General features: G+C 65.0%; 88 protein-coding genes and 2 pseudogenes. 42 read left to right on the forward strand and 48 right to left on the reverse strand.

Annotation, left to right across the window (positions count from 1 at the left end; translation table 11 throughout):
* Window positions 1-321: pseudogene (locus tag XI04_RS13125) on the reverse strand (hypothetical protein); the annotation flags it as partial.
* Window positions 322-358: 37 nt separating this feature from the next.
* Window positions 359-1651: an adenylosuccinate synthase gene (locus XI04_RS13130; protein ID WP_028140242.1), complete on the reverse strand. Its 1293-nt coding sequence runs from the start codon at window positions 1649-1651 to the stop codon at window positions 359-361.
* A 420-nt stretch (window positions 1652-2071) separates the two neighbouring features.
* Between XI04_RS13130 and XI04_RS13135 the strand changes: the two genes are divergently transcribed.
* The 3 genes from XI04_RS13135 (at window position 2072) to XI04_RS13145 (ending at window position 5277) form a co-directional block, all read left to right on the forward strand.
* On the forward strand, window positions 2072-3004 hold the full coding sequence (locus XI04_RS13135; protein WP_271610300.1) for a DMT family transporter: 933 nt from the start codon (window positions 2072-2074) through the stop codon (window positions 3002-3004).
* Between the two features lie 125 nt (window positions 3005-3129).
* Complete coding sequence (locus tag XI04_RS13140; protein WP_038948459.1) at window positions 3130-4065, forward strand: DMT family transporter; 936 nt, start codon at window positions 3130-3132, stop codon at window positions 4063-4065.
* Window positions 4066-4299: 234 nt separating this feature from the next.
* Complete coding sequence (locus XI04_RS13145) at window positions 4300-5277, forward strand: Bug family tripartite tricarboxylate transporter substrate binding protein (protein ID WP_038948458.1); 978 nt, start codon at window positions 4300-4302, stop codon at window positions 5275-5277.
* Window positions 5278-5435: 158 nt separating this feature from the next.
* On the opposite strand, the gene XI04_RS13150 is transcribed toward XI04_RS13145, so the two are convergent.
* Window positions 5436-7121, reverse strand: a complete 1686-nt coding sequence (locus tag XI04_RS13150; protein ID WP_271610301.1) for a methyl-accepting chemotaxis protein — start codon at window positions 7119-7121, stop codon at window positions 5436-5438.
* A gap of 258 nt (window positions 7122-7379) precedes the next feature.
* Here XI04_RS13150 and XI04_RS13155 point away from each other — a divergent pair, with 258 nt between their 5' ends.
* From XI04_RS13155 to XI04_RS13175, 5 genes are all read left to right on the forward strand, one after another.
* Window positions 7380-8423: a C-terminal binding protein gene (locus XI04_RS13155; RefSeq protein WP_271610302.1), complete on the forward strand. Its 1044-nt coding sequence runs from the start codon at window positions 7380-7382 to the stop codon at window positions 8421-8423.
* Window positions 8424-8506: 83 nt separating this feature from the next.
* Window positions 8507-9853 (forward strand): ABC transporter substrate-binding protein, encoded by a 1347-nt coding sequence (locus XI04_RS13160; protein WP_095426640.1) that lies wholly within the window; start codon window positions 8507-8509, stop codon window positions 9851-9853.
* A 140-nt stretch (window positions 9854-9993) separates the two neighbouring features.
* Window positions 9994-10950 carry a carbohydrate ABC transporter permease gene (locus XI04_RS13165; RefSeq protein WP_018317857.1) on the forward strand — a complete coding sequence of 319 codons (957 nt, stop codon included), beginning with the start codon at window positions 9994-9996 and terminating at the stop codon, window positions 10948-10950.
* On the forward strand, window positions 10943-11845 hold the full coding sequence (locus tag XI04_RS13170; protein ID WP_028140250.1) for a carbohydrate ABC transporter permease: 903 nt from the start codon (window positions 10943-10945) through the stop codon (window positions 11843-11845). Before XI04_RS13165 ends, XI04_RS13170 begins: the two co-directional genes overlap by 8 nt.
* Window positions 11846-11930: 85 nt before the next feature.
* Window positions 11931-13286, forward strand: coding sequence for an esterase-like activity of phytase family protein (locus tag XI04_RS13175; RefSeq protein WP_271610303.1), 1356 nt, complete (start codon window positions 11931-11933; stop codon window positions 13284-13286).
* Between the two features lie 213 nt (window positions 13287-13499).
* Here XI04_RS13175 and XI04_RS13180 read toward each other — a convergent pair whose 3' ends face one another.
* The 6 genes from XI04_RS13180 to XI04_RS13205 form a co-directional block, all read right to left on the reverse strand.
* Window positions 13500-14330 carry an energy transducer TonB family protein gene (locus XI04_RS13180; protein WP_097668356.1) on the reverse strand — a complete coding sequence of 277 codons (831 nt, stop codon included), beginning with the start codon at window positions 14328-14330 and terminating at the stop codon, window positions 13500-13502.
* Window positions 14330-14776: a TonB system transport protein ExbD gene (gene exbD, locus XI04_RS13185; protein WP_097668355.1), complete on the reverse strand. Its 447-nt coding sequence runs from the start codon at window positions 14774-14776 to the stop codon at window positions 14330-14332. The genes XI04_RS13180 and exbD overlap by 1 nt, the downstream gene beginning before the upstream one ends.
* 4 nt (window positions 14777-14780) lie before the next feature.
* Window positions 14781-15524: a tonB-system energizer ExbB gene (gene exbB, locus XI04_RS13190; protein ID WP_271596333.1), complete on the reverse strand. Its 744-nt coding sequence runs from the start codon at window positions 15522-15524 to the stop codon at window positions 14781-14783.
* A 53-nt stretch (window positions 15525-15577) separates the two neighbouring features.
* Window positions 15578-16093: a heme utilization cystosolic carrier protein HutX gene (gene hutX / locus XI04_RS13195; RefSeq protein ID WP_271610305.1), complete on the reverse strand. Its 516-nt coding sequence runs from the start codon at window positions 16091-16093 to the stop codon at window positions 15578-15580.
* Between the two features lie 24 nt (window positions 16094-16117).
* Window positions 16118-16450: an antibiotic biosynthesis monooxygenase family protein gene (locus XI04_RS13200; protein WP_095426645.1), complete on the reverse strand. Its 333-nt coding sequence runs from the start codon at window positions 16448-16450 to the stop codon at window positions 16118-16120.
* Between the two features lie 93 nt (window positions 16451-16543).
* Entirely contained in the window at window positions 16544-18892 is a 2349-nt protein-coding gene (locus XI04_RS13205) for a TonB-dependent hemoglobin/transferrin/lactoferrin family receptor (RefSeq protein ID WP_038948448.1), read from the reverse strand.
* A gap of 267 nt (window positions 18893-19159) precedes the next feature.
* Here XI04_RS13205 and XI04_RS13210 point away from each other — a divergent pair, with 267 nt between their 5' ends.
* Genes XI04_RS13210 through XI04_RS13225 form a run of 4 tightly spaced genes read left to right on the forward strand, consistent with a single transcriptional unit; the run spans window position 19160 to window position 22232 of the window.
* On the forward strand, window positions 19160-19366 hold the full coding sequence (locus XI04_RS13210) for a hemin uptake protein HemP (RefSeq protein WP_028140258.1): 207 nt from the start codon (window positions 19160-19162) through the stop codon (window positions 19364-19366).
* Window positions 19367-19372: 6 nt separating this feature from the next.
* A complete protein-coding gene (locus tag XI04_RS13215; protein WP_038948446.1) occupies window positions 19373-20326 on the forward strand; it encodes a heme/hemin ABC transporter substrate-binding protein in 954 nt (317 codons plus the stop codon).
* Window positions 20323-21408, forward strand: a complete 1086-nt coding sequence (locus XI04_RS13220) for a FecCD family ABC transporter permease (RefSeq protein ID WP_038970869.1) — start codon at window positions 20323-20325, stop codon at window positions 21406-21408. Before XI04_RS13215 ends, XI04_RS13220 begins: the two co-directional genes overlap by 4 nt.
* Entirely contained in the window at window positions 21405-22232 is an 828-nt protein-coding gene (locus XI04_RS13225; RefSeq protein WP_050995583.1) for a heme ABC transporter ATP-binding protein, read from the forward strand. Before XI04_RS13220 ends, XI04_RS13225 begins: the two co-directional genes overlap by 4 nt.
* 4 nt (window positions 22233-22236) lie before the next feature.
* Here the strand turns inward: XI04_RS13225 and XI04_RS13230 are convergent, their stop codons facing one another.
* Together XI04_RS13230 and XI04_RS13235 are read right to left on the reverse strand one after the other, a co-directional pair.
* A complete protein-coding gene (locus tag XI04_RS13230; RefSeq protein ID WP_271610306.1) occupies window positions 22237-23913 on the reverse strand; it encodes a mucoidy inhibitor MuiA family protein in 1677 nt (558 codons plus the stop codon).
* 171 nt (window positions 23914-24084) lie between these two features.
* Entirely contained in the window at window positions 24085-24705 is a 621-nt protein-coding gene (locus tag XI04_RS13235) for a response regulator transcription factor (protein ID WP_028140262.1), read from the reverse strand.
* Window positions 24706-24910: 205 nt separating this feature from the next.
* Between XI04_RS13235 and XI04_RS13240 the strand changes: the two genes are divergently transcribed.
* Window positions 24911-25945, forward strand: a complete 1035-nt coding sequence (locus XI04_RS13240; RefSeq protein ID WP_271610307.1) for an AraC family transcriptional regulator — start codon at window positions 24911-24913, stop codon at window positions 25943-25945.
* Window positions 25946-25948: 3 nt separating this feature from the next.
* Here the strand turns inward: XI04_RS13240 and XI04_RS13245 are convergent, their stop codons facing one another.
* Window positions 25949-27160, reverse strand: coding sequence for an NnrS family protein (locus XI04_RS13245; RefSeq protein ID WP_271596326.1), 1212 nt, complete (start codon window positions 27158-27160; stop codon window positions 25949-25951).
* 130 nt (window positions 27161-27290) lie between these two features.
* Here XI04_RS13245 and XI04_RS13250 point away from each other — a divergent pair, with 130 nt between their 5' ends.
* On the forward strand, window positions 27291-28001 hold the full coding sequence (locus XI04_RS13250; protein ID WP_038970872.1) for a Crp/Fnr family transcriptional regulator: 711 nt from the start codon (window positions 27291-27293) through the stop codon (window positions 27999-28001).
* 134 nt (window positions 28002-28135) lie between these two features.
* On the opposite strand, the gene XI04_RS13255 is transcribed toward XI04_RS13250, so the two are convergent.
* Together XI04_RS13255 and hemN are read right to left on the reverse strand one after the other, a co-directional pair.
* On the reverse strand, window positions 28136-28333 hold the full coding sequence (locus XI04_RS13255) for a DUF1858 domain-containing protein (RefSeq protein ID WP_028140266.1): 198 nt from the start codon (window positions 28331-28333) through the stop codon (window positions 28136-28138).
* Between the two features lie 208 nt (window positions 28334-28541).
* The gene (hemN, locus tag XI04_RS13260) at window positions 28542-29894 is read right to left on the reverse strand and encodes an oxygen-independent coproporphyrinogen III oxidase (protein WP_271610308.1); all 1353 of its coding nucleotides are present in this window, start codon (window positions 29892-29894) and stop codon (window positions 28542-28544) included.
* Window positions 29895-30097: 203 nt separating this feature from the next.
* On the opposite strand from hemN, the gene XI04_RS13265 reads away from it, so the two are divergent.
* The 4 genes from XI04_RS13265 to XI04_RS13280 all read left to right on the forward strand — a co-directional run bounded on the left by XI04_RS13265 (window position 30098) and on the right by XI04_RS13280 (window position 33348).
* Complete coding sequence (locus tag XI04_RS13265) at window positions 30098-30298, forward strand: hypothetical protein (RefSeq protein ID WP_028140268.1); 201 nt, start codon at window positions 30098-30100, stop codon at window positions 30296-30298.
* 25 nt (window positions 30299-30323) lie between these two features.
* Window positions 30324-31199: a copper chaperone PCu(A)C gene (locus XI04_RS38690; protein WP_063711737.1), complete on the forward strand. Its 876-nt coding sequence runs from the start codon at window positions 30324-30326 to the stop codon at window positions 31197-31199.
* A gap of 123 nt (window positions 31200-31322) precedes the next feature.
* Window positions 31323-32417: a copper-containing nitrite reductase gene (gene nirK / locus XI04_RS13275; protein ID WP_028140269.1), complete on the forward strand. Its 1095-nt coding sequence runs from the start codon at window positions 31323-31325 to the stop codon at window positions 32415-32417.
* Window positions 32418-32469: 52 nt separating this feature from the next.
* Complete coding sequence (locus XI04_RS13280) at window positions 32470-33348, forward strand: SUMF1/EgtB/PvdO family nonheme iron enzyme (RefSeq protein ID WP_028140270.1); 879 nt, start codon at window positions 32470-32472, stop codon at window positions 33346-33348.
* 143 nt (window positions 33349-33491) lie between these two features.
* Here the strand turns inward: XI04_RS13280 and XI04_RS13285 are convergent, their stop codons facing one another.
* Window positions 33492-34142 (reverse strand): 3-oxoacid CoA-transferase subunit B, encoded by a 651-nt coding sequence (locus XI04_RS13285; RefSeq protein WP_028140271.1) that lies wholly within the window; start codon window positions 34140-34142, stop codon window positions 33492-33494.
* A gap of 18 nt (window positions 34143-34160) precedes the next feature.
* On the reverse strand, window positions 34161-34868 hold the full coding sequence (locus XI04_RS13290) for a CoA transferase subunit A (protein ID WP_028140272.1): 708 nt from the start codon (window positions 34866-34868) through the stop codon (window positions 34161-34163).
* A gap of 272 nt (window positions 34869-35140) precedes the next feature.
* Between XI04_RS13290 and XI04_RS13295 the strand changes: the two genes are divergently transcribed.
* Entirely contained in the window at window positions 35141-37081 is a 1941-nt protein-coding gene (locus XI04_RS13295; protein WP_165637319.1) for an AsmA family protein, read from the forward strand.
* 115 nt (window positions 37082-37196) lie between these two features.
* Here XI04_RS13295 and dctA read toward each other — a convergent pair whose 3' ends face one another.
* Window positions 37197-38582: a C4-dicarboxylate transporter DctA gene (gene dctA / locus XI04_RS13300; RefSeq protein WP_271610309.1), complete on the reverse strand. Its 1386-nt coding sequence runs from the start codon at window positions 38580-38582 to the stop codon at window positions 37197-37199.
* Window positions 38583-38650: 68 nt separating this feature from the next.
* Window positions 38651-39724 (reverse strand): 4-oxalomesaconate tautomerase, encoded by a 1074-nt coding sequence (locus tag XI04_RS13305; protein ID WP_095426651.1) that lies wholly within the window; start codon window positions 39722-39724, stop codon window positions 38651-38653.
* Window positions 39725-39842: 118 nt separating this feature from the next.
* Between XI04_RS13305 and XI04_RS13310 the strand changes: the two genes are divergently transcribed.
* From XI04_RS13310 to XI04_RS13330, 5 genes are all read left to right on the forward strand, one after another.
* A complete protein-coding gene (locus tag XI04_RS13310; RefSeq protein WP_095426652.1) occupies window positions 39843-40823 on the forward strand; it encodes a LysR family transcriptional regulator in 981 nt (326 codons plus the stop codon).
* A 229-nt stretch (window positions 40824-41052) separates the two neighbouring features.
* Complete coding sequence (locus XI04_RS13315; protein WP_028140276.1) at window positions 41053-42438, forward strand: ABC transporter substrate-binding protein; 1386 nt, start codon at window positions 41053-41055, stop codon at window positions 42436-42438.
* Window positions 42439-42531: 93 nt separating this feature from the next.
* On the forward strand, window positions 42532-43404 hold the full coding sequence (locus XI04_RS13320) for a carbohydrate ABC transporter permease (RefSeq protein ID WP_028140277.1): 873 nt from the start codon (window positions 42532-42534) through the stop codon (window positions 43402-43404).
* Complete coding sequence (locus tag XI04_RS13325) at window positions 43401-44252, forward strand: carbohydrate ABC transporter permease (RefSeq protein WP_018317827.1); 852 nt, start codon at window positions 43401-43403, stop codon at window positions 44250-44252. The genes XI04_RS13320 and XI04_RS13325 overlap by 4 nt, the downstream gene beginning before the upstream one ends.
* A 113-nt stretch (window positions 44253-44365) precedes the next feature.
* Window positions 44366-45358, forward strand: a complete 993-nt coding sequence (locus XI04_RS13330) for a hypothetical protein (protein ID WP_271610310.1) — start codon at window positions 44366-44368, stop codon at window positions 45356-45358.
* Here the strand turns inward: XI04_RS13330 and XI04_RS13335 are convergent.
* The 5 genes from XI04_RS13335 to XI04_RS13355 form a co-directional block, all read right to left on the reverse strand.
* Complete coding sequence (locus XI04_RS13335) at window positions 45291-46103, reverse strand: ABC transporter permease (RefSeq protein ID WP_028140278.1); 813 nt, start codon at window positions 46101-46103, stop codon at window positions 45291-45293. The genes XI04_RS13330 and XI04_RS13335 overlap by 68 nt on opposite strands.
* A 4-nt stretch (window positions 46104-46107) precedes the next feature.
* Window positions 46108-47022, reverse strand: coding sequence for an ABC transporter permease (locus tag XI04_RS13340; RefSeq protein WP_028140279.1), 915 nt, complete (start codon window positions 47020-47022; stop codon window positions 46108-46110).
* Window positions 47019-48191, reverse strand: coding sequence for an ABC transporter ATP-binding protein (locus tag XI04_RS13345; RefSeq protein ID WP_212474841.1), 1173 nt, complete (start codon window positions 48189-48191; stop codon window positions 47019-47021). Before XI04_RS13345 ends, XI04_RS13340 begins: the two co-directional genes overlap by 4 nt.
* A gap of 74 nt (window positions 48192-48265) precedes the next feature.
* On the reverse strand, window positions 48266-49726 hold the full coding sequence (locus XI04_RS13350) for a glycerol-3-phosphate dehydrogenase (protein ID WP_271610311.1): 1461 nt from the start codon (window positions 49724-49726) through the stop codon (window positions 48266-48268).
* Window positions 49727-49863: 137 nt separating this feature from the next.
* Window positions 49864-52551, reverse strand: a complete 2688-nt coding sequence (locus tag XI04_RS13355) for a sensor domain-containing protein (protein WP_028140282.1) — start codon at window positions 52549-52551, stop codon at window positions 49864-49866.
* Window positions 52552-52753: 202 nt separating this feature from the next.
* Between XI04_RS13355 and XI04_RS13360 the strand changes: the two genes are divergently transcribed.
* Window positions 52754-53857, forward strand: coding sequence for an NAD(P)/FAD-dependent oxidoreductase (locus tag XI04_RS13360; protein ID WP_271610312.1), 1104 nt, complete (start codon window positions 52754-52756; stop codon window positions 53855-53857).
* Window positions 53858-54032: 175 nt separating this feature from the next.
* On the opposite strand, the gene XI04_RS13365 is transcribed toward XI04_RS13360, so the two are convergent.
* Window positions 54033-54212: a YdcH family protein gene (locus XI04_RS13365; protein ID WP_026201910.1), complete on the reverse strand. Its 180-nt coding sequence runs from the start codon at window positions 54210-54212 to the stop codon at window positions 54033-54035.
* Between the two features lie 329 nt (window positions 54213-54541).
* Between XI04_RS13365 and XI04_RS13370 the strand changes: the two genes are divergently transcribed.
* The 3 genes from XI04_RS13370 to XI04_RS13380 all read left to right on the forward strand — a co-directional run bounded on the left by XI04_RS13370 (window position 54542) and on the right by XI04_RS13380 (window position 55364).
* A complete protein-coding gene (locus XI04_RS13370) occupies window positions 54542-54748 on the forward strand; it encodes a YdcH family protein (RefSeq protein ID WP_008546179.1) in 207 nt (68 codons plus the stop codon).
* A 122-nt stretch (window positions 54749-54870) separates the two neighbouring features.
* A complete protein-coding gene (locus XI04_RS13375) occupies window positions 54871-55089 on the forward strand; it encodes a hypothetical protein (RefSeq protein ID WP_028140284.1) in 219 nt (72 codons plus the stop codon).
* A gap of 23 nt (window positions 55090-55112) precedes the next feature.
* Window positions 55113-55364, forward strand: coding sequence for a hypothetical protein (locus XI04_RS13380; RefSeq protein WP_271610313.1), 252 nt, complete (start codon window positions 55113-55115; stop codon window positions 55362-55364).
* On the opposite strand, the gene XI04_RS13385 is transcribed toward XI04_RS13380, so the two are convergent.
* Window positions 55361-56086 carry a GGDEF domain-containing protein gene (locus XI04_RS13385; protein ID WP_271611004.1) on the reverse strand — a complete coding sequence of 242 codons (726 nt, stop codon included), beginning with the start codon at window positions 56084-56086 and terminating at the stop codon, window positions 55361-55363. The two genes, XI04_RS13380 and XI04_RS13385, sit on opposite strands and share 4 nt — an antisense overlap.
* Window positions 56087-56227: 141 nt before the next feature.
* Here XI04_RS13385 and purE point away from each other — a divergent pair, with 141 nt between their 5' ends.
* Together purE and XI04_RS13395 are read left to right on the forward strand one after the other, a co-directional pair.
* Window positions 56228-56716, forward strand: a complete 489-nt coding sequence (purE, locus tag XI04_RS13390) for a 5-(carboxyamino)imidazole ribonucleotide mutase (protein ID WP_018317812.1) — start codon at window positions 56228-56230, stop codon at window positions 56714-56716.
* Window positions 56713-57819: a 5-(carboxyamino)imidazole ribonucleotide synthase gene (locus tag XI04_RS13395; RefSeq protein ID WP_028140287.1), complete on the forward strand. Its 1107-nt coding sequence runs from the start codon at window positions 56713-56715 to the stop codon at window positions 57817-57819. Before purE ends, XI04_RS13395 begins: the two co-directional genes overlap by 4 nt.
* A 45-nt stretch (window positions 57820-57864) precedes the next feature.
* Here XI04_RS13395 and aqpZ read toward each other — a convergent pair whose 3' ends face one another.
* Window positions 57865-58587 (reverse strand): aquaporin Z, encoded by a 723-nt coding sequence (gene aqpZ / locus XI04_RS13400; protein WP_028140288.1) that lies wholly within the window; start codon window positions 58585-58587, stop codon window positions 57865-57867.
* 261 nt (window positions 58588-58848) lie between these two features.
* Between aqpZ and rpsU the strand changes: the two genes are divergently transcribed.
* Together rpsU and XI04_RS13410 are read left to right on the forward strand one after the other, a co-directional pair.
* A complete protein-coding gene (gene rpsU / locus XI04_RS13405; RefSeq protein ID WP_028140289.1) occupies window positions 58849-59148 on the forward strand; it encodes a 30S ribosomal protein S21 in 300 nt (99 codons plus the stop codon).
* Window positions 59149-59419: 271 nt separating this feature from the next.
* Window positions 59420-60070: a tetratricopeptide repeat protein gene (locus tag XI04_RS13410; protein WP_271610314.1), complete on the forward strand. Its 651-nt coding sequence runs from the start codon at window positions 59420-59422 to the stop codon at window positions 60068-60070.
* A 16-nt stretch (window positions 60071-60086) separates the two neighbouring features.
* Here XI04_RS13410 and XI04_RS13415 read toward each other — a convergent pair whose 3' ends face one another.
* The 13 genes and pseudogenes from XI04_RS13415 to XI04_RS13470 all read right to left on the reverse strand — a co-directional run bounded on the left by XI04_RS13415 (window position 60087) and on the right by XI04_RS13470 (window position 70068).
* On the reverse strand, window positions 60087-61070 hold the full coding sequence (locus tag XI04_RS13415) for a hypothetical protein (protein WP_271610315.1): 984 nt from the start codon (window positions 61068-61070) through the stop codon (window positions 60087-60089).
* A gap of 92 nt (window positions 61071-61162) precedes the next feature.
* Complete coding sequence (locus XI04_RS13420; protein ID WP_028140292.1) at window positions 61163-61447, reverse strand: cupin domain-containing protein; 285 nt, start codon at window positions 61445-61447, stop codon at window positions 61163-61165.
* A gap of 61 nt (window positions 61448-61508) precedes the next feature.
* A pseudogene (locus tag XI04_RS38855) lies at window positions 61509-61675 on the reverse strand (ionic transporter y4hA); the annotation flags it as partial.
* A gap of 24 nt (window positions 61676-61699) precedes the next feature.
* Window positions 61700-63178, reverse strand: coding sequence for a sodium:proton antiporter (locus XI04_RS13425; RefSeq protein ID WP_028140293.1), 1479 nt, complete (start codon window positions 63176-63178; stop codon window positions 61700-61702).
* Complete coding sequence (locus tag XI04_RS13430; protein WP_028140294.1) at window positions 63132-63929, reverse strand: alpha/beta hydrolase; 798 nt, start codon at window positions 63927-63929, stop codon at window positions 63132-63134. The genes XI04_RS13425 and XI04_RS13430 overlap by 47 nt, the downstream gene beginning before the upstream one ends.
* A 28-nt stretch (window positions 63930-63957) precedes the next feature.
* On the reverse strand, window positions 63958-64128 hold the full coding sequence (locus XI04_RS13435) for a hypothetical protein (RefSeq protein WP_162832257.1): 171 nt from the start codon (window positions 64126-64128) through the stop codon (window positions 63958-63960).
* A 19-nt stretch (window positions 64129-64147) separates the two neighbouring features.
* Window positions 64148-65545 carry an NAD(P)(+) transhydrogenase (Re/Si-specific) subunit beta gene (locus tag XI04_RS13440; protein ID WP_028140295.1) on the reverse strand — a complete coding sequence of 466 codons (1398 nt, stop codon included), beginning with the start codon at window positions 65543-65545 and terminating at the stop codon, window positions 64148-64150.
* Window positions 65546-65584: 39 nt separating this feature from the next.
* Window positions 65585-65902 (reverse strand): proton-translocating transhydrogenase family protein, encoded by a 318-nt coding sequence (locus tag XI04_RS13445; RefSeq protein WP_018317801.1) that lies wholly within the window; start codon window positions 65900-65902, stop codon window positions 65585-65587.
* An 11-nt stretch (window positions 65903-65913) separates the two neighbouring features.
* Window positions 65914-67041, reverse strand: a complete 1128-nt coding sequence (locus tag XI04_RS13450; protein ID WP_271623707.1) for a Re/Si-specific NAD(P)(+) transhydrogenase subunit alpha — start codon at window positions 67039-67041, stop codon at window positions 65914-65916.
* Between the two features lie 137 nt (window positions 67042-67178).
* Complete coding sequence (locus tag XI04_RS13455) at window positions 67179-67331, reverse strand: aa3-type cytochrome c oxidase subunit IV (protein ID WP_028140297.1); 153 nt, start codon at window positions 67329-67331, stop codon at window positions 67179-67181.
* A 97-nt stretch (window positions 67332-67428) separates the two neighbouring features.
* On the reverse strand, window positions 67429-67815 hold the full coding sequence (locus XI04_RS13460) for a type II toxin-antitoxin system death-on-curing family toxin (protein ID WP_271610316.1): 387 nt from the start codon (window positions 67813-67815) through the stop codon (window positions 67429-67431).
* Window positions 67812-68078, reverse strand: a complete 267-nt coding sequence (locus tag XI04_RS13465) for an AbrB/MazE/SpoVT family DNA-binding domain-containing protein (protein WP_038948412.1) — start codon at window positions 68076-68078, stop codon at window positions 67812-67814. Before XI04_RS13465 ends, XI04_RS13460 begins: the two co-directional genes overlap by 4 nt.
* Before the next feature lie 58 nt (window positions 68079-68136).
* The gene (locus XI04_RS13470; protein ID WP_271610317.1) at window positions 68137-70068 is read right to left on the reverse strand and encodes a M3 family oligoendopeptidase; all 1932 of its coding nucleotides are present in this window, start codon (window positions 70066-70068) and stop codon (window positions 68137-68139) included.
* A gap of 127 nt (window positions 70069-70195) precedes the next feature.
* Here XI04_RS13470 and XI04_RS13475 point away from each other — a divergent pair, with 127 nt between their 5' ends.
* From XI04_RS13475 to XI04_RS13485, 3 genes are all read left to right on the forward strand, one after another.
* Window positions 70196-71692, forward strand: coding sequence for a sigma-54-dependent transcriptional regulator (locus tag XI04_RS13475; protein WP_152102400.1), 1497 nt, complete (start codon window positions 70196-70198; stop codon window positions 71690-71692).
* A 347-nt stretch (window positions 71693-72039) separates the two neighbouring features.
* The gene (locus XI04_RS13480; protein WP_152102399.1) at window positions 72040-74253 is read left to right on the forward strand and encodes a L,D-transpeptidase family protein; all 2214 of its coding nucleotides are present in this window, start codon (window positions 72040-72042) and stop codon (window positions 74251-74253) included.
* 269 nt (window positions 74254-74522) lie between these two features.
* The gene (locus XI04_RS13485) at window positions 74523-76148 is read left to right on the forward strand and encodes a DUF882 domain-containing protein (protein ID WP_028140303.1); all 1626 of its coding nucleotides are present in this window, start codon (window positions 74523-74525) and stop codon (window positions 76146-76148) included.
* Between the two features lie 57 nt (window positions 76149-76205).
* Here XI04_RS13485 and XI04_RS13490 read toward each other — a convergent pair whose 3' ends face one another.
* From XI04_RS13490 to XI04_RS13500, 3 genes are all read right to left on the reverse strand, one after another.
* Window positions 76206-76631 (reverse strand): DUF1801 domain-containing protein, encoded by a 426-nt coding sequence (locus XI04_RS13490; protein ID WP_028140304.1) that lies wholly within the window; start codon window positions 76629-76631, stop codon window positions 76206-76208.
* A 142-nt stretch (window positions 76632-76773) separates the two neighbouring features.
* Window positions 76774-77046, reverse strand: a complete 273-nt coding sequence (locus tag XI04_RS13495) for a DUF2312 domain-containing protein (RefSeq protein WP_014492426.1) — start codon at window positions 77044-77046, stop codon at window positions 76774-76776.
* 196 nt (window positions 77047-77242) lie between these two features.
* A complete protein-coding gene (locus XI04_RS13500; RefSeq protein WP_018317791.1) occupies window positions 77243-77548 on the reverse strand; it encodes a DUF1244 domain-containing protein in 306 nt (101 codons plus the stop codon).
* A 179-nt stretch (window positions 77549-77727) separates the two neighbouring features.
* Here XI04_RS13500 and XI04_RS13505 point away from each other — a divergent pair, with 179 nt between their 5' ends.
* Window positions 77728-78321 (forward strand): DUF1036 domain-containing protein, encoded by a 594-nt coding sequence (locus XI04_RS13505; protein ID WP_095426669.1) that lies wholly within the window; start codon window positions 77728-77730, stop codon window positions 78319-78321.
* Window positions 78318-79754, forward strand: coding sequence for a pyruvate kinase (pyk, locus tag XI04_RS13510; protein ID WP_018317789.1), 1437 nt, complete (start codon window positions 78318-78320; stop codon window positions 79752-79754). The genes XI04_RS13505 and pyk overlap by 4 nt, the downstream gene beginning before the upstream one ends.
* A 151-nt stretch (window positions 79755-79905) precedes the next feature.
* On the opposite strand, the gene XI04_RS13515 is transcribed toward pyk, so the two are convergent.
* Window positions 79906-80586, reverse strand: a complete 681-nt coding sequence (locus XI04_RS13515) for a TetR/AcrR family transcriptional regulator (RefSeq protein WP_028140307.1) — start codon at window positions 80584-80586, stop codon at window positions 79906-79908.
* 289 nt (window positions 80587-80875) lie between these two features.
* Between XI04_RS13515 and XI04_RS13520 the strand changes: the two genes are divergently transcribed.
* Window positions 80876-82366, forward strand: coding sequence for a hypothetical protein (locus XI04_RS13520; RefSeq protein WP_028140308.1), 1491 nt, complete (start codon window positions 80876-80878; stop codon window positions 82364-82366).
* Window positions 82367-82615: 249 nt separating this feature from the next.
* Here the strand turns inward: XI04_RS13520 and XI04_RS13525 are convergent, their stop codons facing one another.
* Window positions 82616-82780, reverse strand: a complete 165-nt coding sequence (locus tag XI04_RS13525; RefSeq protein ID WP_028140309.1) for a Flp family type IVb pilin — start codon at window positions 82778-82780, stop codon at window positions 82616-82618.
* Window positions 82781-83195: 415 nt separating this feature from the next.
* On the opposite strand from XI04_RS13525, the gene XI04_RS13530 reads away from it, so the two are divergent.
* From XI04_RS13530 to XI04_RS13545, 4 genes are all read left to right on the forward strand, one after another.
* Window positions 83196-84686 (forward strand): hypothetical protein, encoded by a 1491-nt coding sequence (locus XI04_RS13530; protein ID WP_038970894.1) that lies wholly within the window; start codon window positions 83196-83198, stop codon window positions 84684-84686.
* A 102-nt stretch (window positions 84687-84788) separates the two neighbouring features.
* Window positions 84789-86351 carry a hypothetical protein gene (locus tag XI04_RS13535; protein ID WP_271609711.1) on the forward strand — a complete coding sequence of 521 codons (1563 nt, stop codon included), beginning with the start codon at window positions 84789-84791 and terminating at the stop codon, window positions 86349-86351.
* Window positions 86352-86516: 165 nt separating this feature from the next.
* On the forward strand, window positions 86517-87512 hold the full coding sequence (locus tag XI04_RS13540) for a glycosyltransferase family 2 protein (protein ID WP_028140312.1): 996 nt from the start codon (window positions 86517-86519) through the stop codon (window positions 87510-87512).
* An 8-nt stretch (window positions 87513-87520) separates the two neighbouring features.
* Window positions 87521-88204: a class I SAM-dependent methyltransferase gene (locus tag XI04_RS13545; protein ID WP_038948400.1), complete on the forward strand. Its 684-nt coding sequence runs from the start codon at window positions 87521-87523 to the stop codon at window positions 88202-88204.
* Between the two features lies 1 nt (window position 88205).
* Here XI04_RS13545 and XI04_RS13550 read toward each other — a convergent pair whose 3' ends face one another.
* The 4 genes from XI04_RS13550 to ybgF form a co-directional block, all read right to left on the reverse strand.
* Window positions 88206-89651, reverse strand: coding sequence for a hypothetical protein (locus tag XI04_RS13550; protein WP_271609710.1), 1446 nt, complete (start codon window positions 89649-89651; stop codon window positions 88206-88208).
* Between the two features lie 170 nt (window positions 89652-89821).
* The gene (gene ftsH, locus XI04_RS13555) at window positions 89822-91747 is read right to left on the reverse strand and encodes an ATP-dependent zinc metalloprotease FtsH (RefSeq protein WP_028140315.1); all 1926 of its coding nucleotides are present in this window, start codon (window positions 91745-91747) and stop codon (window positions 89822-89824) included.
* Between the two features lie 264 nt (window positions 91748-92011).
* Window positions 92012-93070 (reverse strand): tRNA lysidine(34) synthetase TilS, encoded by a 1059-nt coding sequence (gene tilS, locus XI04_RS13560; protein WP_271609709.1) that lies wholly within the window; start codon window positions 93068-93070, stop codon window positions 92012-92014.
* A 78-nt stretch (window positions 93071-93148) separates the two neighbouring features.
* Window positions 93149-93640, reverse strand: a 492-nt coding sequence (ybgF, locus tag XI04_RS13565) for a tol-pal system protein YbgF (RefSeq protein WP_271623708.1), incomplete at its 5' end; no start/stop codon positions are given.

Genomic DNA, 93640 nt, shown 5'->3' on the forward strand with positions numbered 1-93640 from the left:
GGCCGCAGCCGGGCTGCCTTCGGCGGCTCGGGTGCTGGCGCGGCGGAAGGCATCTCCGCTGCTGCCGCCGCGGGCGCCGCCACTGGGGCGCGAGGCCTCGCGGGCGCGCTGGGCAGCCTCCGATTCGACCTTGCGGACGGCCTCCTCCAGCGACAACCTTTCGCGGGTGATCTCGGATTCGGAGAGCGGCGGCTGCACGCTGCGCAACTGCGCGATCAACGCCGTGCGCGCCCGCTCATAGAGCGCGCGACGGCTTTCGCCGGGAGCGTTCGGGTCCAGGGCGGCAATAGCGCGGGCGATCAGCGGATAGTAATCAGCCATTTCAACTCAACTATACGCGCGTCCCGGTAAGATATCGTTAAGCCTCAAACGGATTTTGCACCAGGATAGTATCTTCGCGTTCGGGGCTGGTGGAAAGCAGCGCAACCGGGCACCCCACCAATTCCTCGATCCGCCGGACATATTTGATGGCCTGGGCCGGCAGGTCGGCCCAGGACCGCGCATTGGCGGTCGGCTCCTTCCAGCCCTCGATGGTCTCGTAGATCGGCTCGACCCGGGCCTGGGCGCCCTCGCCGGCGGGGAAGTGGTCGATCTCCTTGCCGTCGAGCTTGTAGCCGGTGCAGACCTCGATCGTGTCGAAGCCGTCGAGAATGTCGAGCTTGGTCAGCGCCAGGCCGTTGATGCCGCAGGTCCGGACCGCCTGGCGGACCAGCACGGCGTCGAACCAGCCACAGCGGCGCGGACGGCCGGTGTTGGTGCCGAACTCGCGGCCGCGCTCGCCGATCCGGCGGCCGGTCTCGTTGTCCTGCTCGGTCGGGAACGGGCCCTGGCCGACGCGGGTCGTATAAGCCTTGCACAGGCCGAGCACATAGCCGACCGCCCCGGGTCCGAGGCCCGAGCCGGTCGCCGCCTGCGCCGCCACCGTGTTGGACGAGGTGACGTAGGGGTAAGTGCCGTGGTCGACGTCGAGCAGCGCGCCTTGCGCGCCTTCGAACAGCATGCGCTTGCCTTCGCGCCGCTTGATGTCGAGCAGCCGCCACACCGTCTCGGCGTAGGGCAGCAGCTCCGGCGCCAGCGCGCTCAACTCCTTCAAGATCACCTTGCCGTCGAATTCGGGCAGGCCGAGGCCGCGGCGAAGCGCGTTGTGGTGGGCAAGCAGCCGGTCGATCTTGTGCGGGAGCGTGTCGAGGTCGGCGAGGTCCATCAGGCGGATCGCGCGGCGGCCGACCTTGTCCTCATAGGCAGGCCCGATGCCGCGGCGGGTGGTGCCGATCGCGGTCGCCGCGCTGGCGGATTCGCGATGCGCATCGAGCTCGCGGTGCAGCGGCAGGATCAGCGTGACGTTCTCGGCGATACGCAGGTTCTCCGGCGAGACCGCGACGCCCTGCGCCCGCAGCTTGGAGACCTCGTCGAGGAAGGCGGCGGGATCGAACACCACGCCGTTGCCGATCACCGACAGCTTCTGCTCGCGCAGCACGCCGGAGGGCAGCAGCGCGAGCTTGTAGGTCTTGCCGTTGATCACCAGCGTGTGGCCGGCGTTATGACCGCCCTGGAAGCGGACGACGATGTCCGCCTGCTCCGACAACCAGTCGACGATCTTGCCCTTTCCTTCGTCGCCCCACTGGGCGCCGACGACGACAACATTGGCCATTCGCGGGTAATCCTTCGAAGATTTCTCTGTAGGTGGCACGATCCGAACGGAAAATTGGTACCCATTTTTCCGGAATCATGCCTGCGCCCAGCCCAATTCCCGGCCAGAGGCCGTTCGCACCGAGGCAGCCCAACCGGATAAAGGAAGCAGCCTCTCTAGGCAAGCAAGAACGGGGCATTTTCAGGGCTTCGAGGCCACTCCAAGCCTTTGATATCCCCGGAAAATCCAGAAACCTTCGCGGCCAGCGCGCAGGCTTCGACCAAAGCGTGAGAGGCTCAATCCGCCGCTGCATGGTCGCGATGCGTCCGCCCCCCGTTGATGCAGCCCCGATTTCCGTGTCTTTGGACAGCGCCGGGCGATCAGCCGGCCCGGATCCCGCCGGGCTGGAAGCCTCGGCGCACGCGGGGCACGCCAATCCCAATGTCCGCCACCGGCCAGACCACGAGCGCGGAGACATCCGGCCACAGCTGGATCGCCAACCAGCCTTATCTGCTGCTCAGCATCACCGCGCTGTGCTGGGCCGGCAACGCCATCGTCGGCCGGCTCGCCGCCGGCCACATCCCGCCGGTCACGCTGTCGTTCCTGCGCTGGTTCTTTGCCTTCCTGCTGGTGCTGCCGTTCGCCTGGAAACATCTTGCCCAGGACTGGCCCGCGATCCGCGGCAGGCTCGGCCTGATGATCACGCTCTCGGTCACCGGCATCGGCGCCTTCAACACGCTGCAATATTGGGCGTTGGAGCATACCCAGGCACTTAATACGCTGCTGCTGCAGTCGGCCGCGCCCCTGGTCGTGGCGCTGTGGTCGCTGGCCATCCTCGGCATCCGCCTCACCGTGGCGCAGGCGTTCGGCGTGCTGCTGTCGATGTGCGGCGTGCTGACCATTCTGCTGCACGGCGATTTCACCACGCTGTCGAACATCGAGTTCAACGAGGGCGACCTCATCTTCATCGTCGCACTCGTCATCTTCGCGCTGTATTCGGTGCTGACGCTGAAACGGCCGCCGATGCACGGCCTGTCGTTCCTCGCCTTCACCTTCGGGGCTGGCGCGGCCTGCCTCATTCCGCTGGAGATCTGGGAATTGTCCGCGCGCCCGGTCATGAAGCTCGACGGGCCGAACCTCTTGACGCTGTTCTACGTCGCGGTGTTTCCCTCGACGCTGGCCTATCTCTGCTTCAATCGCGGCGTGCGCCTGATCGGCGCCAACCGCGCCGCGCCGTTCTTCCACGTCGTGCCGGTGTTCGGCTCGATCATGGCGATGGCGTTCCTGGGCGAACACCCGCAGGCATTCCACTTCATCGGTTTTGCGCTGGTGCTGTCGGGCGTGTTCGTGGCGTCACGAAAGCAGGCGACGTAGGACCAGCGAGGGTTCAACATATTAGCCGCCAAAGGCGCCTCCTCAGGGTTTGCCTGCATTGTAGCATTGCGGCCGCGTGGCTTGTGCCGCGACGCCAATCCGGCGCAAGCTTGTATCCAACGCCAATGACGATTGCCTCGCCCGCGCCACCTGCCTCCAGTCCGGCCAGCTGGCTCAACAACCAGCCTTATCTGCTGCTCAGCCTGAGCTCGCTGTTCTGGGCCGGCAACATCGTGCTCGCGCGCCATGTCGGCGCGCATGTGCCGCCGCTGACGGTGACCACGATCCGCTGGTTCGGCGTTTTCCTGATCCTGTTGCCGTTCGCCTGGCCGCATCTCAAGCGCGACTGGCCCGCCTTGCGCAACAGCCTGCCGCTGATGCTGTTCCTGTCGCTGGTGGGCTTCGCCTTCAACAACGCGATCTCTTACTGGGCGATGCAATACACGGAGGCGCTGAACGCGCTGCTGATCCAGTCGGCCGGACCGCTGTTCGTGGCGCTGTGGTCGCTGGTGCTGTTCGGCGTACGGCTGACGGGTGCCCAGTTCGCCGGCATCGCGATCTCGCTTCTCGGCGTGTTGATCATCATTTTGCGCGGCGATCTCGCCGCGCTCGCGAGCATCAGCTTCAACAGGGGCGACATCATGTTCGCCTCCTCGCTGGTGGCGTTTGGGATCTACTCGGCCTTCATCCCGCGTCGGCCCAAGATCCACCAGCTCTCCTTCCTGTCCTTCACCACCTGCTGCGGCGCGACGATGCTGCTGCCGACCGCGATCTGGGAGGCGGCAAGCGGCCGCGTGCTGCAATTCGACGGGACGACACTGGCGACGCTGGGCTACATCCTGATCTTTCCCTCGACGCTGGCCTATCTGTTCTTCAACCGCGGCGTCGCGCTGATCGGCCCGAACCGCGCCGCGCCGTTCTTCCATCTGGTGCCGGTGTTCGGCTCGGCGATGGCGATCGTGCTGCTCGGCGAAAAGCTGCAGCCGTTTCACCTGATCGGCTACGCGCTGGTGCTCGCCGGCGTCGTGATTGCCTCACGCCAGGGCTCGGCGGTGAAGTAATTCCGCGCGGCGGACGATGCGTGCTCGTGTCCCGGACAAGACGCAGCGCGCAAGCGGTGCGTCGCAGAGCCGGGATCCAGTTTGTGGCAGCATGGGCCCCCGTTCGGCAGCGCATCACGCCGCGAACGGCGGCGCGCTGCACTGCGCCCGGGGCACACGAGACAACTCGCGTCTTCCGATTTTGGCGAAGAGACGCTAGGTTCCCCGCCAACGAAAAAGAGGGAACGTCTCGATATGATTTCAGGGCTGATTCGAAACCTGCGTGCCGTCGGCGCGGCTGCATTGTGCCTCGTCGCCGCATCCACTGCACAGGCCGATACCTGGCCGAGCCGCAACATCACGCTTGTTTTGCCGTTCGCGGCCGGCAGCGGCACCGACACGACGACACGGCTGATCTCGCAGCATCTGTCGCAGGCGCTCGGCGTCGGCATCGTGATCGAGAACAAGGCGGGCGCCAACGGCATGCTCGCCGCAAGCTATGTCGCGAAGGCCGCCCCCGACGGCTACACGCTGCTGGTGACGACCAACACCACGCATTCGGCCAATCCCTATCTGCTCAAGAGCCTCACTTACGATCCGGTCAAGGATTTCACGCCGATCGCGCGCACCGGCGACCTGCCTTTCATGCTGGTCGTCAATCCGGAAGTGCCGGCCAAGACCGTTGGCGAGCTCGTCGCCTACGGCAAGGCCAATCCGGGCAAGCTGAGCTACGCCTCGGGATCGTCCTCCGCGATCGTGTCGGGTGCGACCTTTGCGCACAATGCCGGGCTCGACCTGCTGCACGTGCCCTACAAGAGCTCGCCGCCGGCGCTCAACGACGTCATGGGCGGCCGCGTCTCGATGATGTTCGTCGACATCCTGACCGGCCTGCCCCACGTCAACGGCAACGCGCTGCGCGCGCTCGCCGTCACCACCAAGGACCGCTCGCCGCTGGTGCCGAACCTGCCGTCGATGCAGGAGGCCGGCGTGCCTGATTTCGACATCTCGTCCTGGCAGGGCTATTTCGGCCCCGCCGGCATGCCGAAGGAGATCGTGACCCGGCTCAACGCCGAGATCCGGAAGATCGTCGAGAAGCCGGAGATCAAGGCACAGCTCGCCACCCTCGGCATGGACGCGTTCTCGGGCACGCCGGAGCAGCTCGGCACGTTCGTGAACGAACAGCTCGTGCTGTGGGAGAAGCTGATCACCAACGCGAAGATCGAGAAGCAGTAAGGACGGTCTCGTGTCGCGGACGCGGCGCTGAGCCCGGGGCACCGCTCTCGTAGGGTGGGCAAAGCGAAGCGTGCCCACCGTTAGGTCGTCGCAAAAAGAAAAGGTGGGCACGGCGCTTCGGCGCCTTTGCCCACCCTACGAATTTCGAGTGTTTGGCCTTACGCCGCGCGCACCTTGGCGAGGAAGCCGTCGACGGCGCTGCGCAGCGCGCCGGACTGGCTGTCCAGTTCGCGGGCGTTGGTGAGCACGTCGGTTGCCGCGGTGCCGGTCGCTTCCGCGGCCGAGGTGACACTGCCGATATTGGCGTTGATCTCGTTCGAACCGGCCGCGACCGACTGGATGTTGCGGGCGATCTCGCGGGTCGCTTCGCCCTGCTGCTCGATCGATGCGGAAATGCCGGCGGTGATCTCGCTCATCTCGGCGATGGTCTGGGTGATGCCGGAGATGGCCGTGACCGCGTCGCTGGTCGAGGTCTGCATCGCCGCGACCTGCGCGGAGATCTCCTCGGTCGCCTTGGCGGTCTGGTTGGCCAGCGCCTTGACCTCGGAGGCGACGACCGCGAATCCGCGGCCGGATTCACCGGCGCGTGCCGCCTCGATGGTGGCGTTGAGCGCGAGCAGATTGGTCTGCGCTGCGATCGAATGGATCAGCTTGACGACTTCGCCGATCTTCTCGGCGCCGGTCGAGAGCACCTGCACGGTGGCATTGGTACGCTCGGCGTCGCTGACGGCGCGGCTGGCGACTTCGGTCGAGCGCGTGACCTGGCGGGAGATTTCCGCAACCGAGCTCGACAGCTCTTCGGCGGCCGCCGCAACCGTGCCGACATTGCCGGAGGCTTTTTGCGAGGCAGCGCCGACCGTCGCCGCGCGCGAGGAGGCGTCGCTGGCGGTCGCGGTCATCGACTGCGCCGTCGTCTGCATGCCGGCCGCGGCCGAGGAGACCGAGCGGACGATGCCGTTGACGCTGCGTTCGAAGTCGTTGGCGATGCCTTCCATCGCGCTACGACGTTCCGCCGCGGCGCGCTCCTTGGCATCGGCTTCGGTCCTTTCGAGGTCGCGGATGCGGACCGCGTTGTCCTTGAAGATCTGGACGGTGGAGGCCATCGCGCCGACCTCGTCGCCGCGGCCGACGCCGGGAATGTCGCCCTCGAGCTTGCCGTCGGCGAGATCCTTCATGCGGGCGCCAAGCAGCGCCAGCGGGCGGCTGATGCCGCGGCCGATCAACCAGGCGACGCTGCCGGCGACAATGAAAATGCCGAGCATGGCAAAGCCGAGCAGCCAATAGACCGGACCCATCTTGGCGTCGATGTCGTCGAGATAAGCGCCGGTGCCGAGATACATGTCGAAGCCGGGCACCGCCACCGCGTAGCCGATCTTGCGGATCGGCGTCGGCTGACCGGGCTTCATGTATTCATAATGCAGCAGGATCGAACCGTTGGCCTTGACGCCGTCCATCAGCTCGACCGACAGCTTGCGGCCGTTGGTCACGACATCCATGCGGTTGGTGCCGATCTGCTTGGGATCCGGCGCGAGCTGCGTGATGCCTTCATACGACGTACCGAACAGATAGCCCGCGCCGTTGTCGTAGGTCATCGAATTGCCGTAGCGGCGAAGCTCGGCCATGGCCGCGTCCTTCGTCAGCTCGCCGGCGTCGACGCGCTTCTTCAGAGCGCCCGCATAGTTGCGTGCCAGCTCGACGATCGCCTTGGCCTGATCGATGCGCGCATTCACCATCTCGCGCTTCATCAGATAGCCGGCGAGGACACCGGAGATGCACAGGCCGAACAAGGTGACGCCGACAAGGATGCCGAGCTTCGGGGCGATCTTCAGATTGCTCAATTTCACGATTAGCTCCGGCAATAATGGGATACGGGCGCGCGACAGATCGATCGAAATCGAAATAACTTTTAGGGAGAGAGCCTTAGCAAGTTACTTACGTGCCTCCGTAGAAGCCCGGACGCAGCCGCAAAAAACGGCAATTTATCTCCGCACCGGCAACCAACGATTGTACGCGACCGCTCCGATTTCGCGTAAAAGACGCAAAGGCCCGCCCGCGGAGACGGGTCACAACAAGAACCGACAAACCAAATCGGGAGCGAGAAAATGCCGAAATACAGGGTGGTGACGCCGAAGGGCGCGAGCTTCTCGGTCGCGGGCAGCGACTATTCCTTTGAGCGCGAGGCGCTCGATCCGATCGACGCCGAGATCATCGAGGCTCCCGCCGACGAGGCCGGGTTCATCGCCGCCGCAAAGACCGCGGACGCCATCTATGCCAAGGGCATCCCGATCACCAAGACCATCATCGACAGCTTGCAGACCTGCAAGGTCATCACGCTTGGCTCGGTCGGCGTCGACAGCGTCGACGTCAAGGCCGCCACCGCGCGCGGCATTCCCGTCACCAACATTCCGGACACCTTCATCGAGGAGGTCGCCGACCACGCCATGATGCTGCTGCTCGCCGGCTTCCGCCGCCTGGTCGAGCAGGACCGCATGGTGCGCAGCGGCCGCTGGGCCGAGGGCCGGCCGGCGCTGCTCAAGGTCCCGAGGCTGATGGGCCAGACGCTCGGCTTCGTCTCGTTCGGCCGCGTGGCGCGTGCAGTTGCGAAACGCGCGGCGCCGTTCGGCCTGCGCATGATGGCCTACGATCCCTTCATCCAGGAAACGCTGATGTACGATCACGGCGTGATCCCGGCGACGCTGAACGAGGTGCTGTCGCAATCCGACTTCGTCTCGATGCATGCCCCGGCAAGGCCCGAGGTGCATCACATGCTGACCGAGAAGCACTTTCAGCAGATGAAGAAGGGCTCGATCTTCATCAACACCGGGCGCGGCGCAACCGTGGACGAGGAGAGCCTGATCAAGGCGCTGCAGGAAGGCTGGATCGCGCACGCCGCGCTCGACGTGCTGGAGAAGGAGCCGCCCTCGCACAACAATCCCCTGCTCGGCATGGAGAACGTGACCCTGACCGCCCACGTCGCTTCGGCCTCGGCACGGTTTGACGAAGCGCGCAAGCGCCGCGTGGGCTACGAATTGTCACTGGTGCTTCAGGGCATGTGGCCGGTAAGCTGCGTCAATCCGTCGGTGCTGCAAGACACCACGCTCCGCCGCTGGCAACCCGTCAGCATGGATCGCGGGCCGAACAGCTAGGCGGCCGGCGCCAAGGCGCCAGAGGCGAAACGGCCCTTCACCGGCGATCAACGCCGGGAAGGGGACATCATAGGGAGGAACTGATGAGGAACGACATCACACGTCGTGATGCCTTGGCGCTGGGCCTGTCCGCTGCAACGCTCGCGGCCACCGGTGCTGCAGCGCAAACAACATCATCGACAATCAAGGCCGCCGACGTGGCGGCGCCCAAGCTTGCGATCGAGAAGGGCGCATCCTTGCGCATGCTGCGCCCGGTGCGCTTCGTCCAGGCCGACGAGGACGTGTTCCGCGCCAATGCAGCAAAGTTCACCAAGGAGACCGGCGTCGAGGTCAAGGTCGATTTCGTCGGCTGGGAGGACATCAACCAGCAGACCGCGGTCACCTCGAACTCCGGCGCGGGCCCCGACATCATCATCGGCTTCTCCGACGCTCCCCACATCTACGTCGACAAGCTGATCGAGCTGACCGACGTCGCCGACTATGTCGGCAAGCGCTATGGCGGCTGGCTGCCGCTTGCGCAGCGCTACGGCAAGAAGAACAAGAGCGACGCCTGGATCGGCCTGCCGTTCGGTGCAACCGCGGGGCCCCTGATCTACCGCAAGTCGATCCTGCAATCGGTCGGCTTCGACAAGGTGCCGGAAGACCATGCCGGAATCCTCGACCTGTGCCAGAAGCTGCACAAGGCCGGCAAACCAGCCGGCTTCGCGCTAGGCAACGCCAAGGGCGACGGCAACGGCTTCGCCAATTGGGCGCTGTGGTCGCACAATGCTTCCCTGCTTGACGAGGAAGGCAATGTCGTCATCAACAGCAAGGAGACCATCGCGGCGCTGAACTGGGTCAAGCAGATCTACCCGACCTTCATCGCCGGCACGCCGTCGTGGAACGACGTCAGCAACAACCGCGCCTATTCCTCGCAGGAGATCTCCCTGACCGCCAACGGCGTCTCGCTGTACTTCTCGCTCAAGAACGACCCGGCGACCAAGGCGATCGCCGAGGACAGCGAGCATCAGCTGCTGCCCAAGGGCCTGGCCAAGGTCTCTCCGATGGCGGGCCTGACACTCAACGCGATGGTGTTCAAGCACAGCCAGTACCCCAACGCCGCAAAGGCCTTCCTGCAATACATGCTGGAAAAGGACCAGTACGAGCCCTGGCTCAATGCCAATTCCGGTTACTGGTCGCAGCCGTTGGCGGCCTATGCCGAGGCCGCGGTGTGGTCGCAGGATCCCAAGGTGAAGCTGTTCAAGGACACGATGAACAGCACTTACTATGACGGCTACAAGGGCCCGATCTCGACGGCGACCGGAGCCGTCAGCGCCGACTACGTGCTGATTCAGATGTGCGCGTCCGTTGCGACCGGTGCGGCCACGCCGGAGGCCGCCGCCGCGGAAGCCGAGCAGCGCTGCAAGCGGTACTTCCGGCGGCAGCGGTAACGCGCGACGATAGAGCCGTCGTCATTGCGAGGAGCACTTGCGACGAAGCAATCCAGACTGCAGCCGCGGCGACAGACTGGATTGCTTCGCTTCGCTCGCAATGACGGTGTGGTGACGTTCAACGATAGGACAACACACTGATGTCCGTGACGACACTTTCCTCTCCCGTACTTGCCCAGCGGCAGCCGAACTGGCTGGTGCGGCTGTTCGACTACAAGCCGTTCCTGATCGTGATGTGCCTGGCGCCCGCGATCGGGCTGCTCTCGGTGTTCCTGACCTATCCGCTCGGCCTCGGCATCTGGCTCGCCTTCACCGACACCACGATCGGCCGGCGCGGCGTCTTCGTGGGCCTGGAGAATTTCCAGTATCTGCTCACCGATCCCTTGTGGTGGAACGCCGTGTTCTACAGCGTGGTCTATACCGGCATCGCGACCTTCGGGAAGTTCGCGCTCGGCTTCTGGCTCGCGTTGCTGCTCAACAACCATTTTCCGTTCAAGAGCATCCTGCGTGCGATCATCCTGCTGCCCTGGATCGTGCCGACCGTGCTCTCGGCGCTGGCGTTCTGGTGGATCTACGATCCGCAGTTCTCGATCATCTCCTATTTACTGGTCGACGTGCTGCACTGGCGGTCGGGCAATGTCGACTTCCTCGGCTCGCCCTGGCCGGCGCGCTTCTCGCTGATCGCCGCCAACATCTGGCGCGGCATTCCCTTCGTCGCGATCTCGCTGCTTGCCGGCCTGCAGACCATTTCGCCCTCGCTCTACGAGGCCGCGATGCTCGACGGCGCCAGCGCCTGGCAGCGCTTTCGCTACATCACCTTCCCGATGATGATGCCGATCCTCGCCATCGTCATGACCTTCTCGATCATCTTCACCTTCACCGACTTCCAGCTGGTCTACGCCATCACCCGCGGCGGGCCCGTCAACTCGACCCATCTGCTGGCGACGCTGGCGTTTCAGCGCGGCATCGCCGGCGGCGAACTCGGCGAAGGTGCGGCGATCGCGGTATCGATGATCCCGTTCCTGATCTTCGCGACGCTGTTCTCTTATTTCGGCCTGGCGCGCCGCAAATGGCAGCAGGGAGAGGCCAATGACTGATACCGTCGCGCAAACCGCCGCTGTGGCCGACGCGAAAGCGGCACCTGACACCATGGCCTGGGATTCCGGGCTGCGGCGGCTGATGATGATCTATCTGCCGCTCGGCTGCTTCGTGCTGATCCTGCTGTTCCCGTTTTACTGGATGGCGATCACCTCGTTCAAGCCGAACGCGGAGCTGATGAACTACAAGGACCACAATCCGTTCTGGATCTCCTCGCCGACGCTTGCCCACATCAAGCATTTGCTGTTCGACACTGCCTATCCGCGCTGGCTCAAGACGACGATGCTGGTGGCGATCGGCTCGACCACGCTGTCCCTGATCGCGAGCACGCTCGCTGCCTATGCGATCGAGCGCCTGCGCTTCCGCGGCAGTCCTTATGTGGGCCTCGGCATTTATCTGGCCTATCTCGTGCCGCCGTCGATCCTGTTCATTCCCCTCGCCACCGTCGTGGTGCAGTTCGGCCTGTTCGACTCACCGCTGGCGCTGATCCTGGTCTATCCGACCTTCCTGGTGCCGTTCTGCACCTGGCTGCTGATCGGCTACTTCAAGTCGATCCCCTATGAGCTCGAGGAATGCGCGCTGGTGGACGGCGCAACACGCCTCCAGATCCTGCGACGGATCACGCTGCCGCTCGCGGTGCCCGGGCTGATCTCCGCCGGCATCTTCTCCTTCACGCTGTCCTGGAACGAGTTCATCTACGCGCTCGCCTTCATCCAGAGCGGCGCCAACAAGACCGTGCCGGTCGCAATCCTGACCGAGCTCGTCACCGGCGATGTCTACCAATGGGGGGCGCTGATGGCAGGCTCGCTGCTGGGCTCGCTGCCGGTCGCGATCTTCTACTCGCTGTTCGTGGACTACTACGTGTCCTCGCTGACCGGCGCGGTAAAGGAGTAGATCGCGGCTGCGGCGTTTGGCCCGGTTTCACAAAACTGCAACACGCGATCCGCATAACGCGTGCGTCCGCCAACAGGAGACGCACATGCGCGCGACTTTTCTTGCCACCGTCGCAACGATCATTCTCGCCGCGAGCCCAGCGCTCGCGCAGAGCGAAGGTGAATTCCCCGCCAAGCTCGCCGGCCACGTGGTGATGCCGGCCGCCACCTTCATCGACGCCCCCGCCGACGCACCCGCCGATCTCAAGACTTCAGGGAAATACACCACCGGCAAGCGGGTCGACGCGCTCGGCACCGTGATGGGCAAGTCCTATGAGCGCGCGACCGGCCTGTCGCTGCCGTTCAAGGGCCAGCCGCTCCAGGGGCATTCCGGCATCAAGACCATGCCCGACGGCAGCTTCTGGGTCATCACCGACAACGGCATGGGCGCGCGCGCCAACTCGCCGGATTCGATGCTGTACCTCAACCGCTACAAGATGGACTGGGCCGGCGGCAAAATCGAGCGGCTGGAGACGATCTTCCTGCACGATCCCGACAAAAAGGTCCCGTTCCGCATCGTGCACGAGGACACGCAGAAGCGCTATCTCACCGGCTCCGACTTCGACACCGAAGGCTTCCAGATCATCGGCGAGACCTTCTGGATCGGCGACGAGTTCGGTCCCTACATCCTGAAGGCCGACAAATCAGGCAAGATCCTGGCCGTGTTCGATACGGTTGCTGACGGCAAGCCGGTGCGGTCGCCGGACAGTTGGGCCGTGGCGACGCCGGGCGCGCCGGGCGCGACCTACACCAACGTCAACCTCCGCCGCTCCAAGGGCTATGAGGGCTTTGCGTCCTCCAAGGACGGCAAGTTCCTCTACGGCCTGCTCGAGGGACCGCTGTGGGACGCCGAGAAGAAGGACTGGGAGAAGGTCGACGGCAAGGAAGCCTCCCGCATCCTCGAATTCGACGTCGCTGCGGAGAAGTTCACCGGCCGTTACTGGCAGTATGTGTTCGAGCAAAACGGCAACGCCATCGGCGATTTCAACATGATCGATCAGGCCTCCGGCCTCATCATCGAGCGCGACAACGGCGAAGGCACGGCGGACAAGGCCTGCCCGCAAGGCCAGCGCGGCGAGAACTGCTTCCCGGATCTCGCCAAGTTCAAGCGCATCTACAAGATCGAGCTCACGGAGGCCAATGTCGGCAAGCCCGTGCGCAAGATCGGCTATATCGACCTCTTGAAGATCAAGGATCCCGACAAGAAGGCGAGGAAGCCGCTCAACGACGGCGTCTACACCTTCCCGTTCTTCACCATCGAGAACGTCGATCGCGTCGACGACACCCACATCATCGTCGGCAACGACAACAATCTGCCGTTCTCCTCCAGCCGCGATCCCAACAAGGCCGATGACGACGAGTTCATGCTGCTCGAGGTCGCGGATTTCCTGAAGGCGAAATAGGGCAACGGTCGCTCTTCAGCCGCCACAAACTCCGCCGTCGTCCCGGACAAGCGCAAGCGCAGATCCGGGACCCATAACCCCAGGCGGGGTTGTGGCACGAGATGGTGGCGACGAATCTTCGCCAAACGCTCCCCTGTGGTTATGGGTCCCGGATCTGCGCGCGCTTAGGGCGCGCTTGTCCGGGACGACGGCTGAGTTTGTTGGGACGGCCGACTACCTCACCGTAAACTCCACGGGGATCGAAAAGCTCATCGACCCATTCTTGATCTCGTCTGGCACCGGCGGAAACGGCGAGGCCTGGCGGATCATCGACATGGCCTGGGCATCGAAAGCGGCAACGCCGGACGAGCCGCCGATACGGCTGGACGTGACCTGCCCGCTGCGGCTGAGGGTGAAGCTCAGCCTGGCAACGCCGCGCTGACCGCCGCCACCGCTGGGATATTGGTGAAAGCGCATCAAATGCGCGCGGACGCGTTGATTGTAGGATGCAATCACGGAGGCCGCCGCGCCGGCGCTCGGGGCCGATGCCATCGGCGCCTCGCGCTCGGCCCGCGGGGCTGCGCTGGTGCGCGGCGCGGGGGTCGCCTCCGAGGGCTTCTTGGCCTCGCGGCGAACCACCTTCGGCTTCACCGGGGCCGGCTTTTCGACCGGCACGATCTTCGCGGGCTCCGGCCTGGCAGGTGTCGGCTCCGGCTTCTGCTCCGGCGGCGCCACGACATCCGGCTTCTCCTGCGGCGGCGTCGGCGCGATCGTCTCCTCAGCCATTTGCTGCTGCACGGGCTCCGGCGACGAGGCGTCGGCCTCCTGCATCACCGGTCCCGGCGCAACATCATCCTGCGTCGACTGCGGCGCCGAGGTCACCTGTGCCATGTCGACCATGATCGCCGGGAGGCTGACGCCCTGTTCCGGTTGCGACCTGATCCAATTCACCGCAAGCAGCGCGACAGCCACATGCAACATCACGATCACCGCGGCCGAGAGGCCCCAGCGCGCGGTCTCGCGCTCTCGAAGCGGCTCGTGCAGGGCAAAGGCGTTCGCGGCCATCAGTTGCGTCCATCGAGGCCGACGAGGGCGACCTTGAGGTAGCCGGCGTTACGCAGGGTGTTCATCACCTCCATCAGGTCGCCGTAGGAGACGGCCTTGTCGGCGCGCAGATAGATGCGCTCGTCCTTACGGCCTTTGATGACGGCATCGAGGGCGGCGGCGAGACCGTCGCGGGCCATCGTGTCCTCGCCAACGGCAATTGTGAGATCCGGCTTCACCGTCACGAAGGTCGGCTTGTCCGGCCGGGGCGCCGGCTCGGCTGCGGTCGCGGGCAGCTCGACACCGATATCGACGGTGGCGAGTGGGGCTGCCACCATGAAAATGATCAGCAGCACCAGCATCACGTCGATGAACGGCGTGACGTTGATCTCGTTGACGACGTGGAGATCATCCGGGTCACCGCGCTTGAGCGGCGATCCCCCGCGCGCGCCGAGCTTCGCACCCATGGGCCTACTCCGCCGCCCGCGCCAGGCGGAACTCCCTGTGGTCGCGCTGACGGCTGACCAGCAGCATCAGCTGTGCCGAGGCATCGCCGAGCAGCGCGCGGTAATTGGCGATACTGCGGACCAGATGATTGTAGATCACCACCGCCGGGATCGCCGCGACGAGGCCGAGCGCGGTGGCGAGCAGCGCCTCCGCGATGCCCGGCGCGACCACCGCGAGGCTGGTGGTGTGGCTCTCGGAGATGCCGATGAAGGCGTTCATGATGCCCCAGACGGTACCGAACAGGCCGACGAAGGGCGCAGTGGCGCCGATGGTCGCGAGCACGCCGGTGCCGCGCGCGATCTGCCTGGACATCGCCGCCTCCACCCGCTCGAGCCGCAGCGCCACCCGCTCCTGAAGGCCGTCGTCGAGGATGCCGCCCGAGAGCTCGGCTTCCCTGGCGCAGGACTGGATCAGCTGGGCAACGGCATCGTGCGCGTCACCGGCCCGTGACGATGCCTCAGCCAGCGTCATGTTGCCTTCGAGCCCGCGCGTCCGCTGCAAGGCGAGCATGCCCTTGCGGCGCAGCTCGATGGTCTTGGCGAGCCACACCGTCCATGTCACCAGCGAGGCGACAGCGAGCCCGATCATCACCGTCTTCACGATAATGTCGGCGCTGACGAACATGCCCCAGGGCGACAGATTGCGCGGTAACAGGGCTTCGTCGATCGCGAAGGCCGGTGTCGGCACCAGCGCGATTGCAACGACCATTTGCCGAAGCCTGGACTTGCCTTGCATCCTGATCTCCCGACAACAAAAGAAAGCTACGCAGCCGGCTGCGCCGCGATCCGGGCCGCGAGCTGCCGGAACCGCGCCAGCTGATCCGTCCGCAGCGCCCTTGTCTCGTCGCGGCCGACGAACACTTTGAACATGATGCCGCCGTCGGCGTTGACGAACGCGATGAAGGCCGACGATTTGCCCATGAACGGGCGCTCGACGAAGGCGACGCCAGCGCAGCGCTCGTGGCGAAGATGGCCGTGCAGACCCTTCGGCTGCATCAGGTTGAAGTAGCCGCGGCCGATCTCGCCCGCAGGAACAGCGCCCGTGAACTCGAAGATCGCGTCATCGGTGTGCACGATCAGCGTGACCTCGCCCCACTCCGCGATGTCCAGCATGGCGGCGGCAAAGTGCTCGCCGCCGCCAATATGCACCATGGAGGATGGCAGCGCCTCGATCACGCTGCGCGGGGTGACCTTGCGCTGGCGCGCAACGTCCTCGATCACCTCGCCCGGATTGTCGGCCATATGGGCCCTGAGATCGGCAAGATCGGTGCTCAACATGTCCGGCTCCTTTGCCATTGCAATCTAGGCGGCCGCGGCCTTGCGCTCGCTCTGGATCACCTCAAAGCCCTCGAACTTGGGATGGCCGAGATACAGGCTCTCGCCGGTCGAGTTGTCGGCGCGGGCATGGGCACGACGAAACTGGTCCGAGCGCGTCCAGGCCTCGAACGCCGTCCTGTCGACCCAGGTGGTGTGCGACGAATAGAGCGTGTGGTCCTCGGCCTCCGGGCCCTTCAGCAGGTGAAACTCGACGAAGCCCGGCATGCTGCCGAGATAGGATTCACGGGTGGCCCAGACGGTTTCGAACGCGGTCTCCGCGCCCTTCTTCACCTGGAAACGATTCATGGCGATGAACATCAAAGTCTCTCCTTCTGATCAAAACGAAACGCGCCGGAGCCGCGCTGGAGCATCAGCGCGGCCCGGCGGAGATGTGGTGCTGCGAAGCTGGCGCTACGCACCTCCAAAATGGATCTTCATGCCGGCCTTGTAGACCCGGCCCGGTCCGGGGCTCGACCACAGCACGTCGTTCTGCGTGGTGCCGTCGGTCGACGTGCCGGGAATGGCGTAAGGCCGGTAGTACTGGTTCAAGAGATTGTCGATCGACGCCGAGAACACGATGTCCTTCGTCGCGTTGTAGGTCATGTACAGATTGACCAGCTCGTACCCGGTCGCGGGCAAATAGCCGGCGGGTACGTCGTTGTTGGCACCGAACGAGGCCCATTGCGCCGTCAGGATCAGCGTGCGGTCGAGCAGGCGGACGCCGCCGGTGGTGACGACCTTGCGCGGGGTGATGGTCGCGAGCCCGACATTGGTGACGGCGTTCTTGCCCTGGATGTAGTGACCGGCGACTCCGATGAACCAGCTGCCGGCATCGTACATCGTCTCCGCCTCGAAACCCTGGATGCGGGCCTGCGCGATGTTCTGGTACTGGTAGAACTGGCTGAACGAGCCAAACCCGGTCGGGACCGGCGTCGAGGCGACGAGGTCGATGTAATCGCTGACGTCGTTGCGGAACAGGTTGATCTTGCCGCGGAAGGAGTCACTGGCGCTGAAGATGTTGTCGTACTTCAGGTTGATGCCGACTTCCTTGTTCTTGCCGACTTCGGGACGAAGATTCGGATTGGGCAGGAAGCAGAACAAGCCGACGGTCCCGTCAGGACAGGGGAAGAAGGCCGGCCCGCCACCGGTCGCATGCGCGCCTGAGATCACGGTCTCGGTGATCGAGGGAGCGCGATAGCCTTCGGCGTAGCTGACATATGGCTGGAAGCCGGGAACGGGCGTGACGCCAAGCGTGATCTTCGGCGAGAAGCGGTCGCCGCTGCCGTTGGTTTTGCCCGACTCCAGATCGTAGCGATCGTAACGGATCGCGCTCACGGCCTCGAACCAGGTGCTGTAGTTCTGCTTCAACTGCAGGAAACCGCCCGACACGGTGCGGATGCCGCTCGGCGTGGTGATGTTGGAATTGCCGCGGCTGTCGGTCGTGATCACATCGTCCTGAAACGCATCGAAGCCCACGGTGAGTGCGTTGCGCCAGTCACCGACGTTGAACCGCGTGGTGTTGTTGGCGTCGATGCCGTAGGTATTGAGGACATAGCCGCGCTTGTCGCCGACGCAGCCGGAGATGTTGTTGCCGAAATTGCCGGTGCCGCACAAAGCCGCACCCGAGGTCGAATAGTGGTAGGTCTTGGTCTGGTCGTTATCGACGCGGTTTCCATAGATTGACATGTGCCAGTCGAACAAATTGTCGCTCGGCAGCGCGTAATTCCAGGTGATCGTGCCGGTGTAGTTCTTGGCATCGGAGGCGTAGACCGACGAGCCCTGATAGAGCGCGCGCTGGGCGGCGGTCGCGACGGGGCCCCTGTTGAACTGGCCGACATCGTATTGATAGTCCTGGAAGATGGCGCCGAACTTGACCTCGTGGCCGAGGGCGGGACGCACCGTGAGCTTCATCAGGCCACTCTCGACCTGGTTGCCGGTGTTGCCGATCTCGGTGCCGTTGCCGTCCTTGTAATTGCCTTGCGTGCGATAGACCGCGCCGCCGAAGATATCGACGTCCGGTGTGGCGCGCACGCCGCCGAAGACCGAGCCGAGGCCGCGATTGTTGTTGGAGCCGTAGGAGCCCGAGAGATCGACGCCCCAGCGCTCGCCGGGACGCAGCACATCGTCGATGTCCTTGGTGCGGAACGAGACCAGGCCGCCGATCGCGCCGGAGCCGTAGATGTTGGCGGTCGGGCCGCGCACGACGTCGACGCCGCCGACCAATTCAGGATCGAGGAAGAAGGAGCCGCTGGCGTTATGACCGGTGCGCTGGTAATTCTGCCGCGCACCATCGACGACCACCGCAACGCGCCCGAACTCCTGCAGGCCGCGGATGTTGATGACGGTCGCGGGATCGTCACCGCGCTCCTGGAACGACACGCCGGGGACAGCATAGAAGATGCCCGACAGCCGGTTGGGCTGGATTCCCTGGATCTGGTCGAGCGAAATGGAGCTGACCGGCGCGAGCGCATCGATCGCGCGCTCCTTGGTTTTCGTTGCAGCGACCGTGATGGTGTCGAGCGTCTGAACCGGCGCGGTGCCGCCGGCCTGGGCTCGGGCGTTGAGGACCTCCGGCGCTGCCTGCTGCGCGACCAGCGGCTTGGTCGGCTTGCGCTTGGCCTGCTTCGGCCGCTCCGTCGACGCGCGTTCAGCCTGCGGCTCGGCGGTCTGTGCAAGACCGCTCTCCGTCGTCATTGCCGCAAATGAAATCACCGACGCGCCCAAAATCAAGGCGCGCGAATACCTAGCCCCGTCAGCCATATCAGCCCCAGCCTGCACTTCACTCTATTATTTCAGGTCTTTTGGCTGGCGTGCGTTCGCAACGCGAACGACTGGCTGGCTGATTTCTCAAGACGCGGGCAAGTCACCCCGCCGCCATAATTGGTTACGTGGCAACACTCTGACGGTCAATGACATCAGGTTGCAGTTTATATCGATTGTAAATTGCAGCCGTTGGAATGCGCTTCGTGCCGCTTATACAAACAAGCAAGCAGCACTCCAGAGTTTCGAAAGCGCATCACAGCCTACATGTCAGCAACATCAGGAGACAGCAGCGGCGGCGCGGCGGGGTCGGCAGGAAGCCCTGCTGCGACAACGAGAACCCTCACCATGCGTGGGAGCCGGATCGACAGTCGCGAGCTGTTTGCGGCCGAGCGCGAGATCATCATCGCGCATGGCGAGGACAGCTATCGGCTTCGCCTGACCTCGCAGAACAAGCTGATCCTGACGAAGTAACCTGTAATGACATTTTGTCGCACCCTCGCAAGCCTCCTGCTCTCCAGCACGATCGCGGTCGCCTCTGCCGCGCACGCCGCCGGCATCACCGTGCATGACGCGCGCAATCGCGACGTCGCCGTGACCGACTTCGCGCGCACCGTCTCGATCGGCGGCGCCATCACCGAGATCATCTATGCGCTCGGGCTCGAGAGCCGGCTGGTCGGCGTCGACACCACCAGCCTTTATCCAGCGGCGGCACTGCAGGACAAACCCAATGTCGGCTACATGCGCCAGATCTCCGCCGAAGGCGTGTTGGGCCTCAACCCCACCCTGATCCTGGCGATCCAGGGCTCGGGCCCGCACGCGACCATGGAGATCCTGGAAACGGCGAAGGTGCCGTTGGTGCTGGTGCCCGACACCTTCTCCGAGGACGGCCTGATCGAGAAGATAAAACTGGTCGGCCACGCCATGGGTGTCGATGCGCGCGCCGCGTGCCTCAGCGCCGCGGTCGGCGCCGATCTTGCGCAGCTGCGCGCCCTGCGCGCCAAGGTGACCAAGCCGGTGCGCGTGATGTTCGTGATGTCGCTCCAGAACGGGCGCGCCATGGTCGCCGGCCACAAGACCGCGGCCGACGAGATCATTCAACTCGCCGGCGCAGCCAACGCCGTCGACGATTTCGACGGCTACAAGATCATCGGTGACGAGGCCATCGCGGCGGCAAGACCCGACGTGGTGTTGTCGATCGAGCGCGGCAAGGACTCGCTTCCTGCCGACGCGATCTACGCCCATCCCGGCTTCGCCCTGACGTCGGTCGCGGCCAACAAGAGCCTCATCACAATGGACGGGCTCTATCTGCTCGGCTTCGGGCCACGGACGGCGGCGGCGGCGCGAGATCTCTCGGTAAAACTATATCCGGCATTGGCCGAACCGGGCGATGCATTCACCTCGGCGCTGTCGGCGGCGAATTGCCGGCAATGAGGGTGGCGATCGGCACGGAAGCGCGCGGCACGGAACGACGCCCCAGCTCGCGGTCCGCATCGTTCGCAATCCCTCTCCTGATCGCGGTGCTCGCGGTCGCTGCGATCGTGGCGCTGAGCTTCGGCGCCGCCGGCATTCCCCTCTCCCGTCTGCCTGCCGCACTCGGCCTATCAGGCGAAAGCACGGCCATGACGGCCCGCGACCAGCTCGTGCTGTGGTCGATCCGCGTCCCCCGGATCGCGGCGGCGGCGATGGTCGGCGGCCTGCTCGCCGCGGCCGGCGCGATCATGCAAGGGCTGTTTCGTAACCCGCTCGCCGATCCCGCGCTGGTCGGCGTCTCCAGCGGCGGCGCGCTCGCAGCCGCAAGCGCGATCGTGTTCACCGATTCGCGCTTCGGCGAGACGCTGCGCTTCCTCCAGGCCGAGCTCCTGCCGCTCGCGGCATTCGCGGGATCGCTGGCCACGACCGCGATCCTCTACGGCATCTCGAGCCGCTCGGGCCGCACCTCGATCGCGGTCTTCCTGCTCGCCGGCGTCGCCATCACCGCCATCGCCAATGCCGGCATCGGGCTTCTGGTGTTCATCGCCGACGACCGCCAGCTCCGCGACGTCACGTTCTGGCTGCTGGGCTCGATGAGCGGGGTGACCTGGACCAAGGCCGCCGTGCTGGCGCCCATCCTCGTCATCGGGCTTGGCGCCTGCGCCTTCATCGCGCGCGGCCTCGATCTCCTGGTGCTCGGCGAGGCCGACGCCTTTCACGGCGGCGTTGACGTCGAGCGTCTCAAGCGGATCTCGATCGTCATGGTCTCCGCCATGACCGGCGTCGCGGTGTCGATCAGCGGTGTCATCGGCTTCGTCGGCATCGTCGTGCCGCATCTGCTCCGTCTCGTCATTGGACCTGCGCATCGGCTGTTGTTGCCGGCCTCGGTGCTATCAGGCGCGATCCTGATGGTCGGCGCCGACACGCTGGCGCGCACCATCGTGGCGCCGGCGGAGATGCCGATCGGCATTCTGACCGCAGCGGTCGGCGCGCCGGTCTTCCTCTTCATCCTGTTGCGGCAGCGCGGGCTGGCCCCGCTATGAGCGCCGTGATCGAGGCGCGTGCCTTGAGCAAGCGCGCCGGCCGCGCGACGCTGCTCGATGGCGTCGGCCTGACGGTTGCGGCCGGCGAGATGGTCGCGATCATCGGCCCGAACGGCGCCGGCAAGTCGACGCTGCTGCGGTTGCTCTCCGGCGATCTCCGCCCAAACGCAGGCGAGGTGCGCCTGAAGCAGCGGGATATCAGCGGCTATGCGCCCCGCGAGCTTGCCGCGCACCGCGCCATGCTGTCCCAGCACATCAACGTCACCTTCCCCTTCACCGTCGAGGAGATCGTGCTGATGGGCGCGGGCGAGCGCAGCGCGCGTGCAGCAGGCGCGCTCGTCGACGCGGCCCTCGATGAGGTTGGGCTAGCCCATTTCCGCGAACGGCAATTGCCAACGCTATCAGGCGGCGAACAGCAGCGTGCCCATTTCGCCCGCGTGCTGGTGCAGCTCGCCTGCGGCGAAGTCGAGCATGGCCCGGGACTTCTGCTGCTGGACGAGCCGACCTCGAGCCTGGATCTGCGCCACCAGATCGACCTCGTCGAAGCAGCGCGCCGCCGCGCGGCCGGCGGCACCGCAGTCATCGCGATCCTGCACGACCTCAATCTCGCGATCCGCTTCGCCGACCGGCTGGTCGTGCTGGCTGGCGGCAAGCTCGCCGCGGATGGCCCGCGCGCGGATGTCGTCACCCGCGAGATCATCCGCGAGATCTTCGAGATCGATGCCGTCGTCCATCAAGGCGACGACGGCGTGCCTTACGTGCTGCCGCAGTCGATGCGGGCGGCGCTCCTCACCTCTTCCCAGCGGGGAGAGGTGAGGGCCTAGCCGCCTACCCCGCCGGGACGATCACCATGCTCTTGTCCTTCGGCCAGCGGATGCGCCAGGCGAAGTTGATATCCTTGACTTCGCCCGGCTTGGCGTCGAACGACCATTCCAGCACGCCGCGGCGGTCACGGATGTTGCTGGCGGTCGGCGGCGTGGTCGCGGGCAGCATTTCGACGACGATGTCCTCGCTCTCGCTGACCGGCAACTGATCCTCGATCGCAACCTTGATCGGGAAATCATGACCGTTGCGGATGGTGGTCTTGAACGTACGCTCGTCGGTCTTGGATGTTGTGACAAGCAGGCCGGCCGAACCCTCGTTGCGCTTGAGCACGGCGCGCTCGATTCTCACCTTGTCGTCGGCGCCGAAGCCGAGCCGCACGATGTCGTCCTTGGCGGAAGCGGAGAGCTTGCCGCGACCGACGAAGACGCCGTCGCGGTAGATCGCGACCTTGCCGGGCAGCAGAGCCGAGTCGTCGGTCTGCTTGAAGCTGGCTTCGAGGAAGGCCGTCGGGTCCAGCACCGGTGCGGCGCGGACCGCGAGGTCGGCGGGCACGGTCATCGCTGCAATCCGCAGGCTCTTGGCGCCCTCGGCGGCGGCGAGGCTGACGCGGCCGGGAATTTTGAACGTCGCCTGGAAATCCCCGATCTCGGCAATTGCCTGCTGCTCGTCGGCACGTTCGCGCGGCTCGGCCGCCTCCGCGATCTTGGCCATCGCTGGCGATTGCATCTGGCGCAGGACCGGCGCGGGCCGCGCCAGATCGGAGACCGAGCCTGCTGCCAGCGGCTTCGGCACCTGGGGATATTGCGCGACCAGTGAATGCAGCTCCGGCGCACTGCCGCCGCGGCTGATGCGGGTTGTGGAGACGCCGAGCGTCACGTTGGACCAATCCTCGCCGGTCGATTGCGTGATCTCGGCGCGACGAATGAGTTCGAGCTGCGGCTTGCGATCCTTGGCGCCGGTGTCGAGCCGGGCGTCATAGAGCGGCATCCAGCGCGCATTGCGCACGGCATACGTCACGCGCAGCGTCGCCTTCATCGCAGCGGTCGCGGCAACGTCCATGCGAACCTCGAGCTTGCTCGGCGGCTTGGCCTTGCGCTCGACCTCGAGTTGGGCGATCTGCCGGTCGATCTCGCGCGTCTTGCGCGTGGCGTCGCGGACGGCGGTGTCGGCGCTCGCAATTTCCTCGCCGACCGCAGCAAAAGCCGCGCGCCATTCGGCGATCGGCCGCGCCTCGCCCTTGTCGCCGATCCCCGCCGGGGAGGTTTCCGCAAAGTGCTCCGCAAACTTGCGCCGCGCATTCGCCGAGTCGATCGCGCCTTGCAAATCGGCGCGCTGATCGTTCAAGGCCTCGATGCGCTTTTCCAGCTCGGGCAGATTGACCGGCGCGGCGCGAGGCGACCGCGCATCGATCGTGCCGATGGTGAGCTTTGCGCCGCCCTCACCCTCGACCCGGATGGAGGAGGCATCGAGACCAAGCGGGAAGTCCTTGGCAACAAGCGTCGAATCCCCGGACGGCAAATCGACCGTGATGACGCGCGTGACGGTGGCACCATCGGGGTAAACCGTGACCGTATCGATCGCCGAAATGGCGTCCAGATCGGCGGCCCATGATGGCGACGACGCCGCCATGGTGACCAGAACCAGGCTCGTCGTTGCCAAATATCTTGCGGTGATGCGCATGAAGTCCCTCCTGCCGTATCGCCGCGCCGCCAGCCGGACGCGCGCGATCAAATGCCTCGCCAACATGGTTGGACGCGGCAGGGAAGGAACTGGTTCGATTGGGGTTTCCGTGGGGCGCCGCAGCGGCGGCACCAAGGCCGCGGAACGGAACGTCGTCCCGCGGCGAGCCCGCTAAACCTGGGTCGACGCCCCCTGGCCGAAGATGCGGCGGAGCAGATCGGTCACGTTCCTGGCTCCGGCCTTCTTCAGGATGCCGGCGCGATAGCCCTCGACGGTCCGTGCGCTCAGATGCATGCGCCGGGCGATTTCCTTGTTGGTCAGGCCGGCAGCGAGGTGCTCGAGCACGTCGCCCTCACGCTCGGTCAAGGGCTCGCAGCCGGGCAGCCAGCGCTGCCGGCTCGTGCCGGGCTGCGCAAATTCGTCGATGGCGGCATCGATCCGGCCGACGATGTCGTGGGTGCGGAACGGCTTTTCGATGAAGTCGGCCGCGCCGCTCTTGATGGCGTCGACCGCCATGGCGATGCTGCCATTCGCCGAGGTCACCAGCACCGGTGCCATGCAGTTTTCCTCGCGCAGCCGCCTGAGCATGTCGAGGCCGGAGCGATCGGGCGGCAGCTCCATCAGCACGCAGGCCGGCATCCGCGCCTTCGCTTCCGACAGAAGTGAGGCACCGTCAGCGAAGCAGATCACGTCATAGGCGCTCTGTTGGAGCGCGGTCGAAAGTTGTTCGCGGGAGGCAGCGTCGGTGTCGATGACGAATACCTCGCCCTTGGAAAGCATGTTCCCCGGCATAATCCCGATCCAGCAATGTCTTGGTCAAATGGTCCGAGACGGAAAGCGGGCCGCATCGCCCTGCCGCGCCGTCGTGAGCACGGCATTCACGCCAGTGCTTCGGTTTCCCCTATGTATGTTCCGGCCGGTTCCTGGATTTGACGGATCGAGACAGAAACTTTACATTTCGGGACATCTGCGGGAATGGCTGGCAGGAACGGTTCGCATGACCGACCTCGTTCGCAGCGCAGGCTTGAGCTATTACCCGGAGGTTGCCCGGTCGGTCGGGCTCGATCCCAAACAGATGATGCGCAAGGCCAGGCTGCCGCTGGCTTGCCTCGACAAGCCCGATACGCCCATTGCCGTTGCCGGCCTGCGCCGTCTGCTCGAATTGTCGGCGGAGGCCTCCGGCGCCGAAGATTTCGGCTTGCGTCTCGCCGAGCGCGGCGGCCTGACCAATTTCGGTGCGGTCGGCCTGATCGTGCGCGAGCAGGCGACCGTCGGCGAGGCGATCGAAGCATTCTCGCGCTTCATCCACATCCATCATGACGGCATGCGGCTGGACGTTGCGCGCGACGGGCAGATCGTGACGGTCACGCTGCACCTGCGCGGCCGGCGGCCGAGCGCGCCGCGCCAGGCGATCGACATGGCGCTCGGCAGCATCCACCGCATCATCCAGTCGCTGTACGGCCATGACTGGCGGCCGCAGGAGGTCCACCTGCATTACCCGCCGCCGCGCGATCGCAAGCGCTATCGCGAGTTCTACGGCTGCCGCGTGACCTTCAACGCCGAACACGATGCGATCCTGCTCTCGGCGCGCGACATGGAGCGCCGGATCCCGAGCGCGCATCCCCTGATCGCGAGCTATCTGCGCAAGCGGATCGAGGCAATCGAGACCCGGCCGGCAAGTTGGGAAGGGAAGGTCGACGAGATCGTGCGGACCCTGCTCGCCGGCGGCAACTGCACCGTCGAGCGGGTCGCCGAGCATCTTGCCTGCACCCGCCGTACCATCCACCGGCATCTGGCCGCATCAGGCACCAGCTTCTCGGCCATCCTGGATGCGCAACGCGCCGATCTCGTGATCCAGCTGACCGAGGACCCCGACCGGCCGCTGGCTGACATCGCGACCCAGCTCGGCTTCTCCGCGCAGAGCGCCATGGCGCGCTGGTTCCGCGGCCGGTTCGGCTGCACCGTCACCGACTGGCGCAAGGGCATTCGGCCTCCGACACCGTCCGATGCGCCTTCGGCGACCGCAGCTTGAGTTTCAGCGCGCCGGAGCAGGCACGCCCATTACGGCAAGGGCACGCCGCCGGCTGCCGGCGAGCAGCGGGCCGAACGCGACGGCAAATCCGAGGAACGCGACCAGCCAGCCGCAAGCGGCGATGTGCAACAATAGATCGCTGTGCGCGGGCAACACCACGGCGGCGACCCGTGCCAGAGCCGCGATGATGATCGCAGCGTAGATTCCCTGGGTCGCCGGCGAAGCGGTCAACGCCTGTCCGGTGTGGCCGAGGCTCGCGCGGGTCATCACCGCCAGCGTCATGGTTCCCGCCGCGCCCGTCATCCAGGCGTGGATGCCGGCGCTTGGCGGCAGCGCTCCGAAAACCGCGACGGCGTGCAGGATGAAGCCGAGCGGCACGAAGACATAGCCAATATGCAGGATCACCAGCAGTCGCTCGCGAAAGGTGCGATCGCCGGCCCAGCGCGCAAGCCGCACCAGATGCAGCCCGCCGACCAGCGCCATCAGGACACCGGTGACGGCATTCAGCGGCGCCACGATCCAGAAGATGAGCGCGAGCGCGCTGCATCCGATCACTGCGCCGTCGAAGCGTCCGAACGGCACCGGCAGACGGCCGGGATTGAACTTGACCAGCCAGTTGCGGGTGAAGCTCGGAATGATGCGGCCTCCGATCAGCGAGATCAGCAGCATGACCACACCGATGCCGACGCGGATGCTGACATCGGCCGCGCCCTGGTAGTGCGCCTCGATATGAAAAGCGACATTGCCGGCGAGCAGAACGGACACCATCGCCACCACGGGCAGGTTGCGCCAGTTGCCGCCTGCGATGATCTCGCGCGCCGCGGCAGCGACCACCAGCGCCAGGAAGGCGGCATCGACGAGAAGCGCAAACGCCCAGCCGGTATCGGCCGACAACGTCACCGCGATACGTCCGGCAAGCCAGACCATCACTAACGCCCCCAGCGAGGTGCCCTGGATCGGCAGCCGCCCGGTCCAGTTCGGGATGGCCGTGAACAGGAACCCGGTGATCACCGCCGGCAGGAAGCCGTAGAGCATCTCGTGGACGTGCCAGTCGCGCGGCGCGAACGCGGAACTCACCGACAATTCGCCGTAGAACATCGGCAGCCAAGCCAGAATCGATAGCCCCGCCTGGATCGCGGCGAGCAGGAAAAAGGGCCGAAAACTGTTCGCAAACAGCGGCCAGCCCTCAAAGTTGCGGGATCGAGCGCCAGCCATGGGGTCAACTCCAATAAATTTCAGTCCGTTATCTGGAAAAATACTGCCACTCAGCCGTCCCGTTTTGCGCTATCGCAAACTATCGAACGATTGCAGGTGCCATCACACTCCCTGATGCCAAGGAGGCAGAATGGCCAAGGTCGACACATCGCTGGTTGCGCATTTGCCGCTGTTTGCCGGGGTCACGCCGGAAGCTCTGGATGAGATCCTGCGTGAGGCCCGTTCGGCGCGCTATCCCAAGAACAGTGCCATTTTCGAGCAGGGGGCGGATGCGCAGTCCTTCTTCCTGCTGCTGCACGGCCATGTCCGCGCGGCCAAGACCACGCCGACCGGCGAGCAGATCGTGGTACGCTACGTCGCGCCCGGCGAAACGTTCGGGCTCGCCATGGCGATCGGAGCCGTGCAGTATCCGGCGACCGCGATCGCGGTCGATGACAGCGTGGTGCTGATCTGGCCAACCTCGGCCTGGCCGCGGCTGGTCGAGCGATTTCCCTCGCTGGCGGCCAACACGCTCCAGACCGTCGGCAAGCGCCTCCAGGAAAGCCACACCCGCATCCTGGAAATGTCGACCCAGCAGGTCGAGCAGCGCGTCGCCCATGCGCTGCTGCGCCTCGCCAAGCAGTCCGGCAAGAAGCTCGACCACGGCATCGAGATCGACTTCCCGATCAGCCGCCAGGACATCGCCCAGATGACCGGCACCACGCTGCACACCGTCAGCCGCATCCTGAGCGGCTGGGAGAGCCAAGGCCTCGTCGAGAGCGGCCGTCAGCGCATCATCCTGCGCGACCCGCACAGGATCGTCGTGTTGGCGGAGCGAAGCGCCGACAGCGGCGCGGCGTGACAGCCGCCGGGACGTCTCCGCCCAAGATAGGGATTAAGACAGGGATCGAGATAGGGGTGAGAGGCGCTTCCGCTTACGGCGAAAGCGTCCCTCACCCGGGAATCCGCGCGCGCCCGCGTGAATTCCGGACCGCTTCACGCCGGCACGCAATCGCACAACGCGGCGAGGAATTTCTCGCGGTCGATGCCATGCTCGCGGCAGGCATCATCCACCGTGTGGAAGGTTGCGATCGGGCAACCGACACAAGCCATCCTGAAGGCCAGAAACACGCGGATCGTGTGCGGCGCGGTACGCATGATGTCATCGACCAGATCGTCGGATCCAAAAGACATGGACAACTCCGTTCCGCAACGACGATAGCAGAATGGACCGAAGGCTCCTTGTCGAAGCGCAAGCTGGCTTGTCATTCCGGGGCGCGCGAAGCGCGAACTATGATGCGCAATTGCGCATCTGAGAATCCATCGCGCAGCAGGTGACGTGGAGAAATGGATTCCGGGTTCGCGCCAAAGGGCGCGCCCCGGAATGACAGGAGGAGAGACCTTACACAGCCCGGCTGTGCAGCTGCTTCGCCGGATTGAGATGCGCGTCGAACGCGGCCGCGACGCTGCGGACCAGAAAGCGCGAATCCTTTGCGACTGCGAGGCGGTTGCCATCCAGCCTCACGATGCCGTCGGAGATCAGCGGCTTCAGACGCGCCGCCGAGTTCAGCATCGCCCCCGCCTCCGCGCCATGGCGCGCGCAGATGTCGCCGAGATCGGCGCTGAACTCGCACATGATGCGTTCGATGATGTCGGCGCGCAGCCGGTCGTCGTCGGTGAGCCCATAGCCCTTGGCGGTGGCGAGACGGCCGGCGGCGATGCTTTGCGCATAGGCGCCGATCTGCACCTCGTTCTGAACGTAACCCTGCGGCAAATGCCCAATCGCGCTCGCGCCGAAACCGAGCAGGACTTCGCTCTTGTCAGTGGTGTAGCCCTGAAAATTGCGCCGCAGCGTCCGTTCCTCGAAGGCCACTGCCATGGAATCGTCGGGTCGCGCGAAATGATCGAGCCCGATCTGCACGTAACCGGCCTCCTTCAATGCATTCGCGATCGCGCAAGCCTGGTCGTGGCGCGCGAGTCCGTCCGGCAACACGGCCTCGTTGATCATCTGCTGGTGCTTCTTGAAGCTGGGCACGTGAGCGTACCCGAACACGGAGAAGCGGTCGGGCGCGAGCGTGAGGCTGCGCCGGACCGTATCCAGACAGGACGCGACGGTCTGGTGCGGCAGCCCGTAGATCAGGTCGAAATTGAGTCCCTCGATGCCGGCGCGCCGGAGCATGTCGACCACGGAAGCCGTCTGCTCGAAGCTCTGCACGCGGTTGATCGCCCGCTGCACCACGGGATCGAAGCTCTGCACGCCAAGGCTCGCACGGTTGACGCCGGAGAGCCGCATGGCATCGACCATGTCGGCGGTCAATGTGCGGGGATCGATCTCGACCGCGATTTCGGCCGAGAGTAGCACGAAGAACTTCTGGCGCATCGTCGCCATCAACTCGGCGAAAGCTTCCGGCTGCATGATCGTCGGCGTGCCGCCGCCGAAATGGATGTGCTCCACCTTGATGCGGCGGCCAAGGGTTGCGGCGACCTGCTCGATCTCGTTGCGCAGCGTCCGCTGGTAGCCGGCGATGAGCTCGTCGCGGCGGACGATCTGGGTGTGGCAGCCGCAATACCAGCACATCTCGCGGCAGAACGGCACGTGGAGATAGAGTGACGCGCTGGCGCCCGCCGGCAGCTCCGCCAGCCAACTGGCGTAGGCGTCCGGTCCGACCGCCGTCGAAAAATGCGGCGCGGTCGGATAGCTCGTGTAGCGTGGCAATCGTTCTTCGCCGTAGCTCGCCGCAAGATCAGCTCTCATGTCTTACCCATTCGTAAATTTCCGCCGTGCGCAGACATCACGGCAAATCACGGAATGCACTCCAATAACCCGGATCCGCGGAGGCGACCTTGCGCTCGCGCAAAGTCGGCGGGGGTGCAGCAGACATTGCGCTCGCGCAAAGCGCAGCGGCGGGTTCGGGGCCATGATCATGGCAATTCGCACGCCATCCGGAGCGTTTGCCCATGAGGCTTCTCGCACTCGAACTGATTCTTTCCTTGCTCGACGTCCGCGGCCATATCCCGCGTTTCGACGACTTCCGGCCGGCCCCGGTCGCACCGGCCCCGGCCGGCACCGTGCGCGCTCTGGCCGCGGCCATCGCCGTCTTCGCCGTGCTGTCGCTGGCGATCTGGGCAACGGTCTGGCTTGCCACACATCTATTTTAGTCACGTCTTCGCGAAGGCCTCGACCATGATCTCATCCAAGCGCGCATTCGCCGGCGCGGTCGTGCTGGCATGCATTGTCGGGGCGCCGGCCTTTGCGGCCGACACGACCAGCGGCGATCTCGTCATCACCAGGGCCTGGAGCCGGGCGACGCCCGGCGGAGCCAGGGTCGCCGGCGGCTATCTGACGATCGAGAACAGGGGCCGCGCGCCGGAGCGGCTGCAGGCCGCATCGGCCGCCCATGCGCTTCGAACCGAGATCCACGAAATGACCGTCAACGACGGTGTCATGACCATGCGCCCGCTCGACAAGGGGCTTGTCATCGCACCCGGACAAATCGTGACGCTTGCACCCGGCGGCGGACACCTGATGTTCATCGGTCTCGATGTGCCGCTCCATGCCGGCGACCAGATGCCCGTGACGCTGTCGTTCGAGCACGCCGGCGCAGTGAAAGTGACGCTGGACGTGCAGGCCATCGGCGCACAGGCTCCCGAAAGCACGAAGACAACGGCGGCCGCAGAGCCTGCACATCGCGTGGAGCAGGCTGCGGCGGCCCCACCCGCGTCGACGACCGAAGCTGACGAGAGCTTCTTCACGCATCTCCATGCTGAAAAGGCCATGGCCAACGTCACGGTCTCGCCCGGGCGCGCCGGTCCGGTCGAAATCGCAATCCAGCTTGAAGATGCGAATGAGTTGCCGCTGAGCGCCGACGCGGTTGCTGTCACGCTCGGCAACCCCGAGCACGGCGTCGCGCCGATCACCGCGAACGCCGAACGCGTCGGCAACGATCAGTGGCGAGTCAGAATGTCGGCACCGCTGTCCGGCCGCTGGTCGCTCGGCCTCGACATCCGCATCAATCCGTCGGATGCGGTTAACGTGGTGTCACCGATCCTGCTCCGTTGAGACACCTAAGTACTGTTGCGGAGACGAATCCGGCAAAACCTTGTCGCAGCGCAAACACTCTTGCCACGATCGGCGCACACTGCATCCGTCATCAAAAACCTTTCCAGATGAAGGATGCTTCCGATGTTCACCCGCAGAGCCGCATTGATCAGCGCCGCCGCGACCGCGCTGATGCTGGCGACCCCCGCCTTCGCGGCCGATGATCTCAAGCTGCCGCGCCAAAAGGTAGAGCTGGTCGCTCCGCCCTTCGTGCACGCGCACGAGCAGGCGACCAAGCAAGGCCCCAAGATCATCGAGTTCAGGCTCACGATCGAGGAGAAGAAGGTCGTCATCGACGAGAAGGGCACCACCTTCCAGGCGATGACCTTCAACGGTTCGATGCCGGGCCCGCTGATGGTCGTGCACGAGGGCGACTACGTCGAAACGACGCTGGTCAATCCCGCGACCAACACCATGCCGCACAACATCGACTTCCATTCCGCGACCGGCGCGCTCGGTGGCGGCGCGCTCACTCTGGTCAATCCCGGCGAGCAGGTCGTGCTGCGCTGGAAGGCAACCAAGACCGGCGTGTTCGTCTACCATTGCGCTCCGGGCGGCCCGATGATCCCCTGGCACGTCGTCTCCGGCATGAACGGCGCCGTGATGGTGCTGCCGCGCGACGGACTGAACGATGGCAAGGGCCACGCTCTGAAGTACGACAAGGTCTACTACATCGGCGAGCAGGACATGTACGTGCCGCGCGACGAGAAGGGCAACTTCAAGTCCTACGACTCGCCGGGTGAAGCCTTCACCGACACCGAAGAGGTGATGAAAAAGCTGACCCCCACCCACGTCGTTTTCAACGGCAAGGTCGGCGCGCTCACCGGCAAGAACGCACTGACTGCCAAGGTCGGCGAGAACGTTCTGATGGTGCATTCGCAGGCCAACCGCGACAGCCGCCCGCATCTGATCGGCGGCCATGGCGACTACGTCTGGGAGACCGGCAAGTTCGGTAATGCACCCGAAGTCGGGCTCGAGACCTGGTTCATCCGCGGCGGCTCGGCGGGAGCTGCACTGTACAAGTTCCAGCAGCCCGGCATCTACGCCTACGTCACGCACAATCTGATCGAGGCCGCCGACCTCGGCGCCACCGCGCACTTCAAGGTCGAAGGCAAGTGGAACGACGATCTGATGATGCAGGTGAAGGCCCCTGCCGAAATACCGGCCGCCACCAACTAAACGCGACAAGGGGCCGGTCATCACCGGCCCCTTCTTTCTTCGAGGAATGACCATGCTGATCGCATTCAAGCTCAAACTGGCACTCGCCTGCGCCGCCGGACTCGCCGGGCCGATCGCGATGGCGCCGCTGGTCTCGGACATGACCGTCCACGGCACGGCGTCGGAGCCTGCGATCGTCAGGGTCGCAGCGGGCAGCCTGTCCTATCGCGAGGCCGGCGATTTCACGCGCGGCGGGCAGCAGGCGGAAGCGCCGCTGCGCGCGATGCGCGTCGACCGGCCGCTCCACATCATGCGAAATCAGGTCTCCTCATCCGATTATCAGCTCTGTGTGCAGGATGGCGCCTGCCGCGCGCTCGATCGCGACGTCGCGGTCGCCGCCGATCGTCCCGCGGTGCAGGTGAGCTGGCACGATGCCGAGGCTTATGCAGGATGGCTGTCGCGCAAGACAGGCCACCATTACCGCCTGCCGAGCGATGCAGAATGGGCCTTTGCAGCAGGCTCCAGATTCAAGGACGATGGCGTCGCTGTCGATGCCGACGATCCTTCGAAGCGCTGGATCAGCCGCTATGAGCGCGAATCCGAACGCGACCTTTCCGACACCACGGCCTATCCGTTCGGCAAGTTCGGCCCGAACGAGCACGGCGTCGAAGACCTCGCCGGCAACGTCTGGGAATGGACCTCGACCTGCTTCGTGCGCTCGCGCGTCGACGCCGCCGGCAATGCCGGCCGCCCCACCGTGAACTGCGGCGTGCGTGTCGCCGAGGGCGCCCACCGCGCCTACGTCACCGATTTCATCCGCGACGCCCGCGCCGGCGGCTGCGCCCAGGGCGTGCCGCCCGCCAATCTCGGCTTCCGCCTGGTACGCGAGGAGACCTCGTGGGTCGCCAGCGTGTCGGCGCGCTGGAGCAAGGTGTGGGCGGTGAGGTCGTAGGGCGGGCCTGACTCGCGAAATAGCAGAGTCTCGGCCGCGCCTCATACTCCGTCATTGCGATGTGGAAGCAGTGCGCGTCGGTACTTCAATGAAAATGGCCGGGACAAAGCCCGGCCCTTTCCCATTGTTCGCGGATCGTCAACTCAGCTGTTCTTCAGCGCCACGCGAAACTCGGCTTCGGTCTTCGCCTTGACCTCGTCGAGCGAGACGCCGTCGGCGAGCTCGATCAGGGCCATGCCGCCGTCGCCGTGCTTGTCGATGGTGAAGACCGCCAGATCCGTGACGACCATGTCGACCACGCGCTCGCCGGTCAGCGGCAGATTGCACTTCTTCAGGAGCTTGGAGCCGTCCTTGGCCGAATGCTCCATCACCACGACGACGCGCTTGACGCCGGCGACGAGGTCCATCGCGCCGCCCATGCCCTTGACCATCTTGCCGGGGATCATCCAGTTGGCGAGATCGCCGTTCTGGGCCACCTGCATGGCGCCGAGGATCGACAGGTCCATGTGGCCGCCGCGGATCATCCCGAAGGAATCCGCGCTCGAGAAATACGAGGTCGAGGGCAGCTCGCTCACCGTCTGCTTGCCGGCGTTGATCAGGTCCGCGTCCACCTCGTCTTCATAGGGGAACGGGCCCATGCCGAGCATGCCGTTCTCGCTCTGCAGGCTGACATCGACCCCGTCGGGGATGAAGTTCGAAACCAGCGTCGGGATGCCGATGCCGAGATTGACGTAGTAGCCGTCACGCAATTCCTTTGCGGCGCGCGCGGCCATCTGTTCACGGGTCCAGGCCATGTGTGTCTCCTGATACGCTTAAGCGGCGGTACGCGGGCGGGTGTTGCGGAATTCGATGCGCTTCTTGGCCGTGCCGACCTCGACGATGCGCTTCACGAAGATGCCGGGCGTGTGGATGTGGTCGGGATTGAGTTCACCGGCCGGAACCAGATGCTCGACCTCGGCGACGGTGATCTTGGCGGCGGTCGCCATCATCGGGTTAAAATTGCGCGCGGTCTTGCGGTAGATCAGGTTGCCGGCGGTGTCGCCCTTCCAGGCATGCACGATGGCGAGGTCGGCGAACAGGCCGCGCTCCATCAGATACTTCTCGCCGTCGAACTCCTTCACTTCCTTGCCTTCGGCGATCAGCGTGCCGACGCCGGTCTTGGTGTAGAAGGCCGGGATGCCGGCGCCGCCAGCGCGGATGCGCTCGGCGAGCGTGCCCTGCGGATTGAATTCGAGTTCCAGCTCGCCGGCGAGGAATTGCTGGGCGAACAGCTTGTTCTCGCCAACATAGGACGAGATCATCTTCTTGATCTGCCGGGTTTCCAAAAGGCGGCTGAGCCCGATGCCGTCGACGCCGGCATTGTTGGAGACCACCGTCAGGCCCTTGACGCCGGACTCGCGGATCGCGTCCGAGAGCTCCTCGGCGATGCCGCAGAGGCCGAAGCCTCCCGACATGATCATCATGTTGTCTTTCAAAATGCCGTTGAGAGCCGACTTCGCGTCGGGATAGACCTTGTTCATGCAAATAACCTTCGACTGAACCTTCGGCTTGGAGGCGGCGCGCCCTGTTGGCGGCGATTATTAGGCGAAATCCTCCAAAGCCGTCAATGATACGGGGTTCTCCGCACCGCGCCCGGGTGATAGAAGCTGCCCACACCGTGGGCAGAACCGTCCGCGGCCTTGAAAGCGACAAGAAAAACCATCAAGTTGCGGGGGTTGGGCGTGGGCACGCAGGTTTCCCGACCCGCCCTCCTGGCTCCAACGACCAACCCGATCAGGACATGCCATTGACCATGGCCCAAGGAATGAAGCGCCTCGGGACGCCGATCGCGGCGCTGCTCGGCGTCGCGCTGATCGCCCTGATCGCGACCTCATGGCTCATCAACCGCGACGCGCTGCGCAAGGCGGTCGAAGCGCAGATCCGTGACGTCACCGGGCTCGAGCTCAGTGTCGCGGGCGCAATCGACATCTCGGTGCTGCCGGCGAGCTACATCTCCTTCCGCGACGTCGGCCTCAAGGGCGGCGGCACCAGCGATCCCGCACTCCAGGTCGACGTGCTCACCGCCAATCTGCGGCTGCTGCCTTTGCTGCTGCAACGGTTCGAGATCGCCGACCTGACGCTGCTGCGGCCGCGCATCCATGTCAGCCTGAAGCCGGACGGCCAGAGCAACTGGACGCCCTTCATCCAGACCATCGCGCGCACCATGAAGCCCGGCGCCGAGAACCAGGTCTCGTTCTCCGAAATCCGGATCCAGGACGGCGTGCTCGACTACCAGGACGCCGCCACGCACGGCACCGAGAAGTTCGAGGACATCGACCTGTCGCTGGCCTGGCCTTCGATCTCGCGCTCCTTCGCCGCGACCGGACAGTTCGACTGGCGCGGCGAGCGTGTCGACGGCTCGATCAGCTTTTCCGATTTCGTCGCCGCCCTCTCCGGCGAGCGCTCGGGGTTGAAGGCGCGGATCGCCAGCGCGCCGCTCAAGCTCGCCTTCGACGGCAGCGTCGCCAACCGCACCAGCCCGATGATGGAGGGCACGCTGACGATCGACAGCCCCTCCTTGCGCAACGCGCTGCGCTGGACCGGGCAGCCACAGCCCGCCAGCGGCGGCTTCGGCCGCTTCGTGCTGAAGGCGCGCGCCAACGTCGTCGGCGCCTCGATCGCGCTCACCAACGTCAATGTCGAGCTCGACGGCAATGCCGCCGAGGGCGTCATGACCTACGCCAATAACGGCCGGCAGACGCTGCAGGCGACGCTTGCCGCCGACGCGCTCGACTTCACGCCTTATATCTCCACCTTCCGCCTGCTCGCGAGCGGCGCGCGGGACTGGAACAGGCAGCTGTTCGATCTCAACGGATTGTCGACGACCGACCTCGACATGCGCCTGTCGGCAGCAAAGCTGACGGTGGGGCCGACCAGGCTCGGCCGCACCGCGATCGGCGCCAATTTGCGCAACGGCACGCTGGCGCTCTCGGTCGGCGAGGCGCAGGTCTATGGCGGCATCGCCAAGGGCTCGTTCGGCATCGCGCGCTCCGACACCGTCGCCGACATCAAGGCGCAATTCCAGTTCACCGACGTCGATCTCCAGGCCTGCGCCACCGAACTGTTCGGCCTCAGCAAGCTATCCGGCCGCGGCAACATCAACGTGTCGCTCTTCGCCTCGGGCTCGAGCCCGTTCGGCCTCGTGCAGTCGCTCGACGGCAGCGCCACCGTCACCGGTCATGACGGCGCGATCTCGGGCTTCAATGCCGAGCAGCTGCTGAAACGTCTGGAGCGGAGGCCGCTGTCCGGCGGCGGCAATTTCCGCAACGGTTCGACGCCGTACAACAATCTCACCATCGCCGTGAAATTCTCCGATGGGGTCGCGACCGCCGAAGACATCCGTGTCGAAGGGCCGGCGGCGAAGATCACGCTCACCGGCACCGCCTCGGTGCCGACGCGCGAATACGACATGAAGGGCGTGGCGAGCCTCAACAGCACGTCGGGATTCGAATTGCCATTCGTGGTGCAGGGCCCCTGGGACGATCCCCTGATCTTCCCCGATCCGGAAAGCCTGATCCGCCGCTCGCCGGCCTCCGCGCCGCTGCTCGACATGCTGAAGGATCGCAAGGGGGGCGACGCCGTGCGCTCCGCGATCGAGCGCATCACCGGCAGCGGAAAGCGTCCTCCACCGGCGGAATCGCCGACGGCGGAGAACGCCAAAGAGAACGCGAAGGAAAACGCCAAATCCAACTAGGCTGATCAACGCAGCCTTCGCGGATTTCGGTAGCCCGAGCTCAACAAGCTCGACATGCCAGCGACTTGCCAAATCCAAATCGAGCAGTGCGGCCGATTGCATCCCGGAGGCGGCGTTAAGCGGCCGATTGCGTCGTCGAAATCCAGGCCTTGTCCCCCTGCAGCACTGCTCCTCCACCGATCTTCGATCCGGCCGCGACCTTGAGAGCGCCGCTTCCTCCCAGTTCGCGAGCCAACACCTCGCGGTCACAGGCGTCCTCCCACAGCGAAACGGTAATGGCTGCGACGCAGTTGCTGATCATGCTGGTCAGCGCCCGCGCTTCCGACATGAAACGGTCGATGCCGACAAGCAGCGCCACGCCGGTCACGGGCAGATCCGGCATGACGGAGAGGGTCGCGACAAGCGCCACGAAGCCGCTGCCGGTGACGCCAGCCGCGCCTTTGGACGTCAGCAGCATCAGTCCGAGCATCGCCGCAATCTGCCCCCACGACAGGTGGACGTCGCAGGCCTGCGCGATGAAGATGGAGGCCAGGGTGAGATAGATGGCGCTGCCGTCCAGATTGAAGGAATAGCCCATCGGCAACACGAGGCCGGACACGCCTTTCCGGCATCCGAGCTGCTCCAGCTTGCGCAGCGCTCCCGGCAGCGCCGGTTCCGACGATGATGTGCCGAGCACGATCAGCAGCTCTTCCTTGAAGTAGCGAATGGTCTTCCACAGGCTGAAGCCGTTCAGCCGCGCCAGCGTGCCGAGCACGACGACCACGAAGACGGAGCAGGCGATATAGAATGTCAGGATCAGCAGTCCGAGCGAGCCGATCGATCGAATGCCGTAGCGGCCCACGGTGAACGCCATGGCGCCAAAGGCGCCGAGCGGAGCGAGCTTCATGACGAAGCCAAAGGACACAAACAGGACCTGAGAGAAGGAATCGACCGCCTTCGTAACCACCGCGCCCCCATCGCCGGCACGGCTCAGGCCAAAGGCGATCAGGATGGAGACCAGCAGGACCGGCAGCACTTCGCCGTCGGCAAACGCGCCAAAGAAGGAATGCGGGATGATGTGCAGCATGAAGTCCGCAAATCCGATCGCACTCGCCTGTTTGGTGAATTTCGCGGCCACCGACGGATCCAGCGTGCTGACGGACACATGCATGCCGACGCCCGGCTGGATCAGCAACACGGCGACCAGCCCGGCCAGCAGTGCGAGCACGGTCAGCAGGTAGAACAGCGCCATGGATTTCACCAGCGTGCGGCCGACCTCGCGGGAATCGCTGATGCTGTTGATGCCGCTGACGATGGTGCAGAACACGATCGGCGCGATCATCATCTTGACCAGCTTCACGAAGCCATCGCCGAAGGGCTTCAGCGCGGCACCGAACTCAGGCCAGAGATGGCCGGTGAGGACGCCCAACATGAGACCGATCAGCACCTGGACGTAGAGGATCCGGTAGAATGGCTTTCGCGTCTCACTGTTCACGGGCCCGACCAGCGCTTGCTTCTGCATTCTCGTTTCTCCCATGGCTCTGATTTTTCATGGCTCTGATTTTTGAAGGCTTTGAAAGCGGTCCGGCTTCAGGCTGCCAGGACGGAATGAGGGACGTGCGATCGACGGGCGAAGACATGGCCCTCGAGAATTCGCCGGGCTGTCCGCTGCACCCGGGCAACCGGGCCGGGCTCCAGCCGAACCACGAGCTGGCCGGAGGGATGGGCGAGCGTGATCGGCACCGGAGGTGCAAGCAATCCAACCATCTCTGCGGCGATCGTCCCGGGCGTCACACAGGCGGTCGCGATCGCGACGGCACCGGTCACCGCCAGCGCGCTATGGCAGTCGTGCGGCATGAAGTACCTGACGTTCAACGCCGCCCCGCTTGCAGGCGCGATCAGAACCGGCTTCGGAATCACCATTGACGCGGAATCCGGAAAACCCATCCGGCGTCCAGCCTCGATGCGCAAATGTTCGAGCCGCCCGCGGAAGGCGCCGTCGGCGAAGGCCGGAGGGGCCTCGCGGCCGGTCCATCCGAGATCTGCCGCGCGGACCAGCATGACGGGCATGGCTGCGTCGATGCAGGTCACGTCGATCCCTCCGATACGGTCGACCGGACGTCCTGTCGGCAACAGGCGACCGGTGCGTGCGCCGGCCGCGTTGGGGAACGACAGTTCGATGGGCGCGGCCGTTCCCGGTACCCCGTCGATCCGCGCCCCGCCCTCATAGGTCACCCGTCCTCCGGGAGTGGCGACCGTCGCATCGACCAGCTTACCGGTGTTGACGTTATGGATACGCACATGGGTGCGATCTGCGGTAGCGGCGACCAGGCCAGCTTCGATTGCGAACGGCCCGACCGCCGCCAGCATGTTTCCGCAGTTCGGCGAGGTATCGACGATCCCTTCGCGAACGCGCACCTGGGCAAACAGGTAGTCGACATCGGCGTCGGGCACCGTTGCCGGTCCGATGATCGCGACCTTGTTGATCACGGCATTGCCGCCGCCGATTCCATCGATTCCGAGATCGTGCCCACCTCCCATTACCGACAACAGGACCGCGTCGCGCGCGTTGGGATCGGCAGGAAGGTCGCGAGCCAGGAAAAACGGTCCGCGCGAGGTCCCACCGCGCATGACCACACAGGGAATGGCAATCTGATCGTTCATGATGTTCTTCCGTTCGGCGACATGCTCGCCTGAACCAGAGCATCCTCCCTCCGAACTCTTTTGTGAAATGCAAATATCTGAGGTATTATGTCGTAAGTCGACATAATGGAGCCTTGCCATGAACGCAGAACTGCTCGACCTCAAGGCGTTCATCACCGTCGCGGAGATGGGCAGCTTCGTCCGGACCGCGAAGGCGCTGAATCTGTCCCAGCCGGCGCTCAGCCGGCGCATTCAGAAGCTGGAGGAAAGTCTCGGAGCGCCGCTGCTCGAACGGTCCACGCGCCACGTCAATCTCACCATGACGGGCCGCGACTTCCTGCCGAAGGTCCGCCGTCTCATCGACGAGTTCGAGACCTCGGTGCTCGCCATCCATGATATCGGCGCGCGAAGTTCGGGTTTGGTCTCCGTGGCTGCGGTGCCGACAGCGGTGTTCTATTTTCTTCCGCGAGCGATCGGCCGGTTCGCCGAAGCGTATCCGCGCATCCGCATCCGCATTCTGGATATCGGCGCCAATGAGGGGTTGGAAGCGGTCGCGCGCGGAGAAGCCGACTTCGGCATCAATTTCATCGGCGCTTCGCATGCCGAAATCGAATTCGAGAAATTGGTTGAGGACCCGTTCGTCCTGGCCTGCCGTCATGACCATCCGCTGGCATCGCGCAAGCAGGTGAGCTGGTCGGAGATCGTGTCGCACCGGGTCATCACCGTCGGTCGCAACAGCGGCAATCGCGCGTTGATCGACAATGCGCTGGCGCGGCAGGGCCTGCAGCTGAACTGGTCTTATGAAGTCGCCCACCTCTCCGGCTCGCTTGGCCTGGTCGAAGAGGGATTGGGCATCGCTGTGCTGCCGAGGCTCGCGACGCCCGCCGCCGGTCATCCGATCATTCACACCGTTCGGCTGATCGAGCCGGAAGTGTCGCGGACGATCGGAATCGTGCGCAGGCGCGGAGCGACGCTATCGCCGCATGCCAGCCAGTTTTTGAAGATGCTCCTCGAGGCATGGCGCTCTCCTTCTCGAGCCGGCGGGCATGGCAAGCCCCGGCCCCGATCCGCTGAGGCAAGTTCGAACACGATATCGACGGGTCTAAAGCGGAAACGCTGACGGCTCGCCCGAGCGGGACGAGACCGTTCCCCAAACTGGAGTTCCTCGGAAGGCGCGAATTGATCAGGGCGAATTGATGCGGTGATTGGATCGATGCACGCGTTAAGGATCTCCGCAAGGCCCATCCCCGCGACCTATGTCTGACAACATGCCGCTAGATCGAGCTAACGCCATGCGCTAGTGTTTTATACGACCGGTTAAAAACACCGGCCGTTTGAGGGAGAAAAACGTGAAATCCAAGGTTATTGGCGCAGTATCACTGGCGGTCGCTGCGGCCGGGCTGTTTGCAGCCGCTGCACCCGCATTTGCGCAGCAGAAGACGATCACGGTCTGGTGGGGCAAGGGCTTCTATCGCTCCGAAGACGACGCACTGATCGAGACGATCAAGAAGTTCGAAGCCAAGACCGGCATCAAGGTCGAATTGTCGCAATACGCGATCCAGGACATGATTCCGAAGACGGTCGCCGCGCTCGATGCCGGCACCGTGCCCGATGTCGCCTATTCCGACTCTTATGACGTCCAGGCGCAGGGCAAGTGGGCCTATGAAGGCAAGCTTGAGGATCTCTCCGACGTGATGGAGCCGATCAAGGGCCGGTTCGTGCAGAACACGCTGGATGCGTCGATCCTCTATAACGACGTCACCAAGAAGAAGGCCTATTACGGCTTCCCGCTGAAGCAGCAGAGCATGCACGTCCAGATCTGGAACGACATGCTGGAGAAGTCCGGCTTCAAGCTCGCCGATATCCCGAACGACTGGACGGGCTACTGGACGTTCTGGTGCGACAAGGTGCAGCCGGGGATCCGCAAGGCCACCGGCCAGCGCATCTATGCCGTCGGCCAGCCGATGGGCGTGGAATCCACCGACGCCTTCCAGTCGTTCTACACCTTCATGGACGCCTACCACGTCAAGCTGGTCGACGACGACGGCAAGCTCACGGTCGACGATCCCACGGTTCGCGAGAACCTGATCAAGGCGATGAAGGATTACACCGACACCTACATCAAGGGTTGCACGCCGCCATCCTCCACGACCTGGAAGGATCCCGACAACAACGTCGCGTTCCACAACAAGACCATCGTGATGACCCACAATTTCACGATCTCGATCGCCGCGAAGTGGTTCGAGGACTCCCAGAACCAGGCGCTCACGCCCGAACAGCGCGAAGCCGGCAAGAAGGCCTACGAGCAGGACATCGTGACGGCGTCCTTCCCGAAGGCGCCGGATGGTTCGACCATCCGCTACCGCTCCGACGTCAAGACCGGACTGGTCTTCACCGCGGCCAAGAACAAGGCAGAGGCCAAGCAGTTCATCAGCTTCCTGCTCCAGGAAGAGAACGTCCGCCCCTACATCGAGGGCGCGCTCGGCCGCTGGTTCCCTGTGACGAAGGAAAGCCAGGAAAGCCCGTTCTGGCAGGCTGACAAGCACCGCAAGGCCGTCTACACGCAGTTCAAGGGCGGCACCGCGGCGTTCGACTTCACCAAAAACTGGAAGTTCACGATCCTCAACAACGAGAACGTGTGGGCGAAGGCGATGAACCGCGTCGTCAGCGAGAAGGTTCCGGTCGACAAGGCCGTCGACGAACTGATCGCCCGCATCAAGCAGGTCGCGGGTTAAATCATCCTGCCTCTCCCCGCCTCGCGGGGAGAGGTGCTAGAACAACACCGGCCGCGTTTCGCGGCCGGCATCTCTTTGAAGAGTCCGAAAAGAATGGCGATCACGCTCTCTGGCGATCAGGCACTCCCCGGCCCGCCCCTGTCGTCGCGGCTGACCCCGCCGCAGGTCTGGGGCATCGTGCTGCTTGCGCCCTATCTGCTCGTTTTCCTTGCCTTCGTGGTCTACCCCGTCGGCTACGGGCTGTGGCTGGCGCGGGCCCCGTCGAACTATGTCGCGCTCTACAACGATCCGATCTTCGCGCGCGCCGCGGTCAACACGCTGATCTTCCTGGTCATCGGCATCAACATCAAGATGCTGATCGCGCTGTTCCTGTCCGGCTTCTTCGCGGTGCAGCGCCCCTGGATCAAATGGCTCTCGGTGATCTTCATCCTGCCCTGGGCGGTGCCGTCGATCCCGACCATCCTGTCGGTTCGGTTCATGCTCAATCCCGAATGGGGCATGGTCAATCACCTCATCTTCTCCCTGACCGGCGATGACGGCCCGAACTGGCTCAACGACCCCACCGTGGCGCTCAGCATGGCGATCGCGGTGCACATCTGGAAGTCGCTGCCGTTCTGGACGCTGATCCTGATCACCGGCCGCCTTGCGATCTCGCACGATCTGTTCGAGGCCGCCGAGGTCGACGGTGCGAGCTGGTGGCAGAAATTCCGCTACATCACCTGGCCGTCGATGCAGACGCTCTACGTCACCTGCACGCTGCTCTCGATGATCTGGACGCTCGGCGACTTCAACAGCGTCTATCTGCTCACCGGCGGTGGCCCGGCCGACCTCACGCATGTGCTGTCGACCCTCGGCATCCGCTATCTCCGGCTCGACCAGCTCAGCCTGGCCATGGCATCGATCGTCTGCGCAATGCCGTTCGTCCTGCCGCTCGTGTACTTCATGATGAAACGGTTGTCGCGATGAAGCTCCCCACCCTGCGCGAAGTCGCAACCGAAGCGCGGTTGCTGCTGATCGGCATTCCCGTCTTCCTCTGGACGATGATTCCGATCTACCACATGTTCCTGTTCGCGATCTCGCCGAAGGAGGACGCATTCTCCGGCAAGCTGTGGCCGGACCATCCGACGCTGCACAACTTCGAAATCGTGTTCAAGCAACAGCACTACTTCCTGCGCGACTTCTACATACAGTTCTGGAACTCGCTGGTGATCGCGGCATCCGTCGGCGTGCTGACGCTGTTCATCGCCACCGCCGCGGCATTCTCGATCTCGCGGCTGAAGGTGCCCGGCGGGCGGGTCGTGATGAATCTCGCGCTGTTCACCTATTTCATCCCGGCGGCGTTCCTTGCCGTGCCGATGTACCGCACCATGGGCAATTACGGCCTGCTCAACAATCACTGGTCGCTGATCCTGGCGATGGTGACCATCGCCAGCCCTTACGCGATCTGGGTGCTCAAGCAGGCCTCCGACAAGCTGCCCGTCGAATTGGACGAAGCCGCCGTGATGGACGGTGCGACGACCCTCCAGATCTTCCGTCTGGTCTACCTGCCGCTGATGATGCCCTCGCTGGTCGCGATCGGCACTTATGCGGTGCTGCTGGCCTGGAACGAATATCTCTACGCGTTCCTGCTGCTCTCGAACGACCGCGAGATCACCCTCCCCGTCGCGCTCGGCAACTTCCTCGCCGCCGACGACTCGCCGTGGGAGCTGTTGATGACGACCGGCTTCATCTACGCACTGCCGCCGGCCGCGATCTACTATGCCTTCCGCCGCTACATGGTGGGCGGGCTCACGGCAGGTGCGGTGAAGTCCTGACGCGACAGGACGCATCGGGTCGCCGCAAGCAGGACGTTCGAGCGACAACGTGGACAATTGCGGGTTGTCCACGCCTGCTCTAACCTCCGTGCCCCAATGCAGGGCACGGCATCATGCGCAGCAACGACGCGATCCATCTCGGCCTGATGCTGCTGGCGCTCGCGGCGGCCTATCTGATGCCGTTCGAGCTGCTCCTGCTGGCTTATGTCGTGCTCGGCCCGGCGCACTACTTCACCGAGATTTCGTGGCTGCACGACCGCAGCTACTACCTGCCACATCGCGGGATTGCGGCAGCCCTCGCAATCATCGCCGTGGTCGCGGCCCTGATCGACAACGCCTCCTGGTTCGGCTTTGCGATGTGGGGCGCGCTGATCGTCTGCGCCATGCTCGCGGCCACCACCTCGGCGATCGAGAGCATGCTGCTGTTCATGACGGCACTCGCCCTGTCCGCGACCATGTATTCGAGCGGGTCTTCGCTCGCGGTCATCGGCATCCTGATTCCGACCCTGGTCCACGTCTCGCTGTTCACGCTGATCTTCATGGTGCTCGGCGCGCACCGATCCGGCAGCCGCGTCCAGGCTGCGCTGGTGGCTGTCTACCTCGTCGCGATTGCTACGATCCTGCTGCTGCCGCCAACCGCCGAAGTCCGGATCGCAAGCTTTGCCCGGGTTGGACAAGATTATTTCGGCAATGTCGGCCCGGCGCTCAGCCGGCTGTTCGGCGTACCCGGTCTCGTCCTCGACACCAGGCTGACGAGCCTGCTCGCCTTCGTCTATACCTATCATTACCTCAACTGGTTCATCAAAGCCGACGTCATCCGCTGGACCGCAGTCCCGAAGGCGCGGCTGGCGGCGATGGCCGCCGCCAGCGCAGCCTCCACCGCGCTCTACTTCTACGACTACGCGTTCGGTTTCACCTTCCTGCTGGCGCTGAGCCTGATCCATATCCTGCTGGAATTTCCGCTCGACGCCCTGGCGCTGCGGCAGCTCGGGGCGGCGGTGCAGGGCGCGGCGCGAGGATGGCACGCTGCACGAACGGCTACAGCGGCGCCGCGCTCTCGCCCTGCGAGCTCGACAGTTTCGAAGCGAGCGAGGCGATCACGATGACCACCGCGATCAGGGCGATCACCAGCGTGCAGATCGCGTTGATCTCCGGCTTCACGCCCAGCCGCACCTCGGAATAGATCCGGATCGGCAAGGTCGCCGACCCCGGCCCGGTCGTGAAGCTCGCGATCACGAGATCGTCCAGCGACAGCGTGAAGGCCAGCATCCAGCCTGCGACGATCGCGGGGGCGATCAACGGCAGCGTCACCGAAAGAAAGGCGCGGACCGGGTCGCAGCCAAGGTCCATCGCCGCCTCCTCCAGCGAACGGTCGAGCGAGCCGAGGCGGGACTGCACGACCACGGCGACGAAACACATCGTCAGCGTGGTATGGGCGATCGTCACCGTCCAGAAGCCGCGCTCGGCGTTCAGCGCGACGAACAACAGCAGCAGCGACAGGCCCGTGATCACCTCGGGCATCACCAGCGGCGCGTAGAGCATGCCGGAGAACAGCGTGCGGCCGCGGAAGCGCTCGCCGCGCGACAATGCGACCGCGGCGAGCGTGCCGAGCAGCGTGGCGATGGTCGCGGAGGAGACCGCAACGCGAAAACTCATCCAGGCCGCCTCGATCATGGCGCGGTCGTTGAAGAACTCGTGATACCAGCGCAGCGACCAGCCGCCCCACACCGTCACCAGCCGCGAAGCATTGAAGGAGTAGATGACGAGGATGAGGATCGGCAAGTAAAGGAACGCCAGCCCGAGCGCGAGCGAGGCGATGTTGAAACGGGACAGGCGTGAGACCTTGCGCATGGCGTCAGCGCCCCTGTTCCAGCTGCCGCTTCTGGAGCCGCTCATACAGCAGCAGCGGCATCAGCAGCACCACCAGCAGCACGATGGCCGCGGCAGAGGCGACCGGCCAGTCCTTGTTGGTGAAGAATTCGAGCCACAGGGTCTGGCCGATCATCAGCGAATTGGAGCCGGCCAGAAGGTCCGGGATGACGAATTCGCCGACGATGGGAATGAAGCACAGCAGCACGCCGGCACCGACGCCGGGCAGCGACAGCGGGAAGGTGACGAGCCAGAACACCTGCCACGGCGGCGCGCCGAGATCGCCAGCCGCCTCCTCCAGCGCTGGCTCCATCTTGGCGAGCGTGGCGTAGAGCGGCAGGATCATGAAGGGCAGATAGGAATAGACGATGCCGATATACATCGCGCTGTCGGTGGAAAGCCAGACCAGGGGCTGGCTGACCAGGTGTAGCGCCAGCAGGATCTGGTTCAGCAGCCCGTCGTGCTGGAGGATGTTGATCCAGGCATAGATGCGGATCAGGAACGAGGTCCAAAACGGCACGATCACCAGCACCATCGCCACCGCCTGCCAGCTCTTCGGCAGTCGCGCCATGCCGTAGGCGATGGGATAGCCGATCAGCAGCAGCAGCGCAGTCGCGGTCACAGCGACGGTGAGGCTGCGCACATAGGCGAACACATAGATGTCGTCGGAGACGAGCAGCTTGAAATTGTCGATCGACAGTGCGGCAAAGGCCGCCTTGAGCGCGTCCCACCCCGCCATCAGGTCGAACACCGGCTCGTAAGGCGGCTGCGCGATCGCCGTCAGCGACAGGCTGATCTTGAGCACGAACGCGAACGGCACCAGGAAGAACAGCACCATCCAGACATAGGGGGCGATCGCGGCAAAGCGCGCCGGACGCGCGAAGATACGGCGGGAGCTCATGACGGCAGCACCACGCAATCATCGGGCGTGAACCAGGCGACGATTTGCTGGCCCACGCTATAGGCGTCGACGTACAGACGCGCGCTGTTGGAGACGGAGGCCCGTACGATTCCGCCGGTATCGAGCTTCACTTTATAGGTGGTGGTGCCGCCGAGATAGCAGATGTCCGCGATCACACCGTCCAGGCTGTTGATCGTGGTTTCACGACCGGCTTCGCTGACCGGGGCGCGGCGCGACAACTTGATCTTCTCGGGACGAATCGCGATCGAGAATCTTCCCGCACCGACCGGTTCGCGCGGCTCGGCCACCACCAACGTACCCGCATCACGCGTACCAATGACCAGACGATGACCGTCGCGCAATCTGGTCTCGCCGTCGAACACATTGACGTCGCCGACGAACTCCGCGATCCAGCGCGAGCGCGGAGCTTCATAGAGCTCGCGGGGGCTCGCGACCTGAGCAAGCCTGCCGGTGTTCATCACGCCGATCCGGCTCGCCATCGTCATGGCTTCCTCCTGATCGTGGGTGACGACGATGAAGGTCATGCCGAGCCGGCGCTGCAGCTCCATCAGCTCGCCTTGCGTATTCTCGCGCAGCTTCTTGTCGAGCGCCGCGAGCGGCTCGTCGAGCAGCAGCAGTTGCGGGCGGCGCGCCAGTGCGCGGGCAAGCGCGACGCGCTGGCGCTGGCCGCCGGAGAGCTGATCCGGCTTGCGCTTGTCGAGCCCTTCGAGCTTCACCAGGGCGACCATCTCGGCCACACGGGCGGCGATGTCGGCGCGTGCCATGCCGGCGCGCTTCAAGCCGAAGGCGATGTTATCGCGCACCGACAGATGCGGAAACAACGCGTAATTCTGGAACATCATGTTGATCGGGCGCTCATGCGGCAGCGCCTGCGCGATGTCCTTGTCCCCGAGCAGGATGCGCCCCTCGTCCGGCGCCTCGAAGCCGGCGAGCATGCGCAGCAGCGTGGTCTTGCCGCAGCCGCTGGGCCCGAGCAGCGCGAAGAATTCGCCAGCCTTGATGTCCAGCGAGACGCCATCCACGGCGCGGAAGGTGCCAAAGGTTTTGGCGACGCCCTCGATGCGCAGCAGCGGCTGGCCCGCCGCAGGAAGCGCATCTCCGCCGGCCGCATCAGCCGCGGCGCCTGTTCTGGGCAACTCGTCCGTCATGATCCTGCCAACCCCGATTCCGCCGCACGCTAGCCGCCGATCGTCCCTAGCTCAACCGTGCCGGGAGAGATCGTTCACATCACATTCGCCATGAACGACGCCAGCGCGTCGCGGTCCGCCGCAGGCATGGTCAGGCCCAGCTTGGAGCGGCGCCACAGGACGTCCTCGGGGAAGCGGGCCCATTCGCGAGCCATCAGATAGCGGACCTCGGCGCCGGTCAGTTCGGGACCGAAGCCCGGGCCGAGATCGTCGCGGCTCCTGGCGTCACCGAGAACTGCGGACAACCGCGTCCCATAAGCCCCGACCAGACGCTGGGCCTCTGGCTCCGAGAGAAACCGCCAGCGGTCGCGCGCAAGGTCGACTTCGGTGTCGAAACGCTCCCAGGCAAAATCTCCGCCGGGCAGCGCGGCGCCGGCAGTCCAGGGCGGCGACATCGGATAGAACGGCGTCAGCTTCGTCACCGCCCACTCCGCGCGCAGGCGCGAGGTGGTGACGTCACCGCCGAACATGGTGAGCAGCGGCGCCTTGCGCTGGCGCGCATGGAACAGCATCGTGCCGTCGCGGCCGCGCAGGGACGCCAGCGCCAGGTTGACGCCGGAGACTGTCCGGACCACGTCGGTCGGGGCGACGCGCTGACGAAAATAGCGGCTCGCCGCTTCGCAGAGATAGCCGACGTCGGCCCCCGGCATCGCCACAATTGCGGGATCGCCGGTGAAGGCGTGCGTGACCGTGCCGATCAGCGTGAAGTGGCCCTCGAACGGGCGGGCGAAGATCAGCCGTCCATCATTGTTCTGAAAGACGTAGACGTTCTCGGAATCGAACAGCCTGGGCACGATGATCTGGCTCATCTGCGTGGCCGCCATCGCGGGCTGCGGCTGCCGCAGCACGGTCTCAGCAACCATTGGCGTCCAGCCGCCGGTGGCGTTGGCCAGTGCCCGCGCCGTGATGGTGCGGCGGTGGCCGCGATCGACCACCGCGAGCCGCCAAATGTCGGTTCTGTCCGCACGGACGCAACGCGCACCAGTCCGGATCGCCGCCCCATGCTCAGCGGCATCCAGCGCCGTCAGCACCACCAGGCGAGAGTCATCGACGACGCAGTCCGAATATTCGAACGCCGTACCGAACGGGCGCTTCAGCGCGTTGCCGACCGGATGATGCGTGATGTCGAGAGTGGCCGAGGGCGGCAGGCCGCCCCGGTTCGTGAGACCGTCATAGACATACAGGCCGGCACGCAGCAGCCATGGCGGCCGCTCGTCGGAATGCGCGGGGATCACGAAGCGCATCGGCCGGACCAGATGCGGTGCGATCCGGAGCCAGGTCCGGCGCTCGGCCAGGGCCCGGCGCACCCGCCGGAACCCGCGCCGCTCCAGCACCGACAGATCGCCGTGGATCAGCCGCGGTGTTGCCGACGATGCCGCGCTGCCGAGATCGCCCTGCTCGAACAGGATCACCCGCAAGCCGCGGCCTGCCGCATCGCGCGCGAGGCTGACACCGTTCAGGCCGCCGCCGATGATCGCGAGGTCGTAATCCGCCATGAAGCCGTCGAATGGAAGCAAAGCGCCCCATCATCACTAGAGCCATTTCCGTTCCGATGAAATCGGAACGGGGTCTCTAGGTTCTTATTCTGACGGTTTTTCTTGACGCGAACCGGCGTCCACTTCGCTCGAACGCTCTAGCCGGTCTTGAGCGCAAGCTCCATGACTTCAGCGCGGCCGACGAGCCCGGCATATTTCCCGATCGGCAGGGGCCTGCCGAGCAGATAGCCCTGCACGCCGTCACAGCCCTCCTTGGCGAGGAAGGCGAGTTGCTCGACCGTCTCGACGCCCTCGGCGATGATCGACATTTCGAGGCCGTGGCCGAGATCGATCACCGCGCGCACGATCGCAGCCGATTGCGGATTGCGGCCGAGATTGGTGATGAAGGCCCGGTCGATCTTGATCTTGTCGAACGGGAACGCCTGGAGATAGCTCAGCGAGGAGTAACCGCTGCCGAAATCGTCCATGGAGATGCGCACGCCGAGCGCCTTCAGGCGGCGCAGCAGCGCGAGGCCCCGGTCGAAGTCCTCGATCAACACGCCCTCGGTGATCTCCAGCTCGAGCCGGCCGGGTGCAAGGCCGGTCTCGAGCAGGATCGAATGGACGAGGCCAACCACGTCGCCGTGCATGAACTGCGCCGGGGACAGATTGACCGCGACCTGGAGCGGCTTCGGCCAGGACGCCGCCTCGCGGCAGGCCTCGCGCAGGATCCACTCGCCCATCTCGACGATCAGACCGCTCTCCTCGGCGATTGGGATGAATTCGGCCGGCGAGACCTGGCCGCGTACCGGATGCTGCCAGCGCGCCAGCGCCTCGAAGCCGATGATCTCGCTCTCGGCGACGCTGTGGCCGGCGGCGCCCTGGGGCTGGAAGGCAAGCGAGAGCTCGCCGTTCTTGATGGCCACCGACAGGTCCTGGTGCAGCACGCGGCGGTCGCGGATCTGCTGGTCCATCTCCGGCTGGAAGAGGCTGATCGTGCCGCGCGACTTCTGCTTGGCGCGGAACAGCGCCGCACCGGCATTGGCGAGCAGCGAGGCGCCGTCAGTGCCATTGTGCGGGAAGATCGACATGCCGGTGGTGACGCCGGCGCGGACCGCCCGGCCGTCGATCTGGAAGTCCTTCGCGACGGCGTCGCCGATCTGCTGCGCCAGCGCAAGACCCGCGTCCGGCTGCTTGCCGTCGATGATCAGTCCGAATTCGTCGCCGGACAGGCGCGCCACCACGCCGCCACGGGCGGAGTCCTGGAGCCGCTTGGCCACCTCGATCAGGAGCTTGTCGCCGAGCGCATGACCGAAGACGTCGTTGACCTCCTTGAGGCCGTCGAGGTCGACGCAGAGGACGGCGAACTCCTCGCCGGTGCCTTCGCAGGCCTCGATCATCTGGGTCAGCGCCTGAAGGAAGGCGGCGCGGTTCGGCAGATCGGTGAGGCCGTCGTGATAGGCCATGTGCGCCATGCGCGACTCGGTCTGCCGGCGGTCGGTGACGTCCTCGTGGGTCTTGATCAGATATTGCGGCTCGCCGGTATCGCCGAGCACGGTGGCGCGGCGGGTCAGGAACAGCCGCAGGCCGTCCTTGGTGGAGATCGGATGCTCCTCGGTGATCATCCCGCGTTTCTTGATCGCGGCCTCGTCGCGCGCGATGATCAGCTTGGCTTCCTTGGGGTTGAAGATGTCGGACGCGGTCAGGCCCGTGGCCTCCTCGCGCCGGCGGTTGAGGATCGTCTCCGCGCTGCGATTGGCGAGCAGATAGCGGCCGTCCTTGACCTGCTCGACGATCAGCGCCACCGGGATGTTGTCGACCACCAGCTCGAGGAACTTCTTCGTGCTCTCCAGCTCCTGCGACAGCGACCGGCGGTCGGTGATGTCCTCGAACACCAGCAGCAGAAACTCGGGCTTGTTGCTCTCGTTGCGGACCACGATCCGAATCGAGGCGACCATGCGCCGCTCGCCGCCGCGGTCGACCTCGAACTCGTTACGGAACTGGCCGTCCGGGGAGTTGAGCGCCGCCCGGTCGGTCGCCTCGATACTGGCTGCCGAGACCGGCGCAAACAGCTCGCGTGCGTTCTTGCCGACGGCATGATCCCGCGAGAACCCCCAGAACCGCTCATAGGCGCTGTTGGCGAAGATGTAGCAGCCGTCCTCGATGTTCTTCGCGGCCACGCAGGCCGGCACATGGTCCAGCACCGATTCCAGGAATTGCTTGGTGGAAGCGAGCTGTCGCGACAGCTTGCGCTGCTCGCTGACGTCCAGATGCGTCGCCACCGAGCCGCCGTTCGGCAGCACGAAAAACTTCACCAGGATGGCTCGCCCGTCGGGCAGCTCGGTGACCAGGCCGTTGTGGCTCGCCGCCTTCTCGTAGAATTCGTCGTCGGAGATGCCGCCGAGCACCCCGCGCTTGCGCCGGAGCTTAAGAAGCTCATGGCCGTCCATATTGGCCCAGAGTTCCGACCGCGTCAGGCCGTAGATCTCGAGATAGCGGTCGTTGCAGAAGATGATGCGGCGCTGCGCATCCGTCATGACCACGCCCTGATTGAGATTGTTCATGGCGGAGGAGACGAAGGCGTTGCGCCGCAACTGTAGACGCCTGGTCCGGCGCAGCGAGGAATGGATCCACAGCACGATCGCGCCGAGGAACGCGCAGACGACGATGCCCGCGATCAGGACTTCCCAGACCACGTTGGGATCGAGCTGGCCGAGATAGCTCGGCGCGGCGAAGCCATCCGACAGCGCAAAGGCGCGCGCGGGCGCAACCGTGCCGGCCAGGCACACAACGGCCTGCACAGCAATCGGAAGCGTGCTGCCCTCGTGCCAGTTCTTCTCAGCCATCAGCCACCCGCGATTTCAACGTCGGATTGTCTGGCTTCACGCGTTTGGATCGGGTAAACGCCTGTACGCGCAACAGAAAAATGTGACGTGAAATACGGCAATTGCCCTGACATGATAAATTCTTCCTTAACGGAAAACGGCCGCGCGGCATTCTCTCCAGGCCTGATGCCACCGGCGCCTCCAGCGGACCTCCTGCACAACCATGGATAAGGTCGATTGCGTCGTCATCGGAGCCGGCGTGGTCGGGCTCGCGGTGGCTCGAAAGCTTGCGCAGGCCGGACGCGAGGTCATCGTGCTCGAGGAGGCCGAGGCGATCGGCACCATCACCTCCTCGCGCAACAGCGAGGTGATCCATGCCGGCATCTACTACCGCGCCGGGAGCTGGATGGCGCGCATGTGCGTCGACGGCAAGCACGCGCTCTACCGCTACTGCGCCAAGCGCGGCATCCCGCACAAGAATTGCGGCAAGCTGATCGTCGCGACCAGCCCGCAGGAGACCGAGAAGCTGCAATCGATCAAGGCGCATGCCGAGGCCAATGGCGTGCTCGACATGCAGCAGCTCACGGGCGAGGCGGCACGCGCGCTGGAGCCGGCGCTGGCCTGCGACGCCGCGCTGCTGTCGCCATCGACGGGCATCATCGACAGCCACGCCTACATGCTCTCGCTGCGCGGCGAAGCCGAGGAAGCCGGCACGGCGTTCGCGTTTCACACGCCGCTGATCCGCGCCAAGGCGGCGAACGGCCTGATCGAGATCGACGCCGGCGGCGAGGCGCCAATGACGCTGCAATGCGCCCTCCTCGTCAACGCCGCGGGGCTCTCGGCGACCAATGTGGCGCGCAACATCGACGGCATGCCGCTGGACCGAATTCCGCGCGCCTATCTCGCCAAGGGAAATTACTTCAGCTGCAATGCCAAGGCGCCGTTCTCGCGCCTGATCTACCCGGTGCCCGAACCCGGCGGGTTGGGAGTGCATCTGACGCTGGACATGGCAGGCCAAGCGCGCTTCGGCCCTGACGTCGAGTGGATCGAGACGATCGACTACGAGGTCGACCCGTCACGCGCCGAGCGGTTCTACCCGGCGATCCGCAAATACTGGCCGACACTGCCTGACGGCGCGTTGATGCCGAGCTATTCGGGTATCCGGCCGAAGATCGTACCGCCCGCGGTGGCCACGCAGGACTTCCTGATGCAGGGCCCGCGCGATCACGGCGTCACTGGCCTGATCAATCTGTTCGGCATCGAATCGCCAGGACTGACGTCGTCGCTCGCGATCGCAGATCACGTCGCCGAGCTCGCAGACATCTGAAGCGTTTTCGAGCGACGTGGATATCAGTTCGCGGCAAGACAACGCGTTGCGACAAAAACCAAACACCGCGCAAACTTCTTTGCACGGTTTCTCACCTTTGTCGCAGGGATGAGCGCAAAAGCTCCCACCCCTGCGGGATAGGGGTATGTTCAACTCTACGCTGTTACGGGGGTTACTAGTGGAGCGTGTCGCCGTGCCTCAGACGCTCGATCTGGTCCTTGACCATCAACTTCCGGCGCTTCAACTCAACAATTTGCAGGTCGTCTGTTGAAAGGTGCACGAGAGCTTCGTGCAATTCGTTTTCGAGAAGTTTGTGCTTCCGCTCCAATTCAACGAGATGTGCCTGAATTGTCATTCGAAACCTCCTCGGTAGGGTTGAACCTCAGGATTCGATCCGGACAAGGAAGTGTACATCAGCGATTCGTCCTGTCGATGGGTAACCGTCGCCGCAGCTTCATTTTTGAAAATTCATATGTAACGAAGCGTGAGTAAAGGAACCGCGCGGGAAAAATCCATGATATCAATGCGCTTGCGCAGCGCCGCAGCGATCAGCGGAAATATGTCGCTGGAGATCGGCGAACGATGGTCGCAGATCGCTTGCGATCACGCCGCGCAAGGACGATAATTTCCACAGGGCATCCACAGCCTTAATCCCACGCCTATCGGTTTTCGGCCACCGCAGACATGACCAATGAAGACGAGCGTGAGCTCGAAGCCGAGCTCACCCGGTTGCAGCAGGAACACCGAGATCTCGATGCGGCGATCGATGCACTGCATCAATCGCCCGCCCCCGACCTATTGCGGTTACAGCGCTTGAAGAAGCGCAAGCTGTTGTTACGAGACCGCATCGCGTTCATCGAAGACCAGATCACCCCCGACATCATCGCCTGACCTGCGATCCGGCTTTCCCTCGCGCGGATGAATCCGCTTGACTCCAAAAGAACAAAATAGGAACATTTGAGGACCCCAGCGCCCCCAGAAAACGCCCAGGACAACTGACAAGGACAATGCAGATGTCGACAGCCGCCCTTCTCGACAACAGCCATTATGAACAGGCCTGCGATCAGGCGATCGCGATGTGCGACGGCAATCTGCGCAGCACCATCAAGGCGCTGATCATGGCCAACGAATATCTGGAGGCCGAGCTGGAGGAATTGCAGGCGGCGATTTCCGCCGGCTGCATTCCGGACACCTCGCGCAGCAAGATGCGGAGCAAGAGCAGCGCCGCCTGAACCGTCAGCTATCGGAGCCGATCATGCCCGACGTCACCTACTACGTTGCATTGCCCTTCCTGATCGACGAGGACGGATCGCCGGTGGCGGGTGCTGCCGAGGAATGCCAGACATCGGCTGCCGCCCTGCGTCGTGCGGAAATGCTGGCGCGCGGCGCCGGCCATATCGGCGCCGTCGCCTTCAGCCGCAGCGGCGATCCTCTGACCGGCGAGTTTGGCGACGCCAAATTGCTGCGGAAATTCGGTAACGTGCCGCCAGATCTCAGCGCGCTTTAGCTGCCGACCAGCCTGACCCCCGGCTCGTGCCGCCGGTGCGCCTTGCGCACATACATGGCGGCATCCGCCTCCTCCAGGGCGCGGCCCGGGTCGGACTGCGCCCCCAGAAGCGCGACACCGGCGGAGGCGCCCGCGGTCACCTCCTGGCCGCGAAAGACAAAGGACAATTCGTCGACCGCCTGCTCGAAGATGGCCGCCTTCGCCTTGGCGTCGGTCTCGCTGAGATTCCAGAGCAGCAGCGCGAACTCGTCGCCTCCGAGCCGGCCGACCACGTCGGAGGCACGGACCTGCCGCGTCAGCGTGGCGGCAATCGCCTTGAGCACCTCGTCGCCGGCGCCATGACCGAACGAATCGTTGATCGGCTTCAACCGATCGACGTCGAGCACGATCAGCGCCCCGCTGGCGCGGTAGCGCTTCATGTAGGCGATGGCGCGCGCGAGCTCGCGCTCGAAGCCGCGCCGGTTGGGGATATCGAGCAGGAAATCGGTGTCGGCCGCAGCTTCCAGTTCCACGACCCGGCGCTGCGCCTCCTTGAGCTTGGTCCGCAAGCCCCGGATCGTCGTCCTGACGGCATCCTTGGCTCCCTCATCGCCCGACGCGCCGCGCGTCGGCGGCCTCGCCGAACGCCTGGTCAGCCGTTTTGGGGCGGCTTTGGATCGGCCGGCACTGGTTTTCCGGCCCTTTTTGGCCTTCGCAGCGCCCGCCCTTTTTGGTTTCTTCATGGGCATCCTGCTCAATGAAGGCTTGCGGGGATTCACCAAGACAGGATAGTGGATTCCCTTCTCCTTGCCACCGCCTTGCGAGCCGCCGGCCGGAACCGTTAATCTGGCCTATCTTTCTGTTTTTCGGGCACAATTAACGTCATGACCGCGCCGATCGCCATCATCATGGGAAGCCAGTCGGACTGGGACACGATGCGGCATGCCGCCGACACGCTTGCCGCGCTCGGCGTCGCCGCCGACACCCGCATCGTCTCGGCCCACCGCACCCCCGACCGTCTCTTCGCTTTCGCCAAGGGCGCCAAGGCCGCGGGTTACAAGGTCATCATCGCCGGCGCCGGTGGCGCTGCGCACCTGCCCGGTATGGCGGCGGCGCTGACCGAACTCCCGGTGTTCGGCGTTCCCGTCGAATCCAAGACGCTCAAGGGCCTCGATTCGCTCTATTCGATCGTCCAGATGCCCGCCGGCATCCCGGTCGGCACCCTCGCCATCGGCAAGGCCGGGGCAACCAACGCCGCACTGCTGGCAGCGGCCGTCCTGGCGTTGTCCGACCCGGCCTTGTCCGATCGCCTCGCAGCCTGGCGCAAGGCGCAGACCGAGGCGGTCGCCGAGCGCCCGGAGGACAAGGCGTGACCGACACCAGGCAGGTGAAGCTGAAGCCCGGTGACACCATCGGAATCCTCGGCGGCGGACAATTGGGCCGGATGCTGGCCATGGCTGCGGCGCGGCTCGGCCTGCGCTGCCAGGTGTTCTCGCCCGATCCGGACTCGCCGGCTTTCGACGTCGTATTGAACGCGACCTGCGCCGAATATGCCGACGTCGAAGCGCTCGAACTGTTCGCCAACGACGTCGACGTCATCACCTACGAATTCGAGAACGTGCCATCGGCCGCCGCGATGGTGCTGGACGCGCGCCGACCCGTGCTGCCCAACCGCAAGATCCTCGAGACCACCCAGGACCGGCTCGCCGAAAAAGATTTCGTGACGCGGCTCGGCATCGGCACTGCGGCCTATGCCGACGTCACCTCGGTGTCCTCGCTGCGCGAGGCGATCGCCAGGATCGGCCTTCCGGCCGTGCTCAAGACCCGCCGCTTCGGTTATGACGGCAAGGGCCAGGCCATCATCCGCGAGGGCGACGATATCGCCAAGGTGTGGACCAGCCTCGCGACCAAATCCGCGATCCTGGAAGCCTTCGTGCCATACGAGCGCGAGATCTCCGTGATCGCCGCACGCTCGGTCACAGGCCAGGTCGAGTGTTTCGATGTCACCGAGAACGAGCACCGCGACCACATCCTGAAGATATCGCGCGCGCCCGCGCCGATCCCGGCTGCGCTCGCCGACGAAGCACGCAGCATCGCCGGCAAGATCGCAAGCGCGCTCGACTATGTCGGCGTGCTCGCTGTCGAGATGTTCGTGCTCGCCAATGGCACAGGCCCGAAGGTGCTGGTCAATGAGATCGCCCCGCGCGTGCACAATTCCGGGCACTGGACGCTCGACGGCGCGTCGGTCTCGCAGTTCGAGCAGCACATCCGCGCCATCGCCGGCTGGCCGCTCGGCAAGCCCGTGCGTCACGGCGAAGTCGTCACCATGACCAATCTGATCGGCGACGAGATCAACGATTACGAAAAGTGGCTGAGCGTGCCCGGCGCGACCGTGCACATCTACGGCAAGGGTGCGCCGCGTCCCGGCCGAAAGATGGGCCACGTCACCGAAGTCAGGCCGACGAAAGGCAAGTAGCGGGACCGCAGCAATCGCTGCGATCCCGCTTCGCTCGAAAACGCTTTAGGCCGTCTTCGCGCCTGCGACGACGCCCGTGGGCTCCTCGCTGAGCCAGCGATAGATCACCCCGCCCAGCGCACCGCCGATCAGCGGTGCGACCCAGAACAGCCAGAGCTGCGCGATCGCCCAGCCGCCGACGAACAGCGCAGGACCCGTGCTGCGCGCCGGGTTCACCGAGGTGTTGGTGACGGGGATGCTGACGAGATGGATCATCACCAGCGCGAGCCCGATCGCGAGCGGCGCGAAGCCCGCGGGCGCGCGACCATGGGTCGCGCCCATGATGATGAACAGGAACATCATGGTCATCACCACCTCGGTGAGGAAGCACACGATCATGCTGTACTGGCCGGGCGAATGCGCATCATAGCCGTTGGATGCGAAGCCCTTGCTGACATCGAATCCGGGAGCTCCGCTCGCGATGACGTAGAGGAGCCAGGCGGCCACGATCGCGCCGGCCACCTGCGCGATCACATAGGGCAGGATCTGGCCGGCCGGAAAACGCCCGCCGGCGGCAAGACCGACCGTGACGGCCGGGTTGAGATGGCAGCCGGAGATATGGCCGATCGCATAGGCCATGGTGACCACGCTCAGTCCGAATGCGAGGGAGACACCGACCAGACCGATTCCGACCTGCGGGAAGCCGGCAGCGATCACCGCGCTTCCGCAGCCTGCGAATGTGAGCCAGAAGGTGCCGATGGCTTCAGCGGCGTATTTCTTGATATCCATGTGTCGTCCCCTGCTTTCAAAGATTCCGGAACAAGCTCCGGAAACGGCCCCATCCCTGGCGTCGAATCGCCCAAATCAGGGCCGCACAGAGGTATTTTCGCCTCATTTAATGGCTGAACTTGGCCCGAAAGCCCGCTTGTCCGGTGGACATCCCGGGATTTGTCTGATACATCCGCGCCCTCAAGGTTAAGGGCTTGCGCGTTTTCGCCATCCCCTTCGTCTTACCAGAATTCAAATCCGATCCACTGAAGAGGATGCCGCGTGCAGGTTCTCGTTCGCGATAACAATGTCGACCAAGCCCTCAAGGCGCTGAAGAAGAAGATGCAGCGCGAGGGAATTTTCCGCGAGATGAAGCTCCGCGGTCATTACGAGAAGCCCTCCGAGAAGAAGGCCCGCGAAAAGGCCGAAGCTGTGCGCCGTGCGCGCAAGCTGGCCCGCAAGAAGCTGCAGCGCGAAGGCCTGCTGCCGATGAAGCCGAAGCCGGTGTTCGGCGCCGGTCCCGGCGGTGATCGCGGCGGGCGTGGCCCGGGTGCAGGTGCTGGTCCGCGCGGACCGCGCTGATTTACCGAATTTTGCAAGATTTCAGTTTCGATGACGCGGGCCTCTGGCCCGCGTTATTGTTTGTGCGCGGGGCCTTTTCCGGGTCGGGCACCACGGATGCGGCACGCAAGCGCGATGAGATTTGGATTGAACGTCGTCGCGCTTTAGTTTGTTGTTTGAGCAATCTCTACGCAAACGCATTGCGCGTTTGTCGCGAGAGAAAACCGCTGCATACTTTTCGCCAACGCGGCCCTTCGGGTCCGGATCATGCTCTAGCGCGAGCGAACCGTAGATGGCCTCCCCCCTCCCCAAGCACGGCTTGACGTGGCTACGCCGGATCTCGCAGCCGCCGTTCGCGCTGGCGCTCATGGGGATAGCGTTGTGCGGCTGCTCGTTCGATCTGGGATCGCTGATGCCGGAGAAGGACAAGCCGCAGGAGGCGCCCAAGGCCGCCGCGCCCGCCGAGAGCCCGGTGAGCGCCGCCAACGTCACCGAGGCTCAGGCCCACACCGCAAAAGCCCAATCCCTGGCCAAGTCAGGCGAGGTCGCGGCGGCGCTCGACGAGTTCAATCGCGCGGTCGGGCTCGATCCCTACAATGCGCAGGCGCTGTATGGCCGTGCCCTGATCTACCAGAGCAACAATCAGCACGACTTCGCGATCGCAGATTTCAGCGCTGCGAGCGGGCTCAATCCCCAGAAGGTCGAGCCGCTGCTCGGCCGCGCCACCAGCTATCTCGCGCTCGGCAAGGTCAGGGAGGCCACGGCCGATCTGGATGAGGCCTCAGAGGCCGATCCGCACAACGCGCAGGTCTGGACCGCGCGGGGACAGGCCTATGAGCGGCTGGGCGACAGGGCCAAGGCGGCGGCGTCCTACACCAGGGCTGTATCGCTTCGTCCACGCGACGACGCCGCGCGCAGCGGCCTCGCCCGCGTCGGCGGCTGACGGTTCTGGCACCGTCTCAATCGGGGGTGGCGCTCTTCGGCAGAACCGAGTGGAACATCGACTTCATGCCCGACAGCATCTCGTCGGCGACATTGGTCTTCTTGGGCCGCGGCATGGAGCCACCGGCGTCGGCGCGCAGATCGAGCGGTGGCGCGATCACCGGCACGGGAATGTCAGCCGGCGGCGTCATCCGATTCGGATCATCGCTACCGACCGAGGCCGTATAGGACGGATTGGCCGGCGAGGAGCCATCCTTGCCATAGGCCTCTGGTGAGGGCGTCGATACCGTGATCGGCGGCGGCAGCGGACGGACCGTAGCCGGCTCCATGCTGATGACCCGCGGGGCCTCGGGCGTGCGAGCGGCTTCCCGCACGGCAGGCTCGGTCGGCTTCTCGGCTGACCTGGTCTCGGACGGCCTAACCTCGGCAGCAGGCTTGGTCTCGGCGGACTTGCCTTCATACGACTTGCCCTCAAGAGACTTGCCCTCAGGAGACTTGCCCTCAGGAGATTTGCGCAGCCGCTCGATCGCGGCACGCACGAGGTCGTTGGCGTCGGGGGCCGGAGCCGCGGCAGCCGGCGCCGAATTGGCCTCAACCACCGGAGCGGCGGGAGCGGGCGTGCTGGCGGCCGGGGTAGACGTCGGGGTAGACTTGGCGACCGCCTGCTCGCGCGCCGACGGCTTGCCACGCGGGCTGGCCTCGGCCGGAGCCACATCCGCAGCCTTGTGCTCGGCAGACGGCTGATCGGCAGCCTTTTCAGCCGCCGGCTTGTCCGTCACGCTCTTCTCGGGGATGCCTTTGGCCTTGACGCCGGGCGCCGGGAGATTGGCCACATCGGCGGGCTTGCCGTTCTTGCCGGCCTCGGCAGGGGCCACGACGGCCGCAGGGGCGTCAGCCGCCGGCTTGGCGTTGATGTAGTGGTTAACGATGTACGCCCCGATGATCGTCGCGAGCACCGAGGGGAAAATATCCATCGAAATTTTAGCGAGGTATTTCAGCATTCCGGCCACTCCCCGCGCGATCTGATGCGGGAACTTTGGGGCATTGTAAGGGATCAACTGCGACGGATCGATGGCAAGTTGTAAGGCCGGACCTACGGCTTCAGCTCGATCTCAAGGAACACGATCTCGGTTGAGGTTTCGTTAAGTACGTCATGTTGGACGCCCGCCTTGCGGAAATAGGATTTCCCGGCTGCCAGCTGCGCCTTGGACCGCTCGCCGCCCGGCGCCACGATGGTCATTTCGCCCGCGACGACGGGAACAATCACATAGTCCATGCCGTGGGTGTGATGCCCCGTGGCGCTGCCCGGACCGAGCCGCCATTCCGTCACCCGGACCTCCTCGTTGTCGACCTGAACCTCGGATCTGGCGGCAAGCATTGGGACCTCTCCTGGGACGCGATCCCGGCCCCCGAAGGGCCGCGTGAGCGCAAAGTGGTTCAGGGCACGAAACCATGAATACGTAGACGCCAAATACCATCACATGGACAAGCCCGAACAGGACGTTTGTCCTGCCCGTGCCGAAGGTCGGCATGCTCAGGACGAAGGTCGGGAGCAAGACCACGCTGCCCCCCGGGCGTCGAGGCCGAGCTCGAGCTCCTTGTCGAGCGGCGAGCAAATCGGCCGGCGGATTCAATGCCAGCGCAGGATCGGCGCGACCGGCAGCAGCGTCAGCAGCATGAACAGCGGGATCAGCACCGCGCCGGCGCGCACGAGATAGCCAAAGAAGCTCGGCATCTTGATCCCGTTCTCGCTGGCAATGCTGCTGACCATGAAGTTCGGCGCGTTGCCGATATAGGTGAGCGCTCCCATGTAGACGGCGCCCATCGAGATCGACGCGAGCGTGCCCGACAGCTGATGCATCAGCATTTGCGGATCGCCGCCGGCAAGCTGGAAGAACAAGAGATAGGTCGGCGCATTGTCGAGAAACGCCGACATCAGGCCGGTGAACCAGAAATAGGCGACCTCGCGCGGCGTGCCGTCCGGTGCCGTCACGGCCGACAACAGCCAGGCAAAGGCGCCGTGATGGCCGGCATTGAGCATGGCAATGACCGGGATGATGGCGACAAAAATGCCCGCGAACAGTTTTGCGACCTCGCGGATCGGCTCCCAGGTGAAGCCGTTGGCCAGCCTGTGCTCGTCCGGCGTCAGCCACACCGACAGCGCCGCAATGGAAAGCAGCGCCAAATTGCGCGCGATGTCTTCCAGCTCCAGCTTCGTTCCGAGAATGTCGAAGGCGATAGCGGGCTTCCACATCGCCGAGGCCAGCAGGCTCGCGACGATGGCTGCGATCAGCACGAGGTTGACCAGACCGCGGATGCGGACCGGATCCGCAGGACCGGCGTCGCTCAGCGCGGGCTCGCTGCGGAAGCGCCAGGAATCGATGGCGATGAAGATCGCGAGCAGCAATCCGGCGACGATTGCGGTCTGCAACCAGATGCTCCGCGTGGTCCAGAAGAAGTCGACGCCGTGCAGGAAACCGACGAACAGCGGGGGATCGCCGAGCGGGCTCAGCGCGCCGCCGACATTGGCGACCAGGATGATGAAGAAGATGATGACATGGGCGTTGTGGCGCCGCGGCCGGTTGGCGCGGATCAGCGGACGGACCAGGATCATCGCGGCCCCCGTGGTGCCGACGATGCTTGCCATCAAGGTGCCGAGCGCGAGGATGCCGGCATTCGTCGCCGGCGTGGCCTTGATGTCGCCGGTAATGAGAATGCCTCCGGCCACGACATAGAGCGCGAACAGCAGCACGATGAAGCCGAGATATTCAGCGAGCATGGCATGGACGAACGCCGCCAGCGTCGCCATGCTCCCGGCAAAAATGACGAGCGAGGCCAGCGCCAGCAGCGACCAGGCAGCAGCGATCTTGCCGTAATGATGGTGCCAGACTTTTGCAAACAGCAGCGGTCCGAGCGCGATCGACAGCAACAGGCCGGCAAAGGGAAGCGCATAGGGCCAGCGCATCGCCGCACCATCGAGGCCGCTTGCGGCCCAGGCCTGCTGCGGCAACAAGGCGAGGATGGCGGCGAGGGATACGCCCCACAGCCGGGAGACGAGCCGTTCAGGATCCAATGAAGCGCCTTGCCGTTTCGATCGCACCGAACGCATCGAGATTGTCGTGTCCGCCGCCCGCAAAGCGAACGAACTGCTTCGGTTCATGCGCGAGCGCGAACAGACGCTCTCCGAACACGATCGAAATGACAAGGTCATTGGTGCCATGCATCACCAGGAGCGGCACCGTGACGCGCGCGATCCGCTCGTCGGAAGGGAACGGATCGCGCATCAAGAGGCGCACCGGCACGAACCAGAATGACGAAGATGCAATGTCGGCCGTCGAGGTATAGGGGGCCTCCAGGACGAGCTTTCCAACACGCTGTTCCGAGGTGAGCGCAACCGCCACGCCGGTCCCGAGCGAGAAGCCCCAGGCGACGATTCGTTCCGCCGTGTAGCGGGCGGTGGTGAAGGCATAGGCGGCAGCGGCATCGCGCAGCAGACCCTCCTCACTCGGCGCGCCGCTCGAGCCGGCATAGCCGCGGTAGGACAGCGCGACCAAGCCGGTGCCATCAGCCGTCATGGCCTTGAAGCGGCTGACACGGCCGGCGAGAAAATCGCCATTGCCCGGAAAATACAGGATCACGGGACGACCCGGCCTCGCCGGCACATGCCAGACGATGATCTTCTCGCCATCCGAGGTGGCCAGGACATGCTCCTCCGCCTCGGGACAATTTGCAGCCTCAGGCGGGGTCCGCTTGGCGGTCGGTATCGGAAACAGCATCTCGCGCTGCCGGGCATAGAGCACGACGAGCCCGGCGAGATAGACGGTCGCGAGCAGGATGACGGTCCATTTGGCGATGGTGATCATTGCGCGGCCGGCCCCCGGTTCAGGCTCAGGGCTTGCGACTGCTCCGCAGCAATTTCATGACGTCGGGCCGGAGGCTCGCCGGTACGTCCCGGCAGCCGCACGCCGCCTTGTGGGCGGCGTGCCATGCGACGCGCTGCTCGCGCGTCGCCTTGAGCGGCATGCGATGGGACCGGTGCCATTCCCTGTTGATGGCCACGGTCCGTTTCCTTCGCGTGCTACATCGCCTTGACGATGTTCTCGGTGACCTTCTTGGCGTCGCCGAGCAGCATCATGGTGTTGTCGCGGTAGAACAGCGGATTGTCGATGCCGGCATAGCCGGAGGCGAGCGAGCGCTTGATGAACATCACGGTGCCGGCCTTCCAGACCTGAAGCACGGGCATGCCGTAGATCGGCGAGGTCTTGTCCTCCTCGGCCGCCGGGTTGGTGACGTCGTTGGCGCCGATCACGAAGGCGATGTCGGCCTGCGCGAACTCGGAGTTGATGTCCTCGAGCTCGAACACCTCGTCATAGGGGACGTTGGCTTCGGCGAGCAGCACGTTCATGTGGCCGGGCATGCGGCCGGCGACCGGGTGAATGGCGTACTTCACCTCGACGCCTTCCTTCTTCAGGATGTCGCCCATCTCGCGCAGCGCGTGCTGCGCCTGCGCCACCGCCATGCCGTAGCCGGGCACGATGATGACCTTCTGGGCATTCTTCATGATGAAGGCCGCATCATCCGCCGAGCCGAGCTTGGCGGGCTTCTGCTCGCCTCCGCCACCGCCGGCCGCCGCGGTCTCGCCGCCGAAGCCGCCGAGGATGACCGAGATGAAGGACCGGTTCATCGCGTGGCACATGATGTACGACAGGATCGCGCCCGACGAGCCGACCAGCGCGCCGGTGATGATCAGCGCGGAATTGCCGAGCGTGAAGCCGATGCCGGCCGCAGCCCAGCCGGAGTAGGAGTTCAGCATCGAGATCACGACCGGCATGTCGGCGCCGCCGATCGGGATGATCATGAGCACGCCGAGCGCCAGCGCCAGGATGACGATCAGCCAGAAGTCGAGCGCGCCGCCGGTCAGGACCAGGCGAACGATGAAGAACACCAGCGCCACGGCAATCGCGATGTTGATGATGTGGCGGGCGGGCAGGATGATCGGCGCGCCGCTCATCCGTGCGGACAGCTTCAGGAACGCGATCACCGAGCCGGTGAAGGTCAGCGCGCCGATGGCGACGCCGAGCGACATCTCGACCAGGCTCTGCGGATGGATATTGCCGGGGGTGCCGATGTCGAAGGCCTCGGGCGCGTAGAACGCGCCGGCGGCGACCAGCACCGCGGCCATGCCGACCAGCGAGTGGAAGGCGGCGACCAGTTCCGGCATCGAGGTCATCGGCACGCGGCGGGCGATCACCGCGCCGATCGCGGCACCGATGGCGATACCGACGATGACGAGCACCCAGGCGAGGCCGTCTGCCGGCGGATGGTTGGCCAGCGTGGTGGCGACCGCAATCGCCATGCCGATCATGCCGAACAGATTGCCCTGGCGCGACGAAGCCGGGCTCGACAGCCCGCGCAGCGACAGGATGAACAGCACTCCCGCCACGAGATACAAAAATGCAGAGAGGTTGGCGCTCATCTCAGGTCCCCATTGATCCCTTCAGCCCGAGGTGGCCGCTTACTTCGACTTCTTCTTGTACATCGCCAGCATGCGCTGGGTGACAAGGAAGCCGCCAAAAATGTTCACGCAGGCGAAAATGAGCGCGACAAAGCCGAAGGCGCGGGCCCAGCCCGAGCCACTCGAGACGTTCGCGACGCCGCCGGCAAGCAACGCGCCGACCACGATCACCGAGGAGATCGCGTTGGTCACGCTCATCAGCGGCGTGTGCAGCGCCGGTGTCACCGACCACACCACGAAATAGCCGACGAAGACGGCGAGGACGAAGATCGACAGCCGGAAGATGAAGGGGTCGACGACCTGTGCAGCATGCTCCATGGCGGGTCTCCTTAAGCCTTCGGCTGGAAGTTCGGGTGGATGACGGCGCCGTCTTTCGTGAGCGCGGTCGCCTTGACCAGTTCGTCGTCCCAGTTCACGGCGAGCTTCTTCTCCGTCTTGTCGACCATGGTCTCGATGAAGGAGAACAGATTGCGCGCGTAGAGGCTGGAGGCCGAGGCCGCGACGCGGCCGGCGACGTTGGTGTAGCCGACGATCTTGATGCCATCGAGGTCGACGACCTCGCCGGCCTTGGCGCCTTCGACATTGCCGCCGCGCTCGACGGCGAGATCGACCAGCACCGAGCCCGGCTTCATCGACTTGACCATCTCGCCGGAGACGAGCTTCGGCGCGGGCCGGCCCGGGATCAGCGCCGTGGTGATCACGATGTCCTGCTTCTTGATGTGCTCGGCGGTGAGCGCGGCCTGCTTGGCCTGGTATTCCCTAGACATCTCCTTGGCGTAGCCGCCGGCGGTCTGCGCGTTCTTGAACTCCTCGTCCTCGACGGCGAGGAATTTCGCGCCGAGCGATTCGACCTGCTCTTTAGTCGCGGGCCGCACGTCGGTCGCGGTCACGATGGCGCCGAGACGGCGCGCGGTCGCGATCGCCTGGAGGCCGGCGACGCCGACGCCCATCACGAACACTTTCGCCGCAGGCACGGTGCCGGCAGCGGTCATCATCATCGGGAAGGCGCGGCCGAACGCCTCGGCGCCCTCGATCACGGCGCGGTAACCGGCGAGGTTCGCCTGCGAGGACAGCACGTCCATCACCTGCGCGCGCGTGATGCGCGGCATCAATTCCATCGCGAAGGCGGAAACGCCGGCATCGGCGATCGTCTTCAGCGCGGCCTCGTTGCCATAGGGGTCCATGATGGCGATGACGAGCGCGCCGCGCTTGTACTGCGCGAGCTCGGAGGGTTCAGGACGCTTCACCTTGATGATGATGTCGGCATCCTTCAGCGCATCTGCGCTGACGGTGGCACCTACCGCGGTGAATTCGGAATCCGGCAGGCCCGATTTGAGGCCGGCGCCCGGCTCGACGGCGATCTCGGCGCCCAGCGCCTTGAACTTCTTCACCGTATCGGGCGAAGCGGCGACTCGCGGCTCGAGCGGATCGATTTCCTTGGCAACGGCGATCTTCATAGGTCCTCCGGCGGCGCGGGACAGCGCGCGCGCAAACTAAGCGTTACTCCCGCGGCGTTCGATACCGGTTTTGGCACCGGCTTGGATGCAAATATTCTGGGCAGCTGCTGCCGCTGGCGTGTGCAGCTGCCGACAGATCAGGTCAGGAAGACCGCCATCAGGATCACGATGAGCGCGACCGAGACCGTGCCGTACTTCACCAGCTTGATGAAGCCCTCGTAGGTCTGCTCGTGGGCAACGTAGTCGTTGCCGTCGGCGGTGCTGTACGCCACTTCGCTATGATCAGCCATGGATTGTCCCCAGTCGAAAGTCGAATTCTTGGGCTGGGATACCTGAAACCTTCGAGCAGGGCAACGGCGCTGGGCAGCGGTTTTCCCGCAAATCGGCTCATTTGGAATCCCAATTGTCGCGGATCCAACGCGTCAGGTTCTCCTCGCTGACCTCGCCGGCAGCGAGCGACAGGATGATGGCTGCCGCTTCAGCCTCGGGTACAACGAATTCGATGCCGTTAACGCCGAGAAACGTGTACAGCGCCAGCAGCGACGTGCGCTTATTGCCGTCGACGAACGGATGGTTGCGCGCGATGCCGAAGGCGTACGCCGCCGCCAATTCGGGAAGATCGGCGCTCTCGTAAGACCATTTGTTTCTGGGCCGATCGAGCGCGGATTCGAGCATGCCTTCATCTCGAAGGCCGCTTGCGCCGCCATGGATCGCCAGTTGTTCGTGGTGGATCGCAATGATGATCCGACGCGTCAGCCAGAACGGCTCATTCACTTGGCAAGCTCGGCGAGAGCGTTGTGATAACGCTTCATGCCTCGCCGTGCGACTTCCATTGCTTTTTCGAAGTCAGGATCATGCGGCGTCAGCAACACGCCACCGTCCGATTGCTCGACCGGAAACAGCCTGTCACCCTCTTTGAGATTCAGACGACCCGCGAGCTCCTTCGGCAGGATAACGCCGATCGAATTGCCTATCTTGCGCACCTGAAGCACGGTGGATTCGTTCTTCAAGTCCTTCGAGCTCGCGTTCTCGTTCATGGCAGCACCTCGTTATACATCTGTATAACACGACCCACCCAATTGTTCAACAAATGTTTTACGGTCCTACACTCAGCCCCTCGAGCTCGTCGATCATCCCGGCGATGACACTCAGGCCGCCGTCCCAGAACTTCGGGTCCTTGGCATCGAGCCCGAACGGCCGCAGCAACTCGGAATAATGCTTGGTGCCGCCGGCGGCTAGCATGTCGAGATAACGCTCGGCAAAGCCCTCGTTCGCGTTCTCGTAGACCGCGTAGAGCGAATTCACGAGGCAATCGCCGAACGCGTAGGCGTAAACGTAGAACGGCGAATGGATGAAGTGCGGGATGTACATCCAGTAGTTCTCATAGCCCGCCTTGATCTCGATCGCCGGACCCAGGCTCTCGCCTTGCACCGACAGCCAGATCTCGCCGAGCCTCGTCGCGGTGAGCTCGCCGTTCTTGCGCTCGGTGTGGACCGCGCGCTCGAACGAGTAGAACGCGATCTGCCGCACCACGGTGTTGATCATGTCCTCGACCTTGCCGGCGAGCAGCGCCTGGCGCTGTTTTGCATTTTTGGTCTGGGCAAGGAGCCGCCTGAACGTGAGCATCTCGCCAAACACACTGGCGGTCTCGGCCAGCGTCAGCGGCGTCGGCGCCATCAGCGCACCGTTCTTCGCCGCCAGCACCTGATGCACGCCATGGCCGAGCTCGTGGGCGAGCGTCATCACGTCACGCGGCTTGCCCTGGTAGTTCATCAGGACATAGGGATGCGCCGACGGGGTGGTCGGATGCGAGAACGCGCCCGGCGCCTTGCCCGGCCGCACCGGCGCGTCGATCCAGCGATCGGTGAAGAAGCGCTCGGCGATATCGGCCATTTTGGGCGAGAAGCCGCGATAGGCCGTCAGCACCATGTTGCGCGCGTCGGGCCAGCCGATGGTATCGGTCGCGGCAAAGGGCAGCGGCGCGTTGCGATCCCAATAAGCCAGCCGCTTCTTGCCGAACCACTTCGCCTTCAACGCATAATAGCGATGCGACAGCTTCGGATAGGCCGCCCGCACCGAGGCGACCAGCGCATCCACCACTTCGCGCTCGACACGGTTGTTCAGATGGCGGGAATCCGCGACGTCCTGAAAACCGCGCCAGCGGTCGGAGATGTCCTTGTCCTTGGCGAGCGTGTTGGTGATCAGCGCAAAGGTGCGCTCATTGGCCTTGAAGGTTTTTGCCAGTGCCTCGGCTGCGCTCTTGCGCTTGGCGCCGTCGCGGTCCTGCAACAGATTGAGCGTCGGCTCGATCGCCAACTCCTTGGCCCCGACCTTGAAGCGCAGTCCGGAGATGGTCTGGTCGAACAGCCGATTGAAGGCGGAATAGCCGGTCTGCGCCTTCTCCAGGAAAAGCTGCTCGAGCTTGTCGTCGAGCTGATACGGCTTCTCCTTGCGCAGATCCTCGATCCAGGGACGGTAGTGCGCGAGCTCGGGCGCCTGCATGGCCCGGTTCAAAATATCGTCATCGATGCGATTGAGTTCGAGCGCAAAGAACAGCAAATGCGTGGACGCCGCCGTCAGCCGCTCCGACACATCGCCGTAAAACTTTGAAATCGCAGGGTCCACGCTGTCGCCGGCGTGGACGAGCCCGGCATAGGAACCGAGCCGGCCGGCAAGATCGTCGATTGCCTCATAGCGTCGCACGGCTTTCGCGAGCCATTTTCCGCCATCTTCGTTTGCTGTCCCTGTCGCCAGCTTGCCCTTGTAGTCCGTCTCGAACGCGACGCAGTCGGCATCCATCGTTTCGAGATCGCGCGCCACTTCCGGCGCATCGATCCCGGAATAGAGATCGGCGAGGTTCCACTCCGGAAGCTTGCCGGTCTTGCTCGCAGGCTTTGCGAGCGGCGTTTTGGAGGACTTTGCCTTGGCGGCGGATTTCTTGGCGGCGGATTTCTTGGCGGCGGATGTTCTGGCGGCGGATGTTTTGGCGGCAGGCTTGCGGAGAGCAGTCTTGGAGCGCGAATTCATTGTGTGGGAAACCTGTGTTCAACAAGCGCGACGGCGGGCGGGGGCATCAAGGTTTAAGAGTGCGTTAATCGGCTTCGGCCAGAGTGCCCCGATTCGAGACAGATAGTAGTAGCGTGCGGGGAACACCATGGCTGCCAGTATTTTGATCGCTGACGACGACGCCGTAGCCCGCCGGCTGGTCGAGAACATGGTGCAGAAATGCGGCTATGAGACGGTCGTCGTGGACTCCGGTGACGCCGCGATCGCCGCCCTTACCGCTCCCGACGCGCCGGCCATCGACGCCGTCATCCTCGATCTCGTGATGCCCGGCCTCGACGGCATGGGCGTGCTGGCGAAAATCCGCGAAGCGGGCCTCAGCGTCCCCGTCATCGTGCAGACCGCCCATGGCGGCATCGACAACGTGATCTCGGCGATGCGCGCCGGCGCGGCCGATTTCGTGGTCAAGCCGGTCGGTGTGGAGCGGCTCCAGGTCTCGCTGCGCAACGCGCTCAACGCCTCCGCGCTCAAGGGCGAATTACAGCGCATCCGGCACAGCCGCGAGGGCCGGCTGACCTTCTCCGACATCATCACCCGCGCCGAGGCGATGGCACCCGTGATGCGCGCCGCGCAGAAGGCGGCGAACTCGGCGATTCCCGTTCTGATCGAAGGCGAGTCCGGCGTCGGCAAGGAGATGTTCGCGCGCGCGATCCATGGCAGCGGCGAGCGCAAGGCCAAGCCCTTCGTCGCCGTCAATTGCGGCGCGATCCCCGACAACCTCGTCGAGTCCATTCTGTTCGGCCACGAGAAGGGCGCCTTCACCGGCGCGACCGAGCGGCACATGGGCAAGTTCGTCGAGGCCCATGGCGGCACGCTGTTTCTGGACGAGGTCAGCGAGCTGCCGCTGACTGCGCAGGTCAAGCTGCTGCGCGCGCTCCAGGAAGGCGCGGTCGAGGCGGTCGGCGGCCGCAAGCCCGTCAAGGTCGACGTCCGCATCGTCTCGGCAACCAATCGCCGGCTGCTGGAGCGGGTGAAACAAGGACACTTCCGGGAAGACCTGTTCTATCGCCTGCACGTCCTGCCGCTGACGATCCCCTCGCTCCGGGCGCGGCGCGAGGACATCCCCCATCTGCTCCGGCATTTCCTGGCGCGGTTTGCCGCCGAGGAGAACCGCGCGATCACCGGCATCAGCGGCGAAGCCATGGCCCATCTTGCCCAGCTCGACTGGCCCGGCAACATCCGCCAGCTCGAGAACGCGGTCTACCGCGCCGTGGTGATGAGCGACGGCGACCAGCTCGGCCTCGGCGACTTCCCTCTGCTCGCTTCGCAGCCGCATCCCGTGACCGAGATTCCGACCGCCCCGCTGATGCTCGAGCCGGCGGCGACGCCGTCGGTGGTATCAGGTAATGAAATACCGATCGCGCCGCTCCCGGCGGTGGGCACGCTCGCCCTGCTCACCGCGACCGGCGATGTCCGCTCGCTGGAGGACATGGAGAACGAGATCATCCGCTTCGCGATCTCGCACTACCGCGGCCAGATGTCCGAGGTGGCTCGCCGCCTCAAAATCGGCCGGTCCACCCTCTACCGCAAACTCGACGAGGCCGGGGTTCCCGGACATGGCGGGAAAAGCGGCGAGGAGACGCACTGAGCATCATGCGAACGAGGGTTCGCGCGGCGATGCGGGAGCGGCTGTAAGCCGTTCGCACGACGACAGAATTCGACTGCTTCTTGAACCGTGACTTGGAAGTGACAGACACAGGGAAAAGCGCGCTGTGCAGGCGCACAATCCGTTGCCAAGAGGCTCCCTTGAAGTCAGTTTGGCGTGAGTTGTCCCGGTTAGCGCTGGCTGCAAAACCGGGGCCTGTATATCGTCTGCGTATGAATCGTTGCGTGCAGGCGTGCAACTTTCGAGAGGCCGGCGCGATTTAGCCGAAGCTCAATAGGCGATAACAAAGCTGTTCCACGAGGGACAGTTCACCCGAGGGGTGCGACACAATGCGTGACTGTTTGAACCACCGTGCGGGCTTCGACCGTGTCTTGATGACGGTCGCGGCGACCTTCCTCACGGTGTCGGCCAGCTCAGCCCTGGCGCAGGATCAGGCGCGCAGCAGCGCTGCCGAGCTCGCGATCGAAGCCGCGATCCCGCGCCCCGAGCCGGCCAACGTCCCGCCCCCGACCGCCTCCGATATCAAGCTCGACACCACCGCCACGGTGCAGGATTCCGCCAAGGAGCCGGCACAGGCGCCCGTGAAGGCTGACATCGCACCGGCCCCGAACAAGGTCGAGACCAAGCCTTCCGACGTCGCCACCACGCCCGCCGCCGAGGCGCCGAAGGGCGAAACGGCCAATACCGAACCTGCCAAGACCGAGCCTGTGAAGACCGAGCCGGCCAAGGCAGACACCGCCATGCCGGCTGCGCCTGCGGCACCGGCCACGGCTGCGGCCCCTACCGTTGAGCCCGTGAAGGCCGCGAGCAATGTTCCCGCCGCCGACCAGCCGGTCGCCGACAAGCTCAAGGACATCATCGGCGCCAAGACCTCGCGCCATTTCGATCGCAAGAACGAGCGCGCGGCGATCGAGAAGTTTTATGGCGCACGCGACTTCGCGCCGGTCTGGACGCAAGGCGGCAGCCTGACCACCGCGGCCAAGGGCGTCATCGCGCGGCTGAAGGACGCGGCGTCCGACGGCCTCAATCCCGCCGACTATCCGGTGCCGGACTTCGCCAGCGCCACCACGCCCGATGCGCTGGCCGATGCCGAGCTCAAGCTCACCGCCAGCATGTTCGACTATGCGCGCCAGGCCCAGAGCGGCCGCATGCATTGGTCGCAGGTCAGCGGCGACATCCTCTATCCCGAGCATCCGGTCGACCCGAACGAGGTGCTCGCCAAGGTCACGACCGCGACGGACGCCTCCGCTGCGCTCGACAGCTACAATCCGCCCCACAAGCTCTACAAGGAGCTGAAGGCCAAGCTCGCGGAGCTTCGTGGTCAGGGCAGCGGCCCGGTGATCGAGATCGCCGACGGTCCGGCGCTGAAATACACCCCGGCCAGCAAGAAGCAGGCTGAGGTCGTCGTGGAAGATGCGCGTGTGCCGCAGCTTCGCGCCAAGCTCGGCCTTGCCGAGAATGCCGGCGACACCCGCTATGACGCAGCGGTCGCCGACGCCGTGCGAAAATTCCAGAGCGGCGCCGAGATGAAGGTGACCGGCGTCCTCGACGACAAGACGGTCAAGGCGCTCAACACCCCCAAGCGCGACAAGCAGATCGACGTGGTGCTGGTGAACATGGAGCGCTGGCGCTGGCTGCCGCGCGATCTCGGCGCGCCCGCGCTGGGCGATGCCTATGTGATCCTCAACATTCCCGACTACACGCTGAAGGTGATGCAGCGCGGCCAGCAGGTCTGGACCACCCGCGTCGTCACCGGCAAGCCGGGCACGCATGCGACCCCGCTGCTGACCGAGACGATGAAGTACATCACGGTCAATCCGACCTGGAACGTGCCGCCGTCGATCGTCTACAACGAGTATCTGCCGGCGTTGCAGCAGGACCCGACCGTGCTGCAGCGCATGGGCCTCAAGCTCGAACAGAACCGCGACGGCTCGGTGCACATCTCGCAGCCGCCCGGTGAAGCCAACGCGCTCGGCCGCATCCGCTTCAACTTCCCGAACAAGTTCCTGGTCTATCAGCACGACACGCCGGACAAGAACCTGTTCGCCAGGGAAGATCGCGCCTTCAGCCATGGCTGCATGCGCGTGCAGAACCCGGATCAGTACGCGTCCGTACTGCTCAACATCACCATGCCGAACGAGAAGTACACGCCCGAGCGCGTGCGCAGCATGTACGGCAAGAGCGAGATCGACCTGAAATTCCCGACTCCGGTCCCGGTCAACATCACCTATCAGACCGCCTTCGTGGACGATGCCGGCAAACTGCAGTTCCGCAAGGACGTCTATGGCCGCGACGCGACCATGATCAACATCCTGAAGAACAACCGCGGCAAGGATCTCGAGGCCGTCGTTGCGCACTCGCAGCCGAGCTATTCGCGCCCGGCGACGACCCTGCCCTCAGGCGTGGCCGTGGCCAACAATGGCGGTGGCTTCGGCTCGTCGGGCCCGAACTTCTTCGAACGGCTGTTCGGAGGCGGGGCGCCGACCCCGCCGCCGGCTCCGGTCGGCCGCCGGTCCCAGCAGCAGCGGGTGTTCACCCGGTAAGGCTGCGGGAGCTCAGCTTTTCGAATTCCACAACGATATCAACGGCCCCGTCCCATGGATGGGGCCGTTTAACGTTAACCATTGTCCACCCCGCTCCCGGCACCGGGCGTTTTTTTGCCACACTCAACGGGTTAGGATTGTAGCCTGACTTGGTTTGGGCGCGGGAAGGTCAACCTCGAATTAACCTTCTTGCTTTAAGAAAGCGTTCATCCTCTTTCGCACTGCTACGGGGTTGGCGGGAGAGTCCATTTTGAACGCTCGTCGACTGGGTGGGCTCATACGTGCTGACTGGTCTCGCACGCCAATTTACTGTGCTGTCGTTGTCCCATGCGGGAGTGAAGGCCGGATCCCGGATCGGCCTCGCTGCCGTATTGCTGCTTGCTGCCGCGGGTTCAGTCCACAACGCCGCCGCGCTGAGCGAAACCAAGACCCTCTCCTTCCACCACACCCATTCCGGCGAAGACCTGACCGTCACCTTCAAGCGTGATGGCCGCTATGACGAAGCGGCGCTGAAGCAGCTCAATCACTTCCTGCGCGACTGGCGCACCCAGGACGAGACGGTCATGGACCGCCGCCTCTTCGATATCCTCTGGGAAGTCTACCGCGACGTCGACGCCAAGCAGCCGATCCAGATCATCTCCTCCTACCGCTCCCCCGCCACCAACGCCATGCTCCGCCGCCGCTCCTCCGGGGTGGCGCGCTTCAGCCAGCACATGCTGGGACATGCGATGGACTTCTACATTCCGGGCGTGCCGCTGGAGCAGATCCGCTTCGCCGGCCTGCGCCTGCAGCGCGGCGGCGTCGGCTTCTACCCGACGTCGGGCTCGCCCTTCGTGCATCTGGACACCGGCAGCATCCGGCACTGGCCACGCATGACGCATGACCAGCTCGCCCGCGTCTTCCCGGACGGAAAGACGGTGCACTTGCCGACAGACGGCACCCCGCTCAAGGGCTATGAGCTCGCCAAGGCCGAGATCGAGCGCCGCGGCAATGGCGACGACTCCAGCAGCAAGCCGAACTTCTTCGCCGCTTTGTTCAAGGGCAAGTCCGCCGCTCCGGCCGCCAGCAGCGACGAGGACGACGAGGGCGCGCCCGCGCCGGCCGCCAAGCCGGCGGTGCCGACCGTGGTCGCAGCCGCAGCCAAGCCCGCCGATCCGGTGCCGACGCCGCGCGCCAAGCCGCAGATTGCCGCCGCGATCCAGCTCGCCTCGGCCGACGCACAGCTGGTCGCGCCGCCCAAGCCGAAGCCCGCGGCCGTGGCTGACAAGCCGGCACCCAAATCTGCAGAGGGCAAGCCGGAGACTCCGGCCGACATCATCAACGCCCGCGGCTTCTGGGATGATGTCCCGGCCGCGCCGCAGCAGGCGACGCCGGCGCAAATCGCTGCGCTGAAGGCCCGCCAGGCGCTCGCCTCTGCCACCGATCCGCAAGCAACCGCGAGCGTGTCCAACGCGGCCCTTCAGGCGCTGGCTTTCGCGCCGGCCGCCTCCCCGGTTGATCGCGGCAATGTCGTCGCCGCCTCCGCGCCGATCCCGCGCTCGGCCCGTCCCGCGTCACGCAGCATCGCCCAGGCGACCGAAATCAACACGGTGGTCGGCAAGAGCGTCGACGGCGCGGTCGCGACCGCGACCCGCCTCTCCGCCGCCAAGAGCGACAGCATCTGGCTCAAGATCGTGATGCTGTCGCCGAGCGCCAGCCGCGCGATGTCGGTCACGCTGATGGGCGAGCTCGATACGGCCGCGCTGCGCGGCTATTTCGTCAAGCCGCAGGCCGTGATCGCAATGGGCTTTGCCGACGACCCGATGCACGGCCTGTCCTGCGACAGTTTTTCGGGCAGCGCGACCGCGAAGCTCCAGACGACGTCGTTCGTCATGCGCACGGCCGCGCTGCGCTGAGGCGCCGAGCTACCTCCACGAATTCAGTCTCTTCGCTCCATCCAGGCCAAGAACGCCCTACCGCGCTTTCCTCGCTCGCCGGTCCAGATGATACGTCAGCGCCAGCGACAGGCAGACGGATAATTCCCGCATCGGCAGCCTGCCCACCACCGGCAACAACAGCGCCCGGGTCTGCCGGTACTCGAACCGATCGGGAAAGCGTTCGCGGAAGCTATCGATCAGCGTCGTCTTGCAATTGAACAGGATGGCGGCGTGTGCGGGGTCCTTGACGCGGCCGAGCCGGATCGTCGAGCCGCTGCCGGTCTCGTCGGTCAGATACGCCGGCTCGCCCCATTTGAGAGTCTCGGTGAGCCGGCCGACCTCTTCATACGCCGCGGCCGTCGCGAAGATCAGCGCGCGCACCTGAAGCAGCCGCTTGCCGATCGGTGCCGGCAGAGCGCCGAAGGCACGGTTCACCTCGCGCGGCAGCGGCGGCGCAGTCATTCGCGACTCCGTTCGCAAACGAAACACGCGCAATTTTTAGCCCGGATGGAGCGCGGCGCAATCCGGGATTGCTTTCACACTGCGAGAACCCGGATTTCGCTGTACTCCGGGCTGCCGCAGTCGTGCTTGAGGCGCGAACGCCTCAGAGCATGCCCAGCGCCTGCATGTAGGTCTCGAGAATCGTCTCGGCCTCGGCGCGCTCGTTGGGGTCCTGCTTGCGCATGCGCACGATGGTGCGTAGCGCCTTGACGTCGTAGCCGTTGCCTTTGCTTTCGGCATAGACGTCGCGGATGTCGTCGGAGATCGCCTTCTTCTCTTCCTCCAGCCGCTCGATGCGCTCGATGATGGATTTGAGCTGGTCCTTGGCAAATTTCGTCGCGGGCTCGTCGTCGCGGACGGCGGCGGAGGTGGCCATCTAGGTACTCCCAATGGAACTGGCAAAACGAGGTGACGCCGGCATCCCTCACCGCGCGTGCTGGTAGACCCTTAGGGTTGGTACCGACTGCGTTCAAGGCAGCATCGCGCTCGTCCACAGCGCGCCCACACCTTCCTGCGGCGAGGCCAAGAAAGCTGTTGTGTGGTGCGACTCAGGCGAGGCGCACCCGGGCCGTTCAGTGCCCGTGGGGATGGACCTTCTTCATCGTCTCGAGCTGTTCTGGCGTGGCCGTGCCCTGGTATTTCGACTTCCAGGTCTCGTAGGGCATGCCGTAGACGGCCTCCCGGCTCTCGTCCTTGCTTAAGGCGACGCCCTGGGCGTCGGCAGCTTCCTTGAGCCAGTTGGACAGGCAGTTGCGGCAGAAGCCCGCCAGATTCATCATGTCGATGTTCTGGACATCCGTCCGCGATTTCAGATGATCGACCAGACGGCGGAAAGCGGCCGCCTCGAGCTCCGTTCTGGTTTTGTCGTCGATTGCCATGGCTATGTCCCTTGATATCCCTTTGGGCCTGCCCCGATTGCGGTCACCCTTACGGGATCAGGTGGGTCCTGTCACAGATTTTGCCATATCCCGGCGCAAACCGACCCGAACCCGGCCTTGAGGCAGTTCCCCGGCCCCCTACGCCAAATCGCCAATGATCTGATATAGCTTCCGCGACAATGATCGCCGAATCTCCCCGCTACCCCCTTCGCATGCTCGCCCGGTTGGTCCCGGTGCTGGCGATTGGTCTGCTGTGCTTGTGGAGCAGCCCGGCCTCCGCCGATTTCCGTCTCTGCAACAACACGTCGAGCCGGGTCGGCATTGCGCTCGGCTACAAGGACGCCGAGGGCTGGACCACCGAGGGCTGGTGGAACATCTCGTCCCGCTCCTGCGAGACCCTGCTGCGGGGAACGTTGGTCGCCCGTTACTATTACATCTACGCCATCGACTATGACCGCGGCGGCGAGTGGTCGGGGCAGGCCTTCATGTGCTCGCGCGACAAGGAGTTCACCATCCGCGGCACCGAGGATTGCCTCGCGCGCGGCTATGACCGGACCGGCTATTTCGAGGTCGATACCGGTGAGCAGCGGGCGTGGACGGTGCAGCTCACCGATGCCAACGAACAGCCGGCGCAGCAGCGCGTACCCGGCCTCCCCGGTCCGGTTGGCCCGGGCGGGGTTCCGGGTTTGCCCAATAGCCCGCCCGGTGGTACGCCCCCCGCCCCGCCTGGCCTCCCGCCAGCTCCCTCGCCCCCGTCTGGAAATAAGCCATGAGGCGTCTTCGCCGTATCAAGATTCTCGCGACCCTGGGCCCAGCCTCTTCAGACCTCGCGATGATCCGCCGCCTGTTCGAGGCCGGCGCCGACCTATTTCGCATCAACATGAGCCACACCCCGCATGACAAGATGCGGGAGCTGGTGGCGACGATCCGCAACGTCGAGAGCAGCTATGGCCGGCCGATCGGCATCCTGGTCGACCTGCAGGGCCCGAAGCTCAGGCTCGGCTCCTTCGCCGAAGGCTCGGTGCAGCTGCAGAACGGCCAGACCTTCACGCTGGATTCCGACAAGGCCCCCGGCGACACCACGCGCGTCCACCTGCCGCATCCCGAGATCCTGGCGGCGCTGCGGCCCGGCCACGCGCTGCTGCTCGACGACGGCAAGGTGCGCCTGATCGCGGAGGAGACCTCGAAAGAGCACGCGGTGACGCGGGTCGTGGTCGGCGGCAAGATGAGCGACCGCAAGGGCGTCAGCCTGCCCGACACCGACCTGCCCGTCTCCGCCATGACCTCGAAGGACCGCGCCGACCTCGAGGCGGCGCTCGTCACCGGCATCGACTGGATCGCGCTGTCCTTCGTGCAGCGCGCCGACGACGTGATCGAAGCCAAGAAGATGATCCGCGGCCGCGCCGCGGTCATGGCCAAGATCGAGAAGCCGCAGGCGATCGACCGCCTCGCCGACATCATCGAGGCCTCCGACGCGCTGATGGTGGCGCGCGGCGACCTCGGCGTCGAATTGCCGCTCGAGCGCGTGCCGAGCCTGCAGAAGCAGATGACGCGGATGGCGCGCCGCGCCGGCAAGCCGGTGGTGATCGCAACCCAGATGCTGGAATCGATGATCCAGTCGCCGGTGCCGACCCGCGCCGAGGTCTCCGACGTCGCCACGGCCGTCTATGAGGGCGCCGACGCCATCATGCTGTCGGCGGAATCGGCGGCCGGCAAATTCCCGGTCGAGGCGGTCTCGACCATGAACCGCATCGGCGAGGAGGTCGAGCGCGACCCGATTTATCGTTCCGTGCTCACCGCACAGCGTCCCGCGCCGGAATCCACCGCGGGCGATGCCATCGCCGACGCCGCGCGGCAGATCGCCGAGACGCTCGACCTTCCCGCCCTGATCTGCTGGACCAGCTCGGGCTCGACCGCAGTGCGGGTGGCGCGCGAGCGGCCGAAGCCGCCGATCGTGGCGATCACGCCGAACATCACCGCCGGCCGACGGCTCGCGGTGGTCTGGGGCGTGCATTGCGTGGTGGCGGAAGACGCGCGCGACCAGGACGACATGGTCGGCCGCGCCGGCCAGATCGCGTTCCGGGACGGTTTCGTCCGCGCCGGCCAGCGTGTCATCATCGTCGCCGGCGTGCCGCTCGGCATCCCCGGCACCACCAACATGGTGCGCATCGCCTCGGTCGGCCCCGAGGGCGACGCGATCATGTAGGCCCGCCCGGGCACGCCAAACAAAAAGTCGAAAAACAACCCCATACACAGTAGCCGGAGGGCCCGGCGATCGTGCTGTGGTTTTGCGAAAAGGCTCGCTCAGTCAACCACCTGAGCGCCGTCAGGCCGGCCGCTTCGTGCACAGGGCGATTTTACGCCCCAACGAGCGCCTTCGCGGCCGGCAGCAGCGTCTGCTGCACCACGAGTCCCCGGGCGCGGGCGTCCATGACGCCGACCGCACGCAGCGCCAGCAGCGTCACGGTCTGCACCGCATCGCGCATCTTGACGGGATCGTCGAGATTGTCAGGCGCTAGCGGCCCGACCAGGGCCTCATGCAGCGCGCCGAGCAAGGCGGTGGCGGCGAGTGCGGTGTCCTGGGCGGGCAGGTGACCGGCACGCACCGCGGCGTCGATCCGGGCGGCAATCTCGCCGGCAATCTCCCGCCGGCTGGCAAGGCGGGAGGCGCTGACATCGACATCGACCGGTTCTGCCAGAATGCCCCAGGCCAGCCGCCGCTGCGACAGGGTGTGGACCGCCACGGTGGTGACGGCGGCCGCCAGCGCCGAGGATGGCCCCGGCGCGGCATCGGCCGCCCGGCGGATCGCCGCGAGCTCATCGCGCGAGACCTCGGCAATGAGCTCGGAGATCAGCTCGGCCTTGGAGGGGAAGTAGCGGTAGACCGTGCCGGCCGCGACATTGGCCCGGACCGCGACGGGCGCGATCTGCACCGCCGCCATCCCGCCTTCCGCTGCAGTCTCCCGTGCCGCCGTCAAGATCGCACTGCGCCGCGCCGCAAGGCGCTTCACCACTTGATGCGTCCGCCGATAAACCATGGCGCGCTTCCTGTCCCACACGCCTGCCGCACGCCCTGCGGCAAAACGCTTCGTCACGCAAAAGATGCAAATCGCCCCGCAAAGACTGAACAACTATTCAGGCGGGATGACAAGACGCAAATGAGCATCCGAAAGCCCGGCACCTCGGGAGAGCACGCGTAAGCATAATAAACGCATCCTTACGCGGGATGACCGCGGTGGATCAGTTTGGTTTACCTCAACTTAAACGCGATCATGGTGATGTGCGGATGCGCCGTCACTGCGTGGTCGATCCAACCCCGAGAGTTCAATGTCGGTTTCCCTGACAAGCAGCGCTCCCGCGCGCGGCTTAGCACGCTGGATCTTGCCGTTCTGCATCGGTGCCGGTGCCTACCTGTTCTTTCTTGGCGTCGGCGACATCATGCTGCGGGATTCCGACACGCTGTGGCAGATCAAGATCGGCCAGTGGATCCTCGAACACCGCGCGTTGCCCCACAACGACATCTATTCGTTCACGCGCGACGGCGAGCCCTGGATCTCGAGTTCCTGGCTATCGCAAGTTTTGTTCGCGCTGGTTTACGAACCGTCGAACTGGGCGGGCGTGGTTATCCTGACGTCGCTCGCGATCGGCGCGACCGCGGCGATTTTCGCGCACCTGATCGACCCCTATCTGGATCCCGCGCGCGCCTTGCTGCTCATCGCCCCAATTCTCGTGATGTCGATGGGCCATTTTTTCGCGCGCCCGCACATGCTGGCCCTGCCTGTCATGCTGGCCTTTGTCGGCGGACTGCTGGCGGCCGCCGACCGGCGCACCGCGCCATCCTGGCTGTTGCTGCCCCTGATGGCGCTGTGGGCCAATCTTCACGGCGGCTTCGTCATGGGTCTAGCGCTGATCGGAGCCGTTGGCCTCGATGCGATCGCGTCCGCCGATCGCAAGGACCGCTTTGCACTGGCCGCACGCTGGACCGTGTTCGGGCTTGCCGCGCTTGCGGCAAGCTGCTGCACGCCCTATGGCTGGAACACGCTCCTCGCGTCGACGAAAATCCTCAACCTCGGCAAGCTGCTCTCGATGATCGGGGAGTGGAGGCCAGCCGACTTCAGCTCGCTCGATCTGTTCGGAGTCAGCCTGCTCGGCTTGATCGCCATTGGCTACTACAGCGGCGTGGTGCTGACCGCGACCCGCATTCTTCTGCTGCTCGGTCTGGTCTGGGCGGCTCTCAGCCACTTCAGGAACATCGAGGTTTTTGCGCTGTTGACGCCGCTCGTGCTGTCGAAACCGTTCGCCGAACATTTTGGAATGACGAGGTCCGTTGCACCCAGGGGAACGGAAACGCGGCCCTCTTTTGCGCTGACCGCGATCGCGGCGCTCGCGATCGTCGCGGCCGGCTGGAGCATCACGCGGTCCTATGCCACACCGCACCGCTATGCCTTCATCAGCGATCCGTCTCCTGCGGCCGCGGTCGACCTGCTCGAGCGGCGGCACGCGCAGCGGATCTTCAGCACCGCGCCGATCGGCGGCTATCTGGTCACCCGCAACATCAAGACCTTCATCGACGGCCGCGCCGAACTGTATGGCGAGCAATTCGTGCTCGACTATTTCGAGGCTGTCGAAGGCAAGAACGTCGAGACCCTGCTGCGCCTGCTCGAAACCTACCGGATCGACGCGACTCTGCTGAACAGGACGGTCCCGGCATCGATGATCATGGACCATTTGCCGGGCTGGAAACGGCTCTATGCGGATGACATCGCCGTGGTCCATGTCCGCGACGACGCACCGACCAAACCCTCCGCGTCACAGTGAGGCACGAACCAAATCTCGAGCATGATCCGGATCATGCTTCAGGCTGCCAGCTCTCGCGCGCCTCGCACGGGCAGGAACGCCCGCCACACGGCTCAAGACACAAGCCGCGGGCTCGCCAAAATGAGAGCCGGACACCTGCCCGCGAAACGCCACCTCGTCCGTTAGCCGATCGGCCGGCAGCAAGCCCTCGCACAAAAGAAAAGAGCCTCGTCTTGGACGAGGCTCTCAGAATTCTCAGGTCGGCCGGCCTTACTTGAGGCTGCTCGAGATCGAGGTGAACTTGGCGTTCAGCGTGGTGCCGAGATTGTTGACGACGGTGATGATGGCCAGCGCGATGCCGGCAGCGATCAGGCCGTATTCAATGGCGGTGGCGCCGGATTCATCCTTCAGGAAACGCGCAACGAGGTTCTTCATAGAGTGCTCCAAATGAGTACACGAGGCTACAACTGATCTGGTCTTTTCGGCTTCCCAGCGCCGCCCGACCATGGAACCAAACGTAGAGGCAAAGAATTGCGCCGCAGTTAATTCGTCTGCGTAAACACCGAGCGGTTTGCGTGTATTCGCCGATGGTAAATCGAAATCTAAAACAATCCGTTAAATTGTCGGGACATGAAACCGGCGTAGCCTGCAGGTTTACCCGAAGTTATGACCGCCCGTGATCCAATGCCGCCCGCTCGGACTGGCGCGCGATGAGATGAAATCCTTCATCGCGCTTCAGGTGATTGCCTGAGCATGATCTTCTCGGAAACCGCACCTCACTTTGCGCCAACGCGGCCCGCCGGGTCCGGATCATGCCCGACCGACAAGAACAACAGGACGACGAGGCGGCATGTCACTTTCCTTTGCCAACAGCATCGCGGCGCAGAGCCGCGCGAGGGCCCTGGTGCCGCTATGCGTCGGCGCCGGCGTCTATCTGTTCTTCCTCTACCTCGGCGACACCCGGCTACAGGACTCCGACTCGTTCTGGCAGGTGAAGATCGGGCAATGGATCCTCGATCACCGCGCCATGCCCACCACCGACTTCTATTCGTTCACGCGAACGGGCGCGCCATGGATGTCGACGTCGTGGCTGTCGCAGGTGCTGTTCGCCTATTCCCACGCGCAATGGGACTGGGCAGGTCCCGTCATCCTCACCGCGGTCGCGGTCGCGGTCACGGTCGCGATCTTCGTCTATCTGCTCGACGTGCAGATCGAGGCACCACGCGCAGTGCTGTTCGCGATGCTGGCGCTGCTGCTGTCGGCCCATCACGTGCTGGCGCGGCCGCATATCCTGGCGCTGCCCGTCATGGTGGCGTGGGTCGGTCTGCTGATGGCAGCTGCCGACCGCAAGAGCGCGCCGTCCTGGTATTGGCTGCCGCTGATGGCGCTCTGGGCGAATTTGCATGGCGGCTTCGTGCTGGGCCTCGTGCTGATCGGCCCGATCGCGCTCGAGGCCGTCGAGCACGCCGAGAAGGGACGACGGCTCCAGCTGTTCATGCGCTGGGTGTTGTTCGGAATCGGTGCTCTGATCGCGAGCTGCTGCACGCCGTATGGCTGGCGGACGCTGCTGGGCGCGACCAATATTCTCGGCCTCGGCGAACTGCTGTCGCTGATCTTCGAATGGATGCCCGCGAACTTCTCCACGTTCACCCCATTCGAAGGCGCCCTGCTCGGCCTGATCGCATTCGGCTATTATCGCGGCCTGGTGCTGTCGGCGCCCCGGATCTTCCTGATCCTGTTCCTGACCTGGAGCGCGCTGACCCATGTCAGGAGCATCGAGGCATTTGCGTTCGTGGTGCCGCTGGTGCTGGCAAAGCCGCTCGGCGAGATGTTCCCGCGCCCGGCGCCTGACGCCGCCGGTGCCGGGCGCTGGCCCGCCCGCTATGTCACCGCGCTTGGCGCGCTGATGATCGTGGCGGCGAGTTGGACCTCGACGTCGCTCTACATGGCGCACCACCGCTTCACCTTCACGACGACGCACACGCCGGTTGCGGCCGTCGACGTGCTCGAGCAACGCAAGATGCAGCGCATCTTCAATGCCTACCAGTTCGGCGGCTATCTGATCTCGCGCGATATTCCGGTCTTCGTTGACGGCCGTGCCGAGCTCTATGGCGAGAAGTTCGTCATGGACTTCTTCAAGGCGACGGAGGGCAAGAAGCCCGAGCTGCTGCCGCGCCTGCTCGACGAGTACAAGATCGACGCGACGCTCCTGGTTGCCGATGCGCCGGGCCCGCAGATCCTCGACCAGCTCAAGGGCTGGAAGCGGATCTATGCGGACGACATCGCGGTGATCCATGTGCGAGACCATGCGGACAGCGCGACCGCGACGCCTTCGAAGTGAGAGCCTCCTTGAGGGCGCGCACTCGTAACCGTGAGATGTCCCTCCAAAGGCGACGTGGACGCGACCTGGCACACCACGCTAAAACCCCGGCGATCCCGCGACATGTCTTGTTTTGACAGGCCGACTTTGACAATCCCGGCTCGGCTCGACTCGGAGCGGTCCGTGGGAATCGCCGTTCTTGCGGTGCTGGCGGCGGTCTCCCTTCTTCCGGTGCTGCTGACCCCCATTCCCGCGATGGTGGATTATCCCAATCACCTCGTCCGCATGTACATTCTGAGCCGGAACGGCACCCCCGACGCCAATCCGTATTACGAGGTGGCCTGGGCCTTCTATCCCAACCTTGGAATGGATCTGCTGGTGCCGCAGCTGGCGCGGCTGATGAGCGTCGAGCACGCCACGCGGCTGTTTCTGCTGCTGAGCCAATTGCTGATCGTCGGGGGCGCGCTGCTGCTGGAATGGGCGCGGAAGGGCCGGGTTCATCTTGCCGGCTTCGCTGCGCTCGCTTTCCTCTACTGTCTGCCGTTCAGCTGGGGCTTCGTGAATTTCGAGTTTGGCCTCGGCTTCGCTCTCTGGGGCATCGCAATCTACCTGATGCTGGCCGAAGGCCCATGGCCGCTGCGTTTCGTCGCCAATTTGCTGTTCGTCGCCGCGCTGTATGCGGCGCATTTCTTCTCCCTCGGTATCTACGGCGCGACGCTTGGCCTCTACGAGCTCTCGCGCATTCGTCAGCAGCGAGCATCGTACCTGGGCGTGGCCGCGCGGCTCGGCGCGCTGGCCCTGCCGGCGCTCGTGTTGTTTGGGATCATGCAAATGACGGCGGGCTCGATCGGAAGCGAGGGGACGAGCTGGTTCTTCGGATTCAAGCCAATCTGGCCGTTGCGCATCCTGAACGGCTACAGCCTGACGGCATCGGCAGTGACCGGGCTGGCGCTGATGATCTCGTTGCTTTTTGCCGCAAGGCGCGGCGTCCTCAAGCTCGAGCCGGCCGGCCTCTGGCTCGCGATCGGCTTTGCACTGCTCTACCTGGTCATTCCCTCCAAGCTGTTCGGAACCTCGTTCGTGGACCTTCGCGTGATTCCCGCTGCAGCTCTGATCCTGCCGGCCTTCTGCTCGCTGGCGCTGCCGAGCCGGGCCTGGAGAACGGCTGCGCTCGCCGCGATCAGTGCGATCACACTGATCAATCTCGCGATCGTCCTCGCGGTGTGGCTGCCTTACCGCGCCGACTATGCGGCGATCATCGCCTCGTTCCAGAAGATCGAGCGCGGCTCACGCGTTCTCGTTGGAAGCACGGGCGACAATGGTGATCCGCCCTTCGCCGACCTCACCTCGTATCCGATGTACTATGCGCCGACGCTGGCCGTGCATTATGCCAACGCGTTCGTGCCCAACCTCTTCACGGAAGCGGGCAAGCAGCCGGTGCGGCCCCGCGAGGGCGTGCGCCGCCTTGCCATTCCCTATGGAGGGCCGGTGCCGTCGGAGCTGCTCACCGCGATTGCGACAAGCCGGCCGCCGGCGGACGTTCCGCCGTTCATCCGCACCTGGTACCGGGACTACGACTATCTCTATGTGCTCGGACCGTCGGCCGCGAACCCGCTGCCGGAACTGCTCGAGGTGCTGGATACCTCGGAGCGATTTGTTCTCTACAAGATCCGCCGCAGGTCCTAGACCGACGCCACGGCTGCGCAAGCATGGTTAATCGTGCATCGCCATTCCGTTCCGCCTCCGCCCTCAATCGCCCGAGTGCCCTAGATCCTTAACAGTCGCGGCAAGGCGACCTTAACCACCGCCGAACTAGACTCCCGCCCCTGCAACCCAGCCGGAATCTCTCGCATGGCGGCCAATTCCAGATCGATCCGCTACAGCCTCGTCATCCCCGTGTTCAACGAGGAAGCCGTGCTGCCGGTCCTGCTGCGCCGGCTCGACCTGGTCTTGTCCCGGCTCGACGGTCCGGCTGAAGCGATCTTTGTCGACGACGGCAGCAGCGATTCCAGCTCGATCGTGCTCCAGGCGCTCGCCAAGCGCGATCCGCGCTTTCGCTATGTCGGCCTGTCGCGAAATTTCGGCCATCAGGTCGCCATCACCGCCGGCATGGACGCCGCGGAAGGTGACGCGATCATCGTGATGGATGCCGATTTGCAGGATCCGCCCGAAGTGATCGAGCAATTGATCGCAAAATGGCAGGAAGGCAACGACGTCGTCCACGCCCGCCGCCTGTCACGCGAAGGCGAAAGCCGGTTCAAGCGTGCGACTGCGCATCTGTTCTACCGGCTCCTCGGCAGGATGTCCTCGGTCGGCATCCCCGCCGATGTCGGCGACTTCCGCCTGATCGATCGCAAGGTGCTCGACGCACTCAGGCAGATGCCGGAGCAGGATCGCTTCGTACGCGGCATGATCGCCTGGCTCGGTTTCCGGCAGGCCGAGGTCGCCTTCCACCGCCTCGAGCGCGCCGCGGGCGAAACCAAATACCCGCTGTTCAAGATGGTGCGGCTCGCGGTGAACGCCGCGCTCGGCTTTTCCGATCTGCCCCTGCGGCTTGCGATCTGGTGCGGCTTGACGGTTTCGGGACTGGCCCTGCTCTACGGCGGCTGGGTGATCCTGCTGTGGCTCAGCAAGGACAGCCATCTCGTGACCGGCTGGTCGTCGACGATCGTCGTCGTGTCCCTGCTGTGCGGAATCAACATGCTGATGACCGGTATCGTGGGGCTGTATGTCGGCCGCATCCATGCCGAGGTGAAACGCCGCCCGCTCTATGTGGTGCAGACGCGCGCCGGCTTCGATCGCAACGAGGCGGCGGCAGCGCCTGCAATCCACGCAGTCAACGAGTGACCCTGCGCATGAGCGAGCTCTTCGACGGCTATCACGCCAACTACCGTGACGTTGTCCAGTCCTCGATCGACTTCTCCGGCTTGCCGCATGATTTCTTCATGCGCGCGAAGGCCGATCTCCTGGGCGATCTGATCGCGCAGCGGCTGAACACCGAGAGGCCCGACATGCTCGACGTCGGCTGCGGCGTGGGCAGCCTTCATCCTCTGCTGCACGGCATGGTCGGCCGCTTGAGCGGTATCGACGTTTCGTCGGCCAGCCTGGCGCAGGCCCGCGCGGCCAATAGCGGGGTCGACTACCGCGAGTTTGACGGCCGCACGTTTCCCTTCGAGGACGCCAGCTTCGATCTCGTCACGGCCATCTGCGTGATGCACCATATCGTGCCGGCCGAATGGACACATTTCATCACCGAGATGCGGCGGGTGGTGCGGCCCGGGGGGCTCGTCTGCGTGATCGAGCACAATCCCTACAACCCGCTGACACGTCTTGCCGTTGCGCGCTGCGAGTTCGACCGAGACGCCGTCCTGCTCAGTGCCGGCAAAGTCCGAAAGCTGATGGCTGCGGGCGGCTTGCGGGAGATCGGCGCCCGCCATTTTCTGCTGCTCCCCTGGGACACCAAACCGGCGCGTCGCCTCGAAGATGCCCTGAGCGGCGTGTCGCTCGGCGGCCAATACGCGGCCTTCGGGTCCGTCTGACTTATCTTTGCGGCGTATCCCGCCGCTTGTGCACGACCGCCACGTCGTCGCTGTAGACGCGTTGCCACTGCGGCAGCCGGTCGAGCATCGCGACCGCCGGTGTCCGCGGCGCGAGCAGCGTCGCGCCGATGTCGTATTCGTCGAGCAGCTTGAGAAAATCTGCGAGGTCAACCAGCGCCAGGGCACGATTGTAGCGGTCGATGAACGGCCCGCCATACAGTTCGCCGCGACCATCGATGAAGGTGGGAATGCCGGCAAAGATCAAATAGCCGCCAAAGGAATAATCGTTGAGCACGCGCCCCGCCTTGGCGAGGTCGGCTTGCGCGACGGCAACTCGAGGGGTGATGACGGTAGCCGGCCGTATGTCGCGCGCCAGCGCCGCCCCGCTCATCGCGATCAGAACACCGAACGCGGCCAGATTCAGGCCGCGCGACGCGCCCTCCGCATCGTCCGTGATCCGCCCGCCGAATGTCCGACCCAAGGGGGCCGCCAGATAGAGCGGCGCCAGCATGGCCAGCAGATCCGCGTTGCGTACCTGCGCCAGTGCGAAATGGAGCAGGCCGATCACCACCAGGGCCCGCACGACCGGCAACGTCACGCCGCGCGCGAGCGCAAAGATGCCGGCCAGCAGCAGCAACTCAAAGCCACCGACATGGCTGAAATCCTGCGGCCGCCATTCCCCGATCCAGGCGAGCGCAGAGCCGAGGCCGAGTGTCGTCAGCGGCATCAGCAGCGGCTCCGGCCCGTGCGGCGTCAGACAGGACGCCGCGAGGGCAAGGGCCGAGAAGGGCAGCCATCGCAGCAGCACGCGCGGCCATTCGCTTCGCTCCTCACGCAGCAGCGCCTCGAGCACGGCCGGACCGATCAGCCCGAGCGCGAGCACCACGCTGCCATGCAGATTGGTCCACAGCACCAGCAGCGGCAGCGCCCAGTATGGCGGAGGCCCGCCGCGATCCATGCAGCGCACCAGGGCCGCCGCCCAAATCACCATCACCGGCAGCACGAGGACATGCGGCCGCGCCAGCATATGCGGCGCCAACAGGATGACGGCCGCGATCACCATGAGCAGCGTCAGGGCCGGCGAGAGCTCGCGCAGCAGGAAGAAGGTGAACAGGCCAAAGGCGAGCGCTATCGCCGCTGCTGCGACGACGACGACGCCGGGCCAGCCGGACAATGCGTAGGCTCCGGCGTAGACGATTTCCGAGAGCCATTCGAACGTGATCCAGGGCGCGCCATGCTTCGAAAACGAAAAGGGATCGCTCTCCGGCAGGGTGCCATGCGCGATGATCCAACGCCCGACCTCGATATGAGAATAGCTGTCGGGATCACCGAGCAGCCACGGCCCAACGATCAGCAACAGGGCATAGACGCCGATGCCCACTGCCCAAGGGAGCGCTGCACGTGCCGAAAACGGTTGAACCGCGCTGTGGACGACCTGGTCAGTCATGGCGGGCCAAAATAGGACGCAAGCGTTAAGTTCTTCTTTAGTGATTCCCGCGGTTGCCCCGGAAGCCGCGCGCTTCGCTCGCGCCGGGAGCGCCCTGCATCCGCGAACCGCCAGCCAACAAAAAACGCGGCGTTTCCGCCGCGTTTTGCAATCTCACCTGCCGCTCGCAATTACGCCTGCGGCTGCGGCTCCAGGCCCGGATCCGTATCGGGCCGCGGGCGCGGCGACTTGCCGGCCGGGGGCACCGCGGAGGCGCGCGGCGTGCTCGGCTCGAGCACGGACTCGCGGTTCGGCTTCTTGCCCTTGAGCAGATCGACGATCTCGTCGCCGCTCAGCGTCTCGAACTCCAGCAGGCCCTTGGCGAGCGCTTCGAGATCGGCGCGCTTCTCGGTGAGAATACGCGTCGCTTCGTTGTAGCCCTCTTCCACGAAACGCCGGATCTCGGTGTCGATCTTCTGGACCGTCGCCTCCGATGCGTTCTGGGTGCGCGACACCGACATGCCCAGGAAAACCTCGTCCTGGTTTTCGCCATAGGACACGGTGCCCAGCGCCTCGGACAGGCCCCAGCGCGTCACCATCATCCGGGCCAGGCGTGTCGCCTGCTCGATGTCGGAGGACGCACCCGAGGTCACCTTCTCGCGGCCGAAGATCAGCTCTTCGGCGACACGGCCGCCCATCATGATCGCGAGCCGCGAGGTCATCTGCTCCAGAGACATCGACAGCTTGTCGCGCTCGGGGAGCTGCATGACCATGCCGAGCGCACGGCCGCGCGGAATGATGGTCGCCTTGTGGATCGGGTCGGTCGCGACGACGTTGAGGCCGACGATGGCGTGGCCGCCCTCGTGATAGGCCGTCAGCAACTTCTCTTCCTCGGTCATGACGAGCGATTTGCGCTCGGCGCCCATCATCACCTTGTCCTTGGCCTCTTCGAATTCGGCCTGCGTCACCATCCGCTTGTTGCGGCGGGCGGCGGTCAAAGCGGCCTCGTTGACGAGGTTCATCAGGTCGGCGCCGGAGAAGCCCGGGGTGCCGCGCGCGATGGTCTTGAGGTTGATATCGGGGGCCAGCGGCACCTTGCGAACGTGAACCTTGAGGATCTGCTCACGGCCGACGACGTCGGGGTTCGGCACCACGACCTGACGGTCGAAGCGGCCCGGACGCAGCAGCGCGGGATCGAGCACGTCGGGACGGTTGGTCGCGGCGATCAGGATCACGCCCTCGTTCGCCTCGAAGCCGTCCATCTCGACCAGCAGCTGGTTCAGCGTCTGCTCGCGCTCGTCATTGCCGCCGCCGAGGCCGGCGCCACGATGACGACCGACCGCGTCGATTTCGTCGATGAAGATGATGCAGGGCGCGTTCTTCTTGGCCTGCTCGAACATGTCGCGGACGCGGCTCGCGCCGACGCCGACGAACATCTCGACGAAGTCAGAACCGGAGATGGTGAAGAACGGCACGTTGGCTTCGCCCGCGACCGCACGCGCGATCAGGGTCTTACCGGTGCCGGGAGGGCCGACCAGCAGCACGCCGCGCGGAATGCGGCCGCCGAGGCGCTGGAACTTGCCGGGATCGCGCAGGAATTCGACGATCTCCTGCAGGTCCTGCTTGGCCTCGTCGACGCCGGCGACGTCCTCGAAGGTGACGCGGCCATGCGCTTCGGTCAGCATCTTGGCGCGCGACTTCCCAAAGCCCATCGCCTTGCCGGCGCCGCCCTGCATCTGCCGCGACAGGAAGATCCACACGCCGATCAGGGCGATGAACGGCAGCCAGGAGACCAGCAGCGAGACGAACCACGGCACGTTGTCGCCGGGCGGCTTCGCGGTGATCTGCACCTTGCTGTCATAGAGGCGCTTCACCAGCGTCGGGTCGCTGGGCGCATAGGTCTGGAAGCTGGAGCCGTTGGTGAAGGTGCCGTGAATGTCCGGCCCCTGGATCACGACGTCGCGCACATTGCCGCGGTCAACCTCGCTCAGGAGCTGCGAGAAGGCGATGTCCTGCGAGGAGGCCCGCTGACCCGGATTCTGGAAGAGCGTGAACAACGCCAAAAGCAGCAAGACAATGATGACCCAGAGGGCGAAATTGCGCAGATTGGCGTTCATCGATCTTCCTTCGTGGTCGCGCGGATCGCGGCCTCATCCTTGGGCTCTACGAGGAAATCCCCAAGGAATCCTCATCGTTAGACGCATACAATTTAGGTGCCGTCCCGGTCGCTGCCAAGGGAACGAGGTGGGACTATTTATCCCATCTTAGAGCGATTCCCGCTGAAATAATGGCGTCCGGAGCGGGGTTTTTCCTGCCTGGTTAAGGTGTCCTGACGGCGCGGGGCCGAATTGGCCGGTGTCATGATCCGCCCTCGTCCGCGCCTATCCGCCCTTGCGACGCCGGACCGGCGCCGGTGCGACGTGGATACGCCCGCCGGCAAGGCTGATCAAGGCTCCCGCAAGGGTCTGCCTCAGGGCCTGCCGGCCATTTGCGCCCGTGCGAGGGCTTGCGGCGATGGCCTGGTCGAGCGCGGCAAGGAGAGACTCAACCTTGCCGAGTTCCGCCGGCCCTTCATGCCCGAGCGCGTTGATGGCCCGCAGCAGGAGCCGCAGCCGGACCTCCTCCGGCAGGACGGCAAAGGCCGAGGCCTCGAAGCTTCGAACACCTGCCTGCGGCGCATCGCCGCGATCCCTCAAATGGAGGAAGCGCTCGGCGCCGTCGGCCAGCAGCTCGACCGCCGCATTGGCCCGCGCCAGCCGGGCCGCGAGCCGCACCAGCGTGCGGGCATCGCCACCCTCGGCCGCAAGGAGCGGCAGCAGCGCCCGCAGCCGCGGCCGGGTGAAGGCGGTGTCGCGGTTGGTGGGATCGTCGGCAAAGCCGATCCTGGCCCGCTTCAAGGTCGCGATCAGCTGCGCCTTCGGGACCTCGAGCAGCGGACGCGCCAGCACGATCCCGTCGCGCTCGCTGAGGGAGGCCATTGCCGACAGCCCGGCAAGTCCGCTGCCGCGCAACAGGCGCATCAACAGGGTCTCGGCCTGGTCGTCGCGGGTGTGGGCGGTCAGCACATGGCTCGCGCCGACGGCACGCGCGGCCTGCGCGAGCAGGCGGTAACGCGCCTCGCGCGCCGCCGCCGGCAGTCCGGTCTTCGGCTTTGCGCCGCGCCAGCGCAGGGTCCGGTGCGGCAATCCGAGTTCAGTGGCGAGCCGCTTGACCTCGCGCGCCTCGCGCGCCGCCTCTCGCCGCAGGCCGTGATCGATCGTGACGACGGTGAGATGCGGGCCGCGCGCGAGGCTGCGCCGCCAGCGCGCCGCAAGCCACATCAGCGCGACCGAGTCGGGCCCGCCCGACACGGCGAGCACCAGCGCCGGCGCGCTCTTCAGGCCGGCGAAGAGCCGCCTCGCCTCGCGTGTCGAGATCGGAGATTTGTCGTCGTCTGACATGACGCGGCCCTGACCGTCGCAGGCGGATGGTTACGATTGTCTAGCGCAGCACCATCCGCGTTGTCAGGACCCCCGACGTCAGCACTTCACCCGTTTCTGCTCGCGGTCGACCGCGGCTTTGACGCCGGCGGAGGCGCGCGGATATTTGCGGCCGACCTCGCCGAAGGCGGCGCAGGCGGCCTCCTTCTCCTTCAGCGCGGCGAGCGACTGGCCGAGCCGCAGCAGCGCATCCGGGGCCTTGGCCGATTTCTCGTATTTGGTGGTGACGGCGAGGAAGGCTTCCGCGGAGTCCCGATATTGCTGGCGCTGGAAGTAGCTCTCGCCGAGCCAGTATTGCGCGTCGCCGAGCAGCGGGTCGCTCGGATATTTCTGCGTGAAGTTCTTCATGGTCTGCTCGGCGAGCGCGTAGTCCTTGCGCTGCATGTAGCCGATGCCAAGGTCGAACTCGTCGCGCGGCGTTGCCGAGGGCGGCAGCGTGGTCAGGCCGGCGCCGCCGGCGGGCGCGGGAGAGCCGGATTGGGCCGGCGGATAGCCGGGCTGCGCGGCCGGGGGAGCGGCCTGCTGCTGATA

This window comes from Bradyrhizobium sp. CCBAU 11430, assembly GCF_028128855.1.
In the GTDB taxonomy this organism is placed as follows: domain Bacteria; phylum Pseudomonadota; class Alphaproteobacteria; order Rhizobiales; family Xanthobacteraceae; genus Bradyrhizobium; species Bradyrhizobium ottawaense.

Bases quoted from the DNA above. Each gene is read 5' to 3' on its own strand.
- XI04_RS13130 (WP_028140242.1), bottom strand. From the start codon at position 1,651: ATGGCCAATGTTGTCGTCGTCGGCGCCCAGTGGGGCGACGAAGGAAAG.
- XI04_RS13135 (WP_271610300.1), top strand. From the start codon at position 2,072: ATGTCCGCCACCGGCCAGACCACGAGCGCGGAGACATCCGGCCACAGC.
- XI04_RS13140 (WP_038948459.1), top strand. From the start codon at position 3,130: ATGACGATTGCCTCGCCCGCGCCACCTGCCTCCAGTCCGGCCAGCTGG.
- XI04_RS13145 (WP_038948458.1), top strand. From the start codon at position 4,300: ATGATTTCAGGGCTGATTCGAAACCTGCGTGCCGTCGGCGCGGCTGCA.
- XI04_RS13155 (WP_271610302.1), top strand. From the start codon at position 7,380: ATGCCGAAATACAGGGTGGTGACGCCGAAGGGCGCGAGCTTCTCGGTC.
- XI04_RS13160 (WP_095426640.1), top strand. From the start codon at position 8,507: ATGAGGAACGACATCACACGTCGTGATGCCTTGGCGCTGGGCCTGTCC.
- XI04_RS13165 (WP_018317857.1), top strand. From the start codon at position 9,994: ATGTCCGTGACGACACTTTCCTCTCCCGTACTTGCCCAGCGGCAGCCG.
- XI04_RS13170 (WP_028140250.1), top strand. From the start codon at position 10,943: ATGACTGATACCGTCGCGCAAACCGCCGCTGTGGCCGACGCGAAAGCG.
- XI04_RS13175 (WP_271610303.1), top strand. From the start codon at position 11,931: ATGCGCGCGACTTTTCTTGCCACCGTCGCAACGATCATTCTCGCCGCG.
- XI04_RS13180 (WP_097668356.1), bottom strand. From the start codon at position 14,330: ATGGCCGCGAACGCCTTTGCCCTGCACGAGCCGCTTCGAGAGCGCGAG.
- exbD (WP_097668355.1), bottom strand. From the start codon at position 14,776: ATGGGTGCGAAGCTCGGCGCGCGCGGGGGATCGCCGCTCAAGCGCGGT.
- exbB (WP_271596333.1), bottom strand. From the start codon at position 15,524: ATGGTCGTTGCAATCGCGCTGGTGCCGACACCGGCCTTCGCGATCGAC.
- hutX (WP_271610305.1), bottom strand. From the start codon at position 16,093: ATGTTGAGCACCGATCTTGCCGATCTCAGGGCCCATATGGCCGACAAT.
- XI04_RS13200 (WP_095426645.1), bottom strand. From the start codon at position 16,450: ATGTTCATCGCCATGAATCGTTTCCAGGTGAAGAAGGGCGCGGAGACC.
- XI04_RS13205 (WP_038948448.1), bottom strand. From the start codon at position 18,892: ATGGCTGACGGGGCTAGGTATTCGCGCGCCTTGATTTTGGGCGCGTCG.
- XI04_RS13210 (WP_028140258.1), top strand. From the start codon at position 19,160: ATGTCAGCAACATCAGGAGACAGCAGCGGCGGCGCGGCGGGGTCGGCA.
- XI04_RS13215 (WP_038948446.1), top strand. From the start codon at position 19,373: ATGACATTTTGTCGCACCCTCGCAAGCCTCCTGCTCTCCAGCACGATC.
- XI04_RS13220 (WP_038970869.1), top strand. From the start codon at position 20,323: ATGAGGGTGGCGATCGGCACGGAAGCGCGCGGCACGGAACGACGCCCC.
- XI04_RS13225 (WP_050995583.1), top strand. From the start codon at position 21,405: ATGAGCGCCGTGATCGAGGCGCGTGCCTTGAGCAAGCGCGCCGGCCGC.
- XI04_RS13230 (WP_271610306.1), bottom strand. From the start codon at position 23,913: ATGCGCATCACCGCAAGATATTTGGCAACGACGAGCCTGGTTCTGGTC.
- XI04_RS13235 (WP_028140262.1), bottom strand. From the start codon at position 24,705: ATGCCGGGGAACATGCTTTCCAAGGGCGAGGTATTCGTCATCGACACC.
- XI04_RS13240 (WP_271610307.1), top strand. From the start codon at position 24,911: ATGACCGACCTCGTTCGCAGCGCAGGCTTGAGCTATTACCCGGAGGTT.
- XI04_RS13245 (WP_271596326.1), bottom strand. From the start codon at position 27,160: ATGGCTGGCGCTCGATCCCGCAACTTTGAGGGCTGGCCGCTGTTTGCG.
- XI04_RS13250 (WP_038970872.1), top strand. From the start codon at position 27,291: ATGGCCAAGGTCGACACATCGCTGGTTGCGCATTTGCCGCTGTTTGCC.
- XI04_RS13255 (WP_028140266.1), bottom strand. From the start codon at position 28,333: ATGTCTTTTGGATCCGACGATCTGGTCGATGACATCATGCGTACCGCG.
- hemN (WP_271610308.1), bottom strand. From the start codon at position 29,894: ATGAGAGCTGATCTTGCGGCGAGCTACGGCGAAGAACGATTGCCACGC.
- XI04_RS13265 (WP_028140268.1), top strand. From the start codon at position 30,098: ATGAGGCTTCTCGCACTCGAACTGATTCTTTCCTTGCTCGACGTCCGC.
- XI04_RS38690 (WP_063711737.1), top strand. From the start codon at position 30,324: ATGATCTCATCCAAGCGCGCATTCGCCGGCGCGGTCGTGCTGGCATGC.
- nirK (WP_028140269.1), top strand. From the start codon at position 31,323: ATGTTCACCCGCAGAGCCGCATTGATCAGCGCCGCCGCGACCGCGCTG.
- XI04_RS13280 (WP_028140270.1), top strand. From the start codon at position 32,470: ATGCTGATCGCATTCAAGCTCAAACTGGCACTCGCCTGCGCCGCCGGA.
- XI04_RS13285 (WP_028140271.1), bottom strand. From the start codon at position 34,142: ATGGCCTGGACCCGTGAACAGATGGCCGCGCGCGCCGCAAAGGAATTG.
- XI04_RS13290 (WP_028140272.1), bottom strand. From the start codon at position 34,868: ATGAACAAGGTCTATCCCGACGCGAAGTCGGCTCTCAACGGCATTTTG.
- XI04_RS13295 (WP_165637319.1), top strand. From the start codon at position 35,141: ATGGCCCAAGGAATGAAGCGCCTCGGGACGCCGATCGCGGCGCTGCTC.
- dctA (WP_271610309.1), bottom strand. From the start codon at position 38,582: ATGCAGAAGCAAGCGCTGGTCGGGCCCGTGAACAGTGAGACGCGAAAG.
- XI04_RS13305 (WP_095426651.1), bottom strand. From the start codon at position 39,724: ATGAACGATCAGATTGCCATTCCCTGTGTGGTCATGCGCGGTGGGACC.
- XI04_RS13310 (WP_095426652.1), top strand. From the start codon at position 39,843: ATGAACGCAGAACTGCTCGACCTCAAGGCGTTCATCACCGTCGCGGAG.
- XI04_RS13320 (WP_028140277.1), top strand. From the start codon at position 42,532: ATGGCGATCACGCTCTCTGGCGATCAGGCACTCCCCGGCCCGCCCCTG.
- XI04_RS13325 (WP_018317827.1), top strand. From the start codon at position 43,401: ATGAAGCTCCCCACCCTGCGCGAAGTCGCAACCGAAGCGCGGTTGCTG.
- XI04_RS13330 (WP_271610310.1), top strand. From the start codon at position 44,366: ATGCGCAGCAACGACGCGATCCATCTCGGCCTGATGCTGCTGGCGCTC.
- XI04_RS13335 (WP_028140278.1), bottom strand. From the start codon at position 46,103: ATGCGCAAGGTCTCACGCCTGTCCCGTTTCAACATCGCCTCGCTCGCG.
- XI04_RS13340 (WP_028140279.1), bottom strand. From the start codon at position 47,022: ATGAGCTCCCGCCGTATCTTCGCGCGTCCGGCGCGCTTTGCCGCGATC.
- XI04_RS13345 (WP_212474841.1), bottom strand. From the start codon at position 48,191: ATGACGGACGAGTTGCCCAGAACAGGCGCCGCGGCTGATGCGGCCGGC.
- XI04_RS13350 (WP_271610311.1), bottom strand. From the start codon at position 49,726: ATGGCGGATTACGACCTCGCGATCATCGGCGGCGGCCTGAACGGTGTC.
- XI04_RS13355 (WP_028140282.1), bottom strand. From the start codon at position 52,551: ATGGCTGAGAAGAACTGGCACGAGGGCAGCACGCTTCCGATTGCTGTG.
- XI04_RS13360 (WP_271610312.1), top strand. From the start codon at position 52,754: ATGGATAAGGTCGATTGCGTCGTCATCGGAGCCGGCGTGGTCGGGCTC.
- XI04_RS13365 (WP_026201910.1), bottom strand. From the start codon at position 54,212: ATGACAATTCAGGCACATCTCGTTGAATTGGAGCGGAAGCACAAACTT.
- XI04_RS13370 (WP_008546179.1), top strand. From the start codon at position 54,542: ATGACCAATGAAGACGAGCGTGAGCTCGAAGCCGAGCTCACCCGGTTG.
- XI04_RS13375 (WP_028140284.1), top strand. From the start codon at position 54,871: ATGTCGACAGCCGCCCTTCTCGACAACAGCCATTATGAACAGGCCTGC.
- XI04_RS13380 (WP_271610313.1), top strand. From the start codon at position 55,113: ATGCCCGACGTCACCTACTACGTTGCATTGCCCTTCCTGATCGACGAG.
- XI04_RS13385 (WP_271611004.1), bottom strand. From the start codon at position 56,086: ATGAAGAAACCAAAAAGGGCGGGCGCTGCGAAGGCCAAAAAGGGCCGG.
- purE (WP_018317812.1), top strand. From the start codon at position 56,228: ATGACCGCGCCGATCGCCATCATCATGGGAAGCCAGTCGGACTGGGAC.
- aqpZ (WP_028140288.1), bottom strand. From the start codon at position 58,587: ATGGATATCAAGAAATACGCCGCTGAAGCCATCGGCACCTTCTGGCTC.
- XI04_RS13410 (WP_271610314.1), top strand. From the start codon at position 59,420: ATGGCCTCCCCCCTCCCCAAGCACGGCTTGACGTGGCTACGCCGGATC.
- XI04_RS13415 (WP_271610315.1), bottom strand. From the start codon at position 61,070: ATGCTGAAATACCTCGCTAAAATTTCGATGGATATTTTCCCCTCGGTG.
- XI04_RS13420 (WP_028140292.1), bottom strand. From the start codon at position 61,447: ATGCTTGCCGCCAGATCCGAGGTTCAGGTCGACAACGAGGAGGTCCGG.
- XI04_RS13425 (WP_028140293.1), bottom strand. From the start codon at position 63,178: ATGCGTTCGGTGCGATCGAAACGGCAAGGCGCTTCATTGGATCCTGAA.
- XI04_RS13440 (WP_028140295.1), bottom strand. From the start codon at position 65,545: ATGAGCGCCAACCTCTCTGCATTTTTGTATCTCGTGGCGGGAGTGCTG.
- XI04_RS13445 (WP_018317801.1), bottom strand. From the start codon at position 65,902: ATGGAGCATGCTGCACAGGTCGTCGACCCCTTCATCTTCCGGCTGTCG.
- XI04_RS13450 (WP_271623707.1), bottom strand. From the start codon at position 67,041: ATGAAGATCGCCGTTGCCAAGGAAATCGATCCGCTCGAGCCGCGAGTC.
- XI04_RS13455 (WP_028140297.1), bottom strand. From the start codon at position 67,331: ATGGCTGATCATAGCGAAGTGGCGTACAGCACCGCCGACGGCAACGAC.
- XI04_RS13465 (WP_038948412.1), bottom strand. From the start codon at position 68,078: ATGAACGAGAACGCGAGCTCGAAGGACTTGAAGAACGAATCCACCGTG.
- XI04_RS13470 (WP_271610317.1), bottom strand. From the start codon at position 70,068: ATGAATTCGCGCTCCAAGACTGCTCTCCGCAAGCCTGCCGCCAAAACA.
- XI04_RS13475 (WP_152102400.1), top strand. From the start codon at position 70,196: ATGGCTGCCAGTATTTTGATCGCTGACGACGACGCCGTAGCCCGCCGG.
- XI04_RS13480 (WP_152102399.1), top strand. From the start codon at position 72,040: ATGCGTGACTGTTTGAACCACCGTGCGGGCTTCGACCGTGTCTTGATG.
- XI04_RS13490 (WP_028140304.1), bottom strand. From the start codon at position 76,631: ATGACTGCGCCGCCGCTGCCGCGCGAGGTGAACCGTGCCTTCGGCGCT.
- XI04_RS13495 (WP_014492426.1), bottom strand. From the start codon at position 77,046: ATGGCCACCTCCGCCGCCGTCCGCGACGACGAGCCCGCGACGAAATTT.
- XI04_RS13500 (WP_018317791.1), bottom strand. From the start codon at position 77,548: ATGGCAATCGACGACAAAACCAGAACGGAGCTCGAGGCGGCCGCTTTC.
- XI04_RS13505 (WP_095426669.1), top strand. From the start codon at position 77,728: ATGATCGCCGAATCTCCCCGCTACCCCCTTCGCATGCTCGCCCGGTTG.
- pyk (WP_018317789.1), top strand. From the start codon at position 78,318: ATGAGGCGTCTTCGCCGTATCAAGATTCTCGCGACCCTGGGCCCAGCC.
- XI04_RS13515 (WP_028140307.1), bottom strand. From the start codon at position 80,586: ATGGTTTATCGGCGGACGCATCAAGTGGTGAAGCGCCTTGCGGCGCGG.
- XI04_RS13520 (WP_028140308.1), top strand. From the start codon at position 80,876: ATGTCGGTTTCCCTGACAAGCAGCGCTCCCGCGCGCGGCTTAGCACGC.
- XI04_RS13525 (WP_028140309.1), bottom strand. From the start codon at position 82,780: ATGAAGAACCTCGTTGCGCGTTTCCTGAAGGATGAATCCGGCGCCACC.
- XI04_RS13530 (WP_038970894.1), top strand. From the start codon at position 83,196: ATGTCACTTTCCTTTGCCAACAGCATCGCGGCGCAGAGCCGCGCGAGG.
- XI04_RS13535 (WP_271609711.1), top strand. From the start codon at position 84,789: ATGTCTTGTTTTGACAGGCCGACTTTGACAATCCCGGCTCGGCTCGAC.
- XI04_RS13540 (WP_028140312.1), top strand. From the start codon at position 86,517: ATGGCGGCCAATTCCAGATCGATCCGCTACAGCCTCGTCATCCCCGTG.
- XI04_RS13545 (WP_038948400.1), top strand. From the start codon at position 87,521: ATGAGCGAGCTCTTCGACGGCTATCACGCCAACTACCGTGACGTTGTC.
- XI04_RS13550 (WP_271609710.1), bottom strand. From the start codon at position 89,651: ATGACTGACCAGGTCGTCCACAGCGCGGTTCAACCGTTTTCGGCACGT.
- ftsH (WP_028140315.1), bottom strand. From the start codon at position 91,747: ATGAACGCCAATCTGCGCAATTTCGCCCTCTGGGTCATCATTGTCTTG.
- tilS (WP_271609709.1), bottom strand. From the start codon at position 93,070: ATGTCAGACGACGACAAATCTCCGATCTCGACACGCGAGGCGAGGCGG.